Raw genomic sequence first — 115,343 nt, 5'->3', positions numbered from 1 at the left:
TTTTCTGGAACTGGTGAGTCATGGATTATCTCTGGGTGAAATTTCAGAAAAAATGCGCCTTGGCGTAAAAAAGATTTATTGCATAAAAGATTCAGTGCGCCGCAAGACGGGAACCAGCCTGAATCAGTTGTTCTCCAGTTAATAATGTAAAAGGAAAATACAATCATGTTAAATACTAAGGCTATGATCTTACCTCTGTTAATCAGCACGGCTCTGGTATCAGGACAGGCACTGGCAAATTCTGCTAACACTATTAACTTTCAGGGCGAAGTGAGCGATGAAACCTGTTCAGTAAGTGTGAATGGTAATGAAAGCGCCCCGCTTGTACTCATGCCAACCGTGGCCGTGAATGAATTAGATACGAGCGGAAAAGTTGCCGGTAAGACGGACTTCTCCGTGTCCATCAGCGGCTGTACCGGGTCCACAAATTCCACCCGTGTATCCACCGTGTTTGTGGGTAACAATGTGAGTGCTGCCGGTAACCTGAAAAACAGTGGTAATGCCGAAAACGTCGAAATCCAGTTGCTGGATCCGGCAGGTAAAGAAATTAATTTAACCAGCACCTATACCGGTGACGGTGATTTGACCCTGAGCTCAGGCGAAACCGAAAAATCAGCGACCTATTCTGCCCAGTATCTGGCTACTGATGTAGCCACTGCGGGTACCATCAGCGCTTCACTTCAGTATGCCGTGACTTATCAGTAATCCTTACCCGGTGCACTCCCATAAAGCGGAGTGCACAATAAATGATTGAGAACCTGTCTATGTTTATTCGCCAACACTTATTTGCTTTAAAAGTTTCGCTGGCATTAGTTCCGGCATTATTACTTCCCATTTGTGCTAATGCCAGCGTGACGATTATGGGCAGTAGGATTATTTATCCTGAACAGGCGCGCTCAGTAGATGTGCAGTTTAAAAATAATGATGCTATTCCTTATGTTATTCAGAGCTGGTTTGATAACGGCAATAAAGATTCCCAGCCGGATGGCCAGGTAAACACGCCTTTTATCATAACGCCGCCGGTATTTCGCATTCAGCCTAAAGCCGGACAAATTGCCAAGATAATATTAAACAATGCCGTCTCACAAGCCCAGGATCGTGAATCCGTTTACTGGTTCAATACACTTCAGATTCCGCCTTCTAATATCGCCAAAGATAACGCGCAAAATGCAATGCTGGTGGTATTACGTAACCGCATGAAGGTGTTTTATCGCCCTAAAAGCATTGGCGCGCCTAAAAATATCCTTAAAGGTATAAAGGTCACATCCTTCTATCAGGCGAATAAGGGTATGGGTATTGAAATTGATAACCCCCAACCCTGGCACGCTTCATTAGTAGACGTTGTATTAAAAGTGGGTAATCAGTCTTTAAAGCGAGATGCGGATATGGTTTCACCCTTTTCGCGGCAAACTTACTGGTTCAATAACAGTAAACGCCTTAAGGGCTCAGGGGTGATTACAGTCTCGGCAGTTAATGATCAGGGAGCTAAAATCAGTGAAAACTTTACGGTTGAAGTTAATTAGTCCGAAACTCATAGCTTTTACCGTGTCGGCCTGTTTCTCTTACGGTGTATGCAGCGAAGAATATTATTTTGACTCCTCGCTTTTTCAAGGGGCGACATTTGGGAAAAACCTCGAACAATTCAATCAAAATGAAATTGCGCAGGGAAATTACCTGGTTGATATTTACCTCAATAGTAAAATGATTAAATCTGGGGTAAAAATAAACTTCAGGAAATTTAACGACCAGGGCGGAGTAGAACCTTGTCTGTCTGAAGAAATCGTAACGCTATTGCAAATAAAAACCCTGCGCACCGGACAACCGACAGCATCTTGTCGGCCTTTATCCGGCTGGACAGAAGCGGGCAGCTGGCGTTTCGATCAGGCATCGCTTCGTTTGCACTTTACATTACCTATGGCAAGCCTGAACCGGACTCCGCGTGGCTACATCCCCGTATCGGAATGGGATGAGGGCGTTACGGCATTATTTTTGCGCCACAACACCAATTTCACCTGGTCAGAAAATCGCTCGTCAAATTACCGATATGAATATTTGTGGAGCGGAATAACGGCAGGCACCAATCTGGAAAAATGGCAGTTCCGTCATCAGGGCAATATGCGCTATTTGCGTAACAGCAGAACCGGAAGCCGTTACCAGTACAACCAGGTCAGAAGCTGGGTCCAGCGGCCTTTAGAGGGGATAAACAGTCAGCTTGCTTTAGGTGATAACTACACCAGTAACTCCCTCTTCGGTAGCCTTGCATTCAACGGTATCAAACTCGCCTCTGATGAACGCATGTGGCCACAGGGCAAACGGGGTTATGCACCAGAAGTTCAGGGTGTTGCCACTTCCGATGCCCGCGTTATCGTGCGTCAGCTTAATAACGTGATCTATGAGACAAGCGTTCCCCCCGGCCCTTTTGTCATTGATGACCTGTATAACACCAGCGGTCAGGGAGACCTTGAGGTTGAGGTCATCGAAGCTAACGGTAAGCGTTCTACCTTTACGGTGCCCTACTCTTCTGTACCGGATTCTGTTCGTCCAGGAAACTGGACATACGGTCTGGCGCTGGGACGTGTACGTCAGTATTACAGCGTAGAAAACACGTTTTTTGAAGGCGTCTTACAGCGCGGCATCAGTAACCGCTTCACAGCGACGGCCGGTTCACGCCTCGCAAAAGATTATCAGGCATGGCTGGCAGGCGGTGTATGGGGTTCACCGGTCGGTGCTGTAGGTATGAACACCATTTTTTCACAAGCACGCGTTGAGCAAAACAAAAACGACCGGCTGGCGTGCCGAACTGAGCTACAGCAAAACCTTTGAAACCGGGACAAATCTGGTTTTAGCCGCTGACCGTTATTCCACCAGCGGTTTTCGCGATCTGCAGGACGTTTTGGGCGTCAGAAGGCAGAATGACACAGGTATCAGCTACTACTCCGATTCGATGAACCAGCGTAACCGGTTATCCGCAACCCTGGGGCAGTCATTTGATGACGTCGGTATGTTTACCCTGAGCGCCAGCACAGCCGATTACTACAACAATAAATCCCGCATCACTCAGTTGCAGCTTGGCTATAACAACAACTGGAAAAAGATCAGTTACGGCTTCAACGTCGCACGTCAGCGCACGACCTGGAATACAACGCGATCCGATCTGGATCTCTTCAATCGCCAGGACGACACTCGCGCGCAACGTTATACCGAAAACACCTTTTCCTTTAATATCTCAATGCCTCTTGCCTGGAACAACACCTCTTCTGTTTCCTATTACTATAACCAGTCAAAACAAACACGTAGCTCATCGCTGTCCCTGTCAGGATCGGCGGGTGACAACAATGATATTTCTTATTCTGTCTATGGCGGCAGTGAACATTATCGCAATGGCAATAGTGGACAGGCACTGAACTTCGGCGGAAACGTTCAGCAAAATACGCGTCTGGGCGCTGTTCGCGCCAACTATGGTCAGGGCGAAAACTATCGTCAGGCTGGGCTGGGGGCATCCGGCACCGTGGTGCTTCACCGGGGCGGCATTACACTTGGCCCATACAGCAGTGAGACATTCGCCCTGGTTCAGGCCGATGGCGCACAGGGCGCGCTGGTACGAAATGGTCAGGGAGCTGTCATCGATCGCTTTGGCTATGCCATTTTGCCCTCACTCAGTGCCTATCGCGAAAATAACATCAGTCTGGACACGCTGGACATGAATGCCGATGCCGAACTGAGCGGCGGTAGTCAACGTGTGGTCCCCTATGCGGGGGCTGTTGTACGGATAAATTTCGCCACCATCAAAGGCAAAGCTGTCTTGATCTCGCTCACCAGTAATGCGGGGGAAACGCCCCCTATGGGCGCTGAAGTTCGTGATGCCGACAACACGGTTATTGGTGTCGTCGGTCAGGGTGGTCAGCTTTATGCACGTGTCCCCCACGACTCCGGCACACTTAAAGTCAGTTGGGATAACGATGGTCAACAAACCTGCCTGGTGAATTATCAAATTACCGGAAAGCAAGACGGTCACCTGATCCAGCTTACCGGCTTATGTAATAAGGAGTAGCGCGTGTTCACAAGAATCCTGCTTTTGTTAATCACTACCCTACTGGTACCGCTTCCACTTCTGGCGAATTGCACAAAGGTCACGAGTCAGGGCCAGCTTTCCCAGGCCGCTAAAGATGCCGGCTATACCGCAAAGGGATGGGAAGGTGCCTGTGATGAGTGCACAGGGCGGCTGGCATTGCCTGCAATCATCAATATCAATTCGGGCAAGCTGTTTCAGCCCTCGGGGACGTTGCTGGCCAGTGCGGTCGGCCATCCGCTCAACAACCCGATGAGGGATGCGTTTACGCCGAATCAGATTCTGTACCGCTGCGACATGGGTGATGCGGATAAACTCTTTGAAATGTATTCCACGAATGGCGACAGAGAAGAAGCCGGTAAATATGCCACCAGCGAGGTTGAAGGCGCTTATTTTGATAAGTTCAAAAATGTGGCGGTCAGACTGACCAACCTTACCACGGGTGAATATTACAGCCGCTACTGGAAAGCACGGCAGCTTAGTGCCAGCGACTGGTATACCGATGGGCAAAAAATATACATCCCGGCCAGTATATTTAGCAGTGTGCTCTACGAAATATTTAAAATCGATGAAGGTAAACATTACGTCAATAGTGACAACTATTATTTTGAGACAAACAATCAACCCCGCGGATATATTGCATTTAAAGGTCCTGGACTGGAAAGTAATAATCTTTATCCCGGTGCGGATCATTCCACGGTGTGGAATGGCTGGCACTATGACTGGCCTGTTGGCTGGAGTTCGTGGAAGACAGTCACCTATGTTCGCGGCGCAGCCTGCGAGGTGTACGATTACCCCGCGGTCGTCTCTCTGCCATTAACCAGCGTGGGTGTTTTAGCCGCTGGAGGCAGCAGCCAGGCACCTTTTTCCATTACCCTCCGCTGCGAGACCGGGGCAACGTCCGGGATCAAGAATTCCACTGTGACATCAGCCAACGTCGCAATGGGTTTTCTGGTAAATCAGCCTCGGGCCGTGGCAATGGCTCAGACGCTGGGCCTGACCACCAGCAGCGGTGGATTAACCTGGCTGCTCGACACAAACTATGGCGACAATAACGGCGGTTCGGCCTCTGGTGTAGGGATAAAAATTTACAACAGTGCGGGTGCCGCACTCAACCTGTTGCCCGATATAAGCAGTACCGGCACAGGCAATACGCGTGGATGGTATGCTTATAAAGATTTAACCACACTTACGTCATCAGACAACGGTGAGATCTACAGCGGCGATTTTACTGCCTCCCTTGAGGCTATTCCCGGACAAGTTATCACTTCAGGAACCGTTAATGCACAGTTACAAGTGGTGGTCAGTTTTCAGTAGCAGCCTGTATTTACTCACGGCGTTATTGTCAACGCAGGCAGTTGCCGTTGTAAACATTGATAAAACCCGCATTATTTTCAATGCCAACGAGATTGCGCAATCCGTCAATCTGGTCAACAGTGAAAACAGCCCTGCCGTTTTACAAATCTGGACAGATGACGGCGATATCTATGCCCCGCCAGAGAAGAGCAAAACACCGGTCATGGCTATGCCGCCGGTCTTGAAAATGCAGCCCGGCGAATTACGCTCTATAAAGCTGATGCTGACCTCACGCGCTGGCTTGCCCCCCGGGAAAGAAACCCTGTACTGGCTGAATATCTACCAGATACCGGCGCTCAAAAAATCTGACAACCAGCGCGATAAAAAAGTCGTTCTGCCGCTGCGTATTCGCCTGAAGGTTTTTGTACGTCCGACAGGGCTGGGTGCCCCCCGGCCGGAAGATGCACAAAAACTACGCTTTACCCGACAAAGCCAGCAAATCATGATTTCTAACCCTACGCCCTGGTATATGAGCCTGAACGCGAAAGTGGAAAAAGCGGTATTGAGAAATATTATGGTCGCACCGCTGTCTGATATTGTGGTTCCCGTCACCACTTCCGTTAATCCCGGTGCAAACGTCGAATATGAAGTGATTGACCAGAACGGTAACGTTGAGAAACATCGCAGCACGCTTCGCGCGACTGTTGGGAAGTAGCCGAATTACCTATTTCTGGCACAAAGAGAGTTGATATGGAACGCTGATGAGGCACTGAAATGCAGTGCCTCTGACAAGGTTCGTTCTTCAATGAAGCGCAGTTTTTATCTGTTTAATTTTTCGTAAGCGGGCAAAACACAGCATTCAACTGGAAACTTCCATATTCGATATTATCTCTCTCATCTTCTTCGTTTTCATACACCATAATTTCCATAATTGCCTCGGTAAACAGATAGCCATTAATGGGCAAAATAAACATGTTTTCATTAATTATACCGTCCTCGACAAGATTATGGTAAATTTTAACATTCTCCTTTTGATACTCCAGGAAGTCGCCGACAGTGTCGAACCTGTCAGCCGTAGTTCCATAAGGAAAAATATTTCGCGTACCGTTGTAGTTAATGAATACATATCCAGGGCTGACAAATGGACCACCGGACCAGCGTATTATGCCGGTATCACATCCGACCCGATAAAGGCGCATCGCCACCTTGTATTTTTTTTGCGCCTCCGTAACGTCCGGATTGATTTCTACTGCCCCCATAGAAAGAACATCTCCGGGCTGATGACCGTTCAGACTCCATGGGATCATTTTTGCATTTCTGAAAAACCACATATATCGCTCCTTTATGTTATTTTAAATTCACTCTGAAAAATTTAACGGCCATAACTGTGAATGTCTTTTGATTTGCTAATCATGATTAAAATCAGACAGCGCACAAGCAATACTCCACGGTCAAACCGTTGAGTTATCAATTCTTGATTTAAAAGTGGCACCTGCTGTGACATATCAGCCATTCACTTTGAATGCCATTAATCCATGTATATCATCGCTGATTAAGTTTCTCTGTCGTTGAATAAGTTTGGGAAAGGGGTAAAAACTTCACCCAATCAATCTACATCATCACCTTATGAGTTTATTGTTCAAAATCAGTAAAACTGTCGGCCAGTCGAAATTAAACATTAATATTTCAATGAAAAACCCATGAAGCAAAACCATTATAAGTCAGTTACCCATCTAAGCATTTATTTAGAAAATGGCTTTACTAAAAATAGCAAAACAGCCATATCGGATAGCTTACAGCCCATGCATGAAGTGCAGTTTTATTTAAATATATATCCGTTTAAATTTCCGAAAAAAAATAACAGCGACCTATTTAAACTGAGGATGAACTGACATTACAGCAGCCTTGAAATGCAATACAAGGTCAATATGAAAGAGGTAAAGATGACAGAGAAGAGATGAGGATTTTATGCCTGCCCGATTACAGTATGACCGGCGCATCACGTTATTGCCCTCGAGGGGACTATTTCGTAAAAAATGGATGAAAAAATTAATCGCCACGCGTCATTAGTTGCAATCGCTAAATGGATAGATGAAACGGAGCGTCGAAATAGGCGATGAAGATCTAATGGTCGTATCGCGAGCGTTCATGTCTGTTTCATTCCCGTTATTTCTTCCGGCGATACGCTGCGTAGAACGCGATTCATATCTACGGTAATGCGGACGCAATAGAGACTCACACAGCATTGTAACACTGTGTGGTCCGGCTACGGCGATAAACGTACAGACCGTGCCGGGCCCCCGAGACAGGATGACTATGCTGAAAGATTACGTTCAACAGCGGCTAAAACGTCATCACAACGAATCGCACGTAGCCCCGCATGTGATTCTGCAGGGCGCAATACCTGATGCATTGTGCTGTCCTGAACAGGCGCAGCGCCATCAATCGCATTCTGATCACTGAACAACGCCACGGTCGGCGTTTGCACGGCCACAGCCAGATGTAAGGGGCCGGTATCGCCCACCACCAGCGTTTTAAAGCCGCTGATCTTTTCCGCCAGTTGAATGAGGTTTGTGGTGCCCGCCACATTTTTGACCCGCTCACTGGGCACTTTCATGCCGTCAATGATGCGTTGGTTCAGGGCCTTTTCGCCCGGAGCACCTACAAGTTCAATGGTCAGATCATCATGTCGGGAAATTAAGGTATCGATGAGCTGTGAATAATAGCTGTCAGGCCAGCATCGCTCCATACTGGATGCGCCAGCATGAATACCAATGACCGGCGCGTGATTAACCTGACGCTTGAAAGGCGCCGGAATAAACATGGCTTCTGAGGGCATCGGAATACCGACAGCACTCAACAGGTCTTTTTTCTGACGGATAAGATGAATATTGCCGTGCTTTCGGTTGTCATGAAACGCGGACAAACAATTTTCCAGAATAAATTTTTCTTTGCCCTGGTAGTCCGCGTAATAAACGTCTTTCAGTATGTAGTCAGACCCGGCCAGCGAGGCGGCAACAATGTCATAGGGTGCGCGCGAATGCAGGATAAAGGTCGCTTCAACCTGCTCTTTACGCAGCGATTTGACCAGTTGCATCATACCGCCGATTTTTCCGTCCCAGTATAATATCTTGTCAATCAGGGGGCTTCCTTCCACCAGCGCAAGATTACGTGGCTGAATCACCATGATGATTTTAGCATCGGGCCAGCGATCTTTTATCGCGCCAATAGCGGGCGTGTTAAACATGAAATCGCCAAGTGCCGTGTTCGAAATAATTGCAATGCTTTTGAGATCATGGTGCTCAGAAAAGCGGTCAATTTTTTTGACGCGATAACCCGTCAACCTCCATAGCGACAGGAACAATCTGGCGGCTTTTTGCTTTGCGATTTTACTCATAAGTGGTCCTGACTGACGCCTCATTATCCTTACTGTGCCCCTGCCCCTTTTACGTGTGGTCAAGGCAAGAAGCGCATGTTTCTTAGTCACGCAGACTGGCGGAAAACTGCGGGCGCAGTATATAGCATAAAACGTGAAGGGCGAAGCCAGCGTTCCCCTCGGACGGCGTTTTATCGGCAACGCCACATGCAGCCGTTCATCCAACCTCGCTTTCAATAAAAAACGGGAACCAACCGGCTCCCGTTCTCGTTTAACCCAAATTCTGGATTACATATTCGCGATAATCGCGTCACCAAACTCTGAACATTTCAGCAGCTTAGCGCCATCCATCAGACGTTCGAAGTCATAGGTCACGGTCTTGGCAGCGATTGCGCCTTCCATGCCTTTAACAATCAGGTCTGCGGCTTCGAACCATTCCATATGACGCAGCATCATTTCAGCGGACAGAATCACGGAACCTGGGTTCACTTTATCCTGACCTGCGTACTTCGGTGCCGTACCGTGGGTGGCTTCGAACAGCGCACATTCGTCACCGATGTTTGCGCCTGGTGCAATACCGATACCGCCCACCTGCGCCGCCAGGGCGTCAGAGATGTAGTCACCGTTCAGGTTCATACAGGCGATAACGTCATATTCTGCCGGACGCAGCAGGATTTGCTGCAGGAAGGCATCGGCGATCACGTCTTTTACGATGATCTCTTTACCGGTGTTTGGATTTTTAAATTTCATCCATGGGCCGCCATCGATCAGCTCGCCGCCGAACTCGTCTTTCACTAACTGGTAACCCCAGTCTTTGAAGGAGCCTTCGGTGAACTTCATGATGTTGCCTTTGTGTACCAGCGTCAGTGAATCACGATCGTTAGTGATGGTATATTCCACTGCTGCACGGACCAGGCGCTTGGTGCCCTCTTCCGAACACGGTTTAACACCGATACCGCAGTTTTCTGGGAAGCGAATTTTCTTCACGCCCATTTCTTCACGCAGGAATTTGATGACTTTATCCGCTTCTGGCGTGCCCGCTTTCCATTCGATACCGGCATAGATATCTTCGGAGTTTTCGCGGAAGATCACCATATCCGTGTCTTCAGGACGTTTTACCGGGCTTGGTGTACCGGTGTAGTAGCGTACCGGACGCAGGCAAACGTACAGATCCAGTTCCTGACGCAGCGCAACGTTCAGAGAACGGATGCCGCCGCCAACTGGCGTGGTCAGTGGGCCTTTGATCGCTACGCGGTATTCTTTGATTAAATCGAGGGTTTCTTGCGGCAGCCAGACATCCTGACCGTAGAGTTCAACCGATTTTTCACCGGTATAAATCTCCATCCAGGAGATTTTACGCTCGCCGTTGTAGGCTTTTTTCACAGCGGCATCAACCACTTTCAGCATCACTGGTGACACATCAACGCCGATACCATCCCCTTCGATGTAAGGGATAACCGGGTTATTTGGGACAACCAGTTTACCTTGATTCAGGGTGATTTTCTGACCTTCCGCCGGAACAACTACTTTGCTTTCCATTAACCTCTCCTTCGAGCGATTTTTTGTTAATGATTTGTAAGATGCGCGTCAATACTACTTGAATATTCACGCCACGCCAATCACCGCAATTTCGCGTTATAATGCGCTGAATGTTCCAGACTGCAAAGCGTATGCGAAAAACTAATCAGACTTCTCATCCAAATAAACGATTCAGCCGACAAACACGTCCCGTGCATCGCAAGGCGTCCTCGCCGCCTGCCGTCCGCCGCGTGCTTCTGTTCAACAAACCCTTCGATGTTCTGCCGCAATTTACCGATGAAGCCGGCCGCCGCACCCTCAAAGATTTTATCGACGTGAGTGACGTTTACGCGGCGGGCCGACTCGATCGCGACAGCGAAGGACTGATGGTCCTGACTAACGATGGTCCGCTACAGGCGGCGCTGACGCAGCCCGGCAAGCGCACCGGCAAGATTTACTATGTGCAGGTGGAAGGCGCGCCTGAGGAAACCGATCTACAACCTTTGCGCGATGGCGTTAATCTGAAAGATGGCCCGACGTTACCGGCTGGCGTCGAAAAAGTGGCTGAGCCCGACTGGTTGTGGCCGCGCCAGCCGCCGATTCGCGAGCGCAAAGCCATTCCAACACAGTGGCTGAAAATAACACTTTTTGAAGGACGCAACCGTCAGGTCAGACGTATGACGGCCCATATTGGCTTTCCAACCCTGCGTCTGGTGCGCTATGCCATGGGCGAGTTTACGCTGGGCGATTTGGCCCCGGGTGCCTGGCGCGATATCAGCGCACAAGATTGACTGCCATTATCATTTCCATAACTTTAAGTTAACAATTCAGGAGGATCGATGTTTAAACCGCATGTCACCGTCGCGTGCCTGGTGCAGGCTCGGGGTGCATTACTGGTCGTTGAAGAACGCGTCAACGGCATCGCCACCTGGAACCAGCCTGCCGGTCATCTTGAAGCCGATGAAACGCTGCATGAAGCCGCATCACGGGAATTGTTTGAAGAGACCGGCATTCGGGCCGAAATGCAGTATTTTATCGGCATAAACCAGTGGATCGCCCCAGATAATACGCCTTTTGTGCGGTTTCTGTTTGGCGTGGATCTGGACGATATCCAGCCAACGGCTCCGCAGGACAGCGACATTGATTGCTGCTGGTGGGTCGCGCCAGAGCAGATTCTGTCGGCCTCTAACCTGCGCTCGCCTCTGGTTGCCGAAAGCGTACGCCGCTGGCAACAGGGCGTACGCTATCCGCTCGACCTGATCAGCCCGTTCAACTGGCCGTTTCATGAAGGTGCGCACCCGCGTTCAGCGTGATAGAATGCGCCGCCTGTTTTACTGTTTTGCGAGCTTGTGATGTCTGATAACTGCCAGAAAAAAGTGATCGTCGGAATGTCCGGCGGCGTCGATTCTTCCGTTTCCGCCTGGTTACTGCAACAGCAGGGCTATCAGGTTGAAGGCCTGTTCATGAAGAACTGGGAGGAAGACGATGGCGAGGAATACTGTACCGCCGCTGACGATCTGGCGGATGCGCAAGCCGTGTGCGACAAGTTAGGTATTAAACTGCACAAAGTGAACTTTGCGGCAGAGTACTGGGACAATGTCTTTGAACACTTCCTGGAAGAGTACAAAGCGGGCCGCACTCCCAATCCCGATATCCTGTGTAATAAAGAAATCAAATTCAAGGCGTTTCTGGAGTTTGCCGCAGAGGATCTGGGTGCAGACTTCATCGCCACCGGGCACTATGTCCGCCGTCAGGATATCGATGGCCGCAGCCACCTGCTGCGCGGTCTGGATGGTAACAAAGACCAGAGCTATTTCCTTTACACACTCAGCCACCAGCAAATCGCGCAGAGCCTGTTCCCGGTCGGCGAGCTGGAAAAGCCTGAAGTGCGTCGCATCGCTGAACAACTTGAGCTGGTGACGGCGAAGAAAAAAGACTCCACCGGCATTTGCTTCATTGGTGAACGCAAGTTTACCGAATTCCTGGCGCGCTACCTCCCTGCCCAGCCGGGTGAAATTGAAACCGTCGACGGACAGATTGTGGGTGAGCACCAGGGCCTGATGTATCACACGCTCGGCCAGCGTAAAGGGCTGGGCATTGGCGGTCTTAAAGAAAGCAAAGACGATCCCTGGTACGTCGTTGATAAAGATGTGGCGCGCAACCGCCTGATCGTGGCGCAGGGCGGCGACCATCCCCGACTGATGTCAGTGGGTCTGATTGCCAAGCAGTTACACTGGGTTGATCGTCAGCCGCTAACCGCACCGCTGCGTTGTACGGTGAAAACCCGCTACCGTCAGACCGATATCCCCTGCGAAATTATCCCGCACGGCGAGGATAAAATTGAAGTCCGGTTTGATGAGCCCATTGCTGCGGTCACGCCGGGTCAGTCTGCGGTGTTCTACCTTGATGAAGTCTGCCTGGGTGGCGGTATCATCGAAGAACGTTTGCCTTGGGTTGCCGCATAAGACCGGTGCGAATAACGCGTAAACAGGAGTAACCGTGGCAAAAAACTATCAGGACATTACCTTTGCACTGGCGGGCATTTGCCAGGCGGCCCATCTGGTGCAGCAGTTAGCCAATCAGGGACATTGTCAGCCGGAGGCGCTGACGGTGTCACTGCGCAGCGTACTGGACCTGAATCCTCCCTCGACCCTGGCGGTATTTGGTAACAACGAAGCCAACCTGCGCCTGGGGCTGGAAACCCTGATGGCCGTGCTGAACAGCACGCAACGTCAGGGCGCTGGTGCCGAACTGACCCGTTACACGTTGAGCCTGATGGTACTGGAGCGCAAGCTCAATGCGAACAAGAAGGCTATGAACACCCTGGCCCAGCGTATCAGCCAGCTCGATCGTCAGCTGGCGCATTACGCGTTGGAATCCGACACTATTCTGAGCGCCATGGCGGGCATTTATGTCGATGTGATTAGCCCGCTCGGCCCACGTATTCAGGTAACCGGATCGCCGGCAGTGCTACAGAATTCCCTGCTACAGAGTAAAGTTCGCGCCACGCTGCTGGCCGGCATTCGTGCCGCCGTGTTGTGGCAACAGGTTGGCGGAGGCCGACTGCAGCTGATGTTTTCGCGCCAGCGTTTACTGCGCGAAGCCAAATCGATTTTATCCCGCCTGCCACTGACTTACTGAGTCAGTGAGGCAAACACCGTTAAATGAATCAGGAGTTGCACTGATGGAATTATCCTCTCTGACCGCCGTCTCACCTGTCGATGGTCGTTACGGCGATAAAGTCAGCCCGCTGCGCGCAATTTTCAGCGAATTTGGTTTGCTGAAGTTCCGCGTTGAGGTTGAAGTTCGCTGGTTACAAAAACTGGCTGCGACCGCAGAGATCAAGGAAGTTCCTGCATTTGATGCTGACGCAAACGCTTTCCTTGACGAGATCGTCGCCCGTTTCAGCGAAGCAGACGCCGCACGCATCAAAACCATTGAGCGCACCACCAACCATGACGTGAAAGCGGTTGAGTATTTCCTGAAAGAAAAAGTGGCGGATGTGCCCGCCCTGCATGCAGTGTCGGAATTTATTCATTTTGCCTGCACCTCTGAAGACATTAATAACCTGTCCCATGCGTTGATGCTGGAAACAGCACGCCGCGATGTCATTCTGCCTTACTGGCAGCAGCTGATCGCCGCCGTAAAAGGCCTGGCGCAGGAATACCGTGATATTCCCCTACTGTCTCGCACGCACGGCCAGCCCGCTACGCCATCGACCATGGGTAAAGAGATGGCCAACGTAGCCTACCGCATGGAACGTCAGCTACGTCAGCTGTCGCAGATTGAAGTGCTGGGCAAAATCAACGGCGCCGTGGGTAACTACAACGCGCACATTGCGGCGTACCCGGAAGCCGACTGGCACCAGTTGAGTGAAGAGTTTGTTACCTCGCTGGGCATCACCTGGAATCCCTATACGACGCAAATCGAGCCGCACGACTACATTGCCGAGCTGTTTGACTGTATCGCCCGCTTTAACACCATCCTGATCGACTTTGATCGCGATATCTGGGGCTATGTGGCACTCAACCACTTCAAACAGAAAACCGTTGCAGGCGAAATCGGCTCGTCGACCATGCCGCATAAAGTAAACCCTATCGATTTTGAAAACTCGGAAGGCAATCTGGGCCTGGCCAACGCGGTCATGCAGCATCTGGCCAGCAAACTGCCGGTTTCCCGCTGGCAGCGTGATCTGACCGATTCTACCGTGCTGCGTAACCTGGGTGTCGGCGTAGGCTATGCGCTGATCGCCTATCAGGCCACCTTAAAAGGTATTTCAAAACTGGAAGTGAACCGCGAGCGCCTGCTGGATGAACTGGATCACAACTGGGAAGTGCTGGCCGAGCCGATTCAGACCGTGATGCGCCGTTACGGCATCGAAAAACCGTACGAGAAGCTGAAAGAGCTGACCCGCGGTAAACGTGTTGACGCCGCAGGCATGCAGGCCTTTATCGACAGCCTGGCGCTGCCTGAAGAAGAAAAAACCCGTTTAAAACAGATGACCCCGGCAAATTATCTTGGCCGTGCGATTCAAATGGTTGATGATCTGAAATAATATCCCTTCTGCAGACCGGTTCCCGCCGGTCTGCGTTAACCTGCTGTTTAATTCATTTCGCTTATACTTATTTAAATTCGTTTCGATCTGATGCTAAGGAAATCCTATGCGTGTTCTGGTTGTGGAAGATAATGCCCTGCTGCGCCACCATCTTTCAGTACAACTGCGAGAAATGGGTCATCAGGTTGATGCTGCTGAAGATGCCAAAGAAGCCGATTATTTTCTCCAGGAACATTTACCTGATATCGCGTTGGTTGATCTGGGCTTACCCGGTGAAGACGGCATGTCGTTAATTCGTCGCTGGCGCAATGATGCCGTGCGTCAGCCTATTCTGGTGCTGACCGCCCGTGAAGGCTGGCAGGCGAAAGTCGAAGCGCTGGAAGCCGGTGCGGATGATTACGTCACAAAACCGTTTCATATTGAAGAAGTTGCCGCACGCCTGCAGGCATTAATGCGCCGCAACAGTGGTCATGCGTCGCAAATTATTGCCATGCCGCCGTTTCAGGTCGATTTATCGCGTCGCGAACTGACGGTGAATGAAAGCCCGGTTAAGCTGACCGCCTTTGAATATACCATCGTGGAAACCTTAATTCGTAATGCGGGCAAAGTGGTGAGTAAAGATTCATTAATGTTGCAGCTGTATCCCGATGCCGAATTGCGTGAAAGCCACACGATCGATGTATTAATGGGCCGCCTGCGCAAAAAAATCCTCGCGCTGCATTCTGACGAAGTTATCGCTACCGTTCGCGGCCAGGGTTACCGCTTTGATCTCTGATGATGTCCTGGCTTAAACGTTATCGCCCTATTTCGCTGCGGACACGCTTTTTACTGGCCTCCGCAGCCATCGTTCTCATTCTCTCGCTTTCTTATGGCATGGTCGCCGTGATTGGCTATGTGGTGAGTTTTGATAAAAACACCTATCGTGTGATGCGAGGCGAGAGCAATTTATTTTTTACCCTGGCACAGTGGAAAGATAATAAGCTGACAATTGCGCAGCCCGAGCGCACCATGCTTAATTTCCCCACCCTGGTATTTATTTATGATGAACACGGCAAGCTGCTCTGGCAGCAGCGTGATGTGCCGGAAATTCGTGAGAAGATTCAACCCGAATGGCTGTTAAAACCTGATTTCTACGAGATTGATACCAACAACAGCACCAGCCGGGCCGCCATGGGCGACAATCTGACGGCACAGCAGCAGCTTCATGCGTGGGATGATAACGACGATGACGATCAGGATACGTTTACCCATTCAGTTGCCGTCAACCGCTACGATGCCACCACCAACCTGCCCGCCCTGACCATTGTGGTGGTCGATACCATTCCGCAAGAGCTACAGCACTCCGATGTGGTCTGGTCATGGTTCAGCTATGTTCTGGCCGCTAACCTGATTTTAATTGTCCCGCTGCTCTGGCTGGCGGCGCACTGGAGTTTACGGCCGATTGGGCATCTGACGCTTCAGGTACGCGAACTGGAAACCGGACAGCGTGAAAATCTGGACGATAAGCCCCCGCAGGAGCTGCGTTCGCTGGTGCGTAACCTCAATCTGTTGCTGACCAACGAGCGTCAACGTTACACGCGTTACCGCACGACGCTGGCCGACCTGACCCACAGCCTGAAAACACCGCTGGCGGTCCTGCAAAGTACCCTGCGTTCGCTGCGCGGCGGAAAAGAGTTAACCATCGAACAGGCCGAGCCGGTGATGCTGGAGCAGATCAGCCGCATCTCTCAGCAGGTCGGTTATTACCTGCACCGAGCCAGCATGCAGGCCGATCATAATCCCCTGCAGCGTGATCTGCATTCGGTATCGGGTTTACTGGACAGCCTGTGCTCGGCACTGAATAAAGTGTATCAGCGTAAAGGGGTGGAAATTACCCTGGATATTTCCCCGGAAATCACCTTCTTTGGCGATCAGAACGACTTTATGGAAGTGATGGGCAATGTGCTGGATAACGCCTGCAAATACTGTCTGGAATTTATTGAGGTCAGTGCTCATCAGACCGAAGATGCGCTGCACATCTATATTGATGATGACGGTCCGGGCATTCCGGAAAGTAAACGCGACCTGATTTTCGTGCGGGGACAGCGCGTCGACACCATGCGACCAGGCCAGGGGCTCGGGCTGGCCGTGGTGCGAGATATCCTTGAGCAGTACGCCGGTAATGTCATCGCCTCCAGCAGCCCGTTAGGCGGTGCGCGCATGGAAGTCGTATTTCAGCGTCAGGAAATGGAACATCGCCGCGAGTAGTTCAGGCTGCGGGCTGTTATACTTGCAGGTATTTTCAGCCCTTAGCGGACTTTCTTTATGGATTATCAGCTCGATCTCAACTGGCCCGATTTTATTCAGCGTTACTGGCAAAAGCGCCCGGTAGTGCTGAAGCGTGGCTTTAAGAATTTTATCGATCCCATTTCGCCGGATGAACTGGCGGGCTTAGCCATGGAAAATGAGGTCGACAGTCGGCTGGTCAGCCAGCCAAACGGAAAATGGCAGGTCAGCCATGGTCCGTTTGAAAGCTACGATCACCTGGGCGAAAACAACTGGTCACTGCTGGTTCAGGCGGTTAATCACTGGCATGAGCCCTCTGCCGCACTGATGCGCCCTTTCCGCTTTCTGCCGGACTGGCGCATTGACGATCTGATGATCTCGTTCTCCGTGCCCGGCGGCGGCGTGGGTCCGCATTTCGATCAGTACGATGTGTTTATTATTCAGGGCACCGGCCGCCGCCGCTGGCGCGTCGGGGAAAAAGTGCCGATGAAACAGCACTGCCCGCATCCTGACCTGCTGCAGGTCGAGCCGTTTGACGCCATTATCGATGAAGAAATGGAACCGGGCGATATTCTCTATATTCCGCCGGGTTTCCCGCATGAAGGCTACTCCCTCGAAAATGCGTTGAACTACTCTGTAGGATTCCGCGCGCCCAGCGGACGTGAACTCATCAGCGGCTTCGCCGATTATGCGCTGGCCAACGAGCTGGGCAGCCTGCGTTATACCGATCCCGATGTGCCTTCGCGCGACTGCCCGTCGCTGATTTTGCCTGAAGAAGTGGAAGGCTTACGCAAGGTGATGCTGGATGTGGTGAATCAGCCTGCACACTTTGAGCAGTGGCTGGGCGAATTTATTTCACAATCACGCCACGAACTTGACGTTGCGCCACCGGAACCGCCTTATCAGCCCGATGAAATCTATGATGCGCTGCAACAGGGCGATGTATTGTCTCGTCTGGGTGGATTACGTGTCCTGACGCTGGGCAATGCGATTTATATCAACGGCGAGCGCGTCGAATGCGCCGATCCGCGCGTGATGTCCGTGCTGGCACATCGTGATGAAATCACCCTGGATGATCTGGGAGAGGCTCTTGACGATCCGGCCGTGCTGGCGCAGATTGCCGGGCTGATTAACGCGGGTTACTGGTATTTCGGCGCTGAATAAACCGCTGGAGAAGTGTTGTTCCCATCCGTTTACGCCGTCTCCTCGCCCGGCCCGGACGAGGAGACGTTGTTTTAACCTTTCTTCTGACCGGCCAGTTCTGCCAGGCGAACGATGACGTCGACGGACTGCGCCATGATGTTCAGCGAGGCAAACTCGTGCTTGCCGTGGTAGTTATAGCCCCCGGTAAACAGGTTTGGACAGGGCAATCCTTTCCATGACAGGGACGAACCGTCCGTACCGCCGCGAATCGGTTTCACCACCGGCTCGATGCCGCAGTCGCGCATCGCCTGCAAGGCCAGATCGATAATATGCGGGAAAGGTTCGACTTTTTCGCGCATATTGCGGTAGCTGTTGCTGATCTCTACCGTAATACCACAGCCGGGATGCAGGTCTTTATTGATCTCATCCGCAATTTGCTGCAGTGTGCGTTTGCGTTGTTCAAACGCCTCGGTATCAAAATCACGAATGATGTAGTGCAGCTCAGCGTGCTCAACCGTGCCTTTCATCTGGTGCAGATGAAAGAAGCCCTCATAACCGTCTGTCCATTCCGGCTTCTCTTTCGCAGGCAACGCTGCACTGAAACGCGTCGCCAGCTCCAGCGCATTGACCATGACATTTTTCGCAGACCCGGGATGAACATTGTTGCCCACGACTTTCACCAGCGCCGAGGCCGCATTGAAGTTTTCGTATTCAAATTCGCCCAGATCGCTGCCGTCGACGGTATAGGCCCAGTCAGCCGCAAAGCCTTCAACATCGAAATGCGACGTGCCCCGCCCAATCTCTTCGTCTGGGGTAAAGGCAACGCGAATGGCACCGTGCGGAATATCGCCTTCCGCCAGTCTGGCCATGGCCGTCATGATCTCGGCAATGCCCGCTTTATCATCCGCGCCCAGCAGCGTTTTGCCATCGGTGGTGATCAGGGTGTGACCGATAAGCTTATGCAACACGGGGAACATGACCGGTGACAGCACTTCATCACCATTGCCCAACGCGATATCGCCGCCCCGGTAGTTTTCGATGATTTGCGGATTAACATGTTTCGCGGTGAAATCGGGTGAGGTATCCATGTGCGAAATAAAGCCCACCACCGGCGTTGGCCAGTCCACATTGGCCGGTAGCGTGCCCATCACACAACAGTGATCGCTCAGGCTGACATCCACAAAACCCAGGGCCAGCAGTTCTTCCTGCAACTGGCGGGCCAGTACCCACTGACCTTCGCTGCTGGGCACCTGACGTGCCTGCGGTTTTGCCTGCGTCTCTACTGCCACATAACGCAAAAAGCGTTCTAATAGTTGCTTCATATGCCATCCTTAAAATTTACCGCCGGTCATTATTGATAAACCGGCAAGACATCGTGTTGCGTCAAATCATTATCGTTCAGGTTAAGGCTGCCGGGACATATTCCGCACGCCAGACAGCATAAAAAAACGGGCAATCGCTGGTTTTTGCGGCGGTTAACGCAATCCTGCCCTGCATCACCCAGATTCAGAGTCAAAACCGGGGCGCGCTTTTTCCCACTATCGCGGCCCTTTTCTTTGCTGACAGGCTGCCGGGTCAGCAGACAGAAATATTAATAAGGTAAGCACGCACACAGCCGTTTCGGGCTCCTGTAACCTTTGTGATGCGTCCCGGGAAGCATCCGGCTGCGCTTAATCATACGGCGGCGGGGTTTAACGCCGCTGAGGATGAGAGGAGGCAGGCAACAGCCGCATGCCGTTCGGAAACCGCACGCAGGCCGTTAACCCGTGCATCAACAGGCGGCCTGACTCCCTGCCGCCGCTGGGCTGCCGTAAACCCTGAGGCCGGCGTGTGGCACGACCGTCTTATTGATGAAAGTGTTTTCTTTCAGGTGTGCGGTGGCATCACACACAAGATTATTTGTGCAGCCCGTGCAACAGCTTATGTACGAAGGCGGGAACCACTTCACTTGCGAGCCCGTAGTGACTTTCGGCAAACTCATTGCCCACCTGGCTGGGCTCCAGATTCAGTTCCACCGTATGCGCGCCTTGCAGCTTTGCCTCATGAACAAAGCCCGCCGCGGGATACACGTGGCCTGAGGTGCCAATGGCAATAAACAGATCGGCCTGTTCCAGCGCCTGGTAGATGTCTTCCATACCCAGCGGCATTTCGCCAAACCAGACGACATGGGGGCGCAGGACAGAGGGAAACTGACAGCAGGTACACCGGTCGTTCTCCGTGACGTCTTCCTGCCAGTCGATCACCTGTCCGCTACTGGCACAGCGCACTTTTAACAATTCGCCGTGCATATGCAGCACACGGCTGTTGCCCGCGCGCTCGTGCAAGTTATCGATATTTTGCGTGACAAGGAAAAAGTTGTCGCCCAGCACCTGTTCCAGTTCTGCCAGCGCCAGATGCGCGGCATTCGGCTGGATCTCGGGCTGCTGAAGCTGCTGACGCCGCGCGTTATAAAAGCGCTGCACCAGCGCCGGATCGCGTCGGAAACCTTCTGGCGTGGCGACATCTTCAACCCGATGCTCTTCCCATAATCCGTCCGCGGCACGAAAGGTCCTGATACCGGATTCGGCGGATATCCCTGCCCCCGTTAACACGACGATGCGCGGCAACGGGTGCGCCGCCAGTTCGGCCTGACGATCGCGTTCGAAAATACGCTGGCGAAAGCGCTGATGCACTTTCCTGCGTGTTTTCTTCAGGCGGGCAAGTCGTATACGGCGACGAGGTGTACGCATAAAGTCTCCTGGTGCGGTGAGTAAAACGTCCGCAGGTCAATCAACAAAGTTTGGGCCAGTTGGCCCGACAATCTAAAGAACAGGGCCGACAGCGCAGCATGAACGGCGCTGTCTGGTACGACTACTGTCCACTCAGGACACGCGCCGGATCGATGCGGCTGGCGCGCCGTGCGGGATACCAACTTGCCAGCAGGCTTAGCACAATAGCGGTAATCAGTACTGAAAACACGTCCAGCCAGTGCAATTCAGACGGCAGGAAGTCGATGAAGTAGATATCGCCGGCTAACAAATGGTGACCGGTCAGCGTTTCAAGACCTTTCATCAGCGATGTCAGATTCAGCGCCACCAGTACACCGACCACCACGCCGCTCACGCTGCCCAGCAGGCCTGCCAGCAGGCCGTACCAGATAAAAATTGCCCGAATCAGGCCATCTTTTGCGCCCAGCGTCCGTAGAACGGCGATATCACTGCTCTTGTCTTTAACGGCCATCACCAGTGTCGACACAATGTTGAAACAGGCGACGCCGATCACCAGCACCATGGCCAGGTACATGATGGCGCGAATCATCTGGATATCGCGGTACATATAACCGTAGGTGCCAATCCAGCTTTTGATATACACGTAAGCGTGCGTTACTTCACCCGCCGCGCGCACCAGTTTGGCCGCCTGGAAGGGATCGTTCATCTTCAGCGCGATGCCGGTCACGCTGTCACCCATATCCAGATACTGCTGCGCGTCCGCCAGCGGCACCAGAGCCAGGCTGTGATCCAGCATTCCGCTCAGCTGCAAAATACCGCTCACCTGCAGGCGAATACGTTTGGGTTGCAGGAGCTTATTCTCACCGTCGTTGTTCGGGATCATGATGGTGATCCAGTCGCCCTGCTTCACGTTGAGCGCCTTTGCGATACCACCACCGAGGATGATTTGTTGTTTCCCTGCCGCAAAGGATGACCAGGCATTGTCGGTGACAAAAGAAGGTAAGGCACTCAGCCGTGGCTCCTGTGCCGGATCCACGCCTTTCACCTGCAACGCTTCCATCTTCGCGCCACTTTCAATCAGGCCGGTAAAGTTGACATAGGGCGCGGCAGCCGCGATGCCAGGCACCTGCTCAATCGGCGCGATCAATGACTGCCAGCGCTGAAAAGGCTGATTAACGGCTTCGATTTCACCGTGCGGGACCACGGCAAGAATGCGTTTATTCAGCTCACGCTCGAAGCCGTTCATGGCGCTCAGGCCAATGATCAGCACCGCAACGCCGAGTGCAATGCCCACGGTGGAAATCACCGAGATCAGCGACACCATGCCGCCGCGACGACGGCCACGGCTAAAACGCAGCCCCAGTAACAGTGATAGCGACGATCCCATCAGACCGCTCCCGCCAGGATAATCTGATCGCTGAGCTGGCCGTCGCGCATTTCCATCTGACGCGTCATGCGTTTTGCCAGATGCAGATCGTGGGTGACCACCAGAAACGCCGTGCCCTGACGCACATTCAGCTCCCCCAGCAGTTCAAAAATGGCATCCGCATTGCGGGCATCCAGGTTACCGGTGGGCTCATCAGCCATGACCAGGCGGGGACGATTCACCAGCGCACGGGCAATCGCCACGCGCTGACGCTCACCACCAGACAGTTCAGACGGACGATGGGCGGCGCGGTGTTCCAGCCCGACGGCGGCCAGCATTTCCCGCGCGCGTGCCTGGGCTTCGCCTTTAGCGGTTTTGCCAATCAGCAGCGGCATCGCGACGTTTTCCAGCGCGCTAAAGTCAGGCAGCAGGTGGTGAAACTGGTAGATAAAGCCCAGTTCGCGGTTACGCAGTTCGGCCTTATCAGAAGAAGACATGCTGTTCAGCGAACGCCCGTCAAACACCACATCGCCCGCAGTGGGCGTATCCAGGCCGCCCAGCAGGTGCAGCAGGGTACTTTTTCCTGACCCTGAACTGCCGACAATCGCCATCAGTTCACCAGGTTGCACATCAAAATTCACGTTGCGCAGTACGTCGGTCTGTACGCTGCCTTCCTGATAGCGTTTGCACAGGTCGCGGCACTGCAACAAAGGAGAGTTACTCATAGCGTAAAGCCTCAGCGGGTTGTACGGCGGCAGCGCGCCATGAAGGGTAAAGCGTAGAAAGCAGCGCAATCACCATTGCGCTGAAGGCGATAGTCACCACCTGCCACAGATTAATATCCACAGGCAGCGCGGCACCGTCCAAAAACAGGCCAATGACCGGCATCAGGTTATTAAGCTGGCTGGCTAACAGGACGCCAAGCAGCGCCCCGAGCAACGTGCCAATAATCCCGGCACTGGCACCCTGCACCATAAAAACGGCGACAATCTGACGGCGGGTTAATCCCTGGGTTTGCAGAATGGCCACTTCACCCTGCTTCTCCATGATCAGCAGGCCCAGCGAGGTGATGATATTGAAGGCCGCAACGGCAATGATCAGGCTCAGCAGCAGCCCCATCATGTTTTTCTCCATACGCACGGCCTGGAATAAATCCCCTTTGCGTTCGCGCCAGTCTTTCCAGACCATGCCCGCGGGCAGAGCCTGTTGGCTCACGCTGTCAACCTCAAGCGGCTTATCCAGCCACAGACGCCAGCCGGTAATATTGCCCGCGGGATAGCGCATAATGCGCGACGCATCCTGCTGGTTAACCAGAATCTGATAGCCATCAACTTCGCTGTTAGCCGCATACGTGCCCGCCACGGTAAACAGGCGCTGGCTCGGCACGCGCCCCATGGGCGTGAACTGGCTGACGGACGGCACCATCAGGCGGATCTGATCACCCCGTTTCACGCCCAGCTGCGAGGCCAGTTGTTCGCCCAGGATGACGTTATACTGACCGGGCTGTAACACGCTTTGCGGCGTGTTAACGAGAAAAGGCGTCAGGGGATCCTTTTCGTCCGGCTGGATCCCCAACATCACCCCGACTGAGACGTTGTGTGCACTTTGCAGCACCACATTACCGGTGGTCAGCGGCGCGATGCGGTCAACGCCGTTGAGCTTGAGTGCAGAGGCAGGGAATTGCTGCGGATTGATGCTGCCCGTGTTGCTGGTGATCAGCGCCTGTGGCATCAGGCCCAGGATGTTGCCCTCAAGCTCGCGCTCGAAACCGTTCATCACAGACAGCACAGTAATCATGGCCAGCACGCCAAGCGTGATACCAATGGTGGAGAGCCAGGAGACAAAGCGACCGAAACGATCCGCTGCTCTTCCGCGCATGTAGCGCAGACCGATAAATAGCGCGACAGGTTGATACATGGTATCCAATGTGCAGTTGCTGGAAAATAAGTAGAGAGGATGATAAAGGAGCTGTGCACTTTATGAAACCTCTAACCCTCTGAGTCTGCTGCAAAGTTGTATCAGAATAGGTTAGCAGACGGTTTGATGCACAGGATTAAGCCACAAAGATGATGTTTATCGTACGATCATCCACGCCCCACATCGGTATACTTATTCGGGTAAAGCGGTGACGGCTATGACCGTGACTCTGATGTACCCGATTCACTTTCCTGCGAGCCCTGTTCGCAAAAAAGATTTACACACAGCAACCCTTCTGCATCGCCTGCATCAGGCGAAGCGGCAGAAAAAATCTGCCGCAGAGGTGATCCCCATGGCGTATTATGGAATGATGACGCCCTGGTAAAAATGGAGCAACCTCGAGATCACATGTCCGAACCGACTCGCTATACCCTGCCCGTGAAATCAGGCGACCAACGCCTGCTCGGTCAGCTGACTGGCGCTGCGCACGCGGTTGAGTGTGCCAGCATCACTGAGCGCCATGCAGGTCCGGTGTTAATGATTACACCCGATACGCAAACCGCCCTGCGTCTGCTGGACGAGATTCGTCAGTTTACCGATTTACCTGTTACCCACCTTGCGGACTGGGAAACGCTGCCTTATGACAGCTTCTCACCCCACCAGGATATTATCTCGGCACGTCTGTCCACCCTGTATCAGTTGCCCACGCTGCAACGCGGCATGCTGATTATGCCGGTCAACACGCTGATGCAGCGTGTTTGTCCTCACAGCTACCTGCACGGTCATGCGCTGGTGATGCAGCAGGGCCAGAAACTGTCACGCGACCGCCTGCGCGACCAGCTTGAACAGGCCGGCTATCGCCATGTCGATCAGGTGATGGAGCACGGCGAGTACGCCACACGCGGCGCCCTGCTCGATCTGTTCCCGATGGGCAGTGATCAACCCTACCGTATCGATTTTTTTGATGACGAGATCGACAGCCTGCGCCTGTTTGATGTCGACAGCCAGCGAACGCTGGAAGCCGTTCCCGCCATTAATTTGCTGCCGGCCCATGAATTTCCCAGCGATAAAACAGCCATTGAACTGTTCCGTAGCCGCTGGCGTGAAAACTTTGATGTGCGCCGTGAGGCAGAGCATATTTATCAGCAGGTGAGCAAAGGCACCCTGCCGGCCGGTATTGAATACTGGCAACCGTTGTTCTTCGACCAGCCGTTACCGTCGCTGTTTAGCTATCTGCCTGACAACACGTTGATCGTGAACTGTGGCGATCTGGAAGGCAGTGCCGAGCGCTTCTGGCAGGATGCGAATGCGCGTTACGAAAACCGCCGTGTCGATCCCATGCGCCCGCTGCTGGAGCCGACCACGCTGTGGCTGCGCCCGGATGCCTTAATGGGGGAACTCAAAGCCTGGCCGCGTATCCGTATGACCCATGAGGTGCTGCCGGCCCGGGCCGCCAATACCAACCTGGGCTATGAATCCCTGCCCGATCTGTCCGTTCAGGCGCAGGCGAAAGCGCCGCTGGATCATTTACGTCAGTTCCTGGAACAGTTTACCGGTGATGTGGTGTTTTCCGTTGAAAGCGAAGGCCGCCGTGAAAGCCTGCAGGAGTTGCTGGCGCGCATTAAAGTACGGCCGAAACCCATTCGTCATCTGCGCGAGGCCCGTGACGCACAGTATGGTCTGATGATCGGTGCCAGCGAGCGGGGCTTTGTGGATACACAGGGGAAGCTGGCTTTCATCTGTGAAAGCGATTTGCTGGGCGAACGCATCAGCCGCCGCCGCCAGGATACGCGCCGCACCATTAATCCGGACATCCTGATTCGCAACCTGGCGGAACTGCATCCGGGCCAGCCTGTGGTGCACCTTGAACACGGCGTCGGGCGCTACATCGGCCTGACCACGCTGGAAGCTGGCGGCATTCAGGCAGAGTATTTGATGCTCTCCTATGCCAATGACGCCAAGTTGTACGTCCCGGTTTCCTCCCTGCATCTTATCAGTCGTTATGCCGGCGGTGCCGACGAAAATGCACCGCTGCATAAACTGGGCAGCGATGCCTGGTCGCGCGCGCGGCAGAAAGCGGCGGAGAAAGTGCGCGACGTGGCCGCTGAACTGCTGGATATCTATGCTCAGCGTGCCGCCAAGGCCGGGTTTGCCTTCAAACATGACCGTGAGCAGTATCAACTGTTCTGCGAAAGTTTTCCGTTTGAAACCACACCCGATCAAACCCAGGCCATCAATGCCGTGTTAAGTGACATGTGCCAGCCGCTGGCCATGGATCGTCTGGTGTGCGGTGATGTGGGCTTTGGTAAAACCGAAGTCGCCATGCGCGCGGCCTTCCTGGCGGTGGAGAACAACAAGCAGGTGGCGGTGCTGGTTCCCACCACCCTGCTGGCTCAGCAGCATTACGATAATTTCCGTGACCGCTTCGCTAACTGGCCGGTGCGCATCGAAATGCTGTCACGCTTCCGTAGCGCCAAAGAGCAGAATCAGATTTTGCAGGAGGCCAGCGAAGGCAAAATTGATGTGCTGATTGGCACTCACAAGCTGTTGATGAGCGACATTAAGTGGCACGATCTGGGCTTACTGATCGTCGATGAAGAACACCGCTTTGGCGTGCGTCATAAAGAGCGCATCAAGGCGATGCGCGCCGATGTGGATATCCTTACGCTGACCGCCACGCCGATTCCCCGTACGCTGAATATGGCCATGAGCGGGATGCGCGACCTGTCCATCATCGCCACGCCACCCGCGCGTCGTCTGGCGGTAAAAACCTTTGTACGGGAATACGACGACTTAGTGATTCGCGAAGCCATTTTGCGTGAAATTTTGCGCGGTGGTCAGGTCTATTACCTGTATAACGATGTCGAAAATATCGAGAAAGCCTCGCAGCGGCTGGCGGAACTGGTGCCGGAAGCGCGCATTGCCATTGGTCACGGACAGATGCGCGAACGCGATCTGGAACGGGTGATGAATGACTTCCATCATCAGCGTTTCAATGTTCTGGTATGTACCACCATCATCGAAACCGGCATTGATATTCCGACGGCGAATACCATCATTATCGAACGGGCCGATCACTTCGGGCTGGCACAGCTACATCAGTTGCGTGGTCGCGTGGGCCGGTCGCACCATCAGGCTTATGCCTGGCTGCTGACCCCACATCCCAAAGCCATGACGACCGACGCGCAAAAACGTCTGGAAGCCATCGCCTCCCTGGAAGATCTGGGGGCAGGCTTTGCGCTGGCTACGCACGATCTCGAAATTCGGGGTGCCGGTGAACTGCTGGGTGAAGAGCAAAGTGGTCAGATGGAAACCCTGGGCTTCTCGCTGTACATGGAACTGCTGGAAAATGCGGTCGATGCATTGAAAGCCGGTCGCGAGCCTTCGCTGGAAGATCTCACCAGTAATCAGACCGAAGTAGAACTGCGCATGCCTGCCCTGCTGCCAGAAGACTTTATTCCGGACGTGAATACCCGTTTATCGCTGTATAAACGCGTAGCCAGTGCCGAAACGGAAGAGGAGTTGCAGGAGCTGAAGGTGGAAATGATCGATCGCTTCGGTCTGTTACCCGATCCGGCGCGTAATCTGCTGGACATCGCCGTGCTGCGCATGAAAGCGCGAGCGGTGGGCGTGCGCAAAATTGAAGCCAGCGACAAAGGCGGTTATTTTGATTTTGCTCCGCAGAACAGTGTCGATCCGGCCTGGCTGATTGGTCTGCTGCAGAAAGATGCAAAGCAGTGGAAACTGGAAGGTCCGACACGGTTACGCTTTACCCGTGAGCTGACGGAACGAAAGGTGCGCATGGACTGGGTGCAGTCATTTATGAACCAGTTACTGGAAAATCAGGTCGCGTCTTAACCGCGCTTATCGTTTTGCTTCATTGTGCTGACAAGCCGCCTTACGGCGGCTTTTTTTATGGTTGGCTGAGAAGTGCGTATCATGCGCCTGTTTCCGCTGCCACGCTTTTCATCAGTAGCGTACATTCATGCCGTGGTGTCAGACAGGCTTTTTATGCGGATCACACGGTGACTGACGTCGGCCAATCAACAGCGCGCCAAGGCAGGCACAGGACGTGACCAGCATCAGGGGCGTCAGCGCATAGGTAAAACTCCCCGTGCTGGTGCGAATTAAGCCAATTAGCCAGGTGCCCACAAACACGCCCAGATTATTAAGGGCATTGATTTGCCCGATGACCACAGCCGCCGCGCTGGCGGGGATCATCTCGGTTGCCATCGCCCAGAACGGGCCCTTAATCATTGACGCTGCGGTAATGGTCAGGCAAAGCACCATCAGCATCGGCCAGAGATGAGTAACATACATGCTGGCCGCAAGACCGGTCGCTCCCAGCAATAACGGAAAAGCGGTGTGCAGACGACGCTCGCCTGTCTGGTCAGAGTGACGTCCCCACAGATACATCGCCAGGCTCGCCACCGCGAACGGAATGGCATTGACTAAGCCAATCTGAATAACGCTCAGGTTAAAGGTTTTAATGATTTGAGGTTGCCATAATGCCAGACCATTGGTAACGGCGGTTCCGCCCAGATAAATAAGCGTCAGCAGCAGCACGCGCGGACTGAACAACGTGGCGAACAGGCTGACGCGCGGGGTTGTCGGGGCGGTACTTTTCTGCTCTTCCGCCATCGTATGACGTAACCAGCTGCTTTCCTGCGGGCTCAGCCATTTAGCCTCCAGAGGCTGCCTCGGCAACATCAGAAAAGTCAGGAAGCCCAGCGCGACAGCCGGCGTACCTTCAAGGATAAATAACCAATGCCAGCCACGCAGGTTCATCAGGCCATCGAAATTAAGCAGTGCGGCGGACAGCGGTGAACCCAGCACGCTGGACACCGGCAGCGCCATCATCAGGATGGCCACCATTTGTCCACGATAACGTTTGGGAAAACAAAGCGTAAAGTAATAAATGACGCCCGGGAAAAAGCCGGCTTCCGCGATCCCCAGTAAAAACCGGAGAAGATAAAAAGATACCGGGCCCTGCGCCATTGACATGCCCGCCGCCAGCAATCCCCATGCAATCATGACGGCAGACAGCCAGCGGGTTGCGCCCACTTTTGTCATTACCATATTGCAGGGCACGGCGAAAAGGCAGTAGGCAAAGAAAAACAGCCCTGCACCCAGGCCGTATGCGGCAGCGGATAAGCCGATGTCGCCATTCATTTGTAATGCCGCAAAGCCGACGTTGACGCGGTCCAGGGACGCCAGAAAATAGCCTACCGTAAACAGCGGCATCAGCCGCCATGCCATCTTGCGCACCGTGCTGTGCTCGACTGAGGTGTTATCACGCATTGAACTGTTCCCTTTTACTTTTGCACCGAAGCAAACCGGTTTTGTTATCAACGGTTAGCCTGCTTTCTCAATGCATTTGATAAGAAAGAGTAATTAAGCGTAATGCTCTTTCCCTGACTGTGCACTTTGTTCTAAATATGTAAAAATCCAGCAAGTAATGTGTTACAAAAACTGTCCTGACGTGACTGTCTGTGAATCGCGTGAATGAAAATGTCAGCCTGACGCCGCCGCTTTAACGCAGCCATATTTACCGGGCAGCGGGGATCTGATGCATAAGGTCAGCCACGCACGGCGAGCAGCCTGGAAGAGGCTATCGTTCGGTTGCGCGCTTTAGCGTTCGGATAAGCAAAAAAAAGCGCATCCGGAGATGCGCTTATCATTTTTGTTATGTGTGCTGTGTGACCGCAGTGCGGCAAGCTTTGCCCTTAAGCCTTGTCGCCGTTCAGGATCAATTGTCCGTTACGGTCAACCGGAATACGCGTACCCGGATCGTTTTCCATACGGATTTTACCCTGCTGGTCGCCGATCTTGTAGGTTACGTCATAACCCAGCATCTTTTCTTGTTTATCGTATACGGTTCTGCAACGCTGTTCAGACGTCGTGTAGGTATCACGATCCTGCAGGCCGCCCTGAACCTGGTTACCGGCATAACCGCCTGCCAGCGCACCGGCTACCGTTGCGACATCGCGTCCGCGACCGCCGCCAAACTGATGACCCAGCACACCGCCCGCTACCGCACCCAGTACTGAACCGGCGATACGGTTTTCATCCTGAACCGGACGACGATGCGTCAGCGTCACGTTACGACATTCCTGACGCGGTTGTTTGATAGATTCTTTTATTGGTGTTGCTGACAGCACCTGTGCGTATTGAGGACCGCGGTCAAACACGTTAATGCTTGCTACGGCGGCAACACCCAGTGCCGCTGCCACGCCAATACCGATACCCGCTAACATTGATTTATTCACAGGAAGTTCCTCCTGAAAGTGTTACCGCGCATTCCTGCCGCTGGATATCCCTCACAGCACTGGCAGAACCGGCGTGCGCGACTCGCCGTTTGGTTGAGATAAGTTTTACAGATGTAAAGCTTTTGCAATATCGGAATTTGGGAAGAAAATCGCGCCAACAGTGGTACTACCACGTTTTCGGAGAGTTCTGAACAGAAATGACAGCGTAAAATCGTGCGCGGGTTTCGCCACCGGAACAGCACCGGTGGCGAAGTCAGGCGAATCCGCCCCGTACTCTTAGTGCAGTTTCAGCCGGGGGCGAATCACCCGGTTCAGGCTCCCCACCACCATCATCAGGCCAGTTTTGATATAGCCATGCAGGGCGACCTGATGCATGCGGTACAGGGAGATATAGACAACACGGGCGATGCGCCCTTCAATCATCATAGAGCCACGCATCAGGTTGCCCATCAGGCTTCCTACCGTACTAAAGCGCGACAGCGACACCAGCGAGCCGTGGTCTTTATAGACGTAGGCTTTCAACGGTTTGCCCCGGTACTGCAGCAGGATGTTATCCAGCGCACAGGACGCCATCTGATGAGCTGACTGCGCACGCGGTGGCACGAATCCGCCACCCGGCAAGGCACAGGAGGCGCAGTCGCCGATAGCGTAGATATTCTCATCCAGCGTGGTTTGCAGCGTGTCTTTGACCACCAGCTGATTAATGCGATTCGTTTCCAGTCCACCGATGCCTTTCATAAAATCAGGCGCTTTGATGCCCGCTGCCCAGACCATTAGATCGGCTTCGATAAATTCGCCGCTCTTCGTGTGCAGGCCCTGCTTATCTGCGCTGGTGACCATCGTTTGTGTCAGCACGCGAACACCCAGCTTTGACAGTTCCTGATGGGCCGCAGCCGAAATACGCGGTGGTAAGGCTGGCAGGATACGTTCGCCCGCTTCCACCAGCGTTACGTTCAGCGCTTCACTGTCGAGCGCCTTATAGCCATAGCTGTGCAGTTGCTTCACGGCATTATGCAGCTCCGCCGACAGCTCAACGCCTGTTGCTCCGCCCCCGACGATGGCGATATTGACCTTCTCCAGCGCCCCTTCACTGGCCGAGAATTTCAGGAACAGGTTAAGCATTTCGTTATGGAAACGGCGAGCCTGTTGCGGGTTATCGAGAAAAATGCAGTGATCTTTGACGCCCGGCGTCCCAAAGTCGTTTGAGGTACTGCCCAGCGCCATCACCAGCGTGTCGTAGGCCAGTTCGCGCTCGGGCACTAACACGTCCCCCTGCGCATTGACCACTTCGGCCAGCTGAATCACTTTCTTTTCGCGGTTGATGTTAGTGAGCGAACCCAGCTGGAACTGGAAACCGTGATTACGGGCATGCGCCAGATAACTCAGCGCATCAATCCCCTCATCCATCGATCCGGTAGCGACTTCATGCAGCAGCGGCTTCCACAAGTGACTGTGGTTGCGATCGACCAGAATAATCTCGGCTTTCTTTTTACGCCCCAGCTTGTGGCCCAGTTGCGTGGCCATTTCCAGCCCGCCGGCACCGCCGCCAACAATAACAATTTTCTTAACAGATGCAGTCAACAAGGACCCCCTCAAATTGTGAACCAAAAGTTAATCAATGGTTAAATTAAACCTTAATAAACATAGGGTTGGCGACATAACATCGCTATCTGAAGGCAGAATACCATGACGGCCCCGGATGGGCCTCAGAAAATTGATGTACATCAAATTTAGCAGACTGTTCCTGGCATAAAGCCCGGCATCGTGCGGTTGCCGCGTTGTGTTACACCGTGGTTTTGAAGGCGTTGATTCGCTGGAGATGGGGCGAGAGATTCCTGAACTTATGGCTTTCGCTTTCGTCCCAGATAAGGGGGTAATAAGGCTGGAGCAGCGTCGCGGTGCGCTGGCTGTCAAGCGCCTCATCATGACGCGCTAAAATGGTCAGGCAGCGGTCACGATTACGCTCGCGAAAATCGCTGACGCACTTGGTGGCTATATCCAGGTACTCTTCAGGACGATCAATCCTGCCTTCCATGGTCTCGAAGGGAAAGAGGTTGGGATTAAACAGGACCTGACGGATACCGCATAAAAAACCAATACGCTCGGACCAGTAGCCTCCTAAGCCGACCCCGCAGATCAGCGGACGGGGATCATCACTGAGGCCCAGCATTTTATCTGTTTCTTTCAGCAGAAATTGCATGTCATGTTTAGGATGACGGGTGCTGTAACTGATGAGTCTGACATCAGGATCGATAAACTGCAGTTGCAACACCTTTTCGTGGTTGCCCGGGCTCGTCGCGTCAAAACCGTGCAGATAAATAATCATGTTTATCCTCTATGGCTGTCGCGCCGGGCAACCTGATGGCTATAACGCGTCTTTATGTGCCAGCCAGCGCGCCTGTAGCGCACTGAGCTGCTGCGCATTGTCTTTCCAGCGGCGACTCGCTTTCAGGCTCTCCCGGCTCAGGGTTCCACGATGATACAACTGCATGACAGGCTCCGCTTCGATCAGGGTCAAATTATCTATGACACTGACGGCGCCCTTGCGATCGTTACAAACCAGAACCATGTCACAACCGGCAGACAGTGACTGCTGCGCACGCTCCGCATAGCTGCCCATCACGGCGGCACCTTCCATGGAGAGATCGTCAGAGAAAATCACGCCCTTAAAGCCCAGTTCCTGGCGTAACACCGTTTTCAGCCAGTAGGGTGATCCGCTGGCAGGAAGCGGGTCCGCTTCGCTGTAGATCACATGGGCAGGCATAATGGCATCCAGCGCCTGTTCATGAATCAGCGTACGAAAAATGGCCATATCGTGCTCGCGCACCTCGGCTTCACGGCGATTGTCGCGCGGGGTTTCTTTATGGGAATCTGCGCTGACCGCACCATGACCGGGGAAATGCTTACCGGTCGTCTTCATTCCCGCCTCATGCATACCGGCAATAAAGCGGCGCGCTATCGCGAGAGCGATCTGCGGATCCGCGTGAAATGACCGGTCGCCAATGGCCGCACTGATGTGGCCGATATCCAGCACCGGCGCAAAGCTGATGTCGATATCCATCGCTATCATTTCGGCGGCCATCTGCCAGCCTGCCTGCTGGGCCAACTCCCCTGCCGTGCTCATATCGTGGAGCGCAGCAAATGACTGCATCGCCGGTAGTGTGGTGAAGCCGTCACGAAAACGCTGTACCCGACCACCTTCCTGATCGACGGCCACAACCAGACGAGTGTGCGACGCGGCGCGGATCTGACGGACCAGCTCGGCCAGTTGCGCCGGATCGTGGTAATTGCGGGCAAAAAGAATCACGCCACCCACCAGCGGATGGCGCAGTATGTCTCGCTCTTCGGCATCCAGCTCGAAACGCTCAACGTCCAGCATGAGTGGGCCGGGAAAACGTGTTGTCATAACCTGTATCCTGTCTCTCTGCGCCTCTGCGCAAAGCCGTTAAATCTGTGACCAGCTCTGTTGAGCCAGCAGTTGTAATTGGGCATCGCCACTCTGTTCTGCGCGCAGTTGATACCAGCTGGCCACTAGCAGGTGCAGCCATGGTTGCCAGCGACGAACCTGACGCTGAAGTGAAGCCAGCGGTAACTGCATCCGCTCAGCATAGTCGGTTAGCCAACCGGTTTGCTGATCCGGCACGGCAAAACAGACGGCGGCCAGCTCCAGCGCCACATCCCCGTCCGCGGCATATTCCCAGTCGATAAGATGCAGCCCCTGCGATGACTGGATCAGGTTGGCAGGATGAACATCCATATGCAGCGGGGCAAGGCGCAACGGACGCGGCTCCCCCTGCTCTGTCAGCCGTTTTAGCTGGCGCAGCCAGCAATACTGACGCTGCTGGCACTGCTGCCAGTATTGCCACAGCAGGGGTAACAGCATGACACGATAACCGGTCAGCGGCTGGTGATGAAGCCGCTGGAGGAGCGTAATCACCTCGTACCGCTGTGCACGAAAACCCGCCTCATCCAGCACCTCACCTTCCTGCCAGGGCAGGATAAGGCCATGGCGGTTACCCGCCAGCGGCGCATTAACCAGCCCGCTGGGCTGCAACTTGCGCAACACACGGTGCTCGCGCTGGCGATTAACGAACGGTATCGCGGGATGCGGTGCCGGGCGGAGAAGATAGCGTCCCTGTGCGGTCAGGATGCGACAACTCTGCCCGGTTAAGCCCGCGAGTGAGGTCAGGTTGCCCGGCTGCTCACCCGTTGTAGCCTGAATCAGCTGTAAAAAAGCGGTATTAATTCTGGGCGACACCGTTGCCCGACCAGATAATTTCGCCCGTCTGCACCAGCATGAGCTGCATCTGGATGGTCGGCGTTTTGACGTCACCCTTCGCCGTGCTGTAAAGCACATACTGGGCGTTAACGTTACGCGCCAGGCCAATCGCTTTACTGCGTGAGTTAAGACTGTCGTCCGGCGAAAGCCCCAGCGCCTGTTTGGCCTGCGCCAGCTGCTCCGGCGACACCAGGCTGAACTTACCATTGTTGTTCAGCGCCGTCTGAATGGCACTGGTTGCCTTCTCCGACTGGAGTGAACCGTTAGTGTTGTTTTTGATACGATCCACCAACAGCACGCTGCCCGGCTGCACAGTTGCGGCACGCACCATTTGGGCGACCAGCGGCTGTACGGTGGCATCCCAGTTAATTGTCACCAGCTTTGGCGGCTGCGGAACGGGTTGAGGCTGAGGAACCGGCTGCGGCTCAGGCTGAGGAATGGGCTGAGTCTGTTCCTCGGGCTGAGTTTGCTGTTCCACGGGGGCAGGCTGCTGCTGTTTCAACACACAGCCCGAAAGAATAAGCGCCATCATCAGTGCGCCAGTACGATTAACACTGCGAATCACGTAACAGTCCTCAGAGATAGATATAGAGACGAACCTTGCTGGCCGTCAGGTTACCCAGTTGCGACACCGCAGCGACGCTGCCGTCAGGCGGCACCGTGACAATCTGCGCGGGTTCACGCGGCGTTATTTCCAGCCCTTTATCGTCGTACCAGTAATAACGATAGTGCACCACAACCGGCGTTTCACGCTGATTGTAGAGTATGCTGCTGGCACGTTTCTGACCGTCGTGGTCATCCAGCGTGGGCTCATCGGTAATAATGCCCGCTGAAAGCACGGATGATTCCATCACCAGCGACTGAGACGTATTGATCATCGGTTTATCACTACTGCAACCGGTCAGACTCAGCAAAACGGCCAGTCCTGTCAGCCATGAACGCATAGCAAGGTCCCCTTCAGGGATCAATGTGACAGCATCGGACCAAGCGGTTTACCGCCTACCAGATGCATATGAATATGGTAAACTTCCTGACCACCGTGCTGATTGCAGTTGATGATCAGGCGATAACCCTCTTTATCAATCCCTTCTTCACGCGCAATCTTCGCCGCCGCCGTGAACATCCGGCCAAGCGCCTGCTCATGTGCCGCCTCAACATCGTTGGCGGTCGGGATAAGAATGTTAGGGACAATCAGGATGTGCGTGGGGGCTTTAGGCGAGATATCGCGAAACGCCGTGACGAGTTCATCCTGATAAACCACGTCGGCGGGAATTTCGCGACGGATGATTTTACTGAAAATCGTTTCTTCAGCCATAGAGAGCAGTTCCTTTAGCCTGGGTAGATAATCTCTCAGTATGCGGGAGAAATTCGTTTTCTTTCAACCTCGCGCCGCTCTTTCTTACATTAAGTGGCGGTGTTTAACGCATTTCCGCCCTTGTAAGGGCACGAAACGGGCCTTTCCATTTTTATCACCCCACAGTCAGTATCGTCTCCTTTCCTGCGACCTGCCGGGTAATGAAACGATCACGTATCTCTGGTTTTCACGCGCAGCAGCCCTGCAAACGTTGGGTCGTTGCCACAGTCTCCGCTCCCCTGCTGTCCTGGCCGGGTTGACGGATATCACTCGCTGTCTTTCCGTGCAACAACAGCCCTTTCTGCTCTACGCACTGTTGACCCCCAACAGTCGGCTCACCCACAGCGTGACGGGCGTTGCTTAAGTCCCTGCATTACTGAGCGGGGGTGACAGCAAAAGGTTGCAACATTTGATCATTAAAGCCCTATCATTTCTTGCCGAAACTATAAATAACGTGTCGGATTAGTTTGATCCCGAGCCCGTCGCGTTTTACACCGCTTCAGGCCGTTAAATCTTGATGCGCAATAACGTGCCTGACTGAAAACGATTACAATTAACCGTTAAACAGGATGTTAATTATGCGATTCTTACAACGCGTTAAACTGTCACACCGACTGATTTTTCTTACCGTTTTTTTTCTCATCGCCATGGTCATTATTGCCGTTATCTGTCTTCATTCCCTCAGAACACTGGCGGCATCAGAACAGCAGTTATACACATCGCGGCTTGAACCGGTTCAGATGATGAACGTGGCGGCCTGCGAAATGGCGACCCACTTTCGACGGGGCTATGCGTATGTTTTTCCGGGTGGCAACGTCACCGCGGCCGAATCCCGTCAAAATACGATAAAATTTAACCAAAAATCACAGCAGTCGGTCCAGACCGCAGTGGATTTTCTGAAACAGTCCCAGGATCCCGCATTGGTCGCGATTACGCAAAAAGTGTTGCAGGCCTGGCCGGACTATCTGGCCTCTATGCAGCGGGTTTATGCGCTGGCGAACAATAACGACATTCCGGGCGCCCTGAAGGAAATTGCCACGCACACCGACCGCCTGCACGTCGCTGTCAGAGATCCGCTGCTGGAGGCCGTGAAGATTTACAACGCCTCTGTGCATCAGGTCATTGATGACAATGTTTCCCACATAGACAGTACCTCATTCACGCTCATTCTGTTAATCGGTCTGACCTTCCTCGCCGGCGGCGTACTCGGTACGCTGATTTTTATCTCCGTCATGAAGCAACTGGGGGCGGAACCGGAAGTGGCGGTCCACATGGCGGGACTGATTGCGCGCGGTGACCTTCACGGGCACAACGAAACAAAACCCGGTGATACCTCCAGCCTGATTTTTCAGTTGTCTGTGATGCGTCAGCACATCCGCGATCTGATCAGTGAAGTCCAGGATGCCGCTGAGCAGGTGGCAAAATCCTCCGCAGAAATCGCCAACGGCACGCAGGATTTGTCACGCCGTACCGAGTCTCAGGCATCTGCACTGGAAGAAACCAGCGCCTCAATGGAACAGCTCTCTTCGGCAGTACAGAGCAATGCAGATAATGCGCGGGTGGCCAATGATGTCGTCAAACACGCGTTTCAGATTGTGGCCAGCGGCGGCCAGTCCGTCTCGGATGTAGAAGAGACCATGCACGCTATCCAGGACAGCAGCAGCCGGATAGGGGAAATCATTAGCGTGATTGACGGCATTGCTTTTCAGACCAATATCCTGGCGCTTAACGCGGCGGTCGAAGCGGCCCGGGCGGGCGATCAGGGACGGGGTTTTGCTGTGGTAGCCGGTGAGGTTCGCAGTCTGGCACAACGCAGCGCCGTGGCGGCTCAGGAAATCAAAGCGTTGATTACGGAGAGCCACTCGCGGGTAGCAACCGGGGTGAATAATGTCAGCGTGGCGGGCGAGACCATGAAGGCGGTGGTGAAAGAGATTCATCGCGTTAACGATCTGGTTGCCGAAATCAGCACCGGAAGCCATGAGCAGAGCACCGGCGTGAAACAGGTCGGCATTGCCGTGGCGCAGATGGACAGCGATACGCAGCAGAATGCGGCACTGGTTGAAGAAACGGCGGCGGCCACAGCTCAGCTGCAACGGTTGTCCGATCTGCTGTTGCAGACGACCTCTAAATTTGTGACGCGTCAGGCCAGCTAAAGCCAGCCCAAAACAGGTTATCGCCGTCATGCCGTTATGCCGTTATGCCGTTATGCCGTTATGCCGTTATGCCGTTATGCCGTTATGCCGTTATGCCATGCCATGCCATGCCATAAAAAAACAGCGTTGAGTCGGAACTCAACGCTGTTTATGAAAGGCAAAAACGTACGCTACGGCCTGTTACATTTTACGGATGTAGTCATCCATATCGGTTTTCAGGTTATCAGATTTGGTGCCGAAAATGGCCTGAACCCCTGAACCTGCCACGACCACACCGCGTGCACCCAGGTTTTTCAGTTCTGTTTGATCGACCTTGCTCACATCCGCCACGCTGACGCGCAGACGGGTAATACAGGCATCCAGGTTGGTAATGTTATCTTTACCGCCAAACGCCGTAACCAGTTTGCCCGCCATTTCGGTGCCGGTTGCTGATGACGACTGCTCGCTGGCGCTGTCTTCACGGCCTGGCGTTTTCAGATCCAGCTTAACGATCAGCACACGGAACACGGTGTAGTAAACCGCCGCATAAATCATCCCGATGATCGGGAACAGCCAGATTTTGCTGCTGTTACCACTCAGAACGATAAAGTCGATCAGTCCGTGAGAGAAGCTGGTGCCATCACGCATGCCGAGCAGAATACAAATCGGGAACGCCAGACCGGCCAGGATCGCATGGATGACATACAGGACAGGCGCAACGAACATGAACGAGAATTCGATCGGCTCGGTAATCCCGGTCAGGAACGAGGTCAGTGCAGCCGAAATCATGATGCCGCCCACTTTCGCCCGGTTTTCTGGTTTTGCCGAATGCCAAATCGCAATGGCGGCCGCAGGTAAGCCATACATCTTAAACAGGAAGCCACCCGACAGTTTACCTGCGGTTGGGTCACCCGCCATATAGCGCGGAATATCGCCGTGGAAGACCTGACCTGCCGCATTGGTATATTCACCAATCTGCATCTGGAAAGGGACGTTCCAGATGTGGTGCAGACCAAATGGCACCAGCGCACGTTCAACCACGCCGTAAATACCAAAAGCGACCACAGGGTTCTGATAGGCTGCCCACTGTGAGAAATCCTGAATCGCTGAACCGACCGGCGGCCAGATAAATGACAGTACCAGGCCCATCGCGATAGCCGCCAGACCGGAAATAATCGGCACAAAGCGCTTGCCCGCAAAAAAGCCCAGATACTCAGGCAGCTTGATGCGATAGAAGCGGTTGAACATGTAAGCCGCGATGGAGCCGGCAATAATACCGCCCAGCACACCGGTGTCCGCCAGGTGTTTGGCCTCAATTTCTGCCGCAGGCAGATGCAGCACTAACGGTGCCACCACGGCCATGGTTTTCACCATGATGCCATAAGCCACTACCGCCGCCAGGGCCGAAACGCCATCGTTATTGGTAAAGCCCAGCGCAACACCGATGGCAAAAATCAACGGCATATTCGCAAAGACCGAGCCGCCCGCTTCCGCCATAACATGTGAGACGACCACAGGTAACCAGCTGAAATTGGCGGAACCTACTCCTAATAAAATACCGGCGATAGGCAGAACCGACACCGGCAGCATGAGCGATTTACCAACTTTTTGTAAGTTGGCAAAAGCGTTTTTGAACATAACGTGAAACTCCTGAGTATGAGTGCGTTTTTCGCGCAGTGCGCGTGGTAAAGAGGGAGGTTCTTTACCGGTTGGCGTTATCCGCCATTTTGATTTATTACGAAGGGTAAAATAAATTACGCCTCGTTACTTTGACGGCTATCACGTTTCGCAAACCAGAGCGCTCAGACGGGTAAGCATACGTGCATAACCGCCTATTTTTTCAGCGAAATACCCTGACTCTGTTGGACAAAAACAGAGTCAGCAGCGGATATTTCGTATTTATTACAAAGCCTGAAATAAACTAACTGTCAGGCGCCAAGGCGGCTCATGGGGATATGGAAAAGCGTGGAGAAATTCTGCGTGGTGGTTGCCGCCAGCGTCTCGATATCCACGCCTTTCAGTACCGCCAGATAGTCGGCCACATCGCGTGTATAGGCCGGTTGATTCTCCTTGCCGCGATAAGGTACAGGTGCCAGATAGGGCGAATCGGTTTCAACCAGAATACGATCAAGGGGAACATAGCGTGCCGCCTCGCGGATCTGCTCAGCATTGCGGAACGTCACGATCCCTGAGAAAGAAATGTAGAACCCCATATCCAGCAGCTTCGCCGCTGTCGCCTGATCTTCCGTAAAACAGTGTAGTACACCGCCGCAGCGTTCAACCTGTTCTTCACGCAGAATCGCCAGAGTATCTTCACGCGCATCACGCGTGTGCACGATGATCGGCTTGTTCAGCGCGATCCCGGTACGGATATGCTCGCGAAACGAGTGCTGCTGCTGCGCTTTGGTTTCCTGCTGGTAATAATAATCCAGTCCGGTTTCACCCAAGGCCACCACCTGTGGATCGGCGGCCAGCCGACGGAATTCGTCGACATCGTAAGGTTCCTCCTGATTCAGCGGATGTACACCGCAGGAGAGTGCGATATTTTCGCGACCGCCTACCAGCGCCTTTAACGTGCTAAAGCCAGGTAACGTTGTGGCAATCGCCAGCATAAACCTGACGTCACGCGCTGCCGCTTTGGCGATCACGTCATCAAGATCCTGATGGTTTTTTTCATAGTCAAGGCCATCAAGATGGCAGTGGGAATCAACAATAAACATAGTTTTCTCAGTCAGCCGGGTACTGCGGGCTTCAGGTTGTCCGCCCAGCTCAGTAGCCTGTCAGTTAACAAAAGTTCACGATTCACTGCCGCAACCTCTGACAGCGTTTCGCGGCAGCGCATCCAGTCCTGAGCGCTGTTGTTCAGCGCCGTTTGCGAGAAATGCTGCGCCAGCATCGCCACTACATCCTGACGATCCACATTGGTCAGCCACTGTGTCGCACCCTGCTGCCACTTGATGGCATCCAGTATCAACGCCAGCAGCCAGCCTATGCGCGTGCCTGGGTTATCAGTATTCAGTACTGGAAGCAGTTGCAGGATGTCCTGTTGCAGGGCGCTGACAAGGGCATCACAGAGTGCCTGCCTTGCCTGCCATGCTCGCTCATCCAGCAGCGCCAGGGCGGCACCGGGCGCGCCCGCACTCAGGCGCAGCGCAGCCAGTAAGTGTGACTCGTCATACGCTCCCTGCTTTCTGAGCCATGCCAGACTGTGGGCTTCGTCTGGCGGTGCCAGCGTTAACACCATACAGCGGCTGCGCAGCGTCGCCAGCAAACGCGAAGGTTCACGACTGCTCAGAAAGAACCAGCTGTTTGCCGGCGGTTCTTCAAGGGTTTTCAGCAAGGCGTTCGCTGCCGCATCACTGAGCTGCGACGCATCGGGTAGCCAGACGACTTTAGCCCCGCCCTGCTGTGCATGGTGGTACATTTTTTCCGTCACCTGGCGCACGGCATCAATGCCGAGCGTGGCTTTGCCTTTTTCGGCTTCCAGCCGGTACCAGTCAGGATGCGTGTTTGCCTGCATCAGTTGACAGCCATGACAGTGACCGCAGCTTTTCAGTCCGTCGCGGCGCTGACACATCAGCCAGCGGCTCATTCCCCACACCAGGGCATCATCGCCCATGCCTTCCATGGCATTCACCAGCAGCGCGTGATGCGCGCGATCCGCCTGGTGCTGTGCAATCACCTGCCGGTAAGGCTGGTTTAGCCAGGGATACCAGTTCATGCCCGCTGTTCCGCCAGCCAGGCAGACAATGTGGATTGCAGTGCGGTGGTCACCTGTTCCAGAGGCTGCGTCGCATCGATTGTCCGAATCGTCGCATCTTCCGCCGCCAGGGCCAGGTAGCGGTCACGCGTGCGTTCGAAAAAGCGCAGTGACTCCTGCTCGATGCGATCCAGCGCACCACGAGCGCGGGCACGTTGTAATCCTGTTTCCGGTGTGACATCCAGATACAACGTCAGGTCAGGACGAAAATCCCCCAGCACCGTATCACGCAATGTACGCATCAGTTCGGCATCAACCCCACGGCCGCCGCCCTGGTAAGCCTGAGAGGAGAGATCATGCCGATCGCCCACCACCCAGGCGCCACGCGCAAGGGCCGGTTTAATCACGGTTTCGACCAGCTGGACACGGGCGGCGTACAGCATTAACAGTTCCGCTTTATCGGTCACCTGCTCGCCCTCAATGCCCTGCTTCACCAGAATACGGAGCTGTTCAGCCAGCGGCGTACCACCGGGTTCACGGGTAAAGACGATGTCTTCAATCCCGTGTGCCTGTAACGTTGCCACAATGGCCTCACGGGCCGTGGTTTTTCCCGCGCCTTCCAGGCCTTCAATCACAATAAACTTACTGTCCATTTTTTTCCTTTAACGCAAGCCGGTAAGCCTGGACGGCCTTGTTATGGCTGGCAAGATTGGTCGTGAACGTATGTCCACCTTTGCCATCCGCCACAAAATAGAGGTAGTTGGTCTTTTCCGGATGCGCGGCCGCAATCAATGAGGCCTTACTCGGCATCGCAATCGGGCCTGGCGGCAAACCACTGATGATATAGGTATTGTACGGCGTCGCTGTTTCCAGATCTTTGCGCGTCAGTGTGCCATTGTAGGCTGCGCCCATACCGTAAATCACGGTCGGATCGGTCTGCAGGCGCATACCCGTCCGCAGTCGGTTAATAAACACAGAGGCCACTTTCGCCCGCTCTTCACTGACGCCCGTCTCTTTTTCAATGATCGACGCCATCGTCACCATCTCCTGCTCATTCTTGTAGGGCAGGTTGTCCATGCGGCCTTGCCAGACTTCATCAACCATCTTTTGCATTCGCTGATGCGCACGCGTCAGCAACGCAATATCCGTTGTATTGGCGGTATACAGATAGGTATCCGGACAGAAGCTCCCTTCCAGCTGATTTTCATCCAGCCTGAGCGCCTTTGCCACGGTGGCATACTTATCATCAGGCAACGTATGTTTTACATAAGGTGCCTGGCGTAATTCACTCAGCCACTCCTGCAGGCGTTGTCCTTCTACAAAGCGCAGCGGGAACTGGGCCTCTTTGCCGCTGGCCAGCAACGCCAGTAGCTCGCGCACCGTCATTGACGGTTCCAGACGATAGGTTCCGGCTTTGAATTTTGCCAGTTCAGGCTCAAACTTCAGCAACGCGCCAAACCAGATGCTGTGGGGAATAATATGCTGACTTTCCAGCTGGGCTTCTAACGCCACACGGCCCGTCCCGGCGGGCAGCGTGTAAATCGTTTCCTGGGAAAGGGTCAGACGGCTGGCAGCAAGTTGCTTCACCTGCCAGTAGCTGACGCCTGCGGCCGCCAGCAGCACTGCCAGCACACCCGCAATAATTTTTTTGCTTCGACTCATTCTGCTTCCATTATCGTTTTACAGCTTGCCTGTAGCTGGTTAAACAATGTGCGTTGATGAAAGGTCACCGCATCAAGTTGTCGAACGGGCAAGACGGGCATGAGCGTATTACAGATGACAATTTCGTCTGCGGCTAACAGTGCCGCCAGCGTCGCCTGCACCACCTGACAACTCTGTCCTGCTGCACGTATTTGCGCTATCAGATTCTGCCGCATAATGCCGTCAACGCCAGCCTGATCCAGCCGGGGCGTAAAGATCGTGTTGCCGCTCCGCCAGAATAAATTGGCCGCACAGCATTCCACCACCCAACCTTCGGTGTCAAGCACCAGGGCTTCATCCGCGTCTGTCTGCTCAAGATGGGCACGAATCATCACCTGTTCAAGCCGGTTGAGATGTTTTAGCCCGGCAAACTGGGGGTTGCGTGCCAGCCGGACCGGACTGACCACCAGCCTGACACCGGTATTTTCTAACGCAGCATAGTGCCCGGGCCAGTCAGAGACCGAGACAATGCGCGTCGGCCCGCTACAGCCCGCACGACTGTAACCGCGTCCCCCACTGCCTGCGCTGATAATGACTTTGAGCACCGCGCTGTCATGGCCCGAGGCCGCCTGCAGCATTTCCCCCGCCAGAGCCTGCCAGTCAACATTCTGTAACCACAGGCGTTCGCAGCTTTGCTTTAGCCGCTGAATATGCCAGTCAAAAAGCGCGATATTGCCCTTGATGATAGCGGCCGTGGTAAAGCAGCCATCGCCAAATTGTACGGCGCGATCGCGGGCCGTGAGATGAGATTGTTCGATGCCGTTAATCCACATTACCGCGTCTCCCGTATCGATATCGTGGTTGTCATGACGGTGATTTTATCGGTTTCTCTTCGTCGCTGGACAGAAAAAAGGCCCGCATAGCGGGCCTTTTAAGCAATCATAAACGCCAGGTTTAGATTTTACGGAAAATCAGTGAACCATTAGTGCCACCGAAACCGAAAGAGTTACACAGCGTATATTCCAGTCCAGACACCTGACGTGCAGTGTGAGGAACGAAATCAAGATCGCAACCTTCGTCCGGGTTATCCAGGTTCAGGGTCGGTGGAACCGCCTGATCGCGCAGCGCCAGAATCGAATAGATCGATTCAACCGCGCCTGCCGCACCCAGTAAATGGCCGGTCATCGACTTAGTTGAGCTGACCATAACCTTGCTGGCAGCCTCACCAAACACTGATTTCACCGCCTGCGCTTCGGCTTTATCGCCTGCTGGCGTTGACGTGCCATGCGCGTTGACGTAACCGATCCTGTCAGGCGTTATCTGTGCATCACGCAGCGCATTGATCATCGCTGCGGCTGCGCCAGAGCCGTCTTCCGGTGGCGAGGTCATGTGATAGGCATCGCTGCTCATCCCAAAGCCCACGATTTCCGCGTAGATTTTAGCGCCACGCTTCTTAGCATGCTCGTACTCTTCCAGTACGATAATGCCCGCGCCGTCGCCCAGTACAAAACCATCACGGTCTTTATCCCATGGGCGGCTTGCCGCCTGAGGGTTGTCGTTACGTGTAGACAGTGCACGCGCCGCGCCAAACCCACCTACACCCAATGGTGTACTGGCTTTTTCCGCGCCACCTGCCAGCATCACGTCAGCATCGTTATAAGCAATGATACGTGCCGCATGACCAATGTTGTGAACGCCAGAAGTACAGGCGGTCGCAATGGAAATGCTGGGGCCTTTCAGGCCATACATGATGGTGAGATGTCCCGCCACCATATTGACGATTGTGGAAGGCACGAAGAAAGGGCTGATTTTACGCGGACCGCCGTTCACCAGCGAGGTATGGTTTTCTTCAATCAGACCCAAACCACCAATGCCCGAACCAATTGCCGCGCCAATCCGGCCTGCATTTTCCTCGGTCACTTCAAGACCGCTGTCCTGCATGGCCTGAATGCCTGCCACGATGCCGTACTGAATGAAGTCATCCATCTTGCGTTGATCTTTACGGGAAATAAAGTCATCGCAATTGAAATCTCTTACCAGACCTGCAAAGCGTGTTGCATAGGCGCTGGTATCAAAATGGTCGATCAGGTTAATGCCGCTCTGACCGGCAAGGAGAGCACTCCAGGTAGACTCTACGGTATTGCCGACAGGAGACAACATGCCAAGACCAGTCACAACTACACGACGCTTAGACACGTTCGTCCTCCAGGGAGGGAAAAAAATGACTATTGTGGGGCAAACATAAAACTCAGGCGGTCAATTGACCGCCTGAAGATATTCATTAGCCTTTGTGGCTATTGATATAGTCGATCGCTGCCTGAACGGTAGTGATTTTCTCAGCTTCTTCGTCTGGAATTTCAGTATCAAACTCTTCTTCCAGAGCCATTACCAGCTCAACGGTATCAAGAGAATCGGCACCCAGGTCTTCTACGAAAGATGCAGAGTTGGTCACTTCTTCCTCTTTCACACCCAGCTGCTCACTGATGATTTTCTTAACGCGTTGTTCGATATCGCTCATACTATTTAATTTCCTATCAAAACTCGCTTTCGCGATGGTTTTCGTAGTGTATAAAATGTTGAAAAAGATGCAACAAAATCCCGGCTGGTCTAACCACGATTTACTCTATTGTGCGGTTTTATACGCAAATAATGCAAATGATTTCGTGATTATCAGACCATATACATGCCGCCATTGACGTGCAGCGTCTCACCCGTGATGTAGGCTGCTTCGTCAGAGGCTAAGAATGCAACAGCATTAGCAATTTCCTGCGCTTCGCCTAAGCGACCCGCAGGCACTTCTGCCAGAATACCGGAACGTTGATCTTCGTTCAGTGCCCGCGTCATGTCGGTCTCTATGAAGCCCGGAGCCACGACGTTGACGGTAATGCCACGTGACGCGATTTCCCGCGCCAGTGATTTGCTAAAGCCAATCAAACCCGCTTTTGCTGCAGCATAGTTTGCCTGACCCGCATTACCCATGGTTCCGACAACGGAACCAATGGTGATGATACGTCCCATGCGCTTTTTCATCATGGCACGCATCACCGCCTTAGAAAGACGGAAAACTGATGTGAGGTTGGTATCAAGGATATCCTGCCACTCATCGTCTTTCATACGCATCAGTAAATTATCACGCGTAATGCCTGCATTATTGACCAAAATGTCCACTTCGCCAAATTCAGCGCGAATTTTCTCTAAAACGCTGTCGATGGAAGCGGCATCTGTCACATTTAACAGCAGGCCCAGTCCCTTATCGCCAAGGTAAGCACTGATCGCATCGGCACCACTTTGGCTGGTTGCAGTTCCCACCACTTTTGCACCACGTGCAGCCAGGGTTTCTGCAATCGCACGGCCAATGCCGCGGCTCGCGCCCGTTACCAGCGCTACTTTACCTTCAAAGCTCATGATTTTCCTCTTATTCCTGTGCAAGTGCCGCAGTCAATGACGCAGTATCGTTCACCGCTGCCGCAGACAGGCCATCTACGATACGTTTGGTCAGGCCAGTGAGCACTTTACCCGGACCCATTTCAATCAGTTGCGTCACGCCCTGCGCAGCCATCGCCTCTACGCTTTCTGTCCAGCGTACCGGGCTGTAAAGCTGGCGAATCAGCGCCTGACGAATCGCGTCGGCATCCGTTTCGGCTTTCACGTCGACGTTGTTAATCACCGGCACCTGGGGTGCCTTAAAGGTGAGCGTTTCCAGCGTCAGTGCCAGTTTTTCCGCCGCAGGCTTCATCAGTGCACAATGTGAAGGTACGCTGACCGGCAGCGGCAACGCGCGCTTGGCGCCCGCCGCTTTACAGGCCGCGCCTGCACGTTCTACCGCATCTTTGTTACCCGCGATAACGACCTGGCCTGGCGAATTGAAGTTCACCGGCGAAACGACTTCACCCTGCGCGCTTTCTTCACAGGCTTTCGCAATGGCCGCATCATCAAGACCGATGATCGCCTGCATGGCGCCGGTACCTTCTGGCACGGCTTCCTGCATCAGTTTACCGCGCAGTTCAACCAGTTTGATTGCGTCCGCGAAATCCAGTACGCCCGCACAGACCAGCGCAGAATATTCGCCCAGGCTGTGGCCCGCCATCAGCACAGGCTGTTTGCCCCCCTGCTGCTGCCAGACACGGTAAATCGCCACAGAAGCGGCCAGCAGCGCAGGCTGCGTCTGCCAGGTTTTGTTCAACTCTTCCGCAGGCCCCTGGCTCACTAACTGCCACAGATCATAACCGAGGGCCTCAGAGGCTTCACGGAACGTCTCTTCAACCACCGGATAAGCGGCAGCGAGTTCTGTCAACATGCCCACAGACTGTGAGCCCTGACCTGGGAAAACAAAAGCAAGTTGCGTCATTTTCAGTTCCTGTCAATCAAAAGCGAACCAGCGCAGAACCCCAGGTGAATCCACCACCAAAGGCTTCCAGCAAAATAAGTTGTCCGGGTTTGATGCGGCCATCGCGCACGGCTTCATCCAGTGCGCTGGGCACCGATGCGGCTGAGGTATTTCCATGACGATCCAGCGTGACTACCACTTTTTCCATGGTCATGCCCAGTTTTTTCGCCGTGGCGCTGATAATGCGAAGGTTTGCCTGATGCGGCACCAGCCAGTCCAGCTCTTCACGCGCAATGTTGTTCGCCTGCAAGGTCTCATCAACGATGTGCGCCAGTTCTGTCACGGCCACTTTGAAGACTTCATTACCAGCCATTGTCAGGTAAGCGGGTTGATCCTGATGCGCGCGATCCTGATAAGGCAGCGTCAGCAATTTGGCGTAACGGCCATCAGCATGCAGATGGGTAGAAATGATGCCCTGCTCTTCACTTTGACCCAGTACCACTGCGCCCGCACCGTCACCGAACAGAATGATCGTGCCACGATCTTCAGGATCGAGCGTACGCGCCAGGACATCAGAACCGATGACCAACGCATGTTTCACTGCACCATTTTTGATGTATTGATCGGCAACGCTTAACGCATAAGTAAAGCCTGCACAGGCCGCAGCCAGGTCAAACGCGGCGCAATCCTTGATTTCAAGCATCTGCTGAATCAGGCAGGCAGAGCTGGGGAAGGCATGACTGGAAGACGTGGTCGCCACAATGATCAGGCCCACGTCATTGGCATCGACGCCCGCCATCTCCAGGGCACGTTGTGCTGCATGGTGGCCCATACTTGCAACAGTCTCATCCGGCGCAGCAATACGGCGCTCACGGATGCCGGTACGGGTAACAATCCACTCGTCCGAGGTCTCCACCATTTTTTCCAGGTCGGCATTGGTGCGGACCTGGCTGGGCAAATAACTGCCCGTACCGATAATTTTGGTAAACATCTAGGCTTTGTCACTCCTGGCTAATACAGCGTCCAGACGGGCGGCAATGTGTTCAGGAACCTGCCGCCTCACCGCCTGCTCGGCCTGATTGATCGCCATGGCAAAGGCATGTTGATTTGCTGCGCCATGACTCTTGATCACTGTCCCGCGCAATCCTAACAGACAAGCGCCATTATACTGGTCGGGGTTGAGATGGCCGAAACGCCTGACCAAACGCTTTTTAACCCAGCGCCCCAGCAACGTCAGCCACCACGACCGCTTTTCACCTTCTCCCGATGATTTCAGCAGAGAAAGGAACATTCTTACCACGCCTTCCATTGTCTTCAGTGTGATGTTTCCAGCGAAACCATCACAAACCAGCACGTCCGTTTTGCCGGTCAGCAAATCATTACCTTCAAGGTAACCAATGTAATTAATTTGCGGTAATGCCTTCAGACTTAACGCCGCATCGCGAATGCTTTCAAGCCCTTTATGCTCTTCATGGCCAATATTGAGAAGTGCCACGCGGGGATGCGCTATGCCTAACACTTCTTCGGCCATGACCGCGCCCATTACCGCAAACTGCACCAGCATCGCACTGTCAGAATCGACGTTGGCACCTAAATCCAGAATGACCGTCTTTCCCTGATGTTGGTGGGGTAAAACGGTCATCAACGCCGGACGCTTAATGCCGTCCAGCGGCTTCAGTAATAATGTCGCCAGCCCCATCAGCGCGCCGGTATTGCCGCTGCTGACGCAGGCCTCTGCCCGCCCTTCTTTCACCAACTCTAACGCCACTCGCATTGAACTGCCGCGGCTGTTACGTATGGCTTGTGCGGGTCGCGCATCACTTGCAATAACGGATTCGGCAGGGACAACCTGCAAACGCGCCAGCAGGGCGGAATCGGCTTTGGCAAGCAATGGCGTGAGAATGTCGGGGTCTCCGACCAGAAGAAGGATAAGTTCCGAATGAGAGGCCAGTGCCTGCAATGCTGCAGGCACCGTCACGCAGGGACCGAAATCCCCGCCCATGGCATCGATAGCCAGGGTCAAACGTGTCAAGGTATCGCCTTGCTAAGCAAAGATCTTACTTAACGATAACCTTGCGACCGCGGTAGTAACCATCCGCAGTGATGTGGTGACGCAGATGAGTTTCACCAGAAACTTTATCTACTGACAGAGCAGCAGTGGTCAGCGCATCGTGCGAACGACGCATACCACGCTTAGAACGGGTGGGTTTATTCTGTTGTACGGCCATGGACCTTACTCCTATTACTTACGCTTTAAACTGGCTAATACGGCAAATGGGTTTGGTTTTTCTGCCTCTGCAGGCAATTGGCCAAAGACCATGTCCGCCTCGGACACTTCACAGTGTTCAGAATCGTGTACCGGAACCACAGGCAGCGCGAGAATAACTTCATCCTCGATAACCGCCAGCAAGTCGATCTCACCGAATTCGTTGACATCAACCGGCTCGTACGCTTCCGGCAACGCCTCGGCCTGCTCATCAGATGAAACAGGACTGAAGCAATAGCTTACGTGAACATGATGTGGAAAAACTTGGTTGCAGCGCTGACAACGAAGCGTAACCTCAACATCAGCAGTACCCGTCAGTACTGCCAGACGCTGGTTATCAACCGCGAACGACATGGCACATTCAACATCACTGTCCACACTGACGACCGACTCAGCCACACGCTCTACCTGTTGCGAGGTATAAACACCCTGGTAATCAAGGCGTTTTTGAGCGGTGCGGACGGGGTCCAGCGTCAGGGGTAATTTTACCTTTTGCATAGGGCGCGCATATTAACTTTGTAATCACATAGAGTCAAAGAAAAAGGCCGTTGGACAGCATCTTTCAACCACTATTCGCATCCAGTGCGGCGCACAGTTTAAAATGACTGCCACCAATTCGCTATCAATATTGAAAAAAAATGACAGCATCGATTCTTTTAGCATCAACCTCACCGTTTCGTCAGGCGCTGCTGAGCAAGCTTGGCCTGCCTTTTACAGTAGATTCACCCCAGACAGATGAAACGCCGTTAGAAAATGAACGCGCAGAGGATCTGGTTACGCGCCTGGCCATAGCCAAAGCTCAGGCGCTGGCTGAGCGTTATCCACATCACTGGATCATTGGTTCCGATCAGGTTTGCGTCCTTAACGGCAGGATTACCGGAAAACCCCATACGGCGCAGAACGCAGAAGCACAACTGCGCGCTGCCAGTGGCAACCGCGTAACCTTTTACACCGGCCTCGCCCTCTACCACCCTGCCAGCCAGCGGCTGATGCAGTGCTGCGAACCTTTTACCGTGCATTTCCGCACGCTGAGTCAGGCCGACATCACCAACTATATAAAGAAAGAGCAACCGCTACAGTGCGCCGGCAGTTTCAAAAGTGAAGGACTGGGCATCTGCTTATTTGACCGGCTTGAAGGGCGCGATCCGAATGCGTTGGTGGGACTGCCGCTTATCGCGCTCAGCGCGATGCTGCGTGAAGCGGGCATCAATCCCCTGGGAGCGTGATGCCGCCCTGCGTCAGTTTTTTTGCTGGCGCAGCTTCGTCAGGCACTGCTGTAACGTGTCATCCAGCGGCGCTTCCATACGCAGGGTTTCCCCTGTATTCGGGTGCGTAAATGTCAACGCAGCCGCGTGCAGGAAGAGCCGATCCAGCCCCGTAGAGGCCAGTTTGCTGTCAAAGTCGCGCTCGCCGTAACGATCGTCAAAGGCGATGGGATGACCGGCGTGCAAGGTGTGTACACGAATCTGGTGCGTACGCCCGGTTACCGGACTGGCTTTGACCAGCGTGGCAAACGCAAAACGTTCTTCCACTTTAAAGCGGGTTTCCGACGGTTTGCCGTCACTGCTGACACGCACCATACGTTCACCGCTTTGCAGGATATTTTTCAGCAGCGGCGCCTGAACCACTTTGATATGCGAGGGCCAGTTGCCCTGCACCAGCGCAAGATAATCTTTCTGCATGCCCTTCTCACGCAGCTGTTCATGCAGCGAACGCAATGCTGAGCGCTTTTTGGCCACCAGTAAAATGCCGGACGTATCGCGGTCAAGGCGATGTACCAGCTCCAGAAAGCGCGCTTCCGGACGCAGGGCGCGCAGTCCTTCAATCACACCAAAGCTTAAGCCGCTGCCGCCGTGTACGGCTGTACCGGACGGTTTGTTCATGACCAGCAAATGATCGTCTTCAAAGAGGATGGCGTTAGCCAGTGAGGCAACTTTGGCCAGTTTGGGCGAGACAGCGTCCTCATCACGCTCCGCCACACGTACTGGCGGAATGCGCACCTCATCGCCCTCTTCGAGTTTATATTCAGGCTTGATGCGTTTTTTATTCACGCGCACTTCACCTTTTCGCACGATGCGATAAATCATGCTCTTCGGCACGCCCTTTAACTGGGTGCGCAAAAAGTTATCAATACGTTGTCCGGCGTTTTCAGCCGTGATGGCGACAAACTGTACGCCGGGATTCTCTGTTTTCATGGCGGCGATTCTAAATAGTGTCCCCTGATAGCGCCACCCCTTTTTATGTGCTTAACTCTCTGCGTAGCGTCGGGATGAGCAATCAGATTGCTGGCATTTTCAACAGCCTGAATGCGCTTTCTGTCGCAGGGTTCTTAAAATGTAAAGAAAATTGATCAGTCAGTTAAAGTCACCTTGCTATATGAAGGTTAGCAGTGGAATAATGCTTAGGTTTCTTAGCTGAGGATTCAGATAAGAAAAAAAGCGAAATTAGTTATTTTGTCGGATTGAGCAGACACGCAGCAATGGCGTAAGACGTAATGCGAAATCAGGCACTTAGCGGGCTGCGGGTTGCGGCCTGGACATGAGATGGAGTGCACGGGTTTACAGAATTATCTCTCGCATTTCCACTATCTGGTGCTGTTGTTCCTTATGAAAAACAGGCCACCGACGTTATTTGCGCCCCTCGCGCGGTCGATAACCGTGAGGTTGACGACATTGCACTAAGTCACGGGGCCATCGGTTGATACTCGTCCAGGGTAACTATGCCCGCAGCTTTAATCACTCATGAAAGAATAACGAGTACGTTACGATGAAAAGAATGTTAATTAACGCAACTCAGCAGGAGGAGTTGCGCGTTGCCCTGGTTGATGGTCAACGTCTGTACGATCTGGATATCGAAAGTCCCGGACACGAACAGAAAAAAGCCAATATCTACAAAGGTAAAATCACCCGTATCGAACCCAGCCTTGAAGCGGCTTTCGTCGACTACGGTGCAGAACGTCACGGTTTCCTCCCTCTCAAAGAAATTTCTCGCGAATACTTCCCTGCTTCCTACAACGCTCACGGTCGTCCAAACATTAAGGATGTGCTGCGTGAAGGCCAGGAAGTTATTGTTCAGATCGATAAAGAAGAACGGGGTAATAAAGGCGCCGCCCTGACCACCTTTATCTCGCTGGCAGGAAGTTATCTGGTATTGATGCCGAACAACCCGCGCGCGGGCGGCATTTCTCGTCGAATTGAAGGTGACGACCGTACCGAACTGAAAGAAGCGCTTTCGGCACTGGAACTGCCTGATGGTATGGGGCTGATTGTCCGTACCGCAGGTGTAGGCAAATCAGCCGAATCGCTGCAGTGGGATCTCAGCTTCCGTCTGAAACACTGGGAAGCGATTAAGAAAGCCGCTGACAGCCGTCCTGCGCCCTTCCTGATTCATCAGGAAAGTAACGTAATCGTGCGCGCATTCCGCGATTACCTGCGCCAGGACATCGGCGAAATCCTTATCGATAACCCGAAGGTCCTGGAACTGGCGCGTCAGCATATTGCGGCTCTGGGCCGTCCGGACTTTACCAGCAAGATCAAGCTCTACACCGGCGAAATCCCGTTGTTCAGCCACTATCAAATCGAGTCGCAGATCGAGTCCGCTTTCCAGCGTGAAGTGCGCCTGCCTTCCGGTGGCTCGATTGTTATCGACAGCACCGAAGCACTGACCGCCATCGATATCAACTCGGCACGCGCTACGCGTGGTGGCGATATCGAAGAAACCGCGTTTAACACGAACCTCGAAGCAGCAGATGAAATCGCCCGCCAGTTACGCCTGCGCGACCTCGGCGGTTTGATCGTTATCGACTTTATCGATATGACGCCGGTTCGCCATCAGCGCGCGGTAGAAAACCGTCTGCGTGAGGCGGTCCGTCAGGATCGCGCCCGTATTCAGATCAGCCATATTTCACGTTTTGGCCTGCTGGAAATGTCCCGCCAGCGTCTCAGCCCGTCACTGGGCGAGTCGAGCCATCATGTCTGCCCGCGCTGTAGCGGTACCGGCACCATTCGTGATAACGAGTCGCTGTCACTGTCTATTCTGCGCCTGATCGAAGAAGAAGCCCTGAAGGACAACACCAAAGAAGTGCATGCTATTGTCCCGGTGCCTGTGGCCTCTTACCTGCTGAATGAAAAACGTGAAGCGGTCAATGCTATCGAAAAACGCCAGGGCGGCGTGCGTGCGGTTATCGTACCGGACGACCGGATGGAAACGCCGCACTACTCCGTGTTGCGCGTGCGGAAAGGTGAAGAAACGCAGACGCTGAGCTATCACCTGCCTAAGCTGCACGAAGCCGAAATGGCGATGCCTTCGGAAGAAGAACATGCCGAACGTCGTCGTCCAGAACAACCGGCCCTGGCGGCATTTGTGATGCCTGATGCGCCACCGGCACCGACGGAAGCAGCGCCGGAAGCGACCAAAGCGCGAACTGCGCCGGTTGCTGAAACCGCCCCTGCAACGCCATCCAACGGAACAGGCTTTGTTGGTCGCCTGCTGGCGGGCCTGAAAAAAATGTTCGCCGGTGAGCCTGCGCCTGCCACGGCAGAGCCCGTTGCTGAAGTGACCGAACCGCAGAAAACCAGCGGTGAGGAGAACGGCAATCAGCGTGGCGATCGTCGTAACAACCGCCGTAACAATAACCGCCGTGAGCGCACGCCACGTAATGGTGACACCACTCAGCAGCGTGAATCTCGGGACAACCGCGAAACCCGTGACAATCGTGAACCACGTGAAGACAACCGTCGTAATAAGCGTCAGGGGCAGTCTAACGAGGCGCGTGATGAACGTCCGGCGCTGAGCGATGAAGCTCGCCAGCAACGCGATGAGCAACAGCAGCAGCGTCGTGAACAGCGTGCTGAACGTCAGCGTCGTCGTCAGGAAGAGAAACGTGCCCAGCAGGAAGCGAACAGCGCGGTTGAACAGGCCGTTGAAACCGCTGAGCCCGTTGCGGCTGAAGCACAGGACGATGAGCGCGTTCAGGCTATGCCACGCCGCAAACCGCGTCAGCTGACGCAAAAAGTGCGTGTTGGCGACAACAATGATCAGCCTCAGCATGCTGCCGTCGAGTCAGCAGAATCTGTTGAAGCCCGCAAGATTCAGCCGGTTGCAGAAGCCTCACAGGTCGACGACGCGGACGAAACCGAAGCGCGTGAGAACGCCAACATGCCGCGTCGCTCTCGTCGTTCACCGCGTCATCTGCGCGTCAGTGGTCAGCGTCGCCGTCGTTACCGCGATGAACGCTACCCAACACAGTCTGCTATGCCATTAGAAGCCGCTTCGGCCTCACCTGAGATGGCGTCAGGCAAAGTCTGGGTGCGCTATCCGGTCGCACAGACGAACGAAGAGCAGACCACACAGGATGCCGTGAAAACCGCACAGGACGACAGCCATGCAGACACAGCACCTGCTATCGCCCTGCCTGTGGCAGCGGCCGTAGACGAGGCGCCGGTTTCACAGCCCGATCCAGTACAGGTTGCTGAACCCCAGACAGACACGCCGGTTACTGTGGTGAATACGGATGACACGCAGGCGATTGATGCTCCTGTGCATCAGGAACCCTCTGTGATTCCTGCGGCTGCAGAAGCCCGCGCCGACGCCGTCGCGCAGCAGGCACAACCTGCCGATGTCACGGCTGAAGACGCGCATAAGTCCGACGTGACCGCCGCGCCCGAGGTCGCCCAACACGAGCACGTTGAGCCCGCAGAGCAGGCCGGTACGGCGGTGAGCCCGACAACCGAAGCTCAGGTTGACGCGGTGTTAAATGCACCGGTTGCTGCAGAGGAAACCGTTGCACCCATCACCGAACCGCATGCGCCTGTGGCTGCGCGCGACGTTGCTGTAGAAGCCCTCCAGGCCAATGCGGAAACGCGCTGGAAGCACTTTGCGTCAGCCCCAATGACCAAAGCGCCTGCGCCAGCATGGCAACCAGAGCCTGCGCGTCACAGCGACTGGCAGCGTCCTTCCTTCAATTTTGAAGGCAAAGGTTCTGCGGGCGGCCATAGTGCTACCCACCAGGCAACGGCCCCTGCGACCAAGCCATAAGCACGGTTCGCAGACGTGATAAACCCGGCTCCGGCCGGGTTTTTTATTGTCTGTTACGGACATTTCGGGTGAGGTATGCGGGCAGAAACACCACGGAGGGATCATCCTGAGGTATGTAATCAGGGCTACATTAGCCTGATCCGTGCAGCACAGCGTCAATCATGCAGCAAAGGTTCTCCGCACAGGTCGCCATGTTAATTGAGCAGCGAAAGAGGCATTACGCAGACAAAAAAAATCCCACCGTCCCTGTAGGACGATGGGAAAAACTAAGCGCACCCGGTTAAAGTACGCCTAAAATTTTTATGAATTTAACTGGAACAATGACATCTGAGACATATCAGTGAAGGTCTTATAAGAAGCCTGCAGCGCCTGTTGTTGCATGGTGTAGCTGGAAATCGCCTGGGTGTAATCCACATCCACCAGGCTACTCATCTGCGAGTCATAAATCACTTTGCGATCGTCACCCTGCGCATTCAACGTATCCAGCTCTTTCAGCTGTGTTCCGATTTCGGAACGTACGCTGAGCACGTTGTTAAGCGAGTTGCTCAGACCACGGTTGGTTTTATCCATTGCCGCTGAAAAGGTCGCTTTGGTGGCATCATCCGCGCCATTCTGGGGCACTTTTAGCGCACTGATAGCACTGTCCAGCATATTGAATAAATTCGTTTCACTGGTGCCACCGTTCGGTTCTTTCACCGCGTTGCTGGTGATCGACATTACGATGCTGTTACCGGTATGACCGATCGTCATCGTACGGTCCGTATCGACTTTTTGCGTAATCGCGTCGGTTCCGCCCTGATAGGTCACACCGCCGGCACCATCCACAAACGGTGGTGTATCAGTTTTATAGCCGGCAAAGATATAACGCCCGTTGGCGTCTTTGCTGTTGACCTGGTTCAGTAACTGCGCACGCACCCCTTCCAGCTGCGTCGCATACGAGGCGCGGTCATCGTCGCTCAATGAGCCGTTTGAGGCGGCCACAATCATCGACTGCGCGCTCATAATGCTGTTTGTCACACCGTCCAGCGTGTTTTCTTCCAGGGATAAGCCCTGGTCGGCGAAGGTACGGGCAACCGCATACTGGCTTGCCTGCGCCTGAGTTTGCGATAACACCACGGCACGGGAAGCGGCGATCGGATCGTCAGACGGGTTAGACACTCTGTATCCGGTAGACAGCTGTTTGCCCGCACTCAACCAGGAGGATTGCGCATCACTTACGCCGCGAACCTGCTGGTCAAAAATCATATTTGTACTGAGTCGCATGATGTCCTCTGCTCTTAGTTAATGCTAAGCAGGGCGTCAAAAACGGTGCTGGCCGCTTTTAAAACCTGCGCATTCGCCATGTAATATTGCTGGTATTTGGTCAGGTTCGCATACTCTTCGTCCAGGTTAACGCCGGAGACAGACTGCTGACGGTTTGTTAACTGCGTCACTACGTTCTGCTGCGTTGTACTGGCCGTTTTCAGGGCCTGTGTTTTGTTACCAACGGTACTCACCATCGCGCCATAGGCCTGGGACAACGTAGAATTACCGTTGACGATTTTGGCATCCTGTAGCGCCAGTAAATTTTGGGCATTGCGGTTATCACTTTCACCGCCTGGTGCCGCCGCCGCCGCAATCTGCGAGCCGCTGGTAATCGCCACTGACATGTTAGTAATAGCGTTCTGAACCGGCTTCACCAGGAAGCTGTCTTTGGCATTCGGCGTACCGTTGACCGTCAGACTCATCCCGTCCAGGCTGAGCGTCGTCACGCCGCCCGAGGTGGTGGGCGTCAGGGTCGTTTTGGCATTGTCTGACAAACGCGTAGCTGACCAGTTTGTTCCGTCATAACTGACGGTGTAATTCGATGCCTGCAGAGCACTGGCATTGCTCCATGCTGCGGTCATCGTTGCAGATGAGGTGTTTTTACTGTTGCCCTGAACAGTTGGGCCGCCAATAGTAAAGAAGTCGACGCCCTGATCACCATTGCTATCGAATCCCTGCTTGTGCACGGTGTTAAAACTGGTCGTAAAAGCGGCCGCAAGCTGTCCCAATTGGTTTTGAGCAAGGTCTAAATCCTGAGAGCGGAAGCTAAGAAGGCCGCCCAGAGAACCCGTTGTTACAGAGGATTCCGGAATCTGTACATTACCGGCCTGTGCATCCACATAACCAATTGTTGTACGGGTAATATCACTGTTTGATGGCATGGCAACCATTTTGGTTGTCTGATAGCCGTTAACTAATGAGGTGCCGTTAGCCATCGAAACGGTATAACTACCATCCTGTTGTGACACCGTCACACCGACAATATTATTTAGTCCGTTGACGAGCTGGTCGCGTTGGTCCAGTAAGTCATTCGGCACCGCACCGTTACCCGTAGTGAGTTTCGCGATTTGCTGATTGAGGTTCGCAATCTGACTGGTAAACGTGTTGATCTGATCCACATTGGCCGCAACGTCCGTATTGACGCTGTTTTGCAGGTTGGTCAGATATTGCGCCTGGGTCTGAAACTGATTGACCAGCCCCTGGGAGTTGCTGAGCATAGACTGACGCGCTGCGGGATCGTTAGCATTACTGACCACGTTCTGCATGTTGCTAAAGAAGCCCTGAATCGCACTCGACAGACTCGTTGTCGAGGTTGACATCAGATCGTCGATATTGGAGACCTGCGAATACTGCGTATTTGCCGCATTGTAGGTGGCTGAAGACCCACGCAGCTGCGCTGCGATAAAACTGTCGTATTCACGCTGAACACCGGTTACGTTAACCCCGTTACCGTAATAACTTTTTCCCTGCAGGGTACTGTTGGCTTCTGCCAGAATCGTCGTCTGACGTGAATAGCCGGCAACGGTGTAATTGCTGATGTTATTACTGGTGGTGCTTAAGGCGGCCTGTGCGGCACTGAGCCCGCTCATTGCGGAGTTAATTATGCTGGACATCTCGGTTCCTTACATTCCCCGCTACACGGGTCGCTGTCATCAGTGTGGTCGCCAGCGTGCGCTGGCGCGCCTGGCTCTTGCTGCTATTATCGGCATGCTTAAGTGAAACTTGAGGCACAATTCTCAGAACAATGTGCTTAAATCCTGGCTATAAGCTTTCACCACTTTTTCACCCATGCTCTTGAATTGCTGAATCATTCCCATCAGTTTTTGCGCATATTTCGGATCGGTGGCATAGCCCGCAGCCTGCAATGCCTGGGCGCCCTGCTCCGCGCTCTGTGCATTGGTGACAGCCGCATAACGTGGGTTATTTGAAAGCAGTTTGACGTAGTCGTTTAACGCTTCGAAATAAGAACTGTAAACCCGGAATGTCGCACGCACCTTTTTAGCTTCACCGTGCTCATATTCTGTGGTCATGATATCGGTCGTTTCGCCTTTCCAGTTCCCGCTGGCTTTGATGCCAAAGACGTTATAACTCGGCTTTCCATCACGGGTCAGGATTTGACGTTGCCCCCAGCCTGACTCCAGTGCAGCCTGCGCCAGAATCAGGTGATGAGGGATACCACTCTGCTGACTGGCGGCCTGAGCGGGCTGAGTCAGTTGGGCAATAAAGTCACGACTGTCGCTCGGCAGGCCGGTGGGCGAAGGCGCGGGCAGGCGCGGCATAGCTTTGCGCACCATTTGCTCCAGCGGCGTGGCGCCGCTGGTGCTCATGATGAAGCTGTTATCCAGCTTCATCGGCACCGTACCGGCGCGCTCGTCCGGGGCTTTGGCGGGTTCCATCTGTTTAACGATGATATCCGCCAGGCCCAGGCCACGTTTACCGATGTCCTGCGCAATCTGCTGATCGTACATTGATGTGAAAAGCTTGGTCTGTTCATTGCTGAGAATGCCGTCCTGCGGTAACGCTTCACGCATACTCTTCAGCATCATCTGAACAAATATCCCTTCAACCTGCTGCGCGACCTGCAGTGCTTTCCCTTTGGGATCGGCAGTGACATCGCGTTTCAGGTCGTTCAACGAGCGGCTGTCAAAAGCCGCATTCATCAGCGATTGCGTATCGTTCATCAGATAATTTCCAGTTTTGCGCGCAGGCAACCCGCGCTCTGCATTGACTGCAAAATAGACATCAGTTCGATAGGCGATGCACCCAGCGCATTCAGCGCACGCACCACGCTGTTCAGGTTGGCGCTGGAGTTAACCCGTTGCAACGCACCGCCGCTCTGACGCAGATCGATCTGCGTATTGGTAGTAGCGACAGTCTGTCCACCCGCCAGCGGCGTGTTCGGCTGACTCACGTTTTGCTGCTGATTGACCGTGACAGACAGGTTGCCCTGAGCGACCGCACAGGTGTTCAGTTTCACTTCACGATTCATCACAACAGAGCCGGTGCGTGAGTTAATGATGACTTTGGCATCCTCAACCGGCACGGAGACATCAATGTTCTGAATCTCTGCCAGTAAACGAACCTGCGCACCATTATTCGGAGACACGCGGACCTGGACCGTACGGGCGTCCAGCGGCTGGGCCGAACCGTATCCGCCACGGGCGTTGATCGCATCAGCAATTCGTTGCGCCATGGAGAAATCTTCGGTGTTCAGCTGCAGGTTAATCGTATTCTGCGAACCAAAGTTGCTCTGCAGTTCACGTTCAACCGTTGCCCCATCGGTAATCCGTCCACCGTTAAGCTGGTTGACCTGAACGCTGCTGCCGCCTGCTGCGGCACCCGCGCCGCCGACCAGAATGTTACCCTGGGCCAGCGCATAAACCTGGTTATCCACGCCTTTCAGTGGCGTCATTAACAGCGTGCCGCCGCGCAGGCTTTTCGCGTTACCCATGGACGACACCACCACATCCAGCGTCTGGCCCTGGCGGGCAAACGAAGGTAGCCTGGCGGTAACCATCACGGCGGCGACGTTTTTGAGCTGCATGTTGGTGCCCGGTGGCACGGTAATGCCCAGTTGCGACAGCATGTTGCTGACGGTTTGGGTCGTGAACGGCGTCTGCGTTGTCTGATCGCCTGTTCCGTCCAGGCCCACGACAAGGCCATAACCCAGCAGTTGGTTATCACGCACACCCTGTACGGTGGTTAAGTCGCGGATCAGATCGGCACGCGCCATCAGGCTTACGCCTAACAGTAATCCCAGACCGACACGCCATAATGTTAGCTTTTTCATTGCAACCTCTTAGAACGGCGAGATATTCAGGAAGAAGCGCTGCAACCAGCCCATATTTTGCGCTTCATTGATATAACCATTTCCGACGTACTCAATACGTGCATCGGCCACGGCTGTAGACAACACGGCGTTACTCGCACTGATGGTGCGTGGGTTAACCACGCCCGAGAAACGAATAAACTCGGTGCCCTGGTTGATCTCAATTTGTTTTTCTCCGACCACGTGCAGGTTGCCGTTCGACAGAACCTGATCCACCGTGACGGTGATGGTGCCGGTAAAGGTGTTGTTAGCAGATGCCCCACCTTTGCCTGCGAAATCATTTTTGCCACCCGCCGCAAAGTTGGCTTTTTCGCCCGTTGCGCCGGCTAAACCTTCTAAACCGGTAGGCACTGCAGTGATACCCAGACTGCCGCTGCCGTTACGGCTGGCATTCGAGGTCGAACTTTTGCTGGCACTGACGTTTTCCTGCAAGGTGATAGTCAGCGTATCGCCGATATTACGTGGGCGGCGATCTTCAAACAGCGGCTGATAGCCGTAGTTGAGCGGCGCAACACCCTGAAAAATGGACCCATTTACCACAGGTGGCGCAGAGGGCAACGGCTGAGCCGTGGTCGCTCCTTGCACCAGTGGCGTGCGTGGCACCAACGCACAACCGTTAAGCGTCAGCAGTGCGGTGACTACTAACCAATGTCCAGGCTTAAGAATATGTTGCATCGCCACGGAGTTACGACCTTATTTATGACTAGTCTTCAGGCCAGCCTTAGCTGGCCCTGTTCGTGTTACAGCTGTGTCAACTTCGCCAGCATTTGATCGGAGGTGCTGATCGCTTTGCTGTTAATTTCGTAAGCACGCTGCGTCTGGATCATCGTAACCAGTTCTTCCGCGACGTTTACGTTAGAGGTTTCGGTATAACCCTGATACAACAAACCGGCACCGTTCTGCCCAGGCGTACTGTCCGTCGGCGCACCCGATGCCTGCGTTTCCTTGTAGAGGTTTTCACCCACGCTATCGAGACCCGCATTGTTCATGAAGGTGCTCAGCGTTAACTGTCCGACCTGGGCGGCCTGCGTCTGCCCCTGCTGGGTTACGCTCACCACACCATCACGCGACACGGTGATACTTGTGGCGTTGGCTGGAATGGTAATACCAGGCTGCACAGGGAAACCCGCGTTGGTCACCAGTTGGCCGTTCTGGTCAACCTGAAATGAACCATCACGTGTATACGCAGAAGTTCCATCTGGCATCTGGATTTGGAAAAAACCCTGGCCGTTGATGGCGATATCTTTTGAGTTGTTGGTTTGCGACAGGTTGCCCTGCGTATGCAAACGCTCGGTCGTCACCGGACGTACACCAGTACCGATTTGCAAACCTGACGGCAGCGTCGTCTGCTCAGATGACTGCGTGCCCGGCTGACGCATGGTCTGGTACATCAGATCTTCAAACACGGCACGTGAGCGCTTAAACCCGTTAGTACTGACGTTGGCCAGGTTGTTGGCGATCACGTCCATGTTCATCTGCTGTGCATCAAGACCGGTTTTGGCGATCCATAAAGAACGAATCATGTATTTATCCTCGCGCCTTAGCTGCCGATGCTGAGCAACTGGTTGGCTTTCTGTTCGTTTTGGTCAACGTTGTTAATGACCTTCATCTGCATCTCGAAACGGCGGGCATTGGCGATCATATCGACCATCGTTTCCACCGGCTTCACGTTACTGCCCTCAAGCACACCCGGCATGACCTGCATAGTCGGATCGGCCTGCAGGGCTGCGCCACGTGTCGCCTGCGTCGCGGCGGTGGGACGGAACATGCCATCGTCCCCACGCTCTAACTCTTTACCGGTTGCCTGGACGAGCTTCAGACGGCCCAGTTGTACAGTCGCATTAGGTGAGTCGCCAGCGTTCAGCCCGGTAATAGAGCCATCAGCCGCGATGGTGATCTCAGAACCTTGAGGGATCACAATCGGACCACCTTCGCCCATTACGGGATTGCCCTGCACCGTCAGCGTACCGTCCGAACGAATTTGCATGTTGCCGTTGCGGGTATAGGCTTCGCTGCCGTCGGCGGTGCGTACAGCCAGCCAGCCATCCTGCTGCATTGCCACGTCCAGTGGGCGCTGGGTGTAATCCATGGCCCCCTGACTCATGTCGGCACCCGGCGTGGACGCCGTGACCAACGTGCGCGTGGGCAGTGACCAACCAGTGACCGGTACAGCACGCAACGCGTTCAGCTGCGCCCGGAAACCGGGCGTTGAGGCGTTGGCGAGGTTGCTGGCGGTAACCGCCTGCTGATCCAGTGTCTGACTGGCCGCGCCCATCGCGGTATATATCGCGTGATCCATAGAGCAATCCCGTTAGCGAATTAACGTAAGTTGACCAGAGTGTTAAGGATCTGATCCTGCGTTTTGATGGTCTGCGCGTTCGCCTGGTAGTTGCGTTGCGCGACGATCATATTGACCAGCTCTTTACTCATATCGACGTTCGAAGCTTCCAGTGCGCCTGCGGTCAGTGAACCGAAGGTGCCGGTATTAGCTACGCCGATAGCGGGCTGTCCGGACGCGCTGGTTGCCGACCAAACGTTGTCACCTTTTGACTGCAGACCTTCAGGGTTAGCAAAGCTGGACAGAACGATTTGTCCCAGAAGCTGAGTTTGTCCGTTGGAATAAGCGCCAGTGATGGTGCCGTCATTGTTGATGGCATAGCTGGTCAGATCGCCCGGCGCATAGCCGTTTTGAGTTGGGCTACCAAAAGTTGATGCACCGGTATTTTGCTGCTGGCTACCGACGAAATTCAGTGCAACCGTCGTGCCGTTAGCACCGTTTGCGCCGGTGAGTGGCAACGTTGCAGTACTGTCAGTTGTCGTTCCCGGAACGATGGCACCCGCTGCAGTAATTTGGGAAACGCTGGTCAACTTGCCGTTAGCGTCGAACGACATCTGGTAATTACCTACTGCAGAGCCTACAGTCGAATCCACAGCATGGACGTTCCAGGTATTGTTAGCTGTTTTGACGTAGTACAGGTCGACGTTATGGCTGTTACCCTGCGTGTCGAACATCGAAATTGTGCTCTTCGCGCTACGTGTGGTCTCATCAGAAACGTTGAATTTGGTGTCATCCAGAATCGGTGACGTTGAATTCAGGTTTGCGACTAAATTACTGGTCGTGGTCGCTCTGGCAGCCATTTGTGTCGTAGGAATAGACAGCGACACGGCGTTAGCACCTGCCTGAATGGTCGGAGGAACCCCTGACGCAGGATAACCTGTAACGTTCAGGCCCTGGGCATTGACCAGGTTACGGTTTTCGTCCAGTTTGAACTGCCCGTTACGTGAATAAAACACGGCGCCCGCCGAGTCAGTCAAACGGAAAAAGCCGTTACCGCTCAGCGCTACATCCAGTCCTCGACTGGTCGTTGTCGTTGCACCATCGTTGAAGTTCTGGATCACGGCAGCGACTTTAGTCCCCAGACCCACGTTTGAACCGGCAAACATGTCGGCAAACGCGATGGTGCTGGACTTAAAGCCCGCTGTGGCGGAGTTAGCGATGTTGTTACCGATAACGTCCAGGTTACTTGAGGCAGCGCCGAGACCGCTGACCGCTTGTGAAAATGACATTTAAATCTCTCCTGTCTACAGGTGAATCAGAGAATCTGACGTACGTCGTCAAGGGTGGCGGAGCCCATGGTGCCGAGATCCAGTTTTGCGGTATTACCCGCAGTGCTTACGCCATTGACGTAGGCATAGTTAAGTGGCTGAGCCACCTGTTGACCGCTGCTGTTACTGGCAGCAATCGCAACTTTGTATTTTCCATCTGGCGCGACGCTGCCATCCGGTAATTTGCCGTCCCACGAGAACGTGTGAACGCCGGCGGTCAGTGCGCCCAGGTCCTGGGTGCTGACCACATTGCCCTGTGCATCGGTAATCGTCGCCGTGGCGGTGGTGGCTGCGTTAGTCAGCTCCACGCCAAACGGCGTTGTCGTGCCTTTACCGACCAGAATCTGTGAACCATTCACCATCACGCCATGGCCAATCAGCGTCGAACTTTGTAGTGACTGGCTGGTGCTGATCTGACCCGAAATCGATCCCAGTGTGGTGTTCAGTTTTTCAATACCGCTCAGGGTGTTGATCTGTGCCAGCTGTGTTGTCAGCTGACTGTTATCCATCGGATTGGTGGGATCCTGGTTTTGCAGCTGCGTCACCAGCATGGTCAGGAACTGGTTTTGCAGATCCTGGGCGCTGTTACTTGTGCCGGTGCTGGATGAGCTAAGGACCGTGGGGTCCAGCTTTTCATTAACGCCTACCGCGATAGTCATTATTTTTCTCCGTTACTGACCCAGGGTCAGCGTTTTCATCATCATCGACTTCACGGTATTCAGCACCTCGACGTTCGCCTGGTAGCTGCGTGATGCCGACATGGTGTTGACCGTTTCCGCTACCACATCCACGTTAGGCATCTTCACGTAGCCTTTGGCATCCGCCATCGGGTTACCCGGGTCATACACCAGTTTCGCGGGCGTAGGATCATCAACAACCTGCGCCACTTTTACGCCACCGGTGGCCGCACCCGGCGCAGCATCGGTCTGAAAAACGACCTGCTTTGCCACATAAGGCTGCCCGTCCGGGCCGGTCACGCTGTCGGCGTTTGCCAGGTTACTGGCACTGACGTTTAATCGCTGTGATTGCGCGGTCATCGCTGAGCCGGCAATGTCAAAAATATTCAGCAATGCCATGATTATTGCCCTTGTAACACGCTCATCATGCCTTTGATTTGGCTACTGATAAGTGTGAGATCGGTTTGATATTTCAGGCTGTTATCCGCGAACTGAGTACGTTCGCGGTCCATATCGACGGTGTTACCGTCCGCAGATGGCTGATCCGGAATGCGATACAGCAAATCCATCGACGGTGCCGTGTTCGTCTGCGCTTCGATGTGACGCGACGAAGTAACTTTGAGCGCCAGGCTACTGCCTTCAGCACGTCCATTCGCCATTGCCCGATTCAGCTCGCTGGCAAAGTCGATATCCCTGGCCTGATAGCCTGGGGTGTCGGCGTTGGCAATGTTGGATGCCAGAATCTCCTGACGTTGAGCTCGCAGGTTGAGGGCTTCGGTACCGAAATGTAGCGCCGCATCGAGTTTGTCGAGCATGCTTCCTCCGCAAATGAGAATTTCGAGCTGGCAGCATAATTGGGAAAAAGCAAGAGCCATCGTCTGAATAACGCCTCAAATCGTCGCTATTTTAACTCTTGATTTTTTTTTCAAACGCGTACACTCATCGCCATCATCAGTGAGGAAAAGCACATGCGTGGATATCCAGCCCTGTTAGCCAGCCTGCTGGCCCTGTTTGCCTTACCCGTTATGGCAGGCGATTTCAGCGCCCAACTGAACCAGTTTTTTAAAGCCCGTGATCCTGAGCATGCCACGGGCATGAACGTCGTCATTCGCACGCCACAGGCACAGTGGCCCTTATGTGATACGCCGCAATTTACGCTGCCCGGCAACAGCCGCCCGTGGGGCAATATGAGCGTGGCAGCCAACTGCGGAGAAAATCGACGTTATATTCAGGTCCAGGTTCAGGTCACTGGCCGTTATCTGGTGGCGAAAAATTTAATTGCCCGCGGCGCAACCGTGAGCAAAGACGATTTCCGTATCGAAGAGGGACGTCTGGATACGCTGCCGCCGCGCACCCTGCTTAACGATGAGACCGTCGCCGATTCTGTGGTGCTGCGTGACATTCAGCCGGGACAGCCGGTGAGTCAGTCGATGCTGCGCCAGCCGTGGCGTGTAAAAGCAGGTCAGGATGTCATGGTGGTTGCCAGTGGCGACGGATTTGATGCCAGCGGCGAGGGGAAAGCCTTAAGCAATGGCACTATCGCGCAATGGGTTCGTGTACGTATGGGGAACGGTCAGGTTGTGAGCGGTCGGGTCAGTGATGATGGGAAAATTCTTATAACACTATAAAACATTAAAGAAGCCTGTTTATTTGCCGATAGAAGAATCAGCAAAGCGATTACGCTATTATGATTCAGGTGGCAGACCCCCTGACCTTACAGGAGCCCGAATATGAGCATCGAAAGAACACAACCGTTAAAGCCCGCCAGCACCGTGCAAACACGTGACAGCAGCGAGCCGCAAACTGCGCGTGTGCGCCAGAGTGACAGCGCAACAGCGACCACGCCAGCCGCCGCTCAGGTGAGCCTGAGCAGCGCCCAGGCGCAGCTGATGAAGCCAGGCAGCCAGGACATTAACGTCCAACGCGTTGAACAATTGAAAACCGCTATTCGTAATGGCGAGTTGAAGATGGATACCGGCAAGATCGCCGATGCGCTGATTGCCGACACTAAGGCGTATTTAGAGGGTAAATAATCCCCATGAGTAATTTGCTGACCACATTAGATAAGATGCAGGAAGTGCTGGTGTCTCTGGCGACCGTTCTGGATGAAGAAGAACAACAGTTGTCGTCCGGAATGATTGACAGCAACAATTTGCAGCGCATTACCGAAGATAAAAGCGCGCTGCTGACGACGCTGAACTATCTGGATGAGATGCGCCGTAGCAACGAGAAAAGTCTGGGGACATCTGCACCTTATCGTGGTCAGAGTGACATGGCGCGCCGCTGGGAAGGTATTCAGCAGCATACACGTCGGTTACACCGTGCCAACACGCACAACGGCATCCTGTTACAGCACCAGATTACCTTCACGCATGATGCGTTAGACGTGCTTAAGCCGCATCAGACGCAAGCGTTCTACGGACCGGATGGAAAAGGTCAGGGCCAGGCGACGCTGAGCCGTAAAATCTGATAACGTCAGTCTGGTGATCACGCTGTCCATTTTTGAAGAATCCGTCATCACGCGTGGATGACGGATTTTTTCATGCTGTCGTCACAGGGCGGCGGGTCTGTTATGCAGAATATCTGTCCCCTTCGCCCAACAGATGCAGTGTCCAACGCGCTATACATCCTGCACCTCCGGCATCCCGGATAACGTCTCTGCTCCAGCGCATCCCTGCGCATACTGCCTGTTCTGATAAGAAGCGGACGCCGATTTAGCCTGCCACGATCTGGCAGGCATTCGTCTTAAAACGCTTCCCAGTTGTCATGACCTTTCTTCGGTGCCGCTGCTGCAAAAGCAGGAACGGCGGGAGCAACGACTACAGTGGGGGCGTCAGACGGTGTTAACGGGGCTCGTTCAAGTTTAAAGACGGCCACGGCTTTCGTCAGTTTATCCGCCTGATCCTCAAGGGAGGCCGCAGCGGCTGAAGCCTCTTCAACCAGTGACGCATTTTGCTGGGTTACTGCATCCATTTCTGTGATCGCTTGGCTGACCTGCTGAATGCCTCGGTTCTGCTCGTCTGAAGAGACGGCAATTTCAGAAATGATGTCATTCACACGCTGGAATGCGTCTACCGTTTTCATCATGGTGGTACCGGCATCGCTAACCAGTTCCGTGCCGTTGTTAACCAGTCCGACAGAAGTGGCGATAAGCCCTTCGATTTCTTTTGCAGCCTGCGCGCTGCGCTGAGCAAGGCTGCGCACTTCGCTGGCGACCACCGCAAATCCGCGTCCCTGCTCCCCTGCCCGCGCGGCTTCGACCGCGGCATTCAATGCCAGAATATTCGTCTGAAAGGCGATGCTGTTAATGACGCTGGTAATTTCAGCGATCTTTTTCGAACTGCCGGAGATATCGTCCATGGTTTTGACGACGCGATTAACAATCTCTCCACCCGACTGGGCTTTTTCGGACGCATCGGACGCCAGCTGGCAGGCGTGATGCGCATTGTCGGCATTCTGTTTCACCGTCGCGGTCAGTTGTTCCATGCTGGCAGCCGTCTGTTCCAGCGACGCGGCCTGCTGTTCCGTTCGGGAGGAGAGATCGGTGTTGCCGGAGGCAATTTCCCCCGCGCTCTGAAAGATAGCAATGGCCCCATCGCGGACAGCGCCGACAGTTTGGGCAAGCGATGACTGCATACGTTGCAGGTTCGACAGTAACATACCCGGCTCGTTACGACCGCAGGCCGAGGGTGGTACGGTCAAATCGCCGTGGGCAATCAGATCGATACGGTGAAGTGACTGTCTTAAAGGCTTAATTACCACTTTTCTCAGCAGAGCAAAAGCCAGTAGCACAATCACTACGGATGCGATAAAGGCCACTAACATCGTGGTATAGCCTGTTTTAACCTGTTCAACCGCCTGCTGTTTAATGTCCATCGAGCGCTGATTGCGCATCTGAATGGCTTTCATCAACACGTCTTTATACGCTTTGTCGAGTTTGTCAGCCGCCGTTTCATCCGCAATGATCTCTTCAAAACTGTTCTGTTTGGCTGCCTCAATCATCGGCATCAACCCTTTTTGCAGGTAATCCTTAAATCGCGCCTGCAGTTGTTTATCGAGTTCGATGCCGACTGGCGTCCTGACCGGACGGTTAAGGTAAATATTCAGCCCATTTTCTGCCTTTTTAATGCTGCCCTCTGTGGCGCTGAGGAAAGCGGCGTAGTTATCCGTGTCGGCAATACGTGCCGCTGCGCCGGCCTGAATAATATTGAGCCTGGCAGAGCGCATATGCGTTGAGCTGTCGAGTAATCCCTGCCTTACCGAAATTTCATCCGTTGACACGTCAAGGGAATGTTGCCCCTGCGTCAGAAACCAGGCGGATATCGTGCTACTGCACACGAACAGAAATAAGATGCCGCCAAAAATCAGGCTGAATAAGGGAATAAGATTGAGGTTGTACCAGAAACCTGGCATCGCGTTTTCATGAGCGCGGGTATGCATTTTGATCTTCCTCTCAATGATGGACTAAAGGTACTCATCGGCAGGAAGAGGACAGGATTTACGCCAAAACGGACTTTTGAATCAGTTTCTTACAACATTATGGGCTTACCGCCCGAAGCGATGTCAGACGCTAAATAGCAATGAAAAAAACATGAATTTTTTATGACGATACGCTGTAAACAGAGTTTTCGACGCGCCGTATTAACGTCTTGCGCATGATGAGTCAGTAACGGCGTGCCCCCATCCATTATCGGGTGTCGTCTCTTGGCAACCCGCTGAGCGGATTACTCACCTGAAAATGCCAACTAATCTGCTGCGAGGGCTGTCCCCCCTAGCAAACAGGCCAGCAAAAGGGATGACAGAGGCTCGTGGCATCGCCGGGCGTGATGAAATGACTGGTCTGGCACAGAATCCCTTGTTAGTCCGGCCTGCACTGCGCAGGTTTATGACAAAAAGGCCGTAATGTTATCCATTACGGCCTGGATTACGGCATTAACCGTTGGAGGGTTTTATGGTCAGACGGCGGTACGGCGGGCATAATCCCGCAGTCGGAAGCCCATCATGCCCAGGGCCAGGAAATAAGCGCCGCCGCCTACCGCACAGACGAGAGTCAGCCGCAACAGGCGCCATAGCATGTTGCCCTGCTCCCAGTCAGGCATCCAGTACAGCATGCCTGACAGCGCGGCCGCCATGACGATTACCGCCACCAGTAAGCGAATCAGAAAACCGACCCAGCCAGGCTGAGGTTGAAAGATTTTCTTTTTACGCAGTTGCCAGTAGAGCAACCCAGCATTGAGGCAGGCACCCAGACCAATGGAGAGTGACAGTCCGGCATGCTTCAGCGGGCCAATAAAGGCCAGATTCATTAGCTGGGTCGCGATCAGCGTAACAATCGCAATTTTTACCGGCGTTTTAATGTCCTGACGGGAATAGAAGCCCGGCGCCAGGACTTTCACGACGATCAGGCCCATCAATCCCACCGAGTAGGCAATCAGCGCACGCTGCGTCATAGCGGCATCAAAGGCAGTAAATTTTCCGTACTGGAACAACGCGACAGTCAGCGGACCGGACAACATACCCAGCGCCACCGCACTGGGCAACGCCAGTAAAAAGCACAAACGCAGGCCCCAGTCCATTAAGCGCGAATACTCTTCATGGTGGCCACTGGCGAAACTTTTTGCCAGAGAAGGCAATAAAATCGTGCCCAGCGCCACGCCTAACACGCCGGACGGAAACTCCATCAGGCGGTCAGCGTAATACATCCATGAGACAGAGCCCGAAACCAGGAACGAGGCAAAAATCGTATTGATGATCAGTGAGATCTGACTCACTGAAACCCCAAGAATTGCCGGCCCCATCTGGCGCATCACGCGCCACACGCCAGCATCACGCAGGTTGATCCGCGGCAGGACCAGCATGCCCAGCTTTTTCAGATGCGGTAACTGATAGCCCAGTTGCAGCAGTCCGCCGACCACCACCGCCCACGCCAGCGCCATGATGGGCGGATGGAAGTGCGGTGCGGCGAACAGCGTAAAGCCGATCATGCTGATATTCAGCAGCGTGGGGGCAAACGCCGGCACCGAAAAACGGTTCCAGGTGTTTAATATGGCCCCAGCCAGCGAAGCCAGCGAAATCAGAAGAATGTAGGGGAAAGTGACGCGCAGCAGCGCGCTGGTCAGGGCAAATTTATCAGCTGTATCGGCGAAACCCGGTGCCGTCACCAGGATGACCCAGGGGGCGGCAACCATGCCTGCGACGGTCACGAGCGCCAGCGCCAGGGTCAGCAGACCGGAAACGTAGGACACAAAAAGCCGCGTAGCCTCTTCGCCCTGCTTACTTTTATACTCGGCCAGAATAGGAACAAATGCCTGCGAGAAGGCTCCTTCAGCAAAAATACGCCGCAGAAGATTAGGTAGTTTAAACGCAACAAAGAACGCATCGGTCGCCATGCCGGCACCAAACACCCGTGCCACGATGGCATCCCGGGCAAAACCCAGCACGCGGGAAAACAGGGTCATTGAACTGACCGCTGCCAGCGATTTCAACAAATTCATAATTGACGGGGCATCCTGAAAAGAATCGGCAAAATGAGTGACTTAGCACGGGTCCTGTCACACGTCGGGCGATAGTCTACTGCGATCGCGTGAAATGACCAGCACTGAGTGTTACAAGGCGTTATTCCCGTTCCGCGTCACGCCACATGGATTCGACGATACGTTGCGCCAGTAGCGCCTGCTCACCACTCGTTTCCGGCTTTGTCTGATTTTCGATGCAGTGAACAAAATGTTCTGCCACGCCCACAAATCCGCGCTGAGCCAGGTGGCTCTGCCAGGCGGCAGGTGGCGTGATCACTACGCCTGCACCGCACTCTTCCTGCCAGTCGCGCATGTCATGAATATCAATGCATTTGCCATCACAGATGGCGCTGATACGTTCGCGCTGGCTGCCTGCCCGACGATGCATACTGGTGGTTACCTGCAATCCACCCGCATTAAAATGGTGCTCGGCGTAAAGCATCTGTCCCTGTTCATTGGTCGCAATATGGCCCTGACGGGGCAGCGCACGGCCTCCTGCCAGCCACAGAGCCGTATCAACGACATGCAGGTAATCATCTAACAGTGTAAAGCGCAGATCCTGTGGACCCACGCTGTCGCTGCGGTGTTTTTCGATACGCAGCGCAGCGGCGGAGTGCATTTGTGTTTTCAGTTGCTGATAGCAGGGCGCGAAACGCCTGTTAAACGCCACCATTAGCTTTCGTTGTTTCTTTTCGGCCAGCGCGACCAGGGCCTCTGCCTGATTCAGGGTTTCTGCCAGCGGTTTGTCGACACAGACATCCTTGCCAGCCTGGAGCAGTGCTTTGACCACGTCGTAATGGCTGGCCGTACTGCTGTGCACAAATACGGCGTCACAGGCGGCAGCCAGATCGGTCAGTGAAGGGAAGCAGGTGATACGGTAGCGGTCACAGACGATGCGGGCGTTGGCCTGATTCGGCGAAAATGCACCGACTAACTGCCAGTTATTTGCCTGCGATAACACAGGCAACCAGGCCTTTTGCGCAATACCGCCCAACCCAACAACACCAATGCGAATCGTCATTTATTGTTCTCTATCCAGTAATTGCGCCAGTTGTTCCTGAAGATCGGCAACCTGTTGCTCAAGCGCCTCAACCCGATCCCGCAGCGCGGCATCGTCCGCCGTGGCTGGGTGTTGCTCCAGCGCCCCGAGTTCGGCCTCATCAGCAAACATGTGCATAAAACGGCTTTCACGTTTACCCGGCTCCCGCGCCAGGCGCATGACCATGGGCCCCTCAGCGCGCGACATCAACGTGTCCAGCGTCTGTTCAACGTCGCTGACGTCGGCAAACTCATGCAAACGCCCACTCCGGGTCCGCAGTTCACCAGGGGTTTGTGCGCCACGCAGGAACAGCAATGTGAGAACGGCAACTTCTGCGCTACTGAGCTGTAAATTACCGAAGGCGGAATTGCAGAAGCGTTGCTCGTATTTCACCACACGCTGGCCGAACCCGCTGTTGGCGGTCACCAGATGCTTTTTAATCAGGAGATCGAGCTGATCCTGCACGTCGCTTTCGCTCAGCGTCATCACGGGCTCGCGATTAGATTTTTGATTACAGGCGGTAAGCACGCCATTTAATGAAAGAGGATACTGTTCCGGTGTGGTGATTTGCTTTTCCAGCAGGCAACCCAGCACGCGCAACGCATGCGCCGACAAGGTCATCTTCATTGCGAACTCCTCATTTTACCCACGACGATTGGGTGTCCATTCCTTGCTGGTCAGCGCAGTCAGGACATGATCCTGCCACTGACCGTTAATCATCAGGTAGTTTTTAGCATAGCCCTCTTTTTCGAATCCCAGGCGGGCCAGCAGGTCACCACTGCGCTGGTTATGCGGCATGTAGTTTGCCATGATGCGGTGGATATATTGCTGGCGCTGCATATAGCGAATCGCCGACTGCAGCGCTTCAAACATCAGGCCCTGCCCTTGCCACTTCTCGCCAAGCGAATAGCCAAGATAGCAGGCATGAAAGGCACCGCGCAGGACATTGCTAAAATTCGCCACGCCACGCACTTCCGTTTCATTGCTGTCCATTAAAATAAAATAGAACGCCGAGCCCTGTTTATGCATATCAGCGATCAGGCCCAGCCGGGCTTGCCAGCCAGAGGGATAACAGTGGCTGTCATCACGCACCGGTTCCCAGGGTTTAAGGAAGTCACGGTTTTCCGCGTAATAGTCGGCTAAACGCCATGCATCGCGTTCATGAACCAGTCTTACCACCAGCCGCTCGGTCGTGAGTCGCACTCTTGGTGCGGCAGAACGATAGCCAAACATCATCTCTCCTGAAGTCCATGGCGGGAAGGAAATGCCAGTCATTGATAACTTTCACTATAACCGCCGCCAGGTCTGCGGTAAAACGTTACGCATACCACAACAGCCAGGTCGCTGAATTATCGTCCGGCCCACCGTGCAGCGCAGACGCGTCAAAAGACCTGTTCATATCTCCGATCCAGAAAACTGGTTCGGTAACCACATCGGTTTCTTAACCCTGTGCGCTGTCACTGCCCCGCCGCGTAAGAAGCCGTGGGTGCCGCAAGCCTCCCGTTTTAACAGCGGCAGATCGGGACACTTTCTTCCGGAAGGCATTTTCGGCAAATCCATATCATCCCATTCCTGATGACAGACGGTTTGCATTCAGGCAGGCTATGCCACGAGCGAGTTTTTCAGTTAAACGAGGGAAGTATGAAGACGGTTTTTCACGGGCTGGTTGCCCTGTTTTTAGCGGTTTTACTGAGTGGCTGTAATCAGTTAACGCAATACACAATTAGCGAACAGGAAGTCAATCAGGCCCTGCAAAAACATAATAACTTCGAAAAAGACATTGGCGTATCAGGTCTGGTCAATGCCCATATTGTGTTAACTAACCTGAATAGCCAGATTGGTCGGGACGTGCCAGGCAAAGTCACCTTATCGGGCGATGCCAAAATTAATGTCTCCTCACTCTTTGGTCCGCAACAGGCCGATATGCAGCTCAAAATGCGTGCGCAGCCAGTGTTTGATCAGCAGCAAGGAGCCATATATTTGCGCGATATGGAAATCGTCGATGCGCAGGTTCAGCCCGAGAAAATGGCCTCTATTATGAAAACCCTGACGCCTTATCTGAATCAGTCGTTAAAAAGCTACTTTGATCAGCACCCGGCCTACGTGCTGAGCGCCGATCGCAGTAAAGCGGAATCGCTGGCGAAAAAATTCGCGAAAGGGCTGGAAGTGAAGCCTGGTGAACTGGTCATCCCCTTCACCGACTAACCGCCTGACAGGCAGCTTTACCGTCATCTTATCCGCGCCTTCAGGCGCGGATTTTTTTAAAAAAAGAAAAACAGGTGCAAACGGTTGCCTGAGTCCTTATGCTTATAACCCGGCCTAAACACGCCTTTCGTTTATTCTACTTGCCGGAGCCGCATTCATGACCGCACACCCTCAGCAACTTACTATCCGCCGTCCAGATGACTGGCATATCCATCTTCGTGATGATGATATGCTCAACACTGTGCTGCCCTATACCAGCGCAGTCAATGGTCGTGCTATCGTCATGCCCAATCTGGTTCCGCCGGTAGTCAGCGTCGCGGCGGGCGAAGCTTATCGCAATCGCATTCTGGCTGCCTTACCTGACGGGCACGCTTTTACCCCCCTGATGACCTGCTACCTGACCGACTCGTTAGAGGCCGATGAGCTGGCCCGCGGTTTTCAGTCGGGATTGTTCACGGCCGCCAAACTGTATCCCGCTCATGCCACGACCAATTCAAGCCATGGTGTCACCAATATTGCTTCGATTGCCTCAGTGCTGGAGCGGATGCAAACGCTGGGAATGCCGCTGCTGGTGCACGGTGAAGTGACGGACTCGCACATCGATATTTTTGACCGCGAAGCCCGCTTTATTGAAACGGTGATGGAACCGCTACGCAAACAGTTCCCCGCGCTGAAAGTGGTGATGGAACACATCACGACCAAAGATGCAGCTGACTATGTGGAAAGCGCCAATGAAAACCTGGCGGCAACGATTACGCCGCAGCATCTGATGTTCAACCGCAACCATATGCTGGTCGGGGGTATCCGCCCTCACCTGTACTGTCTGCCGATCCTGAAACGCAATACGCATCAGCAGGCGCTGCGCAGGATTGTCGCCTCCGGTCATCCCCGTTTCTTTCTGGGTACCGACACCGCGCCTCATTTGCGCCATCTGAAAGAGAGCAGCTGCGGCTGTGCGGGTGTGTTCAACGCCCCTACCTCCCTGCCCGCGTACGCCACCGTATTTGAAGAGCTCAATGCCCTGCAGCATTTTGAGGCATTTTGTTCTGAAAATGGTCCGCGTTTCTATGGCCTGCCGCTGAACGAAGGCACCCTTACGCTGGTGCGTGAGCCATGGACGGTAGAAGAAAGCATTGCAATGGGCTCTCATACGCTGGTGCCTTTCCTGGCCGGGGAAACCCTCAACTGGCGTATAAAATAATTTCGCTTGCCTCCGCTATATTTATACTGTAATTATATACAGTATCTTATACGGAGGCTTTTATGCGTGTTGAAATTACCGTTGCCAAAACCCAACCTCTTCCCGCTGGTGCGATGGAAGCCCTGAGCCAGGAGCTGTCGCGCCGGATCGATGAACAATTTCCGCAATTCACCAATCAGGTCAAAGTGCGTTACGCCACGGCGAATCAGCTGAGCGTAATGGGCGGTGACAAAGACACGCGTGAACAAATCAGTGAAATCCTGCAGCAAACGTGGGAAAGCGCTGACGACTGGTTCATTACCGATTAACCGCCACTGTGCTGTTTTTACCGGGTTTCGCCACCCGGTTTTTTTATCTTCATTTATGCCTGACTAACCGCTTGCCCATCTGGACTCCGAATGACCAATGCCCTATGCTGGCGCTGATCATGCATAAAAGGAGTTTCATCCCATGACTACAGATAAACCCGAAGAAGCCATGACCTTTGGCGAGCTGCTGACGCTCATCGGTGAACAGCAACGCCGCTTGACGGTGCTGGAAAACGCCTTTTCCAGCCTGATTTTCTGTCTTGATGACCGGGCCAGTCAGTTACTGGTGCATAATCTTTCGCTTGAAGCGCAAAATCAAAACCATGATGAGCAATTGCAGCAGCAGTTTGCGCGCCTTGCAGAGACATTACAAAAACGTAGCGGTTCAGCAGGCGTTGAAACTTCCCCTCTTTAACCCTGTTTAACGACCTTAATAAGCCTTTTTTATTGTTCAATTAGGACAATTGCACCCCGGTATTCAGGTATTATATCTTCTCAGCCTGACTGTTTTAGAGATAATCATTCTGCATTCAGGCTTTCCATGATACGTTTTAATCAGTGAATCGCCATTTTGCTGTTATAATTGTTTCGCAGTGGAGATTAAAAGCCGCATTGAACCTCATCATGCACTTCGTTTAACGAGTAATAAGGAGGTTATAATGGACAGTCGGAAAGATGTAATTCAGACCCATCCTCTGGTGGGCTGGGATATCAGTACTGTTGACAGCTATGATGCGATGATGATCCGTCTGCACTCCCTTTCGTCGCAGGATCAAACTGAAGAAGACGCGGACGTCGGCCCGACCTACTGGCTGACGACAGATGTAGCCAGGCAATTTATCTCTATTCTCGAAGCGGGTATCGCTAAGATTGAATCTGCCGAGCAAGTAGAACGACTACGAAAGAAGCATTAATACTGCTGCATCAGCGAGGCACCCACCCGGGTGCCTTTTTTCATGGACTTTCTGGTATGCTATTGATTATGTAACCCTTTCAGGAGTTCCATTTTCATGATTTACGATCTCATTGTAGTCGGTAGCGGTTCAGTGGGTGCAGCGGCTGGCTATTATGCGACCCAGGCTGGCCTTTCCGTGCTGATGATTGACAGCGCACATCCTCCCCATCATCAGGGTGCTCATCACGGAGAAAGCCGTTTGATTCGTCATGCCTATGGCGAGGGCGAACGCTATGTACCGCTGGTATTGCGTGCGCAAACGTTGTGGGATGAACTGGAACAGCAGGCGGGCGAGCGCATTATGCATCGTTGCGGTGTCCTGAATCTTGCGCCTGTCCAGTCTGAATTTATTCAAAACGTCGTAAGCAGCGCCCAAACCTGGCAGCTCCCTGTCGAGGTGCTGCAGGCGGCTGACGTGCGCAAGCGCTGGCCACAGCTGGCGGTTCCTGACGGATATCTGGGCGTTTTCGAACCAAACTCTGGCTTTTTAAAAAGTGAACAGGCGGTTCGAAGCTGGATACAGCTGGCAGAAAAACAGGGCTGCGCGCAGTTGTTTAACTGCCCGGTTACTCAGATCCGGCGTGACGGCGAATTGCAACAGGTTACCACGCTCGATGGCCTTTACCGCGGGCGCAAACTGTTGGTCAGTGCGGGCACCTGGGTGAGTAAACTGGTCCCCGATTTGCCCATCGCCCCTACGCGTAAAGTGTTTGCCTGGTATCAGGCTGATGGCCGCTACAGTGAAAATAATGCGTTTCCTGGCTTCACCTGCGAAATGCCGGATGGCAGTCAGTATTATGGTTTCCCGGCGGACAACAATGCTTTAAAAGTCGGTCGTCATGATGGTGGTCAGCTAATGACAACACCTGAAGACCGCAAGCCGTTCGGCAGCCTTTCCGCCGATGGCAGTGAAGCCTTCCGGTTTCTCCGTCAGTTTTTACCGGGCGTTGGGGTTTGCCTGCACGGTGAAGCCTGTAGCTATGACGTGAGTCCTGATGAGGATTTCATCATTGATACACTGCCGGGCGAACCGAATCGTCTGATCATCACCGGTTTAAGCGGACATGGCTTTAAATTTGCCAGCGTGTTGGGTGAACTCGCCAGTCAGTTTGCACAGAATAAACCGTTCAGTTTCGATCTTACCCCTTTCCGTTTATCGCGTTTTCACGCCTGACCGTACGGCGCGTGTGCAGTGCACCGCGCCGCATTGACACAGATTTACACGCCAGCCCGTTTTACCGCTTTTTCTTCTGCCAGCCAGGTGTTTCAGAGATGTTTCTCCCTCAGTCACGTCATGCCGCCGCCAGATAAGTGCGTTTATTCAATAATCCTGCGCTTAGTCAAATCGGTTCACCAAACCCATTGCACCAGCACAAATAAATTTATAGAAAAGTAAGCGTCATTGATTTTGTGTTTCATTCTGTAGATTCTTGTTTCCACGTATTCCTTTGATGCTGTAGCACAATGTCGCTGACAAATTCCTCCACCCGTTACGGTTTACTCACGATTTTTCTGCACTGGTCAATGGCCGTGGTTATTTACGCCATGTTCGCGCTGGGCCTGTGGATGGTTGGCCTGAGCTATTACGATAGCTGGTACCATAACGCGCCTGACATTCATAAAAGCATCGGCGTGTTATTAATGCTGGCGCTGGTCATCCGGCTGGTATGGCGTGTGCTTTCGCCGCCCCCTGAACCGCTGCGTAGCTATTCTCCTGCGGTGCGCTTCGCGGCAGTGTTCGTGCACTGGCTGCTTTACAGCCTGCTTATTGCCCTTCTGCTGAGTGGCTATCTGATCTCGACTGCGGATGGCAAACCCGTGTCTGTTTTCGGTTGGTTCTCGTTACCGGCGTTATTCAGTGGCGCGGGTGAACAGGCGGATTTAGCAGGAAATATTCATCTGTGGCTGGCCTGGAGCATCGTGGTGCTGTCGGTGTTGCACGGTCTTGCCGCGTTAAAACATCACTTTATTGACCGCGATATCACCCTGAAAAGGATGCTGGGACGGCGCATCCACTCTCCCTCTGAAAAGGAAAAATGATATGTTCAAAAAAACGCTTCTGGCTGTTACCGCTACTGGCCTGCTGCTGGGATCACTGACCGCTAATGCCGCCGATTACAAAATCGATAAAGAAGGCCAGCACGCCTTTGTTCAGTTCCGTATTCAGCATCTGGGCTACAGCTGGCTGTATGGGACGTTTAAAGATTTTGATGGCTCATTCACCTTCGATGCAGACAATCCCACCGCCGATAAAGTCGATGTCACGATTAAAACCAACAGCGTGGATACCAACCACGCCGAGCGTGACAAACATATTCGTGGCCCTGAATTTCTGAACGTGGCGAAACATCCCACCGCGACGTTCAAATCGACTTCCGTGAAAAAAGACGGTGACAAACTGGCGGTCACCGGGGATTTAACGCTGAATGGCGTGACAAAACCGGTGACGCTGGAAGCCAAAATGATGGGCGAAGGAAAAGATCCGTGGGGCGGTTATCGTGCCGGTTTTGAAGCTGAAGGCGAGATTGCGCTGAAAGACTTTAATATCACCCATGACCTGGGCCCTGCCTCGCAGAACGTCGAGTTAATTATCTCTGTTGAAGGCGTCCGTCAGTAACAAAACACCCGCCTGAAGTCGGCCTTCAGGCGGGGTCGGTTATTTCCGCGTCGGTGCCGGAATGGTCATATTCAGCAAGCCACGCGACTTGTTAAAGATTTTATTGCCATTCTCACGTCCCGCCCGACGGGCACGCTGTTCTTCAGGCGACAGACGGGCTTCTTCCTGGCACAACGGGCTACAGCAGTGCTCATACTTCTCGGCACAACTTTCGCACTGTATAAACAGTAAGTGACAACCATCATTGACGCAGTTGACGTGCGTATCGCAGGGCTCACCACACTGATGACAATGCGCCAGAACATCATCCGATATACGCTCGCCCATGCGTTCATCAAAAACAAAGTTTTTACCTTTAAAACGCACCGGTAAATTTTGTTCCCGCGCCCGACGTGCATATTCAATAATCCCACCCTCGACATGATAAACATCCTGAAAACCGTTGTGTCGCATCCAGGCGCTGGCTTTTTCACAGCGAATCCCTCCGGTGCAGTACATCACGATTTTTTTGTCTTTCTTGTCTTTGAGCATATCCACGGCCATGGGCAGCTGATCGCGGAACGTGTCGGCAGGCACCTCTAATGCGTTATCGAAACGCCCGACTTCATACTCATAATGATTGCGCATATCGACAAAGACCGCATCAGGATCGTCGAGCATGGCGTTAACTTCGGCCGCTTTCAGGTAGTTGCCGACATTACTGGCATCAAAGGTGTCGTCCTCAATCCCGTCAGCCACAATACGATCGCGCACTTTCAGGCGCAGCACCCAAAACGACTTGCCATCATCATCCAGCGCAATATTCATGCGCAGATTGTCCAGCGCGGGATCAAAGCCGTACAAAAAGGCTTTCATAGCCTCGTACTGGCTGGCTGGCACGCTGATCTGCGCATTGATGCCCTCATGGGCAACGTAGATGCGACCAAACACCTTTAATGCGGTTAACCCGACATAGAGCGCATCGCGAAAGGCTTTGGGATCGGCAATGGTGAAGTACTTGTAAAAAGAGACTGTGGTGCGCGGTTCGGTTTCGGCCAACATACGCGCCTTCAGCTCTTTATTGGAAACAAGGTTGTGTAACACTGGCATGGTGTTCGTTCCTGTTATCAATAGAAGAAATTTAGCGCGCACATGATACCTGAAATGAAAAAAATGCGAAGCGTATAAGAAAAATTGATAGGTAAAACGGTAAATTTCGTTGCGCGATGGTGTTGTGCCCTCATTTTCATCTTCTGCAACACCCGGAGAAATGCTCTAACATTTCAGCCGCGGGGAAAAAAATGGCACAATAACCGCAACTGACGAATAACAGCACCGCAGGTGCACGACGCAGGATAACAGTATTCAAGATGACCCAATTGCCTCAATTTTCACGTGCACTTTTTCATCCCCGCTATTGGTTGACCTGGTTGGGTATCATTTTTCTCTATATTTTGGTCCTGTTACCTTATCCCCTGCTCTACGCGCTGGGTAGCGGTATTGGCCGTATCGCTATGCGGTTTATGAAGCGACGTGTGGCCATTGCTCGCCGCAACCTGGAGCTGAGCTTTCCGGATATGCCGACCAACGATCGTGAAGCCATGATTAAGCATAATTTTGAATCTGTGGGCATGGGTCTGATTGAAACCGGCATGGCGTGGTTCTGGCCCGACTGGCGGATTCATAAATGGCACACACCTTCCGGTCTGGAACATATTCAGCAGGCCCATGATACCCAGCGCGGCGTGTTACTTATCGGTATGCATTTCCTGACGCTGGAAATTGGCGCGCGTATGTTTGGCATTCATAATCCCGGTATTGGCGTTTACCGGCCGAATGACAATAAATTGATCGACTGGTTACAAACCCGCGGTCGTATGCGCTCCAATAAAGGCATGCTGGATCGTAAGGACCTGAAAGGCATGATCCGGGCCTTAAAACGTGGGGATATCATCTGGTATGCGCCCGATCATGATTATGGTCCCCGCAGCAGCGTGTTCGTCCCCTTCTTTGGCGTCGACAAAGCCGCCACCACCGTAGGGACACATATGTTAATGCGTACCGGAAAACCGGCGGTTATCCCGTTTGTGCCGCGCCGTCTGCCGGAAGGACGCGGTTACGAGTTGATCATTTTGCCTGATGTCAGCGCTGATTTTCCGCTGACCAGCGAAGAAGACACCGCCGCGCGCATGAATAAAGTGGTGGAAGAAGGCGTACTGCTGGCACCTGAGCAGTACATGTGGCTGCATCGCCGCTTTAAAACCCGCCCTGAAGGCGAACCCTCGCGCTATTAACCTCACCGCTGCCCGACACCGATGCGGGCAGCGCTTTTCCCTTACGGGGTGGTAAACCGTTTGTTCTGCACCCGACCTGGCGGTACGACCTCGCCCTGCCCCCATTCCACCGTCGGGCATGCCCTTCATGTTAAGCTGGATAATGCGTTGCGGTTGAACAGGAGTAAACGATGCTCTGGCTGCTTTCAAAATATGCAATAACGGCCCTGATGGTGGTGGTGATCTCGGAAGCGGCAAAACGCAGCGATCGTCTTGGCGGCCTGCTTGCGGCGCTGCCACTGGTCACGATTCTGGTGCTTGTCTGGATGAAACTGGAAGGACAAATGCAGGCCAAAATTGCCGCCCACGCCTGGTACACCTTCTGGTATGTGGTGCCGACCTTGCCCATGTTTATCCTGTTTCCTTTTTTGTATCAGCGTACAGGCTTCTGGCTTACCCTGGGACTGAGCTGCGTCCTGACGCTTATCGTATTCGTTCTCTGGGCCGTTCTGCTGAAACGCTGGGGCATCGAACTGCTGTGATGGCCTTCTCTGCGAGACAAGCCAGCACGATGTACCGCCTGATTTCATCACATCATTTTGCCTGCCGAACAGCCAGACATATTCGCCCTCTGACGCACTGACTTTCTCTCCTGCGATTTTGGTCTATCCTTCACTGAAATCACGTTAATCAGGCAAGGAGAGAAGCATGAGTATGTTCACTACACTGGAAGAAGCGATTGACGCTGCGCGTGAAGAGTTTCTCGCCAACCATCCAGACCTTGAGCAAGATGATGCAGCTATCAATCAGTTCGGTCTGCAAAAATATGTTATGCAGGATGGCGATATCATGTGGCAGGCAGAGTTCTTCGAAGACGAAGGGGATTCAGGCGAATGTTTACCGATTCGCAGTGGTGAAGCCGCTCAGGCAATTTTTGACGGTGACTTCGATGAGATTGAGTTGCGTCAGGAGTGGTTAGCGGAAAACACGCTGCATGAATGGGACGATGGCGAATTTCAGCTTGAGCCTCCACTGGACAGTGAAGAAGGTAAGGCTGCCGCCGAAGAGTGGGAAGACGATAACAGCGATTCCGATCGCGGTTACGTGTAAGGTCCATGGCTGGCGTCGACCGGAATAAGCAACGTATCGACGACCAGTGATAACGGCAGGTCGAGAATGGTGATAATCCGCCATGCCCCCTCCCTGACGTCCCACTTTACGCCGGGATAAAACTGGTTACCGTGTCCCTGTCCGGGCACGGTACGGCTGATAATACTGCCACAGCCGCTCAGCGTAACGATAGCGAGGGACAGCAGCGTTAACATAACGAGTTTATTCACAATAGCGACTCAGGTTAGACAGCCGTCATTTTAATCATGACTCAGGTGGCGTTACCATCCTGTTTACGTAAAACTGCAAAATAATGTTGCTGTCTGTGTCGGGCCAGGGGCAAAAAAAAAGCGGCATCTCTGCCGCTTTTTTCATTATGCCTGATGCGGAAGCGCGTCAGGATTAAGCGAAAGTTTTTGATAACTCTCTACCCACTGATGGTATTTCTCGCCACTTTCCCACAAACGGGTGTGAACGCGCGCCAGTACCACCGGATCGCTGATCAGCTGCAAACGTTGTTCACGACCCAGCTTCTCGGGCGCATCGCTCAGTGCCTGATCAACCCGCCGATCGCGCGCATGATCTAACAACTGGCTGTGCTTGTGCCGTGAGGTCGCCAGCGCTGTCGCCAGTGCGTTAAACGCCGGGTTAAACAACGCGTGCATAAAGCCGTTTTTCAGGACGCGCTGGCGGTTCAGCTCGACGTAACGGTCAGTATCGATCAGCTCTTTTGGCGGATCATACTCTTCCGGAATCAGGAACAGCTTCGCCTTCTTGGTCTTAAGGCCCAGCCCCGAACGGCTCGACATCACTGAGACAAACGGTGACAGAATCAGTGAGAAGACAATAGGCGCCAGCCACCACAGGAAGTTGAGATCCAGCCAGCCCATTCCGGCTGCCCATACGATACCCAATGCCATCTGCGAGCCATGACGTTTAAAGGCCTCGCTCCAGGGCGTTGCATCATCATCACGCTGCGGTGAGTTCCAGACGACTTCCCAGCCCAGGAACGCGCTGACCACAAATACGGTGTGGAACAGCATGCGCACCGGTGCCAGCAGAACCGAGAACAGCATTTCCAGCAGCAGCGACACAAACAGACGCAGTGCGCCACCGTAAGGTTTCGCGCCTTTACACCAGATCAGCACCACACTCAGCAGCTTCGGCAGGAACAGCAGCACCAGCGTGGTGGAGAACAGCGCAATCGCCAGTTCAGGACGCCATTGCGGCCAGACCGGGAACAGCTGTCGAGGCTGCAGGAAGTAGGTCGGTTCCATCAGCGTGTGGACCACCTGTAGGGCGGTGGACAGCGCCAGGAACATAAACCACAGCGGGGCTGAAAGGTATGACATCACGCCCGTCAGGAAGACCGCACGGTGGACCGGATGCATCCCTTTAACGAGGAACAGCCGGAAGTTCATCAGGTTACCATGACACCAGCGGCGATCGCGTTTAAGCTCATCCAGCAGATTCGGCGGCAATTCCTCGTACGAGCCAGGCAGATCATAGGCAATCCATACGCCCCAACCCGCACGGCGCATCAGTGCCGCTTCCACAAAGTCGTGAGACAAAATGGATCCCGCAAAAGACCCTTCACCGGGCAGCGGTGCCAGCGCACAGTGCTCAATAAACGGTTTCACACGGATGATGGCGTTATGGCCCCAGTAATGCGATTCCCCTAACTGCCAGAAATGCAGACCCGCGGTAAACAACGGCCCATAAACACGCGTCGCAAACTGCTGGCAGCGCGCATACAGCGTGTCCATTCCGGACGCTTTTGGTGACGACTGAATGATCCCGGCATTCGGGTTCGCTTCCATCATGCGCACCAGACCGGTCAGACATTCCCCGCTCATGACGCTGTCCGCATCCAGTACGACCATGTAGCTGTAGTTGCTGCCCCAGCGACGGCAGAAGTCGTCAATGTTGCCGCTCTTACGCTTCACACGACGACGGCGACGGCGGTAGAAGATCTTTCCTGCCCCACCGACATCACGCACCAGCTCCATCCAGGCCTTTTGCTCAGCAATAGCAATATCGGCATCGTAGCTGTCACTCAGGATATAGACATCGAAGTGCTCAGCGTTGCCTGTACGCACAACGGATTCCCAGGTGGCGCGCAAGCCTGCGAACACACGGCCCACATCTTCATTACAGATGGGCATGATCAGCGCGGTACGGTGCTCTGGATTCAGCGCTTCATCCCCGACTGTCGAGTAAGAGATGCTGTATTTATCCCGACCGATCAGCAGTTGTAAAAAGCCCATCAGTGCTGTCCAGAAGCCCGCCGACACCCAGCAGAACAGAATCGCAAACAGGAACAAAATTCCCGTCTGCAACACATAAGGCAGAATCTGCATGACAGACTGCTGCCAGTTCTGGTTGATCATGTCCATCGGATCCAGCAGCGTCCAGCCCTGGTAAGGCAGAATGGTCTTCATGTACCACGTGGCCACCACGGTTTGAAACACCGTAAGAATCAGGAGGATATAGCGGCGAACAGAACCGACATGGCGCCATTTTTCTTCTGCGCGCTGCTCTTCCGCCGTGGCATAACGCGGAACCGCCTTATGACCCCGTAATGAGTCCCAGGCACGTGCCAGCGGGTTAGTGCGCCAGGCTTCCGGAAACATCAGCGAACGCTTCACCTTTGGCATCGCTTTCAGGGTGGTACGTTCCAGATAGTCTTTGCCTAGCTGTGCACCACCCGCGAGGGAATCAGGCCAGGCCATTTCAACACGTGATGAAACGGACTTCAGCGGTGCATCGTCAGGACGATCGCTGGCGGCCACATCCTGACCCAGCGATTCGTGCAGTTGATGGAACGTCTGGGCATTCTGTAAAGACGCCCCCAGACGCGCTTTTCCTGCCGCATCCAGCGGCAGGGCTTCTACATAGCGTTGAGGTGTAAAAGTCAGATTATTCATTGGCAGGTAACTGATAGCTCCAGGTTTCCGTCAATGTTTTGTCACCGCTTACCAGCGCGGCACGCATTTCAGTCGCCTGCTTGTTATCTTTAACCCGGATACGCAGAACCAGGCGCCAGCCTTTGGTAACCGGATTGTAGCGAACGCTCTGTTCCACCACTTCCCCGTTTTTACCTACGCTGACCTGAGGCGCAACCTGGCTATCGACCGGCATTTCACTCATGTCTTTCCCTACGAAATCGATGGTGAAGGCCACCGTGCCATCCGGCTGACGAACCAGGTTTGACTGCTTCACGTCGCCCGCCGAGCGCAGCGTATCTTTGACCCAGGCAACATCATCTGAATGCAGCTTGTTTTCATTACGGCCAAAGTGCAGACGGTAGTCAAAGTCCATGGCTTTACCGGGTTCCGGCAGATTTTCCGGTGTCCAGAACGCCACGATGTTATCGTTGGTTTCGTCAGCGGTGGGGATTTCCACCAGCTCAACATGGCCTTTGCCCCACTCGCCTAATGGCTCAACCCAGCCGCTTGGGCGCAGATCGTAACGATCGTCCAGATCCTGATAATTATTGAAATCACGTCCGCGCTGCAGCAGCCCGAAGCCTTTCGGATTTTCAATCGTGTAGGTGCTGACCGCCAGATGGCGCGGGTTGTTGAGTGGACGCCAGATCCATTCACCATTGCCGCTGTGGATCGACAAACCGTCCGAATCATGCAGTTCAGGGCGGAAATTCGAGACCGTCGATGGCTGATTGCGGCCAAACAGGAACATGCTGGTTAACGGCGCGATGCCCAGTTTACCGACCTTGTCACGCAAATAGACCTGCGTCTTAACATCGACGGTAGTCTCCTGGCCTGGGTGAATCGTGAAACGGTAGGCACCGGTGGCACGTGGAGAATCCAGCAGCGCATAAATCACTAACTGCTTGTCCTGGGGTTTTGGACGTTCAATCCAGAACTCTTTGAAACGCGGGAACTCTTCACCTGACGGCAGCGCGGTATCGATCGCCAGACCACGGGCAGACAGACCATAAACCTGGCCTGCACCAATCACACGAAAATAACTGGCCCCCAGGAAGCTGGCGATTTCGTCATCTTTCTTATTCTTGCTGTTCAACGGATACAGGACTTTAAAACCGGCAAAGCCAAGGTTTTTAACCGCATCAGCATCGTGCTTCACGTTGCCAAAGTTGAAATAGTCAGGATTGTATTTGATCTCACGTACGGTATTGGCGGTGATTTCATTGATCTTCACCGGCAAATCAAAGTACATGCCCTGATGGTAAAACTCGAGCTTAAACGGCGTACGCAGTTTGCCCCAATACGCTTTATCGTGGTTGAACTGAATCTGCTGATAATCAGCAAATTTCATGTCACGAAACTGAGAGGGTAAATTACTTTTTGGCGCTTCAAAGCTTTTTCCAGACAACTCTTTCGCTTGTTTCGCGACATCATCAAAGTTAAACGCCCAACTGTTGTTGGCATACAAAGCCAGCAGGACCGCTGCGCCAATCCAGCGCATTTTCGTCAGCCCCACATTATTTTTTACATTAGTCAGCACATCCCCCCCTTTCGTGTGCTTAATACAAACCCGCTTATCTTAATGGATAATTCGGCTTTCCGACAGCATATGCACAACAATGTTCCCGATAATCATCTACTCGCGAGGTGATTTTAGGACAATTAAACGTTACGGGCTCAACTGAGATTCAACTGATAGTATACTCTGTTATCTCCAGCTAGAATTTCCCTCCAACATAAAACGGTTTCAGGGCGAAACCGCCTAAAACGTACTAACGAACTGGAACTTTATGAGTACAAAAAAACCTGAGCGTGAATATTTTCTCGACTCCATTCGGGCCTGTTTGATGTTGTTAGGCGTGCCGTTTCACGTCTCCCTGATCTATTCGTCTCAGTCATGGGCCGTCAACAGCCACGATGCCTCACTGTGGCTCACTACCCTCAATGATTTTATTCATTCGTTTCGTATGCAGGTGTTCTTTGTTATCTCGGGCTACTTCTCTTATATGCTCTATCTGCGCTATCAGCCTCAGCGCTTTCTGAAAGTCCGCTTAGAGCGCGTCGGGATTCCGATGCTCACCGCGGTTCCGCTGATCACGCTGCCGCAGTTCTTTATGCTGAAAGCCTGGACACCAAAGCTGTCGAACTGGAACAATTTGTCGCTGTATGACAAGTACAATACGCTGATGTGGGAGTTGATCTCGCACCTGTGGTTTTTGCTGGTGCTGGTGCTGCTTACCACACTGGGCATGATCACCTTCCGCTGGCTACGCGATCAGCAGCGCAATATTGACTACCAACGTGTCGGCTGGACAAAGCTGGCTCTGGGGCTGTTATTGTGGGCCGTGCTCTGGGGAGCAGTACGGCGGGCGATTTTTTATGCCCACCCTTCCCTGTTGGGCGATGCGCTGTTTAACTTTGCCGTTATGCAGTGTCTGTTCTTCCTGCCGTTTTTTATGCTGGGTGCCCTCAGCTGGAAACATCAGGCGCTGAAAACGCTGTTTGTCCGGGCAAACCCGCTGCTGTACGTCGGGGCCGTCGTGATGCTGGTCGCCTACATTGCAAACCAACGGCTGAACAGTGGCGAAGGCTGGCTGTATGAAACCGACGCGCTGATCAGCAGCATGATGGGGCTTTGCATGCTGAACGTTTGTTACAGTCTGGGTCATAAATGGCTGAATTCTCACTCTCCTCAGATCATGTACCTGGTCAATGCCTCCCTGTTCATTTACCTGGTGCATCACCCTTTGACCCTGCTGTACGGAATTTTTATGACGCCGCATTTGCACAACAACACGTTTGGCTTTTTTCTGGGCCTCTTAATGGTGTTTGGTGCCTCCTTCATTTTGTATGAGTTGCACCTGCGCATTCCTCTGCTGCGCTTTCTGTTCTCCGGTAAACCGCAAAAGCGTTAAGGTAAAGGCGACCGTTCGGGTCGCCTTTTTTATTACAGTAGCCACTCAATAGGCAGCCGCCAGACCAGCCGGACCTGCAGACGTTGCCACCAGCTACAGCCGGGCTCATGCTTATGCACAACCTGCTGCGCTTCGCCTGGATATTCCAGCCAGTTTACCCGGCCCCACTTATCCAGTTGCAATGTCCAGGCTCTGTCACGCATGGATTCACTAAAGCGCCGGTGGGTTTCCGTGGCCAGGGTTTCACTTTCGATCACCAGTCCCATCTCCGTGTTTAACACGGCGGAACGCGGATCAAAGTTAAACGAGCCAATAAACAGAATGGCTTCGTCTACCGAGAAGGTTTTCGCATGCAGGCTTGAGCCAGAATTCCCGGTTAATCCGCGATCGTGCGGCGCATCGTTTACGCCCGCCTGCGGCTTTAACTCATACAGCGCGATGCCATGACGCAGGAGCTTTTTGCGCCACTTGGCATAACCGGCATGCACAACAGAAACGTCGTTCGCTGCCAGAGAGTTCGTCAGAATCGCAATTTTCACGCCTTTACGCTTTAGCGACAATAACTGCGCCACGCCCGCGCGGGTGGGAACAAAGTAGGCGGAAATGATATCAAACTGACGCTGGGGTGAACCGATAACCTCCAGCATGCGCTGGGGCAGAAGCGATTTGCGACGGGCTTTACCCAGCCCCTTGCGCGGATCGTCACTCAACAGCCGGGCTTTTGCCCAGACAAACGGTAAGCTGTCCTGCGTCAGTTGCTGAATCAGTGGCGAATGGCTCAGTCGCTTCAGATAGTGCTGAACGCCCTCGTTCTCACGCCATTCGGGAGGCAGAACGACCTCAGGATGTGCCGTCACGTCCTGTTCCAGCACATCGTCCAAAGGGGAAACTGGTTTACTGTGCCAGTAGCGTTCAAAATCCTCCGCCACTTCCTTGACCACGGTTCCAATTGCCAGCACGTCGAGATCGGCAAACAGCGGTTCGTTACCTGTCCCAAAGTATTCATCGCCAATATTGCGCCCACCCACCACCGTGGTGATGCCATCGGCGGTAAAGCTTTTATTGTGCATACGACGATTGAGGCGTGCAAAATCAGTGAGGTAACCTAAGGCGCGCAACGTGCGAAAGGAAAAGGGGTTGAACAGTCTGACGGTAATATTTGGATGATGATTAAGCTGCGCCAGCGTATCGTCCAGCCCTGGCGTATTGTTATCATCGAGCAGGAGCCGGACTTTCACGCCGCGATTGGCTGCATCCAGCATGGCGCTGAACAGGAGCCGACCAGACATGTCGTTTTGCCAGATATAGTATTGAATATCCAGCGTCTTTGTCGCTTTTTCCATCAGCAGGTAACGGGCAGCAAAGGCATCCAGCCCGTCACTCAGCGGATGAATACCGCTTAGCCCCGGATGACGCAGCCCGGGCGGAACAAGCCGTTGCTCAAGCCAACTCTGGCTCGGTGCAGGCTGGGGAAGATTAAACGCTTCGGTCATGGAGAGTCCCTGAATCTTACGGTCATTTATTATTATTCCTTCGCGCGGCACGGGATGCCAGTCGCGGTTGCTCAGCAGCAAGACTGAAAGCAATGTTTTTTAGTCTAGACTTACTCCAACGATCTGTGACCGACATTTGTCCGGCAGGAGAGGAATATGCGCAACCAGCCTATCACTGACGATCACGTACACCATCAACCCCGTCTGTTTCAAAGCTTTTTTCAGGGCAGTTTTCCCTGCTCTACCGCCTGCCGCACGCCTGGTAAGCGCCTGGATATGGTGATCAGCAGTGGCCACGATATGTTGTTCAGAAAAGACTATGCCGCGCTGGTCGGTTTGCATCTGTTGACCGCACGTGACGGTGCGCGCTGGCATCTGATTGAGAAAACGCCAGGCCAGTACGACTGGCGTAGCTTTTTACCCATGGTCGATGCGGCGCGGGATCAACAGTTGCAGGTCATCTGGGAGCTGGCCCATTTTGGCTATCCGGACCATCTCACTATCTGGAAAGCCAGCTTTGTCGATCATTTTGAACGTTATGCCCGTGCGATGGCGACATTGCTGCGCGATCGGGGAATCGAACAGCCCTTTTTTACCCCGATTAACCAAATATCGTTCTGGTCCTGGGCGGGTGCGGAGGTGGCCTGGTTTAATCCTCACGTCAGTCAGCGCGGAAAAGAGTTAAAACGGCAACTGGTCCGTGCCTCTCTGGCGGCGATACAGGCGATTCGCGACGTGATTCCCGCGGCGCGATTTGTTCTTACCGATCCGCTGGTACAGATTGCCCATCATCCTGATAACCCCGACAGTAAACCCGGGGCCGATGCCCAACATCAGGCTCAGTTTGAGGCCTGGGATATGCTGGCCGGTCGCCTTGATAAGGAACTGGGCGGGCGCGAAGAGTATCTGGATATTCTGGGTCTGAATTATTACCCCGATAACCACTGGTATTTTCCCGATCAGCCCATGGACAGAGACGATCCCGTACGGGCCCCACTCCACCTGTTACTGGCCCAGTACTGGCAACGCTATCAGCGCCCCATGTTAATCGCTGAGACGGGCGCAGAAGGCGAGGCACGGGCCCCCTGGCTGCAGGAAGTCAGTGAAAATGTTATGGTCGCGCTGGATCAGGGTATCGCGATGGAAGGGATTTCTCTGTACCCGGTGGTTGAGTATCCGGCCTGGGCCGATGACAGACGGTCGCCAGGCTCACTGTTAGGGCTGGCCGATCCGAACGGCAACCGAACGGTACACGAGAATCTGGCACTGGTACTACGAAGCCAGCAGATTAAATTCAGTCAGCGCGTTCAGCGTTGACCGGTGGGCGGTTTAGGATAGCAGGTTTGTGCATCGACATGGTCGACGGGCGTGGTAAGACGGCTGTCGTTAAACCATGTCATCAGAAACAGAAAGGTGACACCAATCAGGCAAGCCGTCAGCAGCCCAATAATCGCAATCAGTTTATCATCGCGCGATTCCATCCCTCACTCCTTTCAGGTCCGGTTGATAAACACTAGCTCATCCAAAGCGTGACGATCAGAACGAAAATTATAAGCGTTACCGACGTCACTGCAAGCACCACAATCGCGAAGTGCGCATCGGCAAGCGGCTGAGCCACGGGTTCCTCATGCTCTTCGGGTGGGTGGGGTAAGAACATGCTCTTCCTGGTCAAAACGGCATAATGGGGCGATAGTGCGCGACAGTGTAAAACAAACCCGTCGCGTTAGCCGTGATTTTACAAAACAGCCCGCTGGCAAACTGATGGGCGACGATTACGGCCCCCTGGCGTCAGCCTGATGCCGTGCCCCACTCTGGTTTTCGCCCGACCAACCCCCGCCGAGTGCACTGTATAACGCGATTTGGGCCTGCAACAGATTATTCTTTACCGTTACCAGATTTAGCTGCGTGGCAAACAGGGTGCGTTGCGCATCCATTTCGTCCAGATAAGAGGCATAGCCATTTTGATAGCGATTCGTTGCAATACGCAGTGCCTCGGCGACAAACTGCTCTTGCTTCTGGAGCGCTTCACGCTGTGCTTCGCCCTGGTGAATGGCATCCAGCGCGTTATTGACTTCGGAGAACGCGTTTCTTACCACTTTCTCATAGGTGTAAAGTGCCTGATTGCGAGAAGCCATAGCGACATCGACCTGGGCGGTCAATGCTTCACGGTTCAGCAACGGTGCCAGAATACTGCCTCCTACGCTCCAGAGGCGGAACGGATCGTCCACCAGCTGATGCAAAACGGAACGCTGTAACGTGCCCGACGCTGTCAGATTAATTCCCGGCAGTAACTTCGCCTTTGACGCAGCCAGGCTGGCATCGGCGGCCAGCAGCTGGCGCTGCGCCTGGACGATATCCGGGCGACGATTCAGTAAGGCTGACGGCAAAATGCCCGGTATCGTCTGTGGCATCAGGACAGTAAAGTCGCGGTGACGGGCTACCTCCCGAGGGTTCATGCCGACTAAAATACTGAGCGCGTTTTCCTGCTGAGCAATCTGATGCTGTAACTGCGGCACCTGGGCTTGCGCGGACTGATACTCCGATGAGGCCTGCATCCACTCCAGCCGGGACGTATAACCTGTTTCAAACTGACGCTGCGCCAGTCGGAGCGAGTTACGCCGTATGGCCAGCGTCGCTTCGGTCACGCGCAGTTGTTCATCCAGCGCGCAGAGCGTCATATAACCCGATGCAACGGAACTGGCGATGGTCAGTTCTGCGGCCGACGCGGCCGCCTGCTGCGCCTCCAGCGTGGCGCGGGTGGCATCAATCGTATCGGCCCGTGCGCCCCACAAATCGACATTGTAACTGGCCTGAAGCTGCCCCTGAAAAACGGAGGTTTCATAAGGCTGCCCGGTCACAGCCGACAGGGCACGTTGACGCGTTGCCGCAACCCCGCCACTGAGCGTGGGAAAGTTATCGCCCTCAGCGCCACGCAGTTGCGCACGATATTGATCCACCCGCGAACGGGCTATCAAAATATCGGGATTATGCTGTAATGCCTGCTCCACCAGTCGGTTCAGATCCCGATCGCCAAACGCCTGCCACCAGGCCGCCTCTGGCGGCGCGGAAGGCCCAACCTGTTCGCGCCATTGTGACGGAATGGGTAACGAGGCCGGGGCTTTCTCAACCTGGGTGCTGCACCCTGCTAACAGGGCGGCCAGCATGCCTGCCACTAACCGAGCGCCCTTCATGGTGCGGTCTCACTGACTGGTGAGGCCGCCGTATCAATACTGACCTCGACTGACATGCCAGGCCGTAACTGTTGCTGCACCTCCGGCGCGACGTCAATGCGTACGGGAATACGCTGGGCGATTTTCACAAAGTTACCGGTCGCGTTATCCGGTGAGATAGCGCTGAATTCTGAGCCTGCCGCTGGAGATATATCGGCAACGCGACCGTCGAAACGTTTACCATCCAGCGCATCGACACGAATCGTCACCGGCAACCCCGCGCGAATATGCGCAAGCTGGGTTTCTTTATAGTTTGCGATGATCCACTTATGTGCAGGCACCACGGAGGTCAGGCGCGTCCCGGCCGTCACATAGGCGCCTTTACGCACCGATAACTGCCCTAACTGACCCGCATCGGGCGATATGATACGGGTATTTGCCAGGTCGATTTCAGCCAGCTCCAGCGCCGCCTGCGCACTGGCAACGTCCGCCTCCAGCGACGCCCGGTTTACGATCACCGTTTGCAGATTTTGCTGAGCGACTGCAACCTGGGCTTCTGCCTGATGAAGCTGAGCCAGCCCCTGCGCGTTCGCTGCGCGTGCGGCATCCCGCTCACGCACGGAGAGCGAACCATCCGCGGCCAGATTCTCTACCCGCTTCAGATCCAGGCCACTTTTCACCGCCTGCGCTCTGGCGTTTTCCAGAGCGGCTTTGTTGCTCTGGATCGTGGCCTGCGCGCTAAGACGCTGCTGTTGGTTGTTGCTCAGAGCGGCCTGCTTCATGGCCAGTTGTGCCTGCGCCTGATGCACTCGCTGGCGATAAATACGATCGTCAATCGTCATCAGCACCTGACCTTTTTTGACCGGCTGCAGATCGGCCACGTTCACAGCAGTCAGATATCCGCTCACCTGCGGGCTGATAAAGGTGACCTGGCCGCGTACATAGGCGTTTTCCGTGCTCTGGACCGGACTGGTAAAAGGCCATAGCTGCCAGGCATACAGAATAACCAGCACACCAATGACCGCAATGCCGCTCCCCAGGGCGATGGAGAGAATACGACGGCGATTGGCCCGATCGCGTTCTGCTGCCTGAAGTTCATCCTGCTGACTCATACTTACTCCGTTCGTTCTTGTGCGGCGGCGAGCTGACGCTGCTCTGCCAGATGAAATTTGGCCTGTCGCCAGTCAAGGTAGCGTCGACGTGTTAAACGCCATAACACCCACATCAGCGTAACCAGCGCCAGAGTTGCGGTCAGCAGATAGGTGTCGTTGTAGGCCAGGACGTTCGCCTGCAGGGTGGCGACGGACTGAAGCTGGCTGGTGCTTTGGGCACTCAATAATACGCTATCGCCAATCTGGCTGCTAAAGAGCCCACCATATTGCGTAAGCCGATCGCTGACGTTGGGATCCAGTAACGATAATTGATCGCCGAGCAGGCTGGAGTGATATTTTTCACGCCAGACCTGAAAGGTTCCCAGAATCGCTGATCCGATTAAACCGCCCAGGTTTTGGCTCATGCCGAACAGGACCACGAAACTGACCAGATTTTTAGGCTGCGTGACGACGCTGCCAATCCCCATCAGCATGGCCGGCGCCATGAAAAAGGCACTGCCGAACCCCAGCAGAAACTGACTCAGGTACATATTGTTCGCGCGCGTGACCGGGCTGGATTGCGCATCCATCAGTGAGGCGATAATCATGACGACCAGCGATGCGACGATCGGCCAGTTAAGATGGGTAGGCTTGATAGTCAGCGCGCTGGCGGCAATGCCCGCCACCACACCGGCCATGATGGCAAGCGCCAGGCCGTGCATTTGATCATTCTGTAATCCAATCTGCTGCAGGAAGCCGACTGCCCCCGTATTCTGCTCTGCCAGTACGATGCGAATCATGATCATCACAATGCCTAAACGCACGATCATTCCACTGCTGAGCCAGCGCGTGTTAATGAGTGGATTGCGGCGATTGTGCTCAATCACAAAGGCACTGACGATCAGCACCAGCGCCAGGGCTGAACAGATCCCCAGCCAGGGCGTACTGAACCACCACTCAATACGGCCCAGCGACAGCACGCCACACAGCAACGCCATGCCCGGAGCCAGCAGGATAAACGTCAGGAAATCCATCTTTTCAAAAGCTTTAATACGATCGCCCGGCGGCAGCTTAACCACCAGCACCGCTCCTAATGCAATCAGCGCTAACCCCAGCTCAAACAGATACAGCCCTCGCCACTCGTCCAGTTGTAGCAACTCACTGGAGAACAGGCGCGCCAGCGGAATAGCGAGCTGTGAGGCGGTGAGACCAATGACCAGCGCTTTTAAGCGATGCCTGGCAGGCCAGGCCTGAACCTGGTAATAAATGCCCAGCGAGCTTAGCGCCGCACCGACCATGCCATGGGCCGTGCGCACGATAATCGCTGAACTCAGATCGTTGGCAAACAGATGGAAAAAGGCGACCAGGACGTACAGCACCAAAAACGCTTCGGTAAATACGCGTAAACCAAACTGCTGGCGAAATTTTACCAACAGCAGGTTGATGGAGATGTTCCCCATCACATAAACCGCGGGCAGCCAGGCAATTTCGTTGGAATAAGCCGCGAAGGTGCCTTGCAGATTGGTCAGATTAGCCGTAACCAGCGCATTACTTAACGCGCCGGTCAGCGAGATCAGCAACCCTATCAGCCCAAAGGCAACACGCTTGGGTGGGGAATGGATTGGCGTCGAAGGCGAGCCCGGCAGCATGGGTTTTTCATGAGGCAACCATTCACGCGCAGCGTAGGGATTGCGCCGGGCCATACTTACATACTTCCCATTCGGGTCAGCAGCGTTTGTAAAACGCGCTCTACCAGGGCGATTTCCTGAGGATCAATATCCGCCAGCAGTTGCGTGCGCAGCGCATCGGCCTGCGTCTTTACTTTTGCGAACGCTTCATTGCCCTTCTCGGTCAGCACCAGATGACGCTTGCGGCGATCTTCGGCGGGCTGGACCCGGGATAACAGGTCCTGTTTCACCAGGCGATCCACCAACGGCACCATACTCGCATCTTCCAGGCCCATTAACTGCGCCAGTTCGGTTTGCGTGAGGCGTTGAGGTTCACTGGCGATAAGCCCTATCGCCATCCAGCTACTGGTGCTCAGACCGCTGTCTTTAAGATGGCGGTCAACGGCCAGGCGCCAGGCATGGGCGGTCAGGTGCAGCAGGTGGGTAAAGGTACGGTTAGATGACATTTATAAGTAGCTGCCTAATGATTAGAGTTCTAATTAATTGATTAAGTTATTATACGCAAAGCAAAATGCGAAAGAAAAGCATCTGTACTGTTAAATACTGGATAACAACGTCAAAATGTCCAGTCATGATCCTGCTGTCAACACCTCGGGGAGGACAAAAGCGTGAACACCTCCACCCATAACTGGGTCGATCTGCGCCGCGACGCGCGTAGCGGCATCGAAGCGATACGGGCGCATTTTACCGGACATGCTTACGATCCTCACTGGCATGACAGTTACTTAATTGGCGTGACGGAGCAAGGCGTGCAGCAGTTCCACTCCCGTCAGAAACGTCATCGGAGCCGACCGGGCACGGTCTTTATGTTGGAACCTGAAGAGCTTCACGATGGCGATGCCATTGATGCACAGGGCTTTACCTACCGCATGCTCTATCTGTCACCTCATCATCTGCACCAGCAGTTTGCACCTGGCTGTCTGGACAGTGCGCCCGGCAGTGAACTGCGTTTTGCCACCACGCTTCAGGATGAGAAATGGCTCTCCTGGGCGGTCTGGCACGCCTTCGACGCGCTCTGGCACAATCACCCGCAGTTAATCAAAGATGCGGCTCTGGAGCGGCTATTCCGCCATCTTCGTCACTTGCCTGTCTGGCGCAATACGCGGCCGGATGTGGCACCGACACTGGCCCATCAGGCACGAGACTGGCTTATTGCTTACCACGTCGATAACCCCTGCATTGCCCAGATGGCACAGGCGCTGAACGTGGATCGTTTTCGGCTTTCCCGCCTGTTCCAGCAGCAGTGGGGCCTGCCGCCCCACGCCTGGTTGGTACAGTGGCGGCTCAGTCAGGCACGCCGACGGCTGGCTATGGGCCATTTACCCGCTGAAGTGGCTGCCGATCTTGGCTTTGCAGACCAGAGTCATCTGGGGCGCTGGTTTAAACGCGCCTGCCAGCTGACGCCTGCACGTTACCAGCAACTGTGCACAAATCTTCCAGACGCTGATCACTAGCCTTGCCACAATGGCATTTTGTGTCAGGAGAAGATAATGAGCGACTTACGATGTGTCATGATTTTGAACAGTGCGTTACCGGCCGGCAAAGCCACCAATGCTGCCGCCGTTATCGCTCTGACGCTGGGACAACGTCATCCCAGTCTGGTCGGTGAAGACCTGGAAGATGCGACAACGCAGCGCTATCCGGGGCTCATCCCCGTTGGCATTCCTGTCCTGGGGGCCGATAGTGCACAACTCAGCACCGTGTGGCACCAGAGTGAACAGACAGACTGTGACATTGTGGTCTTTCCCGAGCAGGGTCAGTCAACTACCGACTACCAGGCCTTCAGTGACACGATGAAGACGCTGCCCGCCCCGGAATGGCGCCTGCTTGGGATGGCGATAGTGGGCGACAAAAAAGCGGTTCGCAAACTCACTGCAAAACTCAACCTGTTTAGTTAACCCTCCCGGGAAAGCACGCTGCTTTCCCGTCGGCCTGGCCCGCTTGTACACATTTCCTGTACAGGAATACGACAAACAAAATTCTTAACATCCTAATTGTTAAGGATTAGCATTTTATGCTTAATAATCTACTTGTACAAATAAACTTTAATTGTATAACTTTACATACAACGAGTTGTGATCACGACTCTGTAACGAATGATGCATCTGCGTCGCCTCTGAAGGTGTAATGGATTTCCACCCTCAGAGGTTTCTTTTTTGATTTTGATGACCTGCTTGTTGAGTTTGGCTCCATCGTATTTTTATGCGATGGCTTTTAGGTCTGTTTGTCGCGCACTCTAGCGGGTAGCCGACTTTTTCAAAGGCTGACACATGCAAAACACACTGCCCCAAACGGATAAAGAGATCGCGGATTACTTCACCGCTGCGGCGACTAAACCCGACAGCGATATGGAGATTCTTGGTCTCGTTGTCGCGGAAATCTTACAGTCCGGTATGGCCGTCAATAATAAAGCCATTATTTCGAAACTGATTCATCGCCTCGAGCTGGAGCGCGACGAAGTCTCACTGGACGTTTATCGTCATCTGCTTGAGATGGTGGTGTATAAAACGCCAGACGACCTGACGGTATAATCCTTTCTCCATGGATGGAGTCATTTCGCTTTTTCTGGCTTCTTCTCTGAGCTGTCGGTAACATTCGCCCTTCACCAAATCCTGTCTTCCTTGCCTTTCGCGCAAGCTTAAAATAAAAGAGCCTGTTTACACTATGAATCAACAACATGATGTCGCCACAACAGCCGTTGTGGAAAACGATGTCAGTGTCGGCCGCGTCTTACGCTCGCCTGCACTGCTGACGCGAGAATGCCTGGCCGGCGTGATCACGGCGCTGGCGCTTATTCCGGAAGTGATCTCGTTTTCGGTCATCGCCGGTGTCGATCCGAAGGTCAGCCTGGTGGCCTCTGTCGTACTCTGCCTGACGCTGTCTTTGCTTGGCGGCCGCCCTGCCATGGTAACCGCCGCAGCGGGTTCGGTTGCGCTGGTGATTGGGCCTATGGTCCATGTGCATGGCGTGGCCTATATTCTTCCTGCCGTTGTGATGGCCGGGATCATTCAGATTCTGTTCGGCGTGACAGGTATGTCACGTGCGATGCGTTATATTCCCCGTTCGGTCATGATCGGCTTTGTGAATGCGCTTGGCGTTTTAATTTTCTTTGCTCAGGTCCCGCATGTCTGGGGACAATCGCCGCTGGTGTGGGCACTCTTCGCCGTGACGCTGGCCATCGTGCTGCTCCTGCCCCGCGTGCTGAAAAGTGTGCCCTCTCCCTTAGTGGCCATCGTGGTCGTGACCGCCGTGGCGCTGGCGATGGGCTATCGCGTCCCGACGGTGGGTGATGAAGGCCCTATGAGCGCAGGTCTGCCAGACTTTACGGCACTGACCGTTCCGCTCAACTGGCAGACCTTATCCATCGTCTGGCCCACCGCGCTGAGCGTGGCGTTTGTAGGACTAATGGAATCGCTACTGACCGCCAAGCTGGTGGATGACCTTACAGATACGCCGTCCAGCAAACGTCGCGAATCCTGGGGGCTGGGTATAGGTAATATTTTGGCCGGTTTTTACGGTGGTATCGCCGGATGCGCCATGATCGGACAGACCATTGTCAACGTGGAACTGGGTAAAGCACGTAGCCGGGTTTCAACGGTTGCCGCCGCCCTCGTGCTGTTACTGCTGGTGACGGGCCTGAGCCACATCATGGCGCAGATCCCGATGGTGGTGCTGGCAGGCATCATGATGATTGTCGCCGTCAAGACGGTCAACTGGCACAGTTTGCAGCCCGCGACGCTGAAACGGATGCCCTGGTCAGAAACGCTGGTCATGCTGTTAACGGTAGGTATTACCGTATTAACCAGTAATCTGGCGCTGGGGGTGCTGGCGGGGGTAGTGGTGGCAATGATGTTGTTTGCCCGGCGCGTCGCGCATGTGATTCATGCGGAAAGAACGTTGAGTGAGGACGGACAGTCTGTGCGCTACGATGTTCGCGGACCGCTGTTTTTTGCCAGCAGTAACGATTTGTTTGAGCACTTCGATTACGCACATGACCCTAAATCTGTCACCATTGATTTAACGCACGCACAGATATGGGATGCCTCCACCGTCGCTGCACTGGATGGTATCGAATACCGTTATCAGCGTCATGGTGCCAGCGTCACCATTGAAGGTCTGGATATGCGCAGCAGCGATTTTCATCGCCGCCTGAGCGGTAATCTGAGCTGAGACACTGGCCTGCTGCGGCACGCAGCAGGCCCCTCTTACGCCTGCTGTCGCCGTGCCCGATAGCGCGCGACCATCGTAATTAATGCCTGGTATAACAGGCCAGCATAAAGACTCATCAAAACCGCCAGGCCAATTTCTTTGCCCTGCGCCTGCCATGACATAAACCACATGAAGACGCCCCATAACACTGAAAAAATCAGCCAGCCGCGGACGAATTTCAAAATGCCATTCATAAACGCCACTCCTCTTTTGTGATGCGCTACTTTAGCTGGCGTTGAGACAAAAAACCGGATTAAACGCGCGAGATGAGAAGTATCTCAAAAAACGGATAGAGGGCGGAATCGCTTCGCTTTTCTGCTTTACCCCCGTTATGTTTAGTAACAGCTAACTACAATTAGCTTACTGTTAATTTCACAAGGGAAATAGCATGAATCGTCGTCTGACTTTTTTCGCTGCTGTTGTCGCTGCCTCAACATTGACCGCGTGCGCACCGCCGCCACCGGGCCCCGGCTGTGCGCCACCCCCACCGCCACACGATCATCGCCCGCCGCCGCCTCCGCCACCACCACCGGGTCAGGCACTGGCCCCACCACCGGCAGGCATCGTTGCACCACCGCCGCCTGCAACCGGGCAGCAACCGCCACCACCGCCCGCCCGCACCTGGTGATCTCCTGAAATCGCCTCACCTTTCATTTAGCCTGCCTGAGTCGTTCATATATCAGGCAGGCTGAATGCGTTTAGCTGTCCGTGATACAGGGGTAAAGGACTACTGAGGTTTTTGTGGATGTTGATCGATGCGCTTTACGTGTACCAGTTCTGCCAGGGTGATTGCCGGGCGAAGTAATAACTGAAGGCTCCCCACGACAAATAACCATGTTCCACCTGTCATCAGCGAGTCGAAGAAAAACAGGATGCTGCCCGTCAGGAACCATACTGCGATAAAGAGATCGTTGAGCGCGCCAAGAGCGCGGTAACGTCGAGCGATGATGATATGATCTGAACCCACAGTGATCTCTGCTTTGTTTCCCGGCACGGCTTGCCCTTCTCTGAATAATGAAATGACTGCAGACAAGATTAGTACACAGAGAAGAAAGGCAACCTGCTGGCCTCAGCCTGTCCGCCACAGTAACCCCGCCGCGGGGGAAAAAAGTCGTATCCGACCGTAAGAACATATCGTTTAACGCCTGCCAAAACATCTCCACGCCATTTTTATGTTGATTGTCAGGGAACACACTGCCATTGCTCAAACGACGGATAAGCGCTTACGGCACCATTAAGTCTTAGGGACACCTGGTCTGAATCTGACTCTGCCGCTTCTGCCAGCACGATCAATCTCGCAAAAGAATAGCGACATGTTGTAAAAATCAGTCAACGGGATAAGAACAGAGCACGTTGCCCGCCTTTCGCACCGAAGGCTGTCGGCAATATGAAAGGTTTATTTTTTACGGCGGCTAAAGCCTGGCGCGGGATTGCCGATAGTAAGGAAGTAATTGTTAGAACCTTACATTAATAGCCAATTTTGCTATGCCCACATCCGAGTGGGCTTTTTTATGCCTGCAACATACACATCGTGCCTTTTACTGATCAAAAGTTATTCACTTGTATCTAAAAACCCCATTCATTGTATGCTTGCCGGGTCAGCGCATGCTGACAACTGGATTTTCCCTTGTAACGATTTCTGCCTGTGTAACGCAGGCTTTTTTAATGAACGGATTGAGCCGCTTAAAATCCGCAGCCTTCTCAATCTGCCCCTTTTCCTCGCGTTTATTTTGGCCCTGAATGTATTGGTCAAAGGTAATCCATTCCGTTTTGATCGAGAAACGGCAATGATGCGTGACAGGACTGCCCGTAGCAAAAGGCGAAAATACCAGATAATGCCGTCAGTCACCGTCATGTCTGTCAAAACGGGATAGAGAGCATAGTCAAAACGGTTACTGGTTTTGCTACTGTCACCCACATTCAGGACGAGCGTTTTTGGTAATCGATATCATGCTGCCTGTACCCGTAAAGTGTCTCTTTCTCAGTCTACCGGGCTTGTTTCCACTCATCGTGCAGACGTCATCTGGATGCCTTTGCTGGATTGCCAGACGTGGCATGTTATAAAAAACAGCGTCAGGTCAGCACAGGAGGAGACAAACGGCAAAGGGAGAAAGGGGTTTAACAGGAGCCTGAGACCAGAATCAGAAATGACATAGCAGGAAGGGCTTATAAAAACAAAAAACCGCCCAAAGAGGCGGTTTAAACGACATTGCTACTGCTTGATTTTATTGGTGTTTCAATATGGTGCCCGGGGCGGGACTTGAACCCGCACGACCTTACGATCGAGGGATTTTAAATCCCTTGTGTCTACCGATTTCACCACCCGGGCGAGGTATAACTGGAGGCGCGTCCCGGAGTCGAACCGAGGTACACGGATTTGCAATCCGCTGCATAGCCACTCTGCCAACGCGCCTAAAACCGATTTGCCGCCAGGATTGCCTGGCCTGCGAATTTGGAGCGGGAAACGAGACTCGAACTCGCGACCCCGACCTTGGCAAGGTCGTGCTCTACCAACTGAGCTATTCCCGCATCATCTTACCGTTCAGATAACTCGCTGCTGAAGGGTCAGACCTTACTACGCTTTATCGAACTTACTGATTTTTCTTAGCTTCTGCAGCTGTGCTGCCGTTCGATGCGATGCATTCTACTGAGATGACGCGGTGAGTCAATAAAATTATCCCCACATTGCGTCCGTTTGCTGCTTTTTGAATCGCATCGATCACGGTTCGAGCAAATCGCCTCTGGCAGCGCTTAAATACTGGAACATGGACCAGAACGTCAGCACCGCGGCAATGTACAGCGCGACCACGCCAACACCGACCACCATACTGTCCGGACGCCACAGCAGAGCAAAAAGCGAAAACATCTGCGCGGTGGTTTTCACTTTACCGATCCAGGAAACCGCAACGCTGCTCCGTTTACCTATCTCTGCCATCCACTCGCGCAGGGCTGAAATAATAATTTCACGGGCGATCATCGTGGCAGCGGGCAGCGTGATCCACCAGGCATGGAAATATTCCGCAACCAGTACCAAAGCAATGGCCACCATCACCTTATCCGCCACCGGATCGAGAAACGCACCAAAGCGGGTTGTCTGCTTCCAGCGGCGAGCCAGGAAGCCATCGAACCAGTCGGTCACGGCGGCAACAACGAAAATCAACGCGGTAACAAAGGGCGCCCAGTGGAAAGGCAGATAGAAAGCCAGCACAAAGAACGGAATAAGAACGACGCGAAACAGGGTAAGACAGGTCGGAATGTTAAATTGCATATGCTGGTAACTGTCTGGATTGGGTGGTGTTTAACGTATGTTCCTACATTGCCCCCCCTGTTTCAATGCTAGTGTTTCAACGAGTAGTAGATTTTTTCCGCCAGCGCATGCGATATACCGGGCACATTGGCGATCTCCTCGACCGACGCATTCATCAACGGTTGCAGGCCGCCCATGTACTTGAGCAACTGCTGTCGCCGTTTTGGTCCCACGCCCTCGATACTTTCCAGTGCGCTGGTGTTTTTGACTTTGGCCCGTTTTTTACGGTGCCCTGAAATTGCATGATTGTGAGCGTCATCACGAATATGCTGAATGACATGAAGCGCTGGCGCATCGGGTGACAGAGAAACGCCCTCGCCTTCTGGCTCGAAAAATAAGGTTTCCAGACCGGCTTTACGATCGGTGCCCTTTGCAACGCCCAGCAAAATGGGGCGGGATTTATCCCAGGGCACGTCCAGCTCTGCAAACACCTGTTTTGCCTGTGCCAGCTGACCTTTGCCTCCATCTATCAGGATCACATCGGGAATTTTTTCTTCTTCAATCGCTTTGCCATAACGGCGGCGTAGCACCTGGTTCATGGCCGCATAGTCATCGCCGGGTGTGATGCCGGTGATGTTATAACGACGGTAGTCAGCACGAAGCGGGCCGTTTTGATCAAACACGACGCAGGAAGCGATGGTTTGTTCACCCATAGTATGACTGATGTCAAAACACTCCATGCGGCCAATCTTCTCCAGTTTGAGAAATTCGGCCAACGCGGTGAGGCGCTGATGAATCGTGGAATGCTGCGACAGACGCGTTTTTAATGCCGAACCGGCATTGGTCCGAGCCAGCTTGAGGTAACGCGCGCGATCGCCGCGGGGTTTACTTTGAATGTTTACCCGTCGACCGGCTAATTCTGTCAATGAGTCTGCTAGCAACTCACGTTCGGGCAAAGTGAAATCGAGTAAAATCTCGCTGGGCAAGGTGCGCATTTCGCTGCCCTGCAAATAGAACTGTCCGACGAAGGTCTGGACGACTTCAGCCAGGTCCGTATCCGCAGGCACTTTGGGAAAATAGCTTCGGCTTCCCAGTACTTTCCCCTGGCGGATAAACAGAACGTGCAAACATGCCATTCCGGCGTCATAGGCAACGCCAATCACATCCAGATCGTCGCCCTGATTAGAGACAAACTGCTTCTCGGTAATGCGTCTGACGGCCTGAATCTGATCGCGCAGCCGGGCCGCGTCTTCGAAGCGCAGTGACTGACTGGCTTCTTCCATGCGCGTCACCAGCAGATTCAGCACCTGATCGTCTTTGCCCGCTAAAAACAGTCTGACGTAATCTGTCTGCTGGGCGTATTCCTCCTCACTGACCAACCCTGCCACGCAAGGGCCAAGACAGCGGCCAATCTGGTACTGCAAACAGGGGCGCGTGCGGTTGCGGTAAACGCTGTTTTCACATTGCCGTATCGGAAAGACCTTTTGCAGCAACGCCAGCGTTTCTCTTACCGCATAACCATTAGGAAACGGACCGAAATACTCCCCTTTGGCGTGCTTAGCGCCCCGGTGCATTGCCAGACGCGGGTGTGTGTCGCCACTCAGAAAAATGTAGGGGTAGGATTTATCGTCACGCAACAGAACGTTATAGCGCGGTTGATAAAGCTTGATGTAATTATGCTCAAGCAACAACGCTTCGGTTTCAGTGTGGGTTACGGTGACATCAATGTGATGGATGTTACTTACCAGCGCTTCGGTTTTTCGGCTACCCACCTGGGTGCGAAAGTAGCTTGTCAGTCGCTTTTTCAGATCTTTCGCTTTGCCGACATAGATAACCGTTCCGGACACATCGTACATCCGGTAAACACCTGGCTCGCTGGTGACCGTACTGAGAAAATTTTTGGGATTAAAGAGGTCACTCACTACTGATTAACGGCTCCGCATTGAACAGGCCATGTCTGATGGCCAGATGCGTTAACTCTACGTCGCCACTGATATTCAGCTTACTGAACATTCTGTAGCGGTAGCTGTTAACGGTTTTAGGACTGAGATTCAGCTGCTCGGAAATTTCCGTCACCTTTTGTCCTTTGGTGATCATCAGCATAATCTGCAATTCCCTTTCCGACAAACAGCTGAAGGGAGATTCGGCTTTTTGCGGCTCAATCTGGCTTAACGCCATTTGCTGAGCAATGTCCGAGGCAATGTAGCGTTGGCCGGCCTTAACCGAACGAATCGCGTTCACCACTTCCTGCGGCGCGGCACCTTTACTCAGATAACCTGCCGCACCGGCCTGCATCACTTTGGCAGGCAGCGGGTTTTCAGTGTGAATCGTCAGCATAATAATTTTGATATCCGGGTTGTAGCGCACAATTTTGCGCGTGGCTTCCAGCCCACCGATACCCGGCATATTCATGTCCATTAAGATGACGTCAACCTGATTAGCCCGACACCACTTAACTGCATCTTCGCCACAACACGCTTCGCCAGCGATCACCAGACCTTTGATATCTTCAAGAATACGGCGGATGCCGGCACGTACCAGCTCATGGTCATCGACAAGAAGGACAGTGATCAACGCGAAGCACTCCGCAGCTAATAAAGAGGTAGCATTTAACGATTGCAAGCAGCAATCATACCTGTTTTTGCATTAAAAGCACAGATACAAAGTGGCAGGTCAGATCGCGTCAGTGTTTTATCTTCATGCCACCTGGCTCTGCTCTTGTTTACGCCTGCAGGAACAGACATGACAGCCTGCATAATGTAAAAAAAATGTTTTATCAAACAGTTACAACAATCAGACGATATTGTATTTATGAGATTTTTACCAAACTGCGACGCTCTCGTCAGCTACTATTCACATCCGTGATTAATTAATATGACTGAACTGACATAGTTAAACAGCCTGCGTTGCCCACGCTAACAGCAAGTGGTCTTTCGTGTGATATACTCACCGATTGCTGCGCGTAAAGATTGTAGAGACGATGTTAATCACCAAGGAGAAATTCATGAGCGATGAAGATTTCGCTACCTCGCAGGAAACGCAAAAATTATCTGATGAAGTGGCTTGCCTTAAGTTGATGATTACTTTGATCCTGAAAGGGATGGGCCAGGCTGATGCCGGAAAAGTAATCATTAATATGGAACGTTATGTGAAAACACTGGGCGAAAAGCCGCAGGCAGACGTGTTCAGTAACACCATTAAACAAATCAAAGCGGCTTATCGCCAGTAATGGCTTGTGCTGCCCCCGCCCGGGGGCAGCGCGCTAACCGTTCGAATGCCAGTTAACGGACACGCCGAGTGAAGGCAGCACCTCTTCCGGGCTGAAACGCCGCGTACCACGGTATTTCTCTGCCAGCGCAGGTTGACTGACGGGGATACGGATGGCAAAGAGATTATCCTCTGACAGAATTAAACCCGGCGTCAGAGGTTCATAGACGACTTGATGTTCTTCAAACATTTTTTCCAGCATCGGCGTAGCCGAACTGATAATGCATTCAATGCCGTTCAGCTCCGCCAGCTGTACCGCATGCCACAGAATATTGAGCGGTAGCTCAGGATCCACTTCCAGTCGTGCAGAGAAGCGGGACATTTCCCAGACCTTTTCATGATCGAACGGCAAAACAATGCCTTCCGTTTGCTCGGGTTCCGTCCAGGGCATCAGGCGGGCGCAGCCGCTAATGCCGCTTCGCACGCTCCAGGCGATTAACCAGGTCACATCAGAGCGGTCATACCGGTCATATTCTTGCCCTGGTGTACTCAGACGCGGTGGAATCGACCAGCCTTCACCCCGCGCAAACACGCTGTAACGGTAGCTGCCAAGTTCGGCAAGCAAAGAGGATGGCATATCCTTTAACTGCGTTTGAACTATTTTCATCATGCGCCTCTGACATCCCCATGTTTGCAATGATTTCTATGCGCCTGCCAAAAGCGCACCCGCGCAGGGTAGAGAAGTCCCTTCAGGTAAGGAACTACTAAAGTTGGCAGTTGCTTTTCTTTTAAATCACACCAATTGCTGCGGCATAGCAGGCAATCTGCGTTTTATTGGAAACATTAAAACGTTTTTTCATATTTTTTTGGTAAAAATTTACGGTGTGTTCAGAAATCGACAAAATAAGTGAAATTTCCTGAGAGGTTTTTCCCTCTGCGGTCCATTTCAAAATTTCCAGCTCACGCTGGCTGAAATCATTTCCCTGAACCATCAGCGCTTCATCATTGAGGCGTTCAAGTAAGCACAAGCTTTGCTCGGCGAGGAAGTGCAACTTTACCTCCAGCTCCACTTGCCGACAGTCAGTAATAAAGGGACGATGCGAACCTATAGATAATATACCAACGGCTCGATTTGACGCCATTGCAGAACAAGAAAATCCGCTCAGCAGCCCAAAATTACCCGCGTCTTGCCACATTTCCTTCGCCGAGCAAAAGAGTTCAGGTGTCCATTCGACCCCCTTTCCAGCACGCAGGCAGCGCTGCAACACGGGGTCAATGGCATAATAATTCCGTTCCTTATAACGTTTAATCCACGCTTCGGGGTAAGTATCATGCAAATAAACTCGCGGACGCGTAAAAGGAACGCGATGCTGGATAAAAAAAGCGAAAAAATCGAAGCCCAGTGACTGGATATAATCCTGTAAAAGCCCCTTTAATTGCGGAGCTGCCGTTAATACCTGAAATTGCTGTTCAACATTTTCACGCCAGGAAAAATAATCTTCACCTATCATATTGCCTCAAATTCAACAACTTGCCGGGTATTTCTGATTAACACGTTATGTAATTAACTTACTCTTTGTTGCGACGTCATAAAAAGCATTATTTTCATTCTGGCGACAACGACCTGCAGAGAAAAGGATAAAAATACAGGGTAAGCAAACGCTTCGGGATAACTCAGGCGAGTGCAACAGAGGAAATAATAAGATTTTTCTTATATTTTTCAATCATTTAACATAGCCATGATCAACAAATATCACTCGATAAGTTGCGCCCGGCAACGTATTATGCTGAAAAAAAACGCAGATCATATCTTGTAAAACACGATGTCTTTTTCAGGCAATAACCGCCGCATGTTTTCTGCAGTCAGGCAGGGAAAGCCCCCCTTTTCTGGTACGCGTTTTACCCGGATCTTTTGGTCCTACAAAAGATGGCTTATGGCTCTGCGTCGTTGAGCAGACGGCCGTACAAGGCCTGTTGACTGGCCAGCATAACGGCACTGCCCGTCTTTACAGGCAAGACGCCAGGCGGATGGCGCAGACCTGTGGCCGCTGTCATTTTGGCCTGGTGCGGACTTGTACAGATAACTTATTTAATAAATAACGCATCTGAAAAGAGAAAAATAATTATTTAACGATACTGTCATCCTCCTTTATTTATGTACAGATAACTCAAATTTATCGCCCTGTTAAAACGGCATCATTCACCCAGTCAGGTAATAAAAACGCAGTATCCTCTCTCAATTTGGTCATTTAACAGGCAATGAACGGTGATAACACCGGGTGAATGATTTAAATAACACTGACGCCATGAGAAAAAATAAGCCGATGTGACACCCTTTTTAAAACGGTAAAAAAGCAGAACAGAAGAAAATAATATTAAACCCACGACACAGTTTTACGGTGAAAGTAAAGGTTAATCTCACCTGCAATAACCCGCCCCCCGCATGCCCAGATGAAAATGTGTAGCATGCGCGCGATTATAATCAGGCCCAAGCGCATTACCAAAAAAGTTACAACCCGATCGCCATAATGCATGAAGTAATAGTGATTTCTGGCCAGGTTGTTGCCAGTTTTTTCCTGGCACCAACCGCTCGCCGTTAGCAAGCTGGTAGGCGGTAATATCCCAGGCATCCGCGCTGGCATGTTCACTCAGCCGTCCGGTGGCCTGATGGTAGATGTTGCGGCAGGCATAACTTCCGACATGTTCAATTCGGGTCAGATCACTGCCAGACAGATGTAACATTTGCTCGCGGCTGTAAGCCACGTACATTGTAGCCGCAACGGCCATTGGGCAACTGGCGAGGAAACTGCTGCTGAGCGAGACGGGCCCAAAATTTTGCAGCCTGAGGGGGCTGGACAACGGACAGGCCCCTGTCACCGCCGGCCGTTGACTGAAACGTACAACGCCGGCCTGCTGTGCACGCTGCATCACGTCAAGACAGGCGGCGGGATCAGTTTGCAGTCTTTTGAGTTTTAATCGCGTCATCCAGCCCGGCGGATCCGTTACAGAGAGTGGCGTAAAGGGATTAAATTGCGCAGGAAGGTGCTGTTTTAACCATGGCAAACTCATCCACCCCACTCCGGTCATGATGATAAGCAGAACAAGTGTGCGCATAGAACCCCTGTAGCTGAAAGAAGCTGTACGGAGGTAGTGTAGAAGCACACGGCAGGATACGCTTAAAAGATGACACAGGGTGATGAAATATTACCTAATCTGACGTAAAAACCGCCAACGTTAAGTGAAAGCGCCGTTTTAATGCCAGCGTTGTCCGATATTGTTAAAAAACAATTACCGTTTTCATTAACACTTCCACTATCTTATGCCAAATTGCTCCCGGCAATCCGGTATTCTCAACAGCCACCAGAGCTGACACAACATCAAGACAGGAAAGACACTTTCATGGTTGATCAATCTACTCAAACGCAGGCGAGCTCACAGGGCGATGACACGCTGCGACGTAATCTTCATAACCGACACATCCAGCTCATTGCTATTGGCGGTGCGATTGGCACCGGTTTGTTCATGGGCTCGGGTAAAACAATTAGTCTGGCAGGACCTTCGATCATTTTCGTTTACATGATCATCGGCTTCATGCTGTTTTTTGTCATGCGGGCAATGGGCGAATTACTGCTGTCGAATCTTGAGTATAAATCCTTTAGCGACTTTGCGGCTGACTTACTGGGTCCCTGGGCCGGCTACTTCACCGGCTGGACATACTGGTTCTGTTGGGTTGTTACCGGCATTGCCGACGTGGTGGCTATAAGCGCCTACTTCCAGCTCTGGTTTCCCGGCTTTTCGATCTGGATGAGCGCACTGCTATGTGTTTTTGTTTTCCTGGCCTTAAACATTGCCACGGTGAAATTATTTGGCGAGATGGAGTTCTGGTTTGCCATCATCAAGATCGTGGCGATTGTCGCGCTGATCATTACCGGCATTGTGTTGGTGTCCATTCATTACCCGTCGCCGGGTGGTGGCACCGCTGCACTGAGTAATATCTGGGATCACGGGGGGCTTTTCCCGAAAGGACTGAGCGGATTTTTTGCCGGATTCCAGATCGCCGTCTTTGCGTTTGTCGGTATCGAGCTGGTGGGCACAGCGGCGGCCGAAACGCATGACCCGCACAGGGTTTTACCGCGGGCCATTAATGCCATTCCGCTGCGCGTCATTATGTTCTATGTTCTGGCGCTGCTGGTGATTATGTCCGTTACCCCGTGGACCGAAGTGCTGGCCGATCGCAGTCCGTTTGTGGAAATGTTCGTGCTCATTGGCCTGCCAGCTGCGGCCAGCATTGTTAACTTCGTGGTCCTGACGTCGGCGGCATCCTCAGCCAACAGCGGTATTTTCTCCACCAGCCGCATGCTGTATGGTCTGTCGCAGCAGGGCGTTGCCAGCCGTGCTTTTGGTCGTTTATCGTCACGCGCGGTGCCCACGACCGGCTTGTTCTTTTCCTGCTTTTGCCTGCTGTGTGGTGTGGCTCTGATTTACCTGATCCCAAATGTGATGACGGTCTTTACGCTGGTGACCACCGTGTCTGCCATTCTGTTTATGTTTGTGTGGACCATTATCCTGTGCAGTTACCTTGCATATCGCAAAAAATTTCCGGAACGTCATGCCGCCTCGACATTTAAAATGCCTTTAGGCAAATTCATGTGCTGGGCATGTATGGCGTTTTTTGTCTTTATACTGGTGCTGCTTACACTGCAGGAAGACACGCGACAGGCACTCATGGTCACGCCGTTGTGGTTTATCCTGCTCGCCGCAGGCTGGCAACTGCGTCGACGCACGCATCGTTGATATAGAGACTGAGAAAAGCCCGACGCACGTCGGGCTTTTTTATAACCGCTCAAGTATACGACTGACGCCGCGGCGCAGGGCCCGTTCACCAGACGGCAGGCGCTGTGGCTGCAAATCAGGGCTTTCCGCCGTGCCCAAACCAAACGTAAACGTGTAATGGCTCCCTTCCCCCATGCGTAAATCTGCAATGGTGATCTGCCCGTCGCGCTCATCCATGGCATAAAAGCCATGGCTGAACCAGGCAACACGTTCTGCCAGCCAGTTTCCTTTAAACGGGACGAATAGCTCAGGATGACGCGGCCGCCACGTTACCGTGACAGGACGAGCAGGCGACAGCAAAGACCAGTAAGCCTCGCCATAGCGGTCAGGCGTGATGATGACGCTGCGCCAGACCAGCGTATTGAATGCCGTTGGGGTGACCAACACCTTGTCAGTCGCCACCCCCTGCTGTTCGAGTGAGTGTTTAATGTGTTCATCAGCCACCTGCTGAATGACCATACTCCAGGCAAGGTAGCCGGTACTGAGTGCCAGCCCCGCGTGATTCCAGCGTAATCCCCGTCTGTTACGTCGCCACAAAGCGACACAGAGCCCGATGATAAGCGGCAACGTATAAAGCGGATCGACGATGTACACGCTGCCAATCGCATAAGGATGATCGGTGAGAGGCAGCCCAAGCTGAGTGCCATAGACTGTCATCAAATCAAGAAGGGGATGCGTGATCAGCGCCAGCCAAATAGCAGGCCACCAGGCGATCCATGTCACGCCGGATTTGAACAGCCGCGCGACCAGCGCGGCGAGCAACGGTGAACACAACGTCAGATAGAGTAAGGCATGGCTTTCAGTCCGGTGCAGCGTCATGTTGCGGATAGCATCACCGTGATCAATAAACACATCCAGATCGGGCAATGTGCCACTGATTGCGCCTACCGCCGCGGCTTGCCAGGCAGGTACGCGCCGCCCCATCACAGCCAACGCCACGGATGCGCCCAGAACACATTGTGAAACAGAATCCATCACGCCACTCCCTTGTCTGTTACAGGGCTGAGTTTGATCGCGTTTTATTAACGAACGCGAATGCCTTCAATAATAATGCGCTGAACGTTTTCCACCGTTTCCTCGAAGAAAACAGGATTGCTGAGCTGATTCCCCGTGATCGCTTCGACCTGGCTGGCAAAGTCAGCATAATGCTGTGTCGTCGCCCACAGCATAAAGATCAGATGCTGAGGCGCAATTGCCGCCAGCCGTCCTTCAGCTATCCAGCGCTCAATTATCGCTGTTTTGTCGTCCATCAACGTCTTCAGATCGCCGGCCAGTTCACCTTTCAGCAAGGGCGCACCCTGCAGCATTTCCAGGCAAAACAACTTTGATGCCTGTGGATAATCGCGAGAAACCTCCAGCTTAAGGCGAATATACTGACGCACGGCGCGCAACGGCTCCTGCTCGTAAGTCAGGGCACGTAGCGGTGCCAGCCAGACATCCAGGATCTCTTTTAATACGGCAATATAAAGCGCTTCTTTAGAGGGATAGTAGTACAGCAAATTGGTTTTGGAGACGCCAGCCTGCTCCGCGACTTTCTCCAGCCGCGTCCCGTGAATACCAAACTGGGAAAAACAGGTCAGGGCAGCCTGCAGAATTGCCGCACGTTTCGCTGCAACGGCGACCGCACGACGCGTTGGCCCGGGCGTAGCCTTTTTCATACGTTTCTCCTTCACGTTACCGTTACGCATCACGGCAACAGACTGTTTTCAGGCCGTACCGTGCCGACAGCTGTGATATACGGCGCAGGGAAAGGGCCACACTGACAGGGCCATAAGCACTTATTCTCGCGCCACTATTCATCGGAAGAGGCCGATGGCATGCTACGTTTCCAGCGCAACTCGCTGACAATGACCCCGCAGACAATCAGGATACCGCCAAGAATGGCAGCGGCCGGCAGACGCTCGCCTGCTACACGCCCCACCACACCCGCCCAGACCGGTTCACCGGCATAAATGACCGTGGCGCGTGTCGGTGATACGCTGCGTTGAGCCCAGTTCATTGTTACCTGTATCAGCGCACTGGCTGCGCCGAGCCCGACCGCGCTGACTAACAGCGGGGTCGATAACGCAGGCACGGATTCACCATTCGGGATCATAAAGCAGAAGGCACACAGGGAAGCGACAGTCAGTTGAATGAAGGTCACCCGACGCACATCAACCTGACCGGCAAAACGACTGATAAGAATGATTTCTCCGGCAATAGCCAGCGTGCTGAGTAACGTCGCGGCTTCCCCTTGATTCAGCGCAATTCGGCCATCCTGCGGACCCGCAACCAGAATCAATCCGCAGAACGCCAGTGAAATACCCAACCACGCCATCAGTTTTGGTGGACGGCGCAGAAACAGCCATTGCAACAGCGGCACCACGGGAACATAAAGCGCGGTGAGAAACGCTGACTGACTGCTGGATATCGTCTGCATGCCCCAGGTTTGTAAGCCGTAGCCCCCCGCAATCGTGAGGCCGATCATCGTGCCCGCTTTGACTTCGCGCCAACAGACACCAGCAAGATAGCGGCGGAAAAAAAACGCCAGTAACAGCGCAGCGGTAGCAAAGCGTAAACCGACAAAGAAGAACGGACCTGAATAATGCATCGCCTGATGCACGACCAGAAACGTTCCCCCCCAGATTACCGTAATAAAAATAAGGACCAGTTCCTGACGCGTAATACCGACGGTCAGTTTGCGAGTCGTATCCGACATAATTCACC

General features: G+C 53.6%; 110 protein-coding genes, 3 tRNA genes and 1 pseudogene (1 of these 114 running past the window's edge). 41 read left to right on the top strand and 73 right to left on the bottom strand.

Annotation, left to right across the window (positions count from 1 at the left end; translation table 11 throughout):
- The 6 genes and pseudogenes from G5574_RS21130 to G5574_RS21105 form a co-directional block, all read left to right on the top strand.
- A protein-coding gene (locus tag G5574_RS21130) for a helix-turn-helix domain-containing protein (RefSeq protein WP_226375132.1) crosses the window boundary here: on the top strand, positions 1–142 show its 3' portion. The gene continues 416 nt to the left of window position 1, outside the view; the window shows 142 of its 558 coding nt (coding positions 417–558); the start codon falls outside the window, past its left edge; it ends in the stop codon at positions 140–142.
- A gap of 23 nt (positions 143–165) precedes the next feature.
- A complete protein-coding gene (locus G5574_RS21125; RefSeq protein ID WP_039341028.1) occupies positions 166–705 on the top strand; it encodes a fimbrial protein in 540 nt (179 codons plus the stop codon).
- Positions 706–764: 59 nt separating this feature from the next.
- Positions 765–1,523, top strand: a complete 759-nt coding sequence (locus G5574_RS21120) for a fimbria/pilus periplasmic chaperone (RefSeq protein WP_110267821.1) — start codon at positions 765–767, stop codon at positions 1,521–1,523.
- Positions 1,474–4,051, top strand: a pseudogene (locus G5574_RS21115) (fimbrial outer membrane usher protein). Before G5574_RS21120 ends, G5574_RS21115 begins: the two are co-directional and overlap by 50 nt.
- A 3-nt stretch (positions 4,052–4,054) precedes the next feature.
- Entirely contained in the window at positions 4,055–5,386 is a 1,332-nt protein-coding gene (gene stbD / locus G5574_RS21110) for a fimbrial usher protein StbD (RefSeq protein WP_050504706.1), read from the top strand.
- Positions 5,352–6,080 carry a fimbrial assembly chaperone gene (locus tag G5574_RS21105; RefSeq protein ID WP_033737528.1) on the top strand — a complete coding sequence of 243 codons (729 nt, stop codon included), beginning with the start codon at positions 5,352–5,354 and terminating at the stop codon, positions 6,078–6,080. Before stbD ends, G5574_RS21105 begins: the two co-directional genes overlap by 35 nt.
- A gap of 112 nt (positions 6,081–6,192) precedes the next feature.
- Here the strand turns inward: G5574_RS21105 and G5574_RS21100 are convergent, their stop codons facing one another.
- The 3 genes from G5574_RS21100 to icd all read right to left on the bottom strand — a co-directional run bounded on the left by G5574_RS21100 (position 6,193) and on the right by icd (position 10,280).
- Complete coding sequence (locus G5574_RS21100; RefSeq protein ID WP_033737529.1) at positions 6,193–6,696, bottom strand: hypothetical protein; 504 nt, start codon at positions 6,694–6,696, stop codon at positions 6,193–6,195.
- 983 nt (positions 6,697–7,679) lie between these two features.
- Positions 7,680–8,762: a glycosyltransferase family 9 protein gene (locus G5574_RS21095; RefSeq protein WP_033737531.1), complete on the bottom strand. Its 1,083-nt coding sequence runs from the start codon at positions 8,760–8,762 to the stop codon at positions 7,680–7,682.
- A gap of 267 nt (positions 8,763–9,029) precedes the next feature.
- Positions 9,030–10,280: an NADP-dependent isocitrate dehydrogenase gene (gene icd / locus G5574_RS21090; RefSeq protein WP_033737532.1), complete on the bottom strand. Its 1,251-nt coding sequence runs from the start codon at positions 10,278–10,280 to the stop codon at positions 9,030–9,032.
- Positions 10,281–10,390: 110 nt separating this feature from the next.
- Between icd and rluE the strand changes: the two genes are divergently transcribed.
- The 8 genes from rluE (at position 10,391) to G5574_RS21050 (ending at position 18,243) form a co-directional block, all read left to right on the top strand.
- Positions 10,391–11,050: a 23S rRNA pseudouridine(2457) synthase RluE gene (gene rluE, locus G5574_RS21085; protein WP_054687913.1), complete on the top strand. Its 660-nt coding sequence runs from the start codon at positions 10,391–10,393 to the stop codon at positions 11,048–11,050.
- A gap of 48 nt (positions 11,051–11,098) precedes the next feature.
- Complete coding sequence (locus tag G5574_RS21080) at positions 11,099–11,572, top strand: NUDIX domain-containing protein (protein ID WP_033737534.1); 474 nt, start codon at positions 11,099–11,101, stop codon at positions 11,570–11,572.
- A gap of 39 nt (positions 11,573–11,611) precedes the next feature.
- Entirely contained in the window at positions 11,612–12,724 is a 1,113-nt protein-coding gene (mnmA, locus tag G5574_RS21075) for a tRNA 2-thiouridine(34) synthase MnmA (RefSeq protein WP_164483143.1), read from the top strand.
- Between the two features lie 34 nt (positions 12,725–12,758).
- The gene (gene hflD / locus G5574_RS21070; RefSeq protein WP_164483142.1) at positions 12,759–13,400 is read left to right on the top strand and encodes a high frequency lysogenization protein HflD; all 642 of its coding nucleotides are present in this window, start codon (positions 12,759–12,761) and stop codon (positions 13,398–13,400) included.
- Between the two features lie 43 nt (positions 13,401–13,443).
- Entirely contained in the window at positions 13,444–14,814 is a 1,371-nt protein-coding gene (gene purB / locus G5574_RS21065; protein WP_039341046.1) for an adenylosuccinate lyase, read from the top strand.
- Between the two features lie 106 nt (positions 14,815–14,920).
- Positions 14,921–15,589 carry a two-component system response regulator PhoP gene (phoP, locus tag G5574_RS21060; RefSeq protein ID WP_033737538.1) on the top strand — a complete coding sequence of 223 codons (669 nt, stop codon included), beginning with the start codon at positions 14,921–14,923 and terminating at the stop codon, positions 15,587–15,589.
- Positions 15,590–15,591: 2 nt separating this feature from the next.
- Positions 15,592–17,061: a two-component system sensor histidine kinase PhoQ gene (phoQ, locus tag G5574_RS21055; protein ID WP_033737764.1), complete on the top strand. Its 1,470-nt coding sequence runs from the start codon at positions 15,592–15,594 to the stop codon at positions 17,059–17,061.
- A gap of 57 nt (positions 17,062–17,118) precedes the next feature.
- A complete protein-coding gene (locus tag G5574_RS21050) occupies positions 17,119–18,243 on the top strand; it encodes a ribosomal protein uL16 3-hydroxylase (protein WP_058701381.1) in 1,125 nt (374 codons plus the stop codon).
- A 71-nt stretch (positions 18,244–18,314) separates the two neighbouring features.
- On the opposite strand, the gene pepT is transcribed toward G5574_RS21050, so the two are convergent.
- From pepT to lolC, 5 genes are all read right to left on the bottom strand, one after another.
- Positions 18,315–19,544 carry a peptidase T gene (pepT, locus tag G5574_RS21045; RefSeq protein ID WP_039341051.1) on the bottom strand — a complete coding sequence of 410 codons (1,230 nt, stop codon included), beginning with the start codon at positions 19,542–19,544 and terminating at the stop codon, positions 18,315–18,317.
- 573 nt (positions 19,545–20,117) lie between these two features.
- Complete coding sequence (cobB, locus tag G5574_RS21040; RefSeq protein WP_033737540.1) at positions 20,118–20,951, bottom strand: Sir2 family NAD+-dependent deacetylase; 834 nt, start codon at positions 20,949–20,951, stop codon at positions 20,118–20,120.
- A 121-nt stretch (positions 20,952–21,072) separates the two neighbouring features.
- Entirely contained in the window at positions 21,073–22,317 is a 1,245-nt protein-coding gene (gene lolE / locus G5574_RS21035) for a lipoprotein-releasing ABC transporter permease subunit LolE (RefSeq protein ID WP_033737541.1), read from the bottom strand.
- Entirely contained in the window at positions 22,317–23,021 is a 705-nt protein-coding gene (lolD, locus tag G5574_RS21030; RefSeq protein ID WP_033737542.1) for a lipoprotein-releasing ABC transporter ATP-binding protein LolD, read from the bottom strand. Before lolD ends, lolE begins: the two co-directional genes overlap by 1 nt.
- Positions 23,014–24,213 (bottom strand): lipoprotein-releasing ABC transporter permease subunit LolC, encoded by a 1,200-nt coding sequence (gene lolC, locus G5574_RS21025; protein WP_033737765.1) that lies wholly within the window; start codon positions 24,211–24,213, stop codon positions 23,014–23,016. The genes lolD and lolC overlap by 8 nt, the downstream gene beginning before the upstream one ends.
- Positions 24,214–24,621: 408 nt before the next feature.
- Between lolC and mfd the strand changes: the two genes are divergently transcribed.
- Entirely contained in the window at positions 24,622–28,071 is a 3,450-nt protein-coding gene (gene mfd / locus G5574_RS21020) for a transcription-repair coupling factor (RefSeq protein ID WP_033737543.1), read from the top strand.
- A 138-nt stretch (positions 28,072–28,209) separates the two neighbouring features.
- Here mfd and G5574_RS21015 read toward each other — a convergent pair whose 3' ends face one another.
- From G5574_RS21015 to hinT, 9 genes are all read right to left on the bottom strand, one after another.
- A complete protein-coding gene (locus tag G5574_RS21015; RefSeq protein ID WP_164483141.1) occupies positions 28,210–29,514 on the bottom strand; it encodes an MFS transporter in 1,305 nt (434 codons plus the stop codon).
- A 425-nt stretch (positions 29,515–29,939) separates the two neighbouring features.
- Positions 29,940–30,482, bottom strand: a complete 543-nt coding sequence (locus G5574_RS21010) for a glycine zipper 2TM domain-containing protein (RefSeq protein WP_033737545.1) — start codon at positions 30,480–30,482, stop codon at positions 29,940–29,942.
- Positions 30,483–30,758: 276 nt separating this feature from the next.
- Positions 30,759–32,063: an NAD(P)/FAD-dependent oxidoreductase gene (locus tag G5574_RS21005; RefSeq protein WP_164483140.1), complete on the bottom strand. Its 1,305-nt coding sequence runs from the start codon at positions 32,061–32,063 to the stop codon at positions 30,759–30,761.
- A gap of 202 nt (positions 32,064–32,265) precedes the next feature.
- Positions 32,266–32,808: an alpha/beta hydrolase YcfP gene (ycfP, locus tag G5574_RS21000; protein ID WP_006118847.1), complete on the bottom strand. Its 543-nt coding sequence runs from the start codon at positions 32,806–32,808 to the stop codon at positions 32,266–32,268.
- Between the two features lie 39 nt (positions 32,809–32,847).
- Positions 32,848–33,888: a beta-N-acetylhexosaminidase gene (nagZ, locus tag G5574_RS20995; RefSeq protein WP_164483139.1), complete on the bottom strand. Its 1,041-nt coding sequence runs from the start codon at positions 33,886–33,888 to the stop codon at positions 32,848–32,850.
- Positions 33,889–33,927: 39 nt separating this feature from the next.
- Positions 33,928–34,740 carry a thiamine kinase gene (gene thiK / locus G5574_RS20990; RefSeq protein WP_174250608.1) on the bottom strand — a complete coding sequence of 271 codons (813 nt, stop codon included), beginning with the start codon at positions 34,738–34,740 and terminating at the stop codon, positions 33,928–33,930.
- The gene (lpoB, locus tag G5574_RS20985; protein ID WP_054634171.1) at positions 34,724–35,326 is read right to left on the bottom strand and encodes a penicillin-binding protein activator LpoB; all 603 of its coding nucleotides are present in this window, start codon (positions 35,324–35,326) and stop codon (positions 34,724–34,726) included. Before lpoB ends, thiK begins: the two co-directional genes overlap by 17 nt.
- 10 nt (positions 35,327–35,336) lie before the next feature.
- The gene (locus G5574_RS20980) at positions 35,337–35,705 is read right to left on the bottom strand and encodes a YcfL family putative periplasmic lipoprotein (protein WP_033737550.1); all 369 of its coding nucleotides are present in this window, start codon (positions 35,703–35,705) and stop codon (positions 35,337–35,339) included.
- A gap of 20 nt (positions 35,706–35,725) precedes the next feature.
- Entirely contained in the window at positions 35,726–36,076 is a 351-nt protein-coding gene (gene hinT / locus G5574_RS20975; protein WP_164483138.1) for a purine nucleoside phosphoramidase, read from the bottom strand.
- Positions 36,077–36,693: 617 nt separating this feature from the next.
- Here hinT and G5574_RS20970 point away from each other — a divergent pair.
- Complete coding sequence (locus tag G5574_RS20970) at positions 36,694–38,268, top strand: methyl-accepting chemotaxis protein (RefSeq protein WP_174250607.1); 1,575 nt, start codon at positions 36,694–36,696, stop codon at positions 38,266–38,268.
- Positions 38,269–38,448: 180 nt separating this feature from the next.
- Here G5574_RS20970 and ptsG read toward each other — a convergent pair whose 3' ends face one another.
- The 14 genes from ptsG to yceD all read right to left on the bottom strand — a co-directional run bounded on the left by ptsG (position 38,449) and on the right by yceD (position 50,679).
- A complete protein-coding gene (ptsG, locus tag G5574_RS20965; RefSeq protein WP_006118840.1) occupies positions 38,449–39,885 on the bottom strand; it encodes a PTS glucose transporter subunit IIBC in 1,437 nt (478 codons plus the stop codon).
- A gap of 290 nt (positions 39,886–40,175) precedes the next feature.
- Entirely contained in the window at positions 40,176–40,967 is a 792-nt protein-coding gene (locus G5574_RS20960; RefSeq protein ID WP_039341084.1) for a metal-dependent hydrolase, read from the bottom strand.
- An 11-nt stretch (positions 40,968–40,978) separates the two neighbouring features.
- Positions 40,979–41,968, bottom strand: coding sequence for a DNA polymerase III subunit delta' (holB, locus tag G5574_RS20955; RefSeq protein ID WP_164483136.1), 990 nt, complete (start codon positions 41,966–41,968; stop codon positions 40,979–40,981).
- On the bottom strand, positions 41,965–42,600 hold the full coding sequence (gene tmk / locus G5574_RS20950) for a dTMP kinase (RefSeq protein WP_164483135.1): 636 nt from the start codon (positions 42,598–42,600) through the stop codon (positions 41,965–41,967). Before tmk ends, holB begins: the two co-directional genes overlap by 4 nt.
- Positions 42,590–43,609, bottom strand: a complete 1,020-nt coding sequence (gene yceG, locus G5574_RS20945; protein ID WP_006118836.1) for a cell division protein YceG — start codon at positions 43,607–43,609, stop codon at positions 42,590–42,592. The genes tmk and yceG overlap by 11 nt, the downstream gene beginning before the upstream one ends.
- Positions 43,606–44,421 (bottom strand): aminodeoxychorismate lyase, encoded by an 816-nt coding sequence (pabC, locus tag G5574_RS20940; protein WP_164483134.1) that lies wholly within the window; start codon positions 44,419–44,421, stop codon positions 43,606–43,608. The genes yceG and pabC overlap by 4 nt, the downstream gene beginning before the upstream one ends.
- Positions 44,422–44,542: 121 nt before the next feature.
- Positions 44,543–45,784 (bottom strand): beta-ketoacyl-ACP synthase II, encoded by a 1,242-nt coding sequence (gene fabF / locus G5574_RS20935; RefSeq protein WP_164483133.1) that lies wholly within the window; start codon positions 45,782–45,784, stop codon positions 44,543–44,545.
- 85 nt (positions 45,785–45,869) lie between these two features.
- On the bottom strand, positions 45,870–46,106 hold the full coding sequence (gene acpP, locus G5574_RS20930; protein WP_003849865.1) for an acyl carrier protein: 237 nt from the start codon (positions 46,104–46,106) through the stop codon (positions 45,870–45,872).
- A 152-nt stretch (positions 46,107–46,258) separates the two neighbouring features.
- Complete coding sequence (fabG, locus tag G5574_RS20925; protein ID WP_006118833.1) at positions 46,259–46,993, bottom strand: 3-oxoacyl-ACP reductase FabG; 735 nt, start codon at positions 46,991–46,993, stop codon at positions 46,259–46,261.
- Between the two features lie 10 nt (positions 46,994–47,003).
- A complete protein-coding gene (fabD, locus tag G5574_RS20920; protein ID WP_006118832.1) occupies positions 47,004–47,936 on the bottom strand; it encodes an ACP S-malonyltransferase in 933 nt (310 codons plus the stop codon).
- Positions 47,937–47,952: 16 nt separating this feature from the next.
- The gene (locus G5574_RS20915) at positions 47,953–48,906 is read right to left on the bottom strand and encodes a beta-ketoacyl-ACP synthase III (RefSeq protein WP_164483132.1); all 954 of its coding nucleotides are present in this window, start codon (positions 48,904–48,906) and stop codon (positions 47,953–47,955) included.
- A complete protein-coding gene (gene plsX, locus G5574_RS20910) occupies positions 48,907–49,947 on the bottom strand; it encodes a phosphate acyltransferase PlsX (protein ID WP_033737556.1) in 1,041 nt (346 codons plus the stop codon). It abuts the gene before it with no gap.
- A 25-nt stretch (positions 49,948–49,972) separates the two neighbouring features.
- Positions 49,973–50,143, bottom strand: coding sequence for a 50S ribosomal protein L32 (gene rpmF, locus G5574_RS20905; RefSeq protein ID WP_003849870.1), 171 nt, complete (start codon positions 50,141–50,143; stop codon positions 49,973–49,975).
- Positions 50,144–50,157: 14 nt separating this feature from the next.
- Positions 50,158–50,679, bottom strand: a complete 522-nt coding sequence (gene yceD / locus G5574_RS20900; protein WP_006118829.1) for a 23S rRNA accumulation protein YceD — start codon at positions 50,677–50,679, stop codon at positions 50,158–50,160.
- Positions 50,680–50,819: 140 nt separating this feature from the next.
- Between yceD and G5574_RS20895 the strand changes: the two genes are divergently transcribed.
- A complete protein-coding gene (locus G5574_RS20895; protein WP_006118828.1) occupies positions 50,820–51,407 on the top strand; it encodes a Maf family protein in 588 nt (195 codons plus the stop codon).
- A 12-nt stretch (positions 51,408–51,419) separates the two neighbouring features.
- On the opposite strand, the gene rluC is transcribed toward G5574_RS20895, so the two are convergent.
- Positions 51,420–52,376 carry a 23S rRNA pseudouridine(955/2504/2580) synthase RluC gene (rluC, locus tag G5574_RS20890; RefSeq protein ID WP_039341117.1) on the bottom strand — a complete coding sequence of 319 codons (957 nt, stop codon included), beginning with the start codon at positions 52,374–52,376 and terminating at the stop codon, positions 51,420–51,422.
- Between the two features lie 571 nt (positions 52,377–52,947).
- Here rluC and rne point away from each other — a divergent pair.
- On the top strand, positions 52,948–56,217 hold the full coding sequence (gene rne / locus G5574_RS20885) for a ribonuclease E (protein ID WP_033737559.1): 3,270 nt from the start codon (positions 52,948–52,950) through the stop codon (positions 56,215–56,217).
- A 300-nt stretch (positions 56,218–56,517) separates the two neighbouring features.
- On the opposite strand, the gene flgL is transcribed toward rne, so the two are convergent.
- The 11 genes from flgL to flgB form a co-directional block, all read right to left on the bottom strand.
- Positions 56,518–57,480, bottom strand: a complete 963-nt coding sequence (gene flgL, locus G5574_RS20880) for a flagellar hook-associated protein FlgL (protein ID WP_006118825.1) — start codon at positions 57,478–57,480, stop codon at positions 56,518–56,520.
- A gap of 14 nt (positions 57,481–57,494) precedes the next feature.
- Complete coding sequence (flgK, locus tag G5574_RS20875; protein WP_006118824.1) at positions 57,495–59,135, bottom strand: flagellar hook-associated protein FlgK; 1,641 nt, start codon at positions 59,133–59,135, stop codon at positions 57,495–57,497.
- Between the two features lie 123 nt (positions 59,136–59,258).
- Positions 59,259–60,203, bottom strand: coding sequence for a flagellar assembly peptidoglycan hydrolase FlgJ (gene flgJ, locus G5574_RS20870; protein WP_164483131.1), 945 nt, complete (start codon positions 60,201–60,203; stop codon positions 59,259–59,261).
- A complete protein-coding gene (locus G5574_RS20865; protein ID WP_006118822.1) occupies positions 60,203–61,312 on the bottom strand; it encodes a flagellar basal body P-ring protein FlgI in 1,110 nt (369 codons plus the stop codon). The genes flgJ and G5574_RS20865 overlap by 1 nt, the downstream gene beginning before the upstream one ends.
- 9 nt (positions 61,313–61,321) lie before the next feature.
- Positions 61,322–62,026: a flagellar basal body L-ring protein FlgH gene (locus G5574_RS20860; RefSeq protein ID WP_170317968.1), complete on the bottom strand. Its 705-nt coding sequence runs from the start codon at positions 62,024–62,026 to the stop codon at positions 61,322–61,324.
- 65 nt (positions 62,027–62,091) lie between these two features.
- The gene (gene flgG / locus G5574_RS20855; RefSeq protein ID WP_006118820.1) at positions 62,092–62,874 is read right to left on the bottom strand and encodes a flagellar basal-body rod protein FlgG; all 783 of its coding nucleotides are present in this window, start codon (positions 62,872–62,874) and stop codon (positions 62,092–62,094) included.
- A 17-nt stretch (positions 62,875–62,891) separates the two neighbouring features.
- The gene (locus tag G5574_RS20850) at positions 62,892–63,650 is read right to left on the bottom strand and encodes a flagellar basal body rod protein FlgF (protein WP_033737560.1); all 759 of its coding nucleotides are present in this window, start codon (positions 63,648–63,650) and stop codon (positions 62,892–62,894) included.
- A 20-nt stretch (positions 63,651–63,670) separates the two neighbouring features.
- Entirely contained in the window at positions 63,671–64,918 is a 1,248-nt protein-coding gene (gene flgE, locus G5574_RS20845; RefSeq protein WP_006118818.1) for a flagellar hook protein FlgE, read from the bottom strand.
- Positions 64,919–64,944: 26 nt separating this feature from the next.
- Positions 64,945–65,616 (bottom strand): flagellar hook assembly protein FlgD, encoded by a 672-nt coding sequence (gene flgD, locus G5574_RS20840; protein ID WP_006118817.1) that lies wholly within the window; start codon positions 65,614–65,616, stop codon positions 64,945–64,947.
- Between the two features lie 12 nt (positions 65,617–65,628).
- Positions 65,629–66,033 carry a flagellar basal body rod protein FlgC gene (gene flgC, locus G5574_RS20835; RefSeq protein WP_006118816.1) on the bottom strand — a complete coding sequence of 135 codons (405 nt, stop codon included), beginning with the start codon at positions 66,031–66,033 and terminating at the stop codon, positions 65,629–65,631.
- A gap of 2 nt (positions 66,034–66,035) precedes the next feature.
- The gene (gene flgB, locus G5574_RS20830) at positions 66,036–66,449 is read right to left on the bottom strand and encodes a flagellar basal body rod protein FlgB (RefSeq protein WP_006118815.1); all 414 of its coding nucleotides are present in this window, start codon (positions 66,447–66,449) and stop codon (positions 66,036–66,038) included.
- Positions 66,450–66,602: 153 nt separating this feature from the next.
- Between flgB and flgA the strand changes: the two genes are divergently transcribed.
- The 3 genes from flgA to G5574_RS20815 all read left to right on the top strand — a co-directional run bounded on the left by flgA (position 66,603) and on the right by G5574_RS20815 (position 68,104).
- Positions 66,603–67,262 (top strand): flagellar basal body P-ring formation chaperone FlgA, encoded by a 660-nt coding sequence (flgA, locus tag G5574_RS20825; RefSeq protein WP_033737561.1) that lies wholly within the window; start codon positions 66,603–66,605, stop codon positions 67,260–67,262.
- 102 nt (positions 67,263–67,364) lie between these two features.
- Positions 67,365–67,667 (top strand): flagellar biosynthesis anti-sigma factor FlgM, encoded by a 303-nt coding sequence (gene flgM, locus G5574_RS20820; RefSeq protein WP_006118814.1) that lies wholly within the window; start codon positions 67,365–67,367, stop codon positions 67,665–67,667.
- Between the two features lie 5 nt (positions 67,668–67,672).
- Complete coding sequence (locus G5574_RS20815) at positions 67,673–68,104, top strand: flagella synthesis protein FlgN (protein ID WP_006118813.1); 432 nt, start codon at positions 67,673–67,675, stop codon at positions 68,102–68,104.
- A gap of 275 nt (positions 68,105–68,379) precedes the next feature.
- On the opposite strand, the gene G5574_RS20810 is transcribed toward G5574_RS20815, so the two are convergent.
- From G5574_RS20810 to rimJ, 5 genes are all read right to left on the bottom strand, one after another.
- The gene (locus G5574_RS20810; protein WP_162286198.1) at positions 68,380–70,074 is read right to left on the bottom strand and encodes a methyl-accepting chemotaxis protein; all 1,695 of its coding nucleotides are present in this window, start codon (positions 70,072–70,074) and stop codon (positions 68,380–68,382) included.
- A 515-nt stretch (positions 70,075–70,589) separates the two neighbouring features.
- Positions 70,590–72,128 carry a murein biosynthesis integral membrane protein MurJ gene (murJ, locus tag G5574_RS20805; protein ID WP_164483130.1) on the bottom strand — a complete coding sequence of 513 codons (1,539 nt, stop codon included), beginning with the start codon at positions 72,126–72,128 and terminating at the stop codon, positions 70,590–70,592.
- 121 nt (positions 72,129–72,249) lie between these two features.
- Positions 72,250–73,170 (bottom strand): Gfo/Idh/MocA family protein, encoded by a 921-nt coding sequence (locus G5574_RS20800; protein ID WP_164483129.1) that lies wholly within the window; start codon positions 73,168–73,170, stop codon positions 72,250–72,252.
- Positions 73,171–73,815: a YceH family protein gene (locus G5574_RS20795; RefSeq protein ID WP_164483128.1), complete on the bottom strand. Its 645-nt coding sequence runs from the start codon at positions 73,813–73,815 to the stop codon at positions 73,171–73,173.
- A gap of 15 nt (positions 73,816–73,830) precedes the next feature.
- The gene (gene rimJ, locus G5574_RS20790) at positions 73,831–74,421 is read right to left on the bottom strand and encodes a ribosomal protein S5-alanine N-acetyltransferase (protein ID WP_033737566.1); all 591 of its coding nucleotides are present in this window, start codon (positions 74,419–74,421) and stop codon (positions 73,831–73,833) included.
- A gap of 408 nt (positions 74,422–74,829) precedes the next feature.
- Between rimJ and G5574_RS20785 the strand changes: the two genes are divergently transcribed.
- The 8 genes from G5574_RS20785 to G5574_RS20750 all read left to right on the top strand — a co-directional run bounded on the left by G5574_RS20785 (position 74,830) and on the right by G5574_RS20750 (position 80,474).
- Positions 74,830–75,393, top strand: coding sequence for a lipoprotein (locus G5574_RS20785; protein WP_006118807.1), 564 nt, complete (start codon positions 74,830–74,832; stop codon positions 75,391–75,393).
- A 157-nt stretch (positions 75,394–75,550) separates the two neighbouring features.
- On the top strand, positions 75,551–76,594 hold the full coding sequence (gene pyrC, locus G5574_RS20780) for a dihydroorotase (protein WP_006118806.1): 1,044 nt from the start codon (positions 75,551–75,553) through the stop codon (positions 76,592–76,594).
- 62 nt (positions 76,595–76,656) lie between these two features.
- A complete protein-coding gene (gene dinI / locus G5574_RS20775; RefSeq protein WP_006118805.1) occupies positions 76,657–76,902 on the top strand; it encodes a DNA damage-inducible protein I in 246 nt (81 codons plus the stop codon).
- A 142-nt stretch (positions 76,903–77,044) separates the two neighbouring features.
- Complete coding sequence (locus G5574_RS20770) at positions 77,045–77,317, top strand: hypothetical protein (protein ID WP_006118803.1); 273 nt, start codon at positions 77,045–77,047, stop codon at positions 77,315–77,317.
- 244 nt (positions 77,318–77,561) lie between these two features.
- On the top strand, positions 77,562–77,816 hold the full coding sequence (gene bssS / locus G5574_RS20765; RefSeq protein ID WP_006118802.1) for a biofilm formation regulator BssS: 255 nt from the start codon (positions 77,562–77,564) through the stop codon (positions 77,814–77,816).
- A 96-nt stretch (positions 77,817–77,912) separates the two neighbouring features.
- Positions 77,913–79,031: an N-methyl-L-tryptophan oxidase gene (gene solA, locus G5574_RS20760; RefSeq protein ID WP_164483127.1), complete on the top strand. Its 1,119-nt coding sequence runs from the start codon at positions 77,913–77,915 to the stop codon at positions 79,029–79,031.
- A gap of 290 nt (positions 79,032–79,321) precedes the next feature.
- Positions 79,322–79,897: a cytochrome b gene (locus tag G5574_RS20755; protein WP_058701397.1), complete on the top strand. Its 576-nt coding sequence runs from the start codon at positions 79,322–79,324 to the stop codon at positions 79,895–79,897.
- Position 79,898: 1 nt separating this feature from the next.
- Positions 79,899–80,474 carry a YceI family protein gene (locus tag G5574_RS20750; protein ID WP_006118799.1) on the top strand — a complete coding sequence of 192 codons (576 nt, stop codon included), beginning with the start codon at positions 79,899–79,901 and terminating at the stop codon, positions 80,472–80,474.
- A gap of 39 nt (positions 80,475–80,513) precedes the next feature.
- Here the strand turns inward: G5574_RS20750 and trhO are convergent, their stop codons facing one another.
- Positions 80,514–81,563 carry an oxygen-dependent tRNA uridine(34) hydroxylase TrhO gene (gene trhO, locus G5574_RS20745; protein ID WP_033737572.1) on the bottom strand — a complete coding sequence of 350 codons (1,050 nt, stop codon included), beginning with the start codon at positions 81,561–81,563 and terminating at the stop codon, positions 80,514–80,516.
- Positions 81,564–81,823: 260 nt separating this feature from the next.
- Here trhO and G5574_RS20740 point away from each other — a divergent pair, with 260 nt between their 5' ends.
- The 3 genes from G5574_RS20740 (at position 81,824) to G5574_RS20730 (ending at position 83,836) form a co-directional block, all read left to right on the top strand.
- Positions 81,824–82,747, top strand: a complete 924-nt coding sequence (locus G5574_RS20740) for a Kdo(2)-lipid IV(A) acyltransferase (protein WP_006118797.1) — start codon at positions 81,824–81,826, stop codon at positions 82,745–82,747.
- A 170-nt stretch (positions 82,748–82,917) separates the two neighbouring features.
- A complete protein-coding gene (locus G5574_RS20735; protein ID WP_164483126.1) occupies positions 82,918–83,268 on the top strand; it encodes a DUF3147 family protein in 351 nt (116 codons plus the stop codon).
- Positions 83,269–83,434: 166 nt separating this feature from the next.
- Positions 83,435–83,836 (top strand): MysB family protein, encoded by a 402-nt coding sequence (locus tag G5574_RS20730; RefSeq protein WP_033737574.1) that lies wholly within the window; start codon positions 83,435–83,437, stop codon positions 83,834–83,836.
- Here the strand turns inward: G5574_RS20730 and G5574_RS20725 are convergent.
- From G5574_RS20725 to G5574_RS20715, 3 genes are all read right to left on the bottom strand, one after another.
- Complete coding sequence (locus G5574_RS20725; protein WP_033737575.1) at positions 83,827–84,051, bottom strand: YceK/YidQ family lipoprotein; 225 nt, start codon at positions 84,049–84,051, stop codon at positions 83,827–83,829. The two genes, G5574_RS20730 and G5574_RS20725, sit on opposite strands and share 10 nt — an antisense overlap.
- 159 nt (positions 84,052–84,210) lie before the next feature.
- The gene (gene mdoH / locus G5574_RS20720; protein ID WP_164483125.1) at positions 84,211–86,763 is read right to left on the bottom strand and encodes a glucans biosynthesis glucosyltransferase MdoH; all 2,553 of its coding nucleotides are present in this window, start codon (positions 86,761–86,763) and stop codon (positions 84,211–84,213) included.
- Positions 86,756–88,294 (bottom strand): glucan biosynthesis protein G, encoded by a 1,539-nt coding sequence (locus G5574_RS20715; RefSeq protein ID WP_174250624.1) that lies wholly within the window; start codon positions 88,292–88,294, stop codon positions 86,756–86,758. The genes mdoH and G5574_RS20715 overlap by 8 nt, the downstream gene beginning before the upstream one ends.
- A 280-nt stretch (positions 88,295–88,574) precedes the next feature.
- Here G5574_RS20715 and mdoC point away from each other — a divergent pair, with 280 nt between their 5' ends.
- Entirely contained in the window at positions 88,575–89,699 is a 1,125-nt protein-coding gene (mdoC, locus tag G5574_RS20710; RefSeq protein ID WP_162286206.1) for a glucans biosynthesis protein MdoC, read from the top strand.
- A 32-nt stretch (positions 89,700–89,731) separates the two neighbouring features.
- Here the strand turns inward: mdoC and G5574_RS20705 are convergent, their stop codons facing one another.
- Positions 89,732–91,192, bottom strand: a complete 1,461-nt coding sequence (locus G5574_RS20705) for a phospholipase D family protein (RefSeq protein ID WP_033737579.1) — start codon at positions 91,190–91,192, stop codon at positions 89,732–89,734.
- Positions 91,193–91,348: 156 nt separating this feature from the next.
- Here G5574_RS20705 and G5574_RS20700 point away from each other — a divergent pair, with 156 nt between their 5' ends.
- A complete protein-coding gene (locus G5574_RS20700) occupies positions 91,349–92,509 on the top strand; it encodes a glycoside hydrolase family 1 protein (protein WP_164483123.1) in 1,161 nt (386 codons plus the stop codon).
- On the opposite strand, the gene G5574_RS20695 is transcribed toward G5574_RS20700, so the two are convergent.
- The 6 genes from G5574_RS20695 to G5574_RS20670 form a co-directional block, all read right to left on the bottom strand.
- Positions 92,500–92,673: a hypothetical protein gene (locus G5574_RS20695; protein ID WP_006118789.1), complete on the bottom strand. Its 174-nt coding sequence runs from the start codon at positions 92,671–92,673 to the stop codon at positions 92,500–92,502. The genes G5574_RS20700 and G5574_RS20695 overlap by 10 nt on opposite strands.
- A 32-nt stretch (positions 92,674–92,705) precedes the next feature.
- Positions 92,706–92,849 (bottom strand): hypothetical protein, encoded by a 144-nt coding sequence (locus G5574_RS20690; RefSeq protein WP_006118788.1) that lies wholly within the window; start codon positions 92,847–92,849, stop codon positions 92,706–92,708.
- A 115-nt stretch (positions 92,850–92,964) separates the two neighbouring features.
- Positions 92,965–94,383, bottom strand: a complete 1,419-nt coding sequence (locus G5574_RS20685; protein ID WP_164483122.1) for an efflux transporter outer membrane subunit — start codon at positions 94,381–94,383, stop codon at positions 92,965–92,967.
- Positions 94,380–95,474: an HlyD family secretion protein gene (locus tag G5574_RS20680; RefSeq protein WP_039341174.1), complete on the bottom strand. Its 1,095-nt coding sequence runs from the start codon at positions 95,472–95,474 to the stop codon at positions 94,380–94,382. The genes G5574_RS20685 and G5574_RS20680 overlap by 4 nt, the downstream gene beginning before the upstream one ends.
- A gap of 2 nt (positions 95,475–95,476) precedes the next feature.
- Positions 95,477–97,156, bottom strand: a complete 1,680-nt coding sequence (locus tag G5574_RS20675) for an MFS transporter (protein ID WP_033737582.1) — start codon at positions 97,154–97,156, stop codon at positions 95,477–95,479.
- Positions 97,157–97,158: 2 nt separating this feature from the next.
- Entirely contained in the window at positions 97,159–97,587 is a 429-nt protein-coding gene (locus G5574_RS20670; protein WP_033737583.1) for a MarR family winged helix-turn-helix transcriptional regulator, read from the bottom strand.
- Between the two features lie 162 nt (positions 97,588–97,749).
- Here G5574_RS20670 and G5574_RS20665 point away from each other — a divergent pair, with 162 nt between their 5' ends.
- The 4 genes from G5574_RS20665 (at position 97,750) to G5574_RS20650 (ending at position 101,311) form a co-directional block, all read left to right on the top strand.
- The gene (locus G5574_RS20665; RefSeq protein ID WP_164483121.1) at positions 97,750–98,595 is read left to right on the top strand and encodes an AraC family transcriptional regulator; all 846 of its coding nucleotides are present in this window, start codon (positions 97,750–97,752) and stop codon (positions 98,593–98,595) included.
- A gap of 36 nt (positions 98,596–98,631) precedes the next feature.
- A complete protein-coding gene (locus G5574_RS20660) occupies positions 98,632–99,039 on the top strand; it encodes a DUF2000 domain-containing protein (protein WP_039341184.1) in 408 nt (135 codons plus the stop codon).
- A 372-nt stretch (positions 99,040–99,411) separates the two neighbouring features.
- Positions 99,412–99,672 (top strand): biofilm/acid-resistance regulator YmgB/AriR, encoded by a 261-nt coding sequence (locus G5574_RS20655; protein ID WP_033737586.1) that lies wholly within the window; start codon positions 99,412–99,414, stop codon positions 99,670–99,672.
- A 133-nt stretch (positions 99,673–99,805) separates the two neighbouring features.
- Positions 99,806–101,311, top strand: coding sequence for a SulP family inorganic anion transporter (locus tag G5574_RS20650; protein ID WP_162286212.1), 1,506 nt, complete (start codon positions 99,806–99,808; stop codon positions 101,309–101,311).
- Positions 101,312–101,346: 35 nt separating this feature from the next.
- On the opposite strand, the gene G5574_RS20645 is transcribed toward G5574_RS20650, so the two are convergent.
- Positions 101,347–101,544, bottom strand: a complete 198-nt coding sequence (locus G5574_RS20645; RefSeq protein ID WP_006118780.1) for a DUF6404 family protein — start codon at positions 101,542–101,544, stop codon at positions 101,347–101,349.
- A 194-nt stretch (positions 101,545–101,738) separates the two neighbouring features.
- Between G5574_RS20645 and G5574_RS23570 the strand changes: the two genes are divergently transcribed.
- Complete coding sequence (locus G5574_RS23570; protein ID WP_216850764.1) at positions 101,739–101,978, top strand: hypothetical protein; 240 nt, start codon at positions 101,739–101,741, stop codon at positions 101,976–101,978.
- A 99-nt stretch (positions 101,979–102,077) separates the two neighbouring features.
- Here G5574_RS23570 and G5574_RS20635 read toward each other — a convergent pair whose 3' ends face one another.
- The 7 genes from G5574_RS20635 to uvrY form a co-directional block, all read right to left on the bottom strand.
- Positions 102,078–102,344, bottom strand: a complete 267-nt coding sequence (locus G5574_RS20635) for a YrhK family protein (RefSeq protein ID WP_033737589.1) — start codon at positions 102,342–102,344, stop codon at positions 102,078–102,080.
- Between the two features lie 1,248 nt (positions 102,345–103,592).
- A tRNA-Leu gene (locus G5574_RS20630) sits at positions 103,593–103,679 on the bottom strand.
- 10 nt (positions 103,680–103,689) lie between these two features.
- Positions 103,690–103,763, bottom strand: a tRNA-Cys gene (locus G5574_RS20625).
- A gap of 40 nt (positions 103,764–103,803) precedes the next feature.
- A tRNA-Gly gene (locus tag G5574_RS20620) sits at positions 103,804–103,879 on the bottom strand.
- Positions 103,880–104,069: 190 nt separating this feature from the next.
- On the bottom strand, positions 104,070–104,618 hold the full coding sequence (gene pgsA, locus G5574_RS20615) for a CDP-diacylglycerol--glycerol-3-phosphate 3-phosphatidyltransferase (protein ID WP_006118776.1): 549 nt from the start codon (positions 104,616–104,618) through the stop codon (positions 104,070–104,072).
- A gap of 68 nt (positions 104,619–104,686) precedes the next feature.
- Positions 104,687–106,519 carry an excinuclease ABC subunit UvrC gene (gene uvrC / locus G5574_RS20610; RefSeq protein WP_058707584.1) on the bottom strand — a complete coding sequence of 611 codons (1,833 nt, stop codon included), beginning with the start codon at positions 106,517–106,519 and terminating at the stop codon, positions 104,687–104,689.
- A complete protein-coding gene (uvrY, locus tag G5574_RS20605) occupies positions 106,512–107,171 on the bottom strand; it encodes a UvrY/SirA/GacA family response regulator transcription factor (RefSeq protein WP_006118774.1) in 660 nt (219 codons plus the stop codon). The genes uvrC and uvrY overlap by 8 nt, the downstream gene beginning before the upstream one ends.
- Before the next feature lie 430 nt (positions 107,172–107,601).
- On the opposite strand from uvrY, the gene G5574_RS20600 reads away from it, so the two are divergent.
- Positions 107,602–107,826, top strand: a complete 225-nt coding sequence (locus G5574_RS20600) for a DUF2594 family protein (protein ID WP_164483120.1) — start codon at positions 107,602–107,604, stop codon at positions 107,824–107,826.
- A 33-nt stretch (positions 107,827–107,859) separates the two neighbouring features.
- Here the strand turns inward: G5574_RS20600 and G5574_RS20595 are convergent, their stop codons facing one another.
- The 3 genes from G5574_RS20595 to G5574_RS20585 form a co-directional block, all read right to left on the bottom strand.
- The gene (locus G5574_RS20595; RefSeq protein WP_006118772.1) at positions 107,860–108,471 is read right to left on the bottom strand and encodes an acyl-homoserine-lactone synthase; all 612 of its coding nucleotides are present in this window, start codon (positions 108,469–108,471) and stop codon (positions 107,860–107,862) included.
- A 121-nt stretch (positions 108,472–108,592) separates the two neighbouring features.
- Entirely contained in the window at positions 108,593–109,315 is a 723-nt protein-coding gene (locus G5574_RS20590) for an autoinducer binding domain-containing protein (RefSeq protein ID WP_164483119.1), read from the bottom strand.
- 907 nt (positions 109,316–110,222) lie between these two features.
- A complete protein-coding gene (locus G5574_RS20585; RefSeq protein ID WP_164483118.1) occupies positions 110,223–110,918 on the bottom strand; it encodes an extensin-like domain-containing protein in 696 nt (231 codons plus the stop codon).
- 285 nt (positions 110,919–111,203) lie between these two features.
- On the opposite strand from G5574_RS20585, the gene cycA reads away from it, so the two are divergent.
- Positions 111,204–112,598: a D-serine/D-alanine/glycine transporter gene (gene cycA, locus G5574_RS20580; protein ID WP_164483117.1), complete on the top strand. Its 1,395-nt coding sequence runs from the start codon at positions 111,204–111,206 to the stop codon at positions 112,596–112,598.
- Positions 112,599–112,637: 39 nt separating this feature from the next.
- Here cycA and G5574_RS20575 read toward each other — a convergent pair whose 3' ends face one another.
- The 3 genes from G5574_RS20575 to G5574_RS20565 all read right to left on the bottom strand — a co-directional run bounded on the left by G5574_RS20575 (position 112,638) and on the right by G5574_RS20565 (position 115,335).
- On the bottom strand, positions 112,638–113,612 hold the full coding sequence (locus tag G5574_RS20575; RefSeq protein ID WP_164483116.1) for a metal-dependent hydrolase: 975 nt from the start codon (positions 113,610–113,612) through the stop codon (positions 112,638–112,640).
- 47 nt (positions 113,613–113,659) lie between these two features.
- Positions 113,660–114,295, bottom strand: a complete 636-nt coding sequence (gene rutR / locus G5574_RS20570) for an HTH-type transcriptional regulator RutR (protein ID WP_033737596.1) — start codon at positions 114,293–114,295, stop codon at positions 113,660–113,662.
- A gap of 134 nt (positions 114,296–114,429) precedes the next feature.
- On the bottom strand, positions 114,430–115,335 hold the full coding sequence (locus G5574_RS20565) for a DMT family transporter (RefSeq protein WP_164483115.1): 906 nt from the start codon (positions 115,333–115,335) through the stop codon (positions 114,430–114,432).
- Positions 115,336–115,343: the final 8 nt, after the last annotated feature.

Source organism: Pantoea stewartii, from assembly GCF_011044475.1.
Classification (GTDB): Bacteria; Pseudomonadota; Gammaproteobacteria; order Enterobacterales; family Enterobacteriaceae; genus Pantoea; species Pantoea stewartii.
Note: the sequence above shows the minus strand (reverse complement) of the source record. Positions and strands in the feature narration are given on the sequence as shown.

Excerpts from the sequence above, each read along its gene's own strand:
- ycfP (WP_006118847.1), bottom strand. The coding sequence starts at position 32,808 with ATGATTATTTATCTGCACGGTTTTGACGCGACGAGCCCGGGCAACCAC.
- G5574_RS20700 (WP_164483123.1), top strand. The coding sequence starts at position 91,349 with ATGCGCAACCAGCCTATCACTGACGATCACGTACACCATCAACCCCGT.
- yceG (WP_006118836.1), bottom strand. The coding sequence starts at position 43,609 with ATGAGTCGAAGCAAAAAAATTATTGCGGGTGTGCTGGCAGTGCTGCTG.
- G5574_RS20800 (WP_164483129.1), bottom strand. The coding sequence starts at position 73,170 with ATGACGATTCGCATTGGTGTTGTTGGGTTGGGCGGTATTGCGCAAAAG.
- flgG (WP_006118820.1), bottom strand. The coding sequence starts at position 62,874 with ATGATTCGTTCTTTATGGATCGCCAAAACCGGTCTTGATGCACAGCAG.
- G5574_RS20850 (WP_033737560.1), bottom strand. The coding sequence starts at position 63,650 with ATGGATCACGCGATATATACCGCGATGGGCGCGGCCAGTCAGACACTG.
- rluE (WP_054687913.1), top strand. The coding sequence starts at position 10,391 with ATGTTCCAGACTGCAAAGCGTATGCGAAAAACTAATCAGACTTCTCAT.
- mdoH (WP_164483125.1), bottom strand. The coding sequence starts at position 86,763 with ATGAATAATCTGACTTTTACACCTCAACGCTATGTAGAAGCCCTGCCG.
- yceD (WP_006118829.1), bottom strand. The coding sequence starts at position 50,679 with ATGCAAAAGGTAAAATTACCCCTGACGCTGGACCCCGTCCGCACCGCT.
- mnmA (WP_164483143.1), top strand. The coding sequence starts at position 11,612 with ATGTCTGATAACTGCCAGAAAAAAGTGATCGTCGGAATGTCCGGCGGC.
- rluC (WP_039341117.1), bottom strand. The coding sequence starts at position 52,376 with ATGAAAACAGAGAATCCCGGCGTACAGTTTGTCGCCATCACGGCTGAA.
- G5574_RS21050 (WP_058701381.1), top strand. The coding sequence starts at position 17,119 with ATGGATTATCAGCTCGATCTCAACTGGCCCGATTTTATTCAGCGTTAC.
- nagZ (WP_164483139.1), bottom strand. The coding sequence starts at position 33,888 with ATGACAACACGTTTTCCCGGCCCACTCATGCTGGACGTTGAGCGTTTC.
- tmk (WP_164483135.1), bottom strand. The coding sequence starts at position 42,600 with ATGGACAGTAAGTTTATTGTGATTGAAGGCCTGGAAGGCGCGGGAAAA.
- G5574_RS20735 (WP_164483126.1), top strand. The coding sequence starts at position 82,918 with ATGCTCTGGCTGCTTTCAAAATATGCAATAACGGCCCTGATGGTGGTG.
- holB (WP_164483136.1), bottom strand. The coding sequence starts at position 41,968 with ATGAACTGGTATCCCTGGCTAAACCAGCCTTACCGGCAGGTGATTGCA.
- G5574_RS20660 (WP_039341184.1), top strand. The coding sequence starts at position 98,632 with ATGAGCGACTTACGATGTGTCATGATTTTGAACAGTGCGTTACCGGCC.
- G5574_RS20600 (WP_164483120.1), top strand. The coding sequence starts at position 107,602 with ATGAGCGATGAAGATTTCGCTACCTCGCAGGAAACGCAAAAATTATCT.
- G5574_RS20865 (WP_006118822.1), bottom strand. The coding sequence starts at position 61,312 with ATGAAAAAGCTAACATTATGGCGTGTCGGTCTGGGATTACTGTTAGGC.
- flgD (WP_006118817.1), bottom strand. The coding sequence starts at position 65,616 with ATGACTATCGCGGTAGGCGTTAATGAAAAGCTGGACCCCACGGTCCTT.
- G5574_RS20895 (WP_006118828.1), top strand. The coding sequence starts at position 50,820 with ATGACAGCATCGATTCTTTTAGCATCAACCTCACCGTTTCGTCAGGCG.
- lolC (WP_033737765.1), bottom strand. The coding sequence starts at position 24,213 with ATGTATCAACCTGTCGCGCTATTTATCGGTCTGCGCTACATGCGCGGA.
- G5574_RS20770 (WP_006118803.1), top strand. The coding sequence starts at position 77,045 with ATGACTACAGATAAACCCGAAGAAGCCATGACCTTTGGCGAGCTGCTG.
- G5574_RS20645 (WP_006118780.1), bottom strand. The coding sequence starts at position 101,544 with ATGAATGGCATTTTGAAATTCGTCCGCGGCTGGCTGATTTTTTCAGTG.
- G5574_RS20725 (WP_033737575.1), bottom strand. The coding sequence starts at position 84,051 with ATGTTAACGCTGCTGTCCCTCGCTATCGTTACGCTGAGCGGCTGTGGC.
- G5574_RS20970 (WP_174250607.1), top strand. The coding sequence starts at position 36,694 with ATGCGATTCTTACAACGCGTTAAACTGTCACACCGACTGATTTTTCTT.
- G5574_RS20705 (WP_033737579.1), bottom strand. The coding sequence starts at position 91,192 with ATGACCGAAGCGTTTAATCTTCCCCAGCCTGCACCGAGCCAGAGTTGG.
- G5574_RS20595 (WP_006118772.1), bottom strand. The coding sequence starts at position 108,471 with ATGAAAATAGTTCAAACGCAGTTAAAGGATATGCCATCCTCTTTGCTT.
- mdoC (WP_162286206.1), top strand. The coding sequence starts at position 88,575 with ATGAGTACAAAAAAACCTGAGCGTGAATATTTTCTCGACTCCATTCGG.
- flgC (WP_006118816.1), bottom strand. The coding sequence starts at position 66,033 with ATGGCATTGCTGAATATTTTTGACATTGCCGGCTCAGCGATGACCGCG.
- rimJ (WP_033737566.1), bottom strand. The coding sequence starts at position 74,421 with ATGTTTGGCTATCGTTCTGCCGCACCAAGAGTGCGACTCACGACCGAG.
- flgJ (WP_164483131.1), bottom strand. The coding sequence starts at position 60,203 with ATGAACGATACGCAATCGCTGATGAATGCGGCTTTTGACAGCCGCTCG.
- G5574_RS20730 (WP_033737574.1), top strand. The coding sequence starts at position 83,435 with ATGAGTATGTTCACTACACTGGAAGAAGCGATTGACGCTGCGCGTGAA.
- G5574_RS20785 (WP_006118807.1), top strand. The coding sequence starts at position 74,830 with ATGAAGACGGTTTTTCACGGGCTGGTTGCCCTGTTTTTAGCGGTTTTA.
- G5574_RS20590 (WP_164483119.1), bottom strand. The coding sequence starts at position 109,315 with ATGATAGGTGAAGATTATTTTTCCTGGCGTGAAAATGTTGAACAGCAA.
- lolE (WP_033737541.1), bottom strand. The coding sequence starts at position 22,317 with ATGGGATCGTCGCTATCACTGTTACTGGGGCTGCGTTTTAGCCGTGGC.
- G5574_RS20585 (WP_164483118.1), bottom strand. The coding sequence starts at position 110,918 with ATGCGCACACTTGTTCTGCTTATCATCATGACCGGAGTGGGGTGGATG.
- pepT (WP_039341051.1), bottom strand. The coding sequence starts at position 19,544 with ATGAAGCAACTATTAGAACGCTTTTTGCGTTATGTGGCAGTAGAGACG.
- G5574_RS23570 (WP_216850764.1), top strand. The coding sequence starts at position 101,739 with ATGAATCGTCGTCTGACTTTTTTCGCTGCTGTTGTCGCTGCCTCAACA.
- G5574_RS20815 (WP_006118813.1), top strand. The coding sequence starts at position 67,673 with ATGAGTAATTTGCTGACCACATTAGATAAGATGCAGGAAGTGCTGGTG.
- lolD (WP_033737542.1), bottom strand. The coding sequence starts at position 23,021 with ATGAGTAACTCTCCTTTGTTGCAGTGCCGCGACCTGTGCAAACGCTAT.
- G5574_RS21015 (WP_164483141.1), bottom strand. The coding sequence starts at position 29,514 with ATGCGTGATAACACCTCAGTCGAGCACAGCACGGTGCGCAAGATGGCA.
- G5574_RS20810 (WP_162286198.1), bottom strand. The coding sequence starts at position 70,074 with ATGCATACCCGCGCTCATGAAAACGCGATGCCAGGTTTCTGGTACAAC.
- G5574_RS20675 (WP_033737582.1), bottom strand. The coding sequence starts at position 97,156 with ATGGCCCGGCGCAATCCCTACGCTGCGCGTGAATGGTTGCCTCATGAA.
- G5574_RS20690 (WP_006118788.1), bottom strand. The coding sequence starts at position 92,849 with ATGTTCTTACCCCACCCACCCGAAGAGCATGAGGAACCCGTGGCTCAG.
- purB (WP_039341046.1), top strand. The coding sequence starts at position 13,444 with ATGGAATTATCCTCTCTGACCGCCGTCTCACCTGTCGATGGTCGTTAC.
- G5574_RS20795 (WP_164483128.1), bottom strand. The coding sequence starts at position 73,815 with ATGAAGATGACCTTGTCGGCGCATGCGTTGCGCGTGCTGGGTTGCCTG.
- icd (WP_033737532.1), bottom strand. The coding sequence starts at position 10,280 with ATGGAAAGCAAAGTAGTTGTTCCGGCGGAAGGTCAGAAAATCACCCTG.
- flgK (WP_006118824.1), bottom strand. The coding sequence starts at position 59,135 with ATGTCCAGCATAATTAACTCCGCAATGAGCGGGCTCAGTGCCGCACAG.
- trhO (WP_033737572.1), bottom strand. The coding sequence starts at position 81,563 with ATGCCAGTGTTACACAACCTTGTTTCCAATAAAGAGCTGAAGGCGCGT.
- flgE (WP_006118818.1), bottom strand. The coding sequence starts at position 64,918 with ATGTCATTTTCACAAGCGGTCAGCGGTCTCGGCGCTGCCTCAAGTAAC.
- flgL (WP_006118825.1), bottom strand. The coding sequence starts at position 57,480 with ATGCGACTCAGTACAAATATGATTTTTGACCAGCAGGTTCGCGGCGTA.
- pgsA (WP_006118776.1), bottom strand. The coding sequence starts at position 104,618 with ATGCAATTTAACATTCCGACCTGTCTTACCCTGTTTCGCGTCGTTCTT.
- phoP (WP_033737538.1), top strand. The coding sequence starts at position 14,921 with ATGCGTGTTCTGGTTGTGGAAGATAATGCCCTGCTGCGCCACCATCTT.
- flgB (WP_006118815.1), bottom strand. The coding sequence starts at position 66,449 with ATGCTCGACAAACTCGATGCGGCGCTACATTTCGGTACCGAAGCCCTC.
- G5574_RS20740 (WP_006118797.1), top strand. The coding sequence starts at position 81,824 with ATGACCCAATTGCCTCAATTTTCACGTGCACTTTTTCATCCCCGCTAT.
- phoQ (WP_033737764.1), top strand. The coding sequence starts at position 15,592 with ATGTCCTGGCTTAAACGTTATCGCCCTATTTCGCTGCGGACACGCTTT.
- G5574_RS20960 (WP_039341084.1), bottom strand. The coding sequence starts at position 40,967 with ATGTTTATTGTTGATTCCCACTGCCATCTTGATGGCCTTGACTATGAA.
- acpP (WP_003849865.1), bottom strand. The coding sequence starts at position 46,106 with ATGAGCGATATCGAACAACGCGTTAAGAAAATCATCAGTGAGCAGCTG.
- rutR (WP_033737596.1), bottom strand. The coding sequence starts at position 114,295 with ATGAAAAAGGCTACGCCCGGGCCAACGCGTCGTGCGGTCGCCGTTGCA.
- G5574_RS20575 (WP_164483116.1), bottom strand. The coding sequence starts at position 113,612 with ATGGATTCTGTTTCACAATGTGTTCTGGGCGCATCCGTGGCGTTGGCT.
- rpmF (WP_003849870.1), bottom strand. The coding sequence starts at position 50,143 with ATGGCCGTACAACAGAATAAACCCACCCGTTCTAAGCGTGGTATGCGT.
- G5574_RS21100 (WP_033737529.1), bottom strand. The coding sequence starts at position 6,696 with ATGTGGTTTTTCAGAAATGCAAAAATGATCCCATGGAGTCTGAACGGT.
- murJ (WP_164483130.1), bottom strand. The coding sequence starts at position 72,128 with ATGAATTTGTTGAAATCGCTGGCAGCGGTCAGTTCAATGACCCTGTTT.
- G5574_RS20680 (WP_039341174.1), bottom strand. The coding sequence starts at position 95,474 with ATGAGTCAGCAGGATGAACTTCAGGCAGCAGAACGCGATCGGGCCAAT.
- ptsG (WP_006118840.1), bottom strand. The coding sequence starts at position 39,885 with ATGTTCAAAAACGCTTTTGCCAACTTACAAAAAGTTGGTAAATCGCTC.
- G5574_RS20980 (WP_033737550.1), bottom strand. The coding sequence starts at position 35,705 with ATGCGTTCATGGCTGACAGGACTGGCCGTTTTGCTGAGTCTGACCGGT.
- G5574_RS20915 (WP_164483132.1), bottom strand. The coding sequence starts at position 48,906 with ATGTTTACCAAAATTATCGGTACGGGCAGTTATTTGCCCAGCCAGGTC.
- G5574_RS20670 (WP_033737583.1), bottom strand. The coding sequence starts at position 97,587 with ATGTCATCTAACCGTACCTTTACCCACCTGCTGCACCTGACCGCCCAT.
- pyrC (WP_006118806.1), top strand. The coding sequence starts at position 75,551 with ATGACCGCACACCCTCAGCAACTTACTATCCGCCGTCCAGATGACTGG.
- G5574_RS20685 (WP_164483122.1), bottom strand. The coding sequence starts at position 94,383 with ATGAAGGGCGCTCGGTTAGTGGCAGGCATGCTGGCCGCCCTGTTAGCA.
- fabD (WP_006118832.1), bottom strand. The coding sequence starts at position 47,936 with ATGACGCAACTTGCTTTTGTTTTCCCAGGTCAGGGCTCACAGTCTGTG.
- G5574_RS20565 (WP_164483115.1), bottom strand. The coding sequence starts at position 115,335 with ATGTCGGATACGACTCGCAAACTGACCGTCGGTATTACGCGTCAGGAA.
- G5574_RS21120 (WP_110267821.1), top strand. The coding sequence starts at position 765 with ATGTTTATTCGCCAACACTTATTTGCTTTAAAAGTTTCGCTGGCATTA.
- flgA (WP_033737561.1), top strand. The coding sequence starts at position 66,603 with ATGCGTGGATATCCAGCCCTGTTAGCCAGCCTGCTGGCCCTGTTTGCC.
- solA (WP_164483127.1), top strand. The coding sequence starts at position 77,913 with ATGATTTACGATCTCATTGTAGTCGGTAGCGGTTCAGTGGGTGCAGCG.
- pabC (WP_164483134.1), bottom strand. The coding sequence starts at position 44,421 with ATGTGGATTAACGGCATCGAACAATCTCATCTCACGGCCCGCGATCGC.
- G5574_RS20695 (WP_006118789.1), bottom strand. The coding sequence starts at position 92,673 with ATGGAATCGCGCGATGATAAACTGATTGCGATTATTGGGCTGCTGACG.
- mfd (WP_033737543.1), top strand. The coding sequence starts at position 24,622 with ATGTCCGAACCGACTCGCTATACCCTGCCCGTGAAATCAGGCGACCAA.
- G5574_RS20755 (WP_058701397.1), top strand. The coding sequence starts at position 79,322 with ATGTCGCTGACAAATTCCTCCACCCGTTACGGTTTACTCACGATTTTT.
- G5574_RS21095 (WP_033737531.1), bottom strand. The coding sequence starts at position 8,762 with ATGAGTAAAATCGCAAAGCAAAAAGCCGCCAGATTGTTCCTGTCGCTA.
- G5574_RS21080 (WP_033737534.1), top strand. The coding sequence starts at position 11,099 with ATGTTTAAACCGCATGTCACCGTCGCGTGCCTGGTGCAGGCTCGGGGT.
- hinT (WP_164483138.1), bottom strand. The coding sequence starts at position 36,076 with ATGGCTGAAGAAACGATTTTCAGTAAAATCATCCGTCGCGAAATTCCC.
- G5574_RS20655 (WP_033737586.1), top strand. The coding sequence starts at position 99,412 with ATGCAAAACACACTGCCCCAAACGGATAAAGAGATCGCGGATTACTTC.
- cycA (WP_164483117.1), top strand. The coding sequence starts at position 111,204 with ATGGTTGATCAATCTACTCAAACGCAGGCGAGCTCACAGGGCGATGAC.
- fabG (WP_006118833.1), bottom strand. The coding sequence starts at position 46,993 with ATGAGCTTTGAAGGTAAAGTAGCGCTGGTAACGGGCGCGAGCCGCGGC.
- G5574_RS20860 (WP_170317968.1), bottom strand. The coding sequence starts at position 62,026 with ATGCAACATATTCTTAAGCCTGGACATTGGTTAGTAGTCACCGCACTG.
- dinI (WP_006118805.1), top strand. The coding sequence starts at position 76,657 with ATGCGTGTTGAAATTACCGTTGCCAAAACCCAACCTCTTCCCGCTGGT.
- G5574_RS20750 (WP_006118799.1), top strand. The coding sequence starts at position 79,899 with ATGTTCAAAAAAACGCTTCTGGCTGTTACCGCTACTGGCCTGCTGCTG.
- cobB (WP_033737540.1), bottom strand. The coding sequence starts at position 20,951 with ATGCGTACACCTCGTCGCCGTATACGACTTGCCCGCCTGAAGAAAACA.
- bssS (WP_006118802.1), top strand. The coding sequence starts at position 77,562 with ATGGACAGTCGGAAAGATGTAATTCAGACCCATCCTCTGGTGGGCTGG.
- G5574_RS20650 (WP_162286212.1), top strand. The coding sequence starts at position 99,806 with ATGAATCAACAACATGATGTCGCCACAACAGCCGTTGTGGAAAACGAT.
- rne (WP_033737559.1), top strand. The coding sequence starts at position 52,948 with ATGAAAAGAATGTTAATTAACGCAACTCAGCAGGAGGAGTTGCGCGTT.
- flgM (WP_006118814.1), top strand. The coding sequence starts at position 67,365 with ATGAGCATCGAAAGAACACAACCGTTAAAGCCCGCCAGCACCGTGCAA.
- G5574_RS21125 (WP_039341028.1), top strand. The coding sequence starts at position 166 with ATGTTAAATACTAAGGCTATGATCTTACCTCTGTTAATCAGCACGGCT.
- G5574_RS21105 (WP_033737528.1), top strand. The coding sequence starts at position 5,352 with ATGCACAGTTACAAGTGGTGGTCAGTTTTCAGTAGCAGCCTGTATTTA.